At 74.0% G+C, this 112,565-nt stretch carries 98 protein-coding genes and 1 pseudogene; 48 read left to right on the top strand and 51 right to left on the bottom strand.

The window, feature by feature from the left end:
* Positions 1-193: 193 nt before the first annotated feature.
* The gene (locus ACZ7MY_RS18680) at positions 194-1,243 is read right to left on the bottom strand and encodes a LacI family DNA-binding transcriptional regulator (protein WP_499603044.1); all 1,050 of its coding nucleotides are present in this window, start codon (positions 1,241-1,243) and stop codon (positions 194-196) included.
* Positions 1,244-1,383: 140 nt separating this feature from the next.
* Between ACZ7MY_RS18680 and ACZ7MY_RS18675 the strand changes: the two genes are divergently transcribed.
* Genes ACZ7MY_RS18675 through ACZ7MY_RS18645 form a run of 7 tightly spaced genes read left to right on the top strand, consistent with a single transcriptional unit; the run spans position 1,384 to position 10,689 of the window.
* On the top strand, positions 1,384-2,688 hold the full coding sequence (locus ACZ7MY_RS18675) for an ABC transporter substrate-binding protein (RefSeq protein ID WP_499603043.1): 1,305 nt from the start codon (positions 1,384-1,386) through the stop codon (positions 2,686-2,688).
* Between the two features lie 14 nt (positions 2,689-2,702).
* On the top strand, positions 2,703-3,632 hold the full coding sequence (locus tag ACZ7MY_RS18670) for a carbohydrate ABC transporter permease (RefSeq protein ID WP_499603042.1): 930 nt from the start codon (positions 2,703-2,705) through the stop codon (positions 3,630-3,632).
* Entirely contained in the window at positions 3,632-4,450 is an 819-nt protein-coding gene (locus ACZ7MY_RS18665; RefSeq protein WP_499603041.1) for a carbohydrate ABC transporter permease, read from the top strand. Before ACZ7MY_RS18670 ends, ACZ7MY_RS18665 begins: the two co-directional genes overlap by 1 nt.
* Entirely contained in the window at positions 4,447-6,795 is a 2,349-nt protein-coding gene (locus ACZ7MY_RS18660) for a beta-xylosidase/alpha-l-arabinosidase (RefSeq protein ID WP_499603040.1), read from the top strand. The genes ACZ7MY_RS18665 and ACZ7MY_RS18660 overlap by 4 nt, the downstream gene beginning before the upstream one ends.
* On the top strand, positions 6,792-8,396 hold the full coding sequence (locus tag ACZ7MY_RS18655; protein WP_499603039.1) for a glycoside hydrolase family 43 protein: 1,605 nt from the start codon (positions 6,792-6,794) through the stop codon (positions 8,394-8,396). The genes ACZ7MY_RS18660 and ACZ7MY_RS18655 overlap by 4 nt, the downstream gene beginning before the upstream one ends.
* Before the next feature lie 10 nt (positions 8,397-8,406).
* A complete protein-coding gene (locus ACZ7MY_RS18650; protein WP_499603038.1) occupies positions 8,407-9,375 on the top strand; it encodes an acetylxylan esterase in 969 nt (322 codons plus the stop codon).
* 57 nt (positions 9,376-9,432) lie between these two features.
* Entirely contained in the window at positions 9,433-10,689 is a 1,257-nt protein-coding gene (locus tag ACZ7MY_RS18645; RefSeq protein ID WP_499603037.1) for an MFS transporter, read from the top strand.
* 93 nt (positions 10,690-10,782) lie between these two features.
* Here ACZ7MY_RS18645 and paaK read toward each other — a convergent pair whose 3' ends face one another.
* Together paaK and paaI are read right to left on the bottom strand one after the other, a co-directional pair.
* Entirely contained in the window at positions 10,783-12,129 is a 1,347-nt protein-coding gene (gene paaK / locus ACZ7MY_RS18640) for a phenylacetate--CoA ligase PaaK (RefSeq protein WP_499603036.1), read from the bottom strand.
* A complete protein-coding gene (paaI, locus tag ACZ7MY_RS18635; protein WP_499603035.1) occupies positions 12,126-12,539 on the bottom strand; it encodes a hydroxyphenylacetyl-CoA thioesterase PaaI in 414 nt (137 codons plus the stop codon). The genes paaK and paaI overlap by 4 nt, the downstream gene beginning before the upstream one ends.
* 110 nt (positions 12,540-12,649) lie before the next feature.
* Between paaI and ACZ7MY_RS18630 the strand changes: the two genes are divergently transcribed.
* From ACZ7MY_RS18630 to paaE, 6 genes are all read left to right on the top strand, one after another.
* Positions 12,650-13,855: a thiolase family protein gene (locus ACZ7MY_RS18630; protein WP_499603034.1), complete on the top strand. Its 1,206-nt coding sequence runs from the start codon at positions 12,650-12,652 to the stop codon at positions 13,853-13,855.
* Between the two features lie 110 nt (positions 13,856-13,965).
* A complete protein-coding gene (gene paaA / locus ACZ7MY_RS18625; RefSeq protein WP_499603033.1) occupies positions 13,966-14,949 on the top strand; it encodes a 1,2-phenylacetyl-CoA epoxidase subunit PaaA in 984 nt (327 codons plus the stop codon).
* Entirely contained in the window at positions 14,946-15,254 is a 309-nt protein-coding gene (gene paaB / locus ACZ7MY_RS18620) for a 1,2-phenylacetyl-CoA epoxidase subunit PaaB (RefSeq protein ID WP_018562414.1), read from the top strand. The genes paaA and paaB overlap by 4 nt, the downstream gene beginning before the upstream one ends.
* 9 nt (positions 15,255-15,263) lie before the next feature.
* A complete protein-coding gene (gene paaC, locus ACZ7MY_RS18615; RefSeq protein WP_499603032.1) occupies positions 15,264-16,121 on the top strand; it encodes a 1,2-phenylacetyl-CoA epoxidase subunit PaaC in 858 nt (285 codons plus the stop codon).
* The gene (gene paaD, locus ACZ7MY_RS18610; protein ID WP_499603031.1) at positions 16,118-16,639 is read left to right on the top strand and encodes a 1,2-phenylacetyl-CoA epoxidase subunit PaaD; all 522 of its coding nucleotides are present in this window, start codon (positions 16,118-16,120) and stop codon (positions 16,637-16,639) included. Before paaC ends, paaD begins: the two co-directional genes overlap by 4 nt.
* Positions 16,639-17,748, top strand: a complete 1,110-nt coding sequence (paaE, locus tag ACZ7MY_RS18605; protein ID WP_499603030.1) for a 1,2-phenylacetyl-CoA epoxidase subunit PaaE — start codon at positions 16,639-16,641, stop codon at positions 17,746-17,748. The genes paaD and paaE overlap by 1 nt, the downstream gene beginning before the upstream one ends.
* A 140-nt stretch (positions 17,749-17,888) precedes the next feature.
* Here the strand turns inward: paaE and ACZ7MY_RS18600 are convergent, their stop codons facing one another.
* The 5 genes from ACZ7MY_RS18600 to ACZ7MY_RS18580 all read right to left on the bottom strand — a co-directional run bounded on the left by ACZ7MY_RS18600 (position 17,889) and on the right by ACZ7MY_RS18580 (position 22,131).
* A complete protein-coding gene (locus ACZ7MY_RS18600) occupies positions 17,889-18,023 on the bottom strand; it encodes a CsbD family protein (protein ID WP_499603291.1) in 135 nt (44 codons plus the stop codon).
* Positions 17,977-18,858: a YhjD/YihY/BrkB family envelope integrity protein gene (locus tag ACZ7MY_RS18595; RefSeq protein ID WP_499603029.1), complete on the bottom strand. Its 882-nt coding sequence runs from the start codon at positions 18,856-18,858 to the stop codon at positions 17,977-17,979. The genes ACZ7MY_RS18600 and ACZ7MY_RS18595 overlap by 47 nt, the downstream gene beginning before the upstream one ends.
* 167 nt (positions 18,859-19,025) lie before the next feature.
* Positions 19,026-20,141 (bottom strand): iron-containing redox enzyme family protein, encoded by a 1,116-nt coding sequence (locus ACZ7MY_RS18590; RefSeq protein ID WP_499603028.1) that lies wholly within the window; start codon positions 20,139-20,141, stop codon positions 19,026-19,028.
* On the bottom strand, positions 20,098-21,354 hold the full coding sequence (locus ACZ7MY_RS18585) for a carboxylate-amine ligase (RefSeq protein WP_499603027.1): 1,257 nt from the start codon (positions 21,352-21,354) through the stop codon (positions 20,098-20,100). The genes ACZ7MY_RS18590 and ACZ7MY_RS18585 overlap by 44 nt, the downstream gene beginning before the upstream one ends.
* A gap of 315 nt (positions 21,355-21,669) precedes the next feature.
* Positions 21,670-22,131: an SRPBCC family protein gene (locus ACZ7MY_RS18580; RefSeq protein ID WP_499603026.1), complete on the bottom strand. Its 462-nt coding sequence runs from the start codon at positions 22,129-22,131 to the stop codon at positions 21,670-21,672.
* 162 nt (positions 22,132-22,293) lie between these two features.
* On the opposite strand from ACZ7MY_RS18580, the gene ACZ7MY_RS18575 reads away from it, so the two are divergent.
* The 7 genes from ACZ7MY_RS18575 (at position 22,294) to fxsA (ending at position 31,998) form a co-directional block, all read left to right on the top strand.
* Positions 22,294-22,965, top strand: coding sequence for an HAD family hydrolase (locus tag ACZ7MY_RS18575; protein ID WP_499603025.1), 672 nt, complete (start codon positions 22,294-22,296; stop codon positions 22,963-22,965).
* Positions 22,966-23,345: 380 nt separating this feature from the next.
* Positions 23,346-25,757: a PP2C family protein-serine/threonine phosphatase gene (locus tag ACZ7MY_RS18570; RefSeq protein WP_499603024.1), complete on the top strand. Its 2,412-nt coding sequence runs from the start codon at positions 23,346-23,348 to the stop codon at positions 25,755-25,757.
* Between the two features lie 80 nt (positions 25,758-25,837).
* Positions 25,838-26,278 (top strand): Lrp/AsnC family transcriptional regulator, encoded by a 441-nt coding sequence (locus tag ACZ7MY_RS18565; RefSeq protein ID WP_018562423.1) that lies wholly within the window; start codon positions 25,838-25,840, stop codon positions 26,276-26,278.
* Positions 26,279-26,465: 187 nt separating this feature from the next.
* Positions 26,466-28,016, top strand: coding sequence for an amidohydrolase (locus tag ACZ7MY_RS18560; protein ID WP_499603290.1), 1,551 nt, complete (start codon positions 26,466-26,468; stop codon positions 28,014-28,016).
* Positions 28,017-28,860: 844 nt separating this feature from the next.
* Entirely contained in the window at positions 28,861-30,519 is a 1,659-nt protein-coding gene (gene lnt, locus ACZ7MY_RS18555; RefSeq protein WP_499603023.1) for an apolipoprotein N-acyltransferase, read from the top strand.
* Entirely contained in the window at positions 30,516-31,310 is a 795-nt protein-coding gene (locus ACZ7MY_RS18550) for a polyprenol monophosphomannose synthase (RefSeq protein WP_499603022.1), read from the top strand. The genes lnt and ACZ7MY_RS18550 overlap by 4 nt, the downstream gene beginning before the upstream one ends.
* 43 nt (positions 31,311-31,353) lie before the next feature.
* Positions 31,354-31,998, top strand: a complete 645-nt coding sequence (gene fxsA, locus ACZ7MY_RS18545; protein WP_499603021.1) for an FxsA family membrane protein — start codon at positions 31,354-31,356, stop codon at positions 31,996-31,998.
* Between the two features lie 62 nt (positions 31,999-32,060).
* Here the strand turns inward: fxsA and ACZ7MY_RS18540 are convergent, their stop codons facing one another.
* From ACZ7MY_RS18540 to ACZ7MY_RS18530, 3 genes are all read right to left on the bottom strand, one after another.
* Positions 32,061-32,435 carry an RNA polymerase-binding protein RbpA gene (locus tag ACZ7MY_RS18540; RefSeq protein WP_431949087.1) on the bottom strand — a complete coding sequence of 125 codons (375 nt, stop codon included), beginning with the start codon at positions 32,433-32,435 and terminating at the stop codon, positions 32,061-32,063.
* 256 nt (positions 32,436-32,691) lie between these two features.
* Positions 32,692-34,131, bottom strand: a complete 1,440-nt coding sequence (locus ACZ7MY_RS18535) for an MFS transporter (RefSeq protein ID WP_499603020.1) — start codon at positions 34,129-34,131, stop codon at positions 32,692-32,694.
* Between the two features lie 167 nt (positions 34,132-34,298).
* Complete coding sequence (locus ACZ7MY_RS18530; RefSeq protein ID WP_499603019.1) at positions 34,299-35,531, bottom strand: hypothetical protein; 1,233 nt, start codon at positions 35,529-35,531, stop codon at positions 34,299-34,301.
* A gap of 1,453 nt (positions 35,532-36,984) precedes the next feature.
* On the opposite strand from ACZ7MY_RS18530, the gene ACZ7MY_RS18525 reads away from it, so the two are divergent.
* Entirely contained in the window at positions 36,985-37,626 is a 642-nt protein-coding gene (locus tag ACZ7MY_RS18525) for a class F sortase (RefSeq protein ID WP_499603289.1), read from the top strand.
* A gap of 31 nt (positions 37,627-37,657) precedes the next feature.
* On the opposite strand, the gene ACZ7MY_RS18520 is transcribed toward ACZ7MY_RS18525, so the two are convergent.
* Positions 37,658-38,449, bottom strand: coding sequence for a glycerophosphodiester phosphodiesterase family protein (locus ACZ7MY_RS18520; RefSeq protein ID WP_499603018.1), 792 nt, complete (start codon positions 38,447-38,449; stop codon positions 37,658-37,660).
* On the bottom strand, positions 38,446-39,126 hold the full coding sequence (yczE, locus tag ACZ7MY_RS18515; RefSeq protein ID WP_499603017.1) for a membrane protein YczE: 681 nt from the start codon (positions 39,124-39,126) through the stop codon (positions 38,446-38,448). The genes ACZ7MY_RS18520 and yczE overlap by 4 nt, the downstream gene beginning before the upstream one ends.
* A 98-nt stretch (positions 39,127-39,224) precedes the next feature.
* Here yczE and yczR point away from each other — a divergent pair, with 98 nt between their 5' ends.
* Positions 39,225-40,715 (top strand): MocR-like transcription factor YczR, encoded by a 1,491-nt coding sequence (gene yczR / locus ACZ7MY_RS18510; protein ID WP_499603016.1) that lies wholly within the window; start codon positions 39,225-39,227, stop codon positions 40,713-40,715.
* Between the two features lie 98 nt (positions 40,716-40,813).
* On the opposite strand, the gene ACZ7MY_RS18505 is transcribed toward yczR, so the two are convergent.
* Together ACZ7MY_RS18505 and ACZ7MY_RS18500 are read right to left on the bottom strand one after the other, a co-directional pair.
* Positions 40,814-41,200 (bottom strand): hypothetical protein, encoded by a 387-nt coding sequence (locus ACZ7MY_RS18505; protein WP_499603015.1) that lies wholly within the window; start codon positions 41,198-41,200, stop codon positions 40,814-40,816.
* A gap of 561 nt (positions 41,201-41,761) precedes the next feature.
* Positions 41,762-43,078 carry a M28 family metallopeptidase gene (locus tag ACZ7MY_RS18500; protein WP_499603014.1) on the bottom strand — a complete coding sequence of 439 codons (1,317 nt, stop codon included), beginning with the start codon at positions 43,076-43,078 and terminating at the stop codon, positions 41,762-41,764.
* Between the two features lie 167 nt (positions 43,079-43,245).
* Here ACZ7MY_RS18500 and ACZ7MY_RS18495 point away from each other — a divergent pair, with 167 nt between their 5' ends.
* Positions 43,246-43,623, top strand: a complete 378-nt coding sequence (locus ACZ7MY_RS18495; RefSeq protein ID WP_499603013.1) for an RNA-binding S4 domain-containing protein — start codon at positions 43,246-43,248, stop codon at positions 43,621-43,623.
* 18 nt (positions 43,624-43,641) lie between these two features.
* Here the strand turns inward: ACZ7MY_RS18495 and ACZ7MY_RS18490 are convergent, their stop codons facing one another.
* On the bottom strand, positions 43,642-46,035 hold the full coding sequence (locus ACZ7MY_RS18490; RefSeq protein ID WP_499603012.1) for an ATP-binding protein: 2,394 nt from the start codon (positions 46,033-46,035) through the stop codon (positions 43,642-43,644).
* A 326-nt stretch (positions 46,036-46,361) separates the two neighbouring features.
* Here ACZ7MY_RS18490 and ACZ7MY_RS18485 point away from each other — a divergent pair, with 326 nt between their 5' ends.
* Complete coding sequence (locus tag ACZ7MY_RS18485) at positions 46,362-46,793, top strand: hypothetical protein (RefSeq protein ID WP_499603011.1); 432 nt, start codon at positions 46,362-46,364, stop codon at positions 46,791-46,793.
* A gap of 239 nt (positions 46,794-47,032) precedes the next feature.
* Here ACZ7MY_RS18485 and ACZ7MY_RS18480 read toward each other — a convergent pair whose 3' ends face one another.
* Positions 47,033-49,345, bottom strand: a complete 2,313-nt coding sequence (locus ACZ7MY_RS18480; RefSeq protein ID WP_499603010.1) for an ABC transporter permease — start codon at positions 49,343-49,345, stop codon at positions 47,033-47,035.
* Positions 49,342-50,049 carry an ABC transporter ATP-binding protein gene (locus ACZ7MY_RS18475; RefSeq protein WP_499603009.1) on the bottom strand — a complete coding sequence of 236 codons (708 nt, stop codon included), beginning with the start codon at positions 50,047-50,049 and terminating at the stop codon, positions 49,342-49,344. Before ACZ7MY_RS18475 ends, ACZ7MY_RS18480 begins: the two co-directional genes overlap by 4 nt.
* Before the next feature lie 140 nt (positions 50,050-50,189).
* Here ACZ7MY_RS18475 and ACZ7MY_RS18470 point away from each other — a divergent pair, with 140 nt between their 5' ends.
* Positions 50,190-51,092 carry a sensor histidine kinase gene (locus ACZ7MY_RS18470; RefSeq protein WP_499603008.1) on the top strand — a complete coding sequence of 301 codons (903 nt, stop codon included), beginning with the start codon at positions 50,190-50,192 and terminating at the stop codon, positions 51,090-51,092.
* Positions 51,093-51,130: 38 nt separating this feature from the next.
* Positions 51,131-51,808, top strand: coding sequence for a response regulator (locus ACZ7MY_RS18465; RefSeq protein ID WP_499603007.1), 678 nt, complete (start codon positions 51,131-51,133; stop codon positions 51,806-51,808).
* Positions 51,809-52,316: 508 nt separating this feature from the next.
* Here ACZ7MY_RS18465 and ACZ7MY_RS18460 read toward each other — a convergent pair.
* Positions 52,317-52,760, bottom strand: a complete 444-nt coding sequence (locus tag ACZ7MY_RS18460; RefSeq protein ID WP_499603006.1) for a YchJ family protein — start codon at positions 52,758-52,760, stop codon at positions 52,317-52,319.
* Between the two features lie 113 nt (positions 52,761-52,873).
* Here ACZ7MY_RS18460 and ACZ7MY_RS18455 point away from each other — a divergent pair, with 113 nt between their 5' ends.
* Complete coding sequence (locus ACZ7MY_RS18455) at positions 52,874-53,752, top strand: DcsG N-terminal domain-containing protein (RefSeq protein ID WP_499603005.1); 879 nt, start codon at positions 52,874-52,876, stop codon at positions 53,750-53,752.
* A 45-nt stretch (positions 53,753-53,797) separates the two neighbouring features.
* Here ACZ7MY_RS18455 and ACZ7MY_RS18450 read toward each other — a convergent pair whose 3' ends face one another.
* The 7 genes from ACZ7MY_RS18450 to ACZ7MY_RS18420 all read right to left on the bottom strand — a co-directional run bounded on the left by ACZ7MY_RS18450 (position 53,798) and on the right by ACZ7MY_RS18420 (position 62,729).
* Positions 53,798-54,565 (bottom strand): uracil-DNA glycosylase, encoded by a 768-nt coding sequence (locus ACZ7MY_RS18450; protein WP_499603004.1) that lies wholly within the window; start codon positions 54,563-54,565, stop codon positions 53,798-53,800.
* Between the two features lie 123 nt (positions 54,566-54,688).
* Positions 54,689-56,935, bottom strand: a complete 2,247-nt coding sequence (locus tag ACZ7MY_RS18445; RefSeq protein WP_499603003.1) for an MMPL family transporter — start codon at positions 56,933-56,935, stop codon at positions 54,689-54,691.
* 48 nt (positions 56,936-56,983) lie between these two features.
* The gene (locus tag ACZ7MY_RS18440; RefSeq protein WP_499603002.1) at positions 56,984-57,640 is read right to left on the bottom strand and encodes a TetR/AcrR family transcriptional regulator; all 657 of its coding nucleotides are present in this window, start codon (positions 57,638-57,640) and stop codon (positions 56,984-56,986) included.
* Positions 57,641-57,800: 160 nt separating this feature from the next.
* A complete protein-coding gene (locus ACZ7MY_RS18435) occupies positions 57,801-58,955 on the bottom strand; it encodes a spore photoproduct lyase family protein (protein ID WP_499603001.1) in 1,155 nt (384 codons plus the stop codon).
* A 36-nt stretch (positions 58,956-58,991) separates the two neighbouring features.
* Complete coding sequence (locus ACZ7MY_RS18430; protein ID WP_499603000.1) at positions 58,992-60,356, bottom strand: cytochrome P450; 1,365 nt, start codon at positions 60,354-60,356, stop codon at positions 58,992-58,994.
* A 634-nt stretch (positions 60,357-60,990) separates the two neighbouring features.
* Positions 60,991-61,812, bottom strand: coding sequence for a DUF3152 domain-containing protein (locus tag ACZ7MY_RS18425; protein ID WP_499602999.1), 822 nt, complete (start codon positions 61,810-61,812; stop codon positions 60,991-60,993).
* Between the two features lie 206 nt (positions 61,813-62,018).
* Positions 62,019-62,729, bottom strand: coding sequence for a TetR/AcrR family transcriptional regulator (locus ACZ7MY_RS18420; RefSeq protein WP_499602998.1), 711 nt, complete (start codon positions 62,727-62,729; stop codon positions 62,019-62,021).
* A 116-nt stretch (positions 62,730-62,845) separates the two neighbouring features.
* Here ACZ7MY_RS18420 and ACZ7MY_RS18415 point away from each other — a divergent pair, with 116 nt between their 5' ends.
* Positions 62,846-64,090, top strand: coding sequence for a saccharopine dehydrogenase family protein (locus tag ACZ7MY_RS18415; RefSeq protein WP_499602997.1), 1,245 nt, complete (start codon positions 62,846-62,848; stop codon positions 64,088-64,090).
* A gap of 52 nt (positions 64,091-64,142) precedes the next feature.
* On the opposite strand, the gene tgmB is transcribed toward ACZ7MY_RS18415, so the two are convergent.
* The 5 genes from tgmB to ACZ7MY_RS18390 form a co-directional block, all read right to left on the bottom strand.
* Entirely contained in the window at positions 64,143-65,066 is a 924-nt protein-coding gene (gene tgmB, locus ACZ7MY_RS18410) for an ATP-grasp ribosomal peptide maturase (protein WP_499602996.1), read from the bottom strand.
* Positions 65,067-65,080: 14 nt separating this feature from the next.
* Positions 65,081-65,272 carry a putative ATP-grasp-modified RiPP gene (gene tgmA / locus ACZ7MY_RS18405; protein WP_018562451.1) on the bottom strand — a complete coding sequence of 64 codons (192 nt, stop codon included), beginning with the start codon at positions 65,270-65,272 and terminating at the stop codon, positions 65,081-65,083.
* A 242-nt stretch (positions 65,273-65,514) separates the two neighbouring features.
* Positions 65,515-67,002 (bottom strand): cryptochrome/photolyase family protein, encoded by a 1,488-nt coding sequence (locus ACZ7MY_RS18400; RefSeq protein WP_499602995.1) that lies wholly within the window; start codon positions 67,000-67,002, stop codon positions 65,515-65,517.
* Positions 67,003-67,166: 164 nt separating this feature from the next.
* Positions 67,167-67,721, bottom strand: a complete 555-nt coding sequence (locus ACZ7MY_RS18395) for a GNAT family N-acetyltransferase (protein ID WP_499602993.1) — start codon at positions 67,719-67,721, stop codon at positions 67,167-67,169.
* Complete coding sequence (locus ACZ7MY_RS18390) at positions 67,718-68,623, bottom strand: amidohydrolase family protein (RefSeq protein ID WP_499602991.1); 906 nt, start codon at positions 68,621-68,623, stop codon at positions 67,718-67,720. The genes ACZ7MY_RS18395 and ACZ7MY_RS18390 overlap by 4 nt, the downstream gene beginning before the upstream one ends.
* Positions 68,624-68,763: 140 nt before the next feature.
* Here ACZ7MY_RS18390 and ACZ7MY_RS18385 point away from each other — a divergent pair, with 140 nt between their 5' ends.
* From ACZ7MY_RS18385 to ACZ7MY_RS18370, 4 genes are all read left to right on the top strand, one after another.
* Positions 68,764-69,981 (top strand): CaiB/BaiF CoA transferase family protein, encoded by a 1,218-nt coding sequence (locus tag ACZ7MY_RS18385; protein ID WP_499602989.1) that lies wholly within the window; start codon positions 68,764-68,766, stop codon positions 69,979-69,981.
* A gap of 30 nt (positions 69,982-70,011) precedes the next feature.
* Entirely contained in the window at positions 70,012-71,154 is a 1,143-nt protein-coding gene (locus ACZ7MY_RS18380; RefSeq protein ID WP_499602987.1) for an acyl-CoA dehydrogenase family protein, read from the top strand.
* An 83-nt stretch (positions 71,155-71,237) separates the two neighbouring features.
* Complete coding sequence (locus ACZ7MY_RS18375) at positions 71,238-72,452, top strand: acetyl-CoA C-acetyltransferase (protein WP_499602986.1); 1,215 nt, start codon at positions 71,238-71,240, stop codon at positions 72,450-72,452.
* 45 nt (positions 72,453-72,497) lie between these two features.
* The gene (locus tag ACZ7MY_RS18370) at positions 72,498-74,681 is read left to right on the top strand and encodes a 3-hydroxyacyl-CoA dehydrogenase NAD-binding domain-containing protein (protein ID WP_499602984.1); all 2,184 of its coding nucleotides are present in this window, start codon (positions 72,498-72,500) and stop codon (positions 74,679-74,681) included.
* A 50-nt stretch (positions 74,682-74,731) separates the two neighbouring features.
* On the opposite strand, the gene ACZ7MY_RS18365 is transcribed toward ACZ7MY_RS18370, so the two are convergent.
* The 5 genes from ACZ7MY_RS18365 to ACZ7MY_RS18345 form a co-directional block, all read right to left on the bottom strand.
* A complete protein-coding gene (locus tag ACZ7MY_RS18365) occupies positions 74,732-75,508 on the bottom strand; it encodes a MerR family transcriptional regulator (RefSeq protein WP_499602982.1) in 777 nt (258 codons plus the stop codon).
* Positions 75,509-75,718: 210 nt separating this feature from the next.
* Complete coding sequence (locus ACZ7MY_RS18360) at positions 75,719-76,105, bottom strand: STAS domain-containing protein (RefSeq protein WP_499602981.1); 387 nt, start codon at positions 76,103-76,105, stop codon at positions 75,719-75,721.
* Positions 76,102-77,199 carry a cobalamin B12-binding domain-containing protein gene (locus tag ACZ7MY_RS18355; RefSeq protein ID WP_499602979.1) on the bottom strand — a complete coding sequence of 366 codons (1,098 nt, stop codon included), beginning with the start codon at positions 77,197-77,199 and terminating at the stop codon, positions 76,102-76,104. Before ACZ7MY_RS18355 ends, ACZ7MY_RS18360 begins: the two co-directional genes overlap by 4 nt.
* Positions 77,196-78,788, bottom strand: coding sequence for a PP2C family protein-serine/threonine phosphatase (locus ACZ7MY_RS18350; protein WP_499602977.1), 1,593 nt, complete (start codon positions 78,786-78,788; stop codon positions 77,196-77,198). The genes ACZ7MY_RS18355 and ACZ7MY_RS18350 overlap by 4 nt, the downstream gene beginning before the upstream one ends.
* A gap of 230 nt (positions 78,789-79,018) precedes the next feature.
* Positions 79,019-80,176, bottom strand: a complete 1,158-nt coding sequence (locus tag ACZ7MY_RS18345) for a PP2C family protein-serine/threonine phosphatase (protein WP_499602976.1) — start codon at positions 80,174-80,176, stop codon at positions 79,019-79,021.
* Between the two features lie 136 nt (positions 80,177-80,312).
* Between ACZ7MY_RS18345 and ACZ7MY_RS18340 the strand changes: the two genes are divergently transcribed.
* From ACZ7MY_RS18340 to ACZ7MY_RS18325, 4 genes are all read left to right on the top strand, one after another.
* Complete coding sequence (locus tag ACZ7MY_RS18340) at positions 80,313-80,801, top strand: MarR family winged helix-turn-helix transcriptional regulator (protein ID WP_499602975.1); 489 nt, start codon at positions 80,313-80,315, stop codon at positions 80,799-80,801.
* 209 nt (positions 80,802-81,010) lie between these two features.
* The gene (locus tag ACZ7MY_RS18335) at positions 81,011-82,228 is read left to right on the top strand and encodes a PP2C family protein-serine/threonine phosphatase (protein ID WP_499602973.1); all 1,218 of its coding nucleotides are present in this window, start codon (positions 81,011-81,013) and stop codon (positions 82,226-82,228) included.
* Entirely contained in the window at positions 82,225-83,838 is a 1,614-nt protein-coding gene (locus tag ACZ7MY_RS18330; RefSeq protein ID WP_499602972.1) for a sensor histidine kinase, read from the top strand. The genes ACZ7MY_RS18335 and ACZ7MY_RS18330 overlap by 4 nt, the downstream gene beginning before the upstream one ends.
* 2 nt (positions 83,839-83,840) lie before the next feature.
* Positions 83,841-84,278, top strand: coding sequence for a response regulator (locus ACZ7MY_RS18325; RefSeq protein ID WP_499603288.1), 438 nt, complete (start codon positions 83,841-83,843; stop codon positions 84,276-84,278).
* Between the two features lie 16 nt (positions 84,279-84,294).
* Here the strand turns inward: ACZ7MY_RS18325 and ACZ7MY_RS18320 are convergent, their stop codons facing one another.
* The gene (locus tag ACZ7MY_RS18320; protein ID WP_499602971.1) at positions 84,295-85,122 is read right to left on the bottom strand and encodes a DUF1206 domain-containing protein; all 828 of its coding nucleotides are present in this window, start codon (positions 85,120-85,122) and stop codon (positions 84,295-84,297) included.
* Between the two features lie 171 nt (positions 85,123-85,293).
* On the opposite strand from ACZ7MY_RS18320, the gene ACZ7MY_RS18315 reads away from it, so the two are divergent.
* Together ACZ7MY_RS18315 and ACZ7MY_RS18310 are read left to right on the top strand one after the other, a co-directional pair.
* Entirely contained in the window at positions 85,294-85,557 is a 264-nt protein-coding gene (locus ACZ7MY_RS18315; RefSeq protein WP_499602970.1) for a GlsB/YeaQ/YmgE family stress response membrane protein, read from the top strand.
* A gap of 129 nt (positions 85,558-85,686) precedes the next feature.
* Positions 85,687-86,223 carry a DUF6328 family protein gene (locus tag ACZ7MY_RS18310; protein ID WP_499602968.1) on the top strand — a complete coding sequence of 179 codons (537 nt, stop codon included), beginning with the start codon at positions 85,687-85,689 and terminating at the stop codon, positions 86,221-86,223.
* Between the two features lie 126 nt (positions 86,224-86,349).
* Here ACZ7MY_RS18310 and ACZ7MY_RS18305 read toward each other — a convergent pair whose 3' ends face one another.
* The 3 genes from ACZ7MY_RS18305 to ACZ7MY_RS18295 all read right to left on the bottom strand — a co-directional run bounded on the left by ACZ7MY_RS18305 (position 86,350) and on the right by ACZ7MY_RS18295 (position 88,229).
* Positions 86,350-87,036, bottom strand: coding sequence for a hypothetical protein (locus ACZ7MY_RS18305; RefSeq protein ID WP_499602966.1), 687 nt, complete (start codon positions 87,034-87,036; stop codon positions 86,350-86,352).
* The gene (locus tag ACZ7MY_RS18300; RefSeq protein ID WP_499602965.1) at positions 87,033-87,677 is read right to left on the bottom strand and encodes a hypothetical protein; all 645 of its coding nucleotides are present in this window, start codon (positions 87,675-87,677) and stop codon (positions 87,033-87,035) included. Before ACZ7MY_RS18300 ends, ACZ7MY_RS18305 begins: the two co-directional genes overlap by 4 nt.
* A gap of 144 nt (positions 87,678-87,821) precedes the next feature.
* Positions 87,822-88,229, bottom strand: coding sequence for an ATP-binding protein (locus tag ACZ7MY_RS18295; protein ID WP_499602963.1), 408 nt, complete (start codon positions 88,227-88,229; stop codon positions 87,822-87,824).
* Positions 88,230-88,410: 181 nt separating this feature from the next.
* On the opposite strand from ACZ7MY_RS18295, the gene ACZ7MY_RS18290 reads away from it, so the two are divergent.
* Both ACZ7MY_RS18290 and ACZ7MY_RS18285 read left to right on the top strand, forming a co-directional pair.
* Positions 88,411-89,280 carry an RNA polymerase sigma factor SigF gene (locus ACZ7MY_RS18290; RefSeq protein WP_499602962.1) on the top strand — a complete coding sequence of 290 codons (870 nt, stop codon included), beginning with the start codon at positions 88,411-88,413 and terminating at the stop codon, positions 89,278-89,280.
* A gap of 79 nt (positions 89,281-89,359) precedes the next feature.
* A pseudogene (locus ACZ7MY_RS18285) lies at positions 89,360-90,527 on the top strand (low temperature requirement protein A).
* Positions 90,528-90,580: 53 nt separating this feature from the next.
* Here the strand turns inward: ACZ7MY_RS18285 and ACZ7MY_RS18280 are convergent.
* Positions 90,581-92,758, bottom strand: coding sequence for a pectate lyase-like domain-containing protein (locus tag ACZ7MY_RS18280; RefSeq protein WP_499602960.1), 2,178 nt, complete (start codon positions 92,756-92,758; stop codon positions 90,581-90,583).
* A gap of 495 nt (positions 92,759-93,253) precedes the next feature.
* Here ACZ7MY_RS18280 and ACZ7MY_RS18275 point away from each other — a divergent pair, with 495 nt between their 5' ends.
* A complete protein-coding gene (locus tag ACZ7MY_RS18275; protein ID WP_499602959.1) occupies positions 93,254-93,706 on the top strand; it encodes a hypothetical protein in 453 nt (150 codons plus the stop codon).
* Here the strand turns inward: ACZ7MY_RS18275 and ACZ7MY_RS18270 are convergent.
* Positions 93,654-95,153, bottom strand: a complete 1,500-nt coding sequence (locus ACZ7MY_RS18270; protein WP_499602957.1) for a hypothetical protein — start codon at positions 95,151-95,153, stop codon at positions 93,654-93,656. The two genes, ACZ7MY_RS18275 and ACZ7MY_RS18270, sit on opposite strands and share 53 nt — an antisense overlap.
* Before the next feature lie 82 nt (positions 95,154-95,235).
* Between ACZ7MY_RS18270 and ACZ7MY_RS18265 the strand changes: the two genes are divergently transcribed.
* On the top strand, positions 95,236-95,571 hold the full coding sequence (locus tag ACZ7MY_RS18265; protein ID WP_499602956.1) for a YkvA family protein: 336 nt from the start codon (positions 95,236-95,238) through the stop codon (positions 95,569-95,571).
* A gap of 25 nt (positions 95,572-95,596) precedes the next feature.
* Here ACZ7MY_RS18265 and ACZ7MY_RS18260 read toward each other — a convergent pair whose 3' ends face one another.
* The 3 genes from ACZ7MY_RS18260 to ACZ7MY_RS18250 form a co-directional block, all read right to left on the bottom strand.
* Positions 95,597-97,054 carry an ATP-binding protein gene (locus ACZ7MY_RS18260; protein ID WP_499602954.1) on the bottom strand — a complete coding sequence of 486 codons (1,458 nt, stop codon included), beginning with the start codon at positions 97,052-97,054 and terminating at the stop codon, positions 95,597-95,599.
* Complete coding sequence (locus tag ACZ7MY_RS18255) at positions 97,051-98,709, bottom strand: NAD(P)/FAD-dependent oxidoreductase (protein ID WP_499602952.1); 1,659 nt, start codon at positions 98,707-98,709, stop codon at positions 97,051-97,053. The genes ACZ7MY_RS18260 and ACZ7MY_RS18255 overlap by 4 nt, the downstream gene beginning before the upstream one ends.
* A 146-nt stretch (positions 98,710-98,855) precedes the next feature.
* Positions 98,856-99,212 (bottom strand): DUF427 domain-containing protein, encoded by a 357-nt coding sequence (locus ACZ7MY_RS18250; protein ID WP_499602950.1) that lies wholly within the window; start codon positions 99,210-99,212, stop codon positions 98,856-98,858.
* Between the two features lie 161 nt (positions 99,213-99,373).
* Here ACZ7MY_RS18250 and ACZ7MY_RS18245 point away from each other — a divergent pair, with 161 nt between their 5' ends.
* Positions 99,374-99,925: a hypothetical protein gene (locus tag ACZ7MY_RS18245; protein WP_499602949.1), complete on the top strand. Its 552-nt coding sequence runs from the start codon at positions 99,374-99,376 to the stop codon at positions 99,923-99,925.
* Between the two features lie 82 nt (positions 99,926-100,007).
* Here ACZ7MY_RS18245 and ACZ7MY_RS18240 read toward each other — a convergent pair whose 3' ends face one another.
* The 3 genes from ACZ7MY_RS18240 to ACZ7MY_RS18230 form a co-directional block, all read right to left on the bottom strand.
* Positions 100,008-100,877, bottom strand: coding sequence for an endo alpha-1,4 polygalactosaminidase (locus tag ACZ7MY_RS18240; protein ID WP_499602948.1), 870 nt, complete (start codon positions 100,875-100,877; stop codon positions 100,008-100,010).
* 87 nt (positions 100,878-100,964) lie between these two features.
* On the bottom strand, positions 100,965-101,234 hold the full coding sequence (locus ACZ7MY_RS18235; protein ID WP_499602947.1) for a hypothetical protein: 270 nt from the start codon (positions 101,232-101,234) through the stop codon (positions 100,965-100,967).
* A gap of 95 nt (positions 101,235-101,329) precedes the next feature.
* Positions 101,330-101,902, bottom strand: a complete 573-nt coding sequence (locus ACZ7MY_RS18230) for a TetR family transcriptional regulator (RefSeq protein ID WP_499602945.1) — start codon at positions 101,900-101,902, stop codon at positions 101,330-101,332.
* Positions 101,903-102,094: 192 nt separating this feature from the next.
* Between ACZ7MY_RS18230 and ACZ7MY_RS18225 the strand changes: the two genes are divergently transcribed.
* Positions 102,095-102,925 carry an oxidoreductase gene (locus ACZ7MY_RS18225; RefSeq protein WP_499602943.1) on the top strand — a complete coding sequence of 277 codons (831 nt, stop codon included), beginning with the start codon at positions 102,095-102,097 and terminating at the stop codon, positions 102,923-102,925.
* A gap of 69 nt (positions 102,926-102,994) precedes the next feature.
* Here the strand turns inward: ACZ7MY_RS18225 and ACZ7MY_RS18220 are convergent, their stop codons facing one another.
* Entirely contained in the window at positions 102,995-103,147 is a 153-nt protein-coding gene (locus ACZ7MY_RS18220) for an MFS transporter small subunit (RefSeq protein ID WP_499602941.1), read from the bottom strand.
* The gene (locus tag ACZ7MY_RS18215; RefSeq protein ID WP_499602940.1) at positions 103,144-104,535 is read right to left on the bottom strand and encodes an L-lactate MFS transporter; all 1,392 of its coding nucleotides are present in this window, start codon (positions 104,533-104,535) and stop codon (positions 103,144-103,146) included. The genes ACZ7MY_RS18220 and ACZ7MY_RS18215 overlap by 4 nt, the downstream gene beginning before the upstream one ends.
* Positions 104,536-104,853: 318 nt before the next feature.
* On the opposite strand from ACZ7MY_RS18215, the gene ACZ7MY_RS18210 reads away from it, so the two are divergent.
* From ACZ7MY_RS18210 to ACZ7MY_RS18200, 3 genes are all read left to right on the top strand, one after another.
* Entirely contained in the window at positions 104,854-106,383 is a 1,530-nt protein-coding gene (locus tag ACZ7MY_RS18210) for a GMC family oxidoreductase (RefSeq protein ID WP_499602938.1), read from the top strand.
* Between the two features lie 83 nt (positions 106,384-106,466).
* Entirely contained in the window at positions 106,467-108,257 is a 1,791-nt protein-coding gene (locus ACZ7MY_RS18205; protein ID WP_499602937.1) for a SpoIIE family protein phosphatase, read from the top strand.
* A gap of 6 nt (positions 108,258-108,263) precedes the next feature.
* Positions 108,264-109,109 carry a GNAT family N-acetyltransferase gene (locus ACZ7MY_RS18200; RefSeq protein ID WP_499602935.1) on the top strand — a complete coding sequence of 282 codons (846 nt, stop codon included), beginning with the start codon at positions 108,264-108,266 and terminating at the stop codon, positions 109,107-109,109.
* 88 nt (positions 109,110-109,197) lie between these two features.
* Here the strand turns inward: ACZ7MY_RS18200 and ACZ7MY_RS18195 are convergent, their stop codons facing one another.
* The gene (locus ACZ7MY_RS18195) at positions 109,198-110,061 is read right to left on the bottom strand and encodes a chitosanase (protein ID WP_499602934.1); all 864 of its coding nucleotides are present in this window, start codon (positions 110,059-110,061) and stop codon (positions 109,198-109,200) included.
* A gap of 235 nt (positions 110,062-110,296) precedes the next feature.
* Here ACZ7MY_RS18195 and ACZ7MY_RS18190 point away from each other — a divergent pair, with 235 nt between their 5' ends.
* Positions 110,297-112,450, top strand: a complete 2,154-nt coding sequence (locus ACZ7MY_RS18190) for a SpoIIE family protein phosphatase (protein WP_499602932.1) — start codon at positions 110,297-110,299, stop codon at positions 112,448-112,450.
* The last annotated feature ends 115 nt before the right edge of the window (positions 112,451-112,565 follow it).

Genomic DNA, 112,565 nt, shown 5'->3' with positions numbered 1-112,565 from the left:
GAACGCCCACCAGCGGGGCCGGCCGGGCGCTTGGCCTCGGCCATAGCGAGCATTTCCCGCCGTGCGCCCGCGGTAATCACCGCCACTCCGAAGAGCGTTGACATTGGGTGTGGCCTTCGTCACACAGTCGTCCGCAGGGGTGCTCCGTGCCCCCGCGGACGACGCCGTGCGCCCGCTCCGCGCCCTTCCGGCGTCAGTCCTCCGGGGTCGCGCCGGCCTCGTGCGGGGGCGCCGTACTCTTCCTGACGACCAGTCTGACGCCCAGCTCCATACGGGTGTTGCTCTTGTCACCGGTCTCCTCGGGCTGCGAGAGCCGGAGCAGCATCCGGGCGGCCTCCTCGGCCATCTCGACCAGCGGCTGGTTGACGGTGGTCAGCGACGGGCTCGCCCACTGGGCGAGCGGGATGTCGTCGTAGCCCACCACGGACAGGTCGCGGGGCACCTGCAGTCCCTTGACCCGGGCCGCCTCCAGGACGCCGAGTGCCTGCAGGTCGCTGCCCGCGAAGATGGCGGTCGGCGGTTCGGGTCGTTCCAGCAGGGCGAGGGCGCCGTCGTGCCCGCCCTGGACGTGGAAGTCCCCGTAGCGGATCAGGTCGTTGTCGACGGTGAGCCCCGCCATGCCCATGGCCGAACGGAAGCCGTCGAGGCGGGCGAGGGAGCACAGCATGTCGTCCGGGCCGGTGATGATCCCGATCCGGCGGTGACCGAGGTCGATGAGGTGCCGGGTGGCCGCGACGCCGCCGGCCCAGTTCGCCGAGCCCACCGAGGGGACGTCGGGTTCGGGGTCGCCCGCCGGGTCGATGATCACGAAGTTGATGGCCCGTGACCGCAACTTTCGCTTGATGTCGTCGGGCAGCGAGGAGAAGACCAGGACGACGCCGAGCGGGCGGCGGCGCAGCACGCCCTCGATCCACTCGGGGCCGGGGGCGTGCCGGGTGCCGCTCTCGGTGAGCACCACGCTCATGTTGCGGCTCTTGGCGACGTTCTCCACGCCCCGGATGAGCTCCATCGCCCAGACGCTCTCGAGCTCGTGGAAGACGATCTCGATCAGCCGCGACTCGGGCTGGGTGGGGGAGGGGCGCTGGTAGCCGTTCGCCTCCAGCAGGCGTTCGACCCTGCTCCGGGTCGGCGCGGCCACATCGGGACGTCCGTTGAGCACCTTCGAAACTGTCGAAAGTGACACGCCCGCTTTCGAAGCCACGTCGGCCAGGGTGATCCTGCCCTCGGTCTCATCATCACGCATGCGGCACAGGATAGAGCACCGCCGTTCGGTAACGGTTTGGTCGCGTCAATTCCACGCTGTTGACCCCAGCGGAGGGGAAGCCTACGGTCCGTCGTCAGGCGAATTTCGGCAAAGCGGCCGAAACTTTCGAGAGGTCGATCATGAAGAAGCGTGCGTGGTTCCCCCGTGCCGTCGCCGGCGGCGCGACACTGGCACTGGGCCTGACCCTGACCGCCTGCGGCGGTGATGGCGCCTCCGCGGGAGGCGATTCCGGGACGATTCACGTCCTCGTGTACGGCGACTCCGCGAACAAGGTGGAGAAGGCGATCGTCGCCGAGTTCAACAAGACCTCGAAGGTCAAGGCCGTCCTCGACACGGTCCCCGGTGCGGACTACCAGCAGAAGCTGCAGACCGTCATCAACACCAAGCAGGCACCCGACGTCTTCTTCAACTGGGGTGGCGGCAGCATCCAGCCGTTCGTGAAGGCCGGCCTGCTGCTCCCGCTCGACGACTTCATCAAGAAGGACCCGGGCCTGAAGGACAACTTCCTGTCCTCGGTCTTCAACACGGCGGTCGTCGACGGCAAGTCCTACGGCGTGCCGATGCGCGGCACCCAGCCGGTGCTGATGTTCAACAACAAGAAGGTCCTCGCGGACGCCGGCGTGCAGCCCCCGCAGACCTGGGACGAGCTCATCGACGCCGTCAAGAAGCTCAAGGCCAAGGGCGTCACCCCGATCGCGCTCGGCGGCGGCGACCAGTGGCCGACGCTGATGTGGTTCGAGTACCTCTACGACCGCGTCGCCGGCCCGGAGCTGTTCACCAAGGCGCTCGGCGGCGACAAGAGCGCCTGGGAGAGCGAGGACAGCAAGAAGGCGCTGGGCATGCTCAAGGAGCTCATCGACGCCGGCGCCTTCGGCACCAACTTCGACTCGGTGAAGTTCACCGACGGCGGCTCGCCCCAGCTCCTCGCCAGCGGCAAGGCCGGCTTCGAGCTCATGGGCTCCTGGGAGTACTCCACGCAGCAGGACGCCAGCCCGGACTTCGCCAAGAACGACCTCGGCTACACCAACTTCCCGACCATCACCGGGGGCAAGGGTGACGCCGCGAACGTCGTCGGCAACACCAACAACTTCTACTCGGTGCTGAAGAAGACCGAGCACCCGGAAGCCGTCGCGGACTTCCTCAAGCTGATGTACTCCGACGACTTCGTGAAGCAGCAGCTGGCCATCGGCAACCTGCCGACCACCACGAACACCACCAAGTTCCTCGACTCGGCCGAGAACCCGGACTACCTGAAGTACCAGTTCGACCTGGTCCAGAAGGCGCCCTCGTTCCAGCTGTCGTGGGACCAGGCCTACCCGCCGTCGGGCATCACGCCGATCCACCAGGCCGTGCAGCAGTTCTTCAACGGCCAGGTCGACGCGGACGGCTTCATCAAGGCCATGCAGGCCCTGCCCACCTCCTGAGAGCGACGTCCCGCATGGTCTCCCTCACTGCCTCCGTGACGGGCAAGCGGCAGACGCAGCGCCCGGCCGGCCGTAGCATCGGCCGGCCGGGCCTCGCCTGGGCCCTCCCCGCCACGATCTTCTTCGCCCTGTTCGCCGTCGTGCCCCTGGTGCTGGTGGCGGTCCTGTCCTTCACCACCTGGAGCGGACTGGGCTCGCCCGAGTTCGCGGGCTTCGACACGTGGGTCCGGGTCTTCCAGGACCCCGTAATGATCAAGAGCCTCTGGCTGAGCGTGCTGCTCACCGTGCTGGGCGTCGTCGTCCAGACCCCGCTGAGCATCCTGCTCGGCGTCTGGGCAGCCGGTCCCCAGCGCAACCGCGCGGTGCTGTCGGCGGTCTTCTTCGTGCCGCTGCTGCTGTCCGCGACCGCCGTGTCGGTGCTGTGGCGCGCACTGCTCGACCCGAACTTCGGTGTGCCCTCGCAGGCGCGCTGGCTGTTCGGCGACGGCAACCTGTTCGGCACGCAGACCGCCGCGATCGGCGTGCTGGTGTTCGTCAGCACCTGGCAGTTCACCCCGTTCCACGCCCTGATCTACCAGGGCGCGACCCGGGCGATCCCGCAGGTGCTGTACCAGGCGGCGCAGATCGACGGCGCGGGCACCGTACGGCAGTTCTTCCACATCACGCTGCCGCAGCTGCGCAACTCGATCATCACCTCGATGATCCTGATGATCGTCGGCGGTCTCACCACCTTCGACACGGTGCTGATCCTCACCCAGGGCGGCCCCGGCACCGACACCACCATCAGCGCCTACTACATGTACGACAAGGCCTTCAAGGGCTTCGACTTCGGCGCGGGCGCCGCGGTCGCGCTGATGCTCGTCGTCGTCGCCACCGTGATCTCGCTGGTCGTGGTCAAGGTCTCCGGCTACGACAAGATGGCCGGCACCAAGGAGGGGCTCTGATGAGGCGACGCCCCAACTACCTGGCGGGCCTGGGCGCCCTGCTGTGGCTCGCGCTGGTGGGCCTGCCGCTGTACGTCATGCTCGGCGCCACCGTGCAGACGCGCGAGGCGTACAGCGCGGGCGGCCCGCTGGCCTTCCCCCGCTCCTTCACGCTGGACAACTACGTCCAGGACTTCAGCAACGGCTTCGGGCAGTACTTCCTCCACACGGTCGTCGTCACGGTCAGCGTGGTGGCCATCGTGCTGCTGCTCGTGCCGCCGCTGGCGTTCACCATCGTCCGCAACCGGGGCCGCGGCACCTCCGGGGTGTTCCGGCTCTTCCTGCTGGGCCTGGCCATCCCCGCGCAGGCCGTGATCGTCCCGATGTTCTACGTCATCAGCAAGGCCGGGCTGTACGACAACCTCATCGGCGTCATCCTGCCGACGGCGGCGTTCTGCCTGCCGGTCTGCACGCTGATCCTGACCGGCACGATGCGCGACATCACCTCCGACCTGTTCGAGGCGATGGCCATGGACGGCGCCTCCGTCCGGCGGACCTTCTTCCAGCTCGTCCTGCCGCTGTCCGGCAGCGGACTGTCGACGATCGTCGTCTTCTCCGCGCTGCAGGCGTGGAACGGCTTCCTGTTCCCCCTGGTGCTCACCCAGTCCGAGGAGACCAAGGTGATCACGCTGGGCCTCTACAACTTCCGGACCCAGTACGGCATCAACATCCCCGGCCTGCTGGCCGCCGTGGTGCTGTCCACGATTCCCGTCCTGCTCGTCTACCTGTTCGCCCGCCGTGCCCTCGTGCAGGGGCTCATGGGCGTCGGAGGAAAGTGAACGACAACGTGACCGCCGACTCCCGCGTCGAGGCGCTCATCCGCGAGATGACCCTCGACGAGAAGATCGCCCAGCTCTACGGCGTCTGGGTCGGCGCCTCCGGCGAAGGTGCCGAAGTCGCCCCCCACCAGCACGACATGGAAGAGCCGCCCAGCCTCGACGAGCTCCTGCCGGACGGCCTCGGGCAGCTCACCCGGCCCTTCGGCACCGTCCCCGTCGACCCCGCCCTGGGGGCGCTGTCCCTCATGCGCACCCAGGAACGGATCGCCGCAGCCAACCGGTTCGGCATCCCCGCCATGGCCCACGAGGAGTGCCTCGCGGGCTTCGCGGCCTGGGGCGCCACCACCTACCCCGTCCCGCTGTCCTGGGGCGCCTCCTTCGACCCCGAGCTGGTCCGGGTGATGGCCGCGGCCATCGGCCGCGACATGCGCTCGGTCGGCGTCCACCAGGGCCTCGCCCCCGTCCTCGACGTCGTGCGCGACGCGCGCTGGGGACGGGTCGAGGAGACCATCGGCGAGGACCCCTACCTCGTCGGGACCATCGCCACCGCCTACATCCAGGGCCTGGAGTCCGCGGGCATCGTGGCCACCCTCAAGCACTTCGCCGGCTACTCGGCCTCCCGCGCCGGGCGCAACCTGGCGCCGGTCAGCATGGGCCCGCGCGAACGCGCCGACGTCGTCCTGCCGCCCTTCGAGATGGCGGTCCGGGAGAGCGGCGTCCGGTCCGTGATGCACGCGTACACCGACACCGACGGCGTGCCCTCGGCCGCCGACGAGGAACTGCTGACCGGGCTGCTCCGCGACACCTGGGGCTTCGACGGGACCGTCGTCGCCGACTACTTCGGGATCGCCTTCCTCAAGACCCTGCACGGCGTCGCCGCCGACTGGGCGGACGCCGCCGGCACCGCCCTGCACGCCGGCGTCGACGTGGAACTGCCCACCGTCAAGACCTTCGGGCAGCCGCTGCGGGACGCCGTCGCCGCGGGCCTGGTCGACGAGAAGCTGGTGGACCGCGCGCTGCGCCGCGTCCTGACCCAGAAGGCGCAGCTCGGCCTGCTGGACCCCGGGTGGAGCCCGGTGCCGTCCGTGCTCGCCGGGGCCGACCTCACCGACCCGCAGGCCCTGCGCGGCACGGTCGACCTGAACTCCGCCGCCCACCGGGACCTCTCGCGGCGCCTCGCCGAGCGGTCCGCCGTCCTGCTCTCCAACGACGGCACCCTGCCCCTGGGTCGGCCCGCGCGCATCGCGCTCGTCGGTCCCCAGGCGGAGACCCCGACCGCCGTGCTGGGCTGCTACTCCTTCCCCGTCCACGTCGGCGCGCAGCACCCGGACGTCCCGCTCGGCATCGACCTGCCCACGCTCCGCCAGGCCCTGGTCGCGGAGTTCCCCGGCGCCGAGATCGTCACCGTCGCCGGTTGCGGCATCGACGACGACGACGTCTCCGGCATCGCCGCGGCCGTACGGGTGGCGCTCGACGCCGACGTGGTCGTCGCCGCGCTCGGCGACCGCGCCGGGCTCTTCGGCCGCGGCACCAGCGGCGAGGGCTGCGACGCGGAGTCGCTCACCCTGCCCGGAGTGCAGCAGCGGCTGCTCGACGCGCTCCTCGACACGGGGACGCCCGTCGTGCTCACCCTGCTGTCGGGCCGCCCCTACGCCCTCGGGCGGGCCGTGGACGAGGCCGCGGCCGTCGTCCAGACCTTCTTCCCGGGGCAGGAGGGCACCACGGCGCTCGCCGGAGTGCTGAGCGGGCGGATCGCCCCGTCCGGGCGGCTGCCGGTGAGCGTCCCCCGGCACCCGGGCGTCCAGCCCTCGACCTACCTCGCGGCGCCGCTCGCGCGGGCCAGCGAGGTCTCCAACATCGACCCGGCCGCCGCCTTCGGTTTCGGCCACGGGCTGACGTACACGAGCTTCGAATGGTCCGCGCCCCAGGTGCCCGGTGCCGCCGACGGCCGGCCCGTGACCGGCACCGACGGCGAGGTGGAGCTGTCCTTCACCGTCCGCAACACCGGCGACCGCGCCGGCAGCGAGGTCGTCCAGGTCTACCTGCACGACCCGATCGCCTCCGTCGTCCAGCCCGTGCAGCGGCTCGTCGGCTACCTGAGGGTGCCGCTGGAGCCGGGCGAGGCGCGGCGGATCGACGTCACCGTCCCGGCCGACGTCGCCGCCTTCACCGGCCGGGACGGCCGCCGCGTCGTCGAACCGGGGGAGCTGGAGGTGCGGCTGGCCGCCTCCAGCACCGACGTCCGGTACACCGTACGGGCCGAACTGACCGGTCCGGCACGGCAGGTGGACCACACCCGGCGGCTGCACGCGCTGGTCGCCGGCGCGCCGGAGGAGTCCAGGTGAGCGTGCCCGAAGGGACGGGGGAGGCGGCGGCGACCGTCGCCAACCCCGTCCTGCCGGGCTGCCACCCCGACCCCAGCGTCTGCCGGGTCGGGGACGACCACTACCTGATCACCTCGACCTTCGAGTACTTCCCCGGCATCCCCGTGTTCCACAGCCGCGACCTGGTCAACTGGCGGCCGATCGGGCACGTCCTGGACCGGCCCTCGCAGGTGGACCTGAGCACCGTCGCGTCCTCCGAGGGGATCTTCGCCGCGACGATCCGGCACCACAGGGGCCGCTTCCACGTCGTGACCACCCTCGTCGGCGGCAGCGGCCGGAACGGCACGTTCGTCGTCACCGCCACCGATCCCGCGGGGCCGTGGAGCGACCCGGTGTGGCTGGACGACGCGCCCGGCATCGACCCCTCCCTCTTCTTCGACGACGACGGCCGCGCCTGGTGCACCGGCACCCGGCTCGCGGAACCGGGGGAGTGGGAGGGGCAGACCGACGTCTGGCTGCGGGAGTTCGACACCGAGGAGCTTGCCCTCACCGGCCCCGAGCACCTGCTGTGGCGCGGGGCGCTGCACGGCGCGGTGTGGGCCGAGGGACCCCACCTGTACAAGGTGGACGGCCGCTACTACCTGCTGGCGGCGGAGGGCGGCACCGAGCACGGGCACGCCGTCAGCGTGGCCCGCGCCGAGCAGGTCACCGGCCCGTACACCGGCAACCCGGCCAACCCGGTGTTCACCCACCGCCACCTCGGCCGCGACTTCCCCGTCGTCGGCGTCGGCCACGCCGACCTGGTGCGGACGGCGGCGGGGGAGTGGTGGGCGGTGCTGCTCGGCAGCCGCCCCTACGGCGGTTACCACCCCAACCTCGGACGGGAGACCTTCCTCGTCCCGGTGTCCTGGGAGGACGGCTGGCCGCTCTTCGCGCCCGGCAGCGGCACCACGCTCGGCCCCTTCCGCCCACCCGTCGTCACCGGCCCCCCGGAGGCGCCCCACCCGGAGCCGGTGCGCGACGACTTCGACGGCCCCCGGCTGGACCCGAAGTGGAACCAGGTGCGCACCGCGGAACCCTTCTGGTCGCTCACCGCACGTCCCGGCCGGCTCCGGCTGCCGCTGGGCCCCACGACGCTCGCCGAGGGCGGCACCCCCTGCTTCCTCGGGCGGCGTCAGCAGCACCAGGACGTCAGCGTGTCCGCGCTCCTCGACGTCTCGCCCCGGACGCCGCTGGAGTGGGCCGGACTCGCCGTCCGCCAGTCGGAGGCGGACCACCTGGTGTTCGCGGTGGCCGGTGACGGCCGCGGCGGCCGCCGGGTGCTCGCCGCGGTCCGCACCGGCGGCGAGGAACGCGTCGTCGCGCAGGCGCCGTTGCCCCCCGGGCCCGTGGTGCTGCGCATCCACATCGAGGGCCAGCGCTACGGGCTGCGCCACGCCCCCGCGGGCGCGGACCCGGAGGCGGAGACCGAACTGACCGCCGTGGACGGCGGATTCCTCAGCTCGCCCCGCGCCGGCGGCTTCCTCGGCGTCTGGCTCGGCCCGTACGCCACCGCCCACGGCGCCCCCTCCACCACCGTCGCCGACGTCGACTGGGTCGACTACCGGCCGCTCGCCCCCTGACCACGGAGCCGTGTTGTTCACCGATCTCCCCGAGGCCGAACTGCGGGACTACCGCAGCGCCCAGACCGCGCCCGCCGACTTCGACGACTTCTGGCGGACGACGCTCGCCGAGTCGCGCGCCGCCGGCACCGCCGCCGTCACCGTCACCACCGCACCCGGTCCGCGGCTGCGCACCGTGGCCGTCTTCGACGTCACCTTCCCCGGCTTCGGCGGCGAGCCCGTACGGGCCTGGCTGCGGCTGCCGCACGGCGCCGAGGAACCGCTGCCCGCGGTCGTCCAGTACGTCGGCTACGGCGGCGGCCGGGGCCACGCCCTGGAGGCGTTGCTGTGGGCGTCCGCGGGCTTCGCCCACTTCCACATGGACACCCGGGGCCAGGGCTCGGGCTGGAGCCGCGGCGACACCCCCGACTCCGGCACCACGGGCCCGCAGGCCCCGGGGATGATGACCCGGGGCATCGACGACCCCCGCACGTACTACTACCGCCGCCTGTTCACTGACGCCGTCCGCGCCGTGGACGCGGTCCGAACGCTGCCCTCGGTGGACCCCGGACGGATCGCCGTCCTCGGCGCGAGCCAGGGCGGCGGCACCGCGCTCGCGGTGGCGGCCCTCGCCCCCGAGGTGCACGCCCTGGTCGCCCACGTCCCGTTCCTGTGCGACTTCCCCCGCGCCACGGTCGTCACGGACGCCGACCCGTACCGGGAGATCGGCCGCTACCTCGCCGTCCACCGCGGCAACGCCGAGCGGGCCATGCGCACCCTGTCCTACTTCGACGGCGTCAACTTCGCCGCCCGCGCCCGGGTGCCGGCGCGCTTCTCCGCGGCCCTGATGGACGAGATCACGCCGCCCTCGACGGTCTTCGCGGCGTACAACGCCTACGCGGGGCCCAAGGAGATGGCGGTCTGGCCGTGGAACGGCCACGAGGGCGGCGCCATCGACGACGACGCGGAGGCACTGGCCTTCCTGCGCGCGCAGCTCTGACGCCCCTCCCCGGCAAACCCGTTGCCGGGGAGCGGACACCCGGCTACGTTCGCCCCCATGTCCCTGGACATGTACCGCCACGTCCTCGTCCGGCCCGTCCTGACCTGGGGGGCCGTGGCCGTGGGGGCGCGGATGCCGGTGGCCATGGCACCGCTCGCGCTGGTGTTCCTGGTGCGGGAGCGGCCGGGTGGCTACACGTTCGGGGCGCTGCTCGCCGCCGCCTATGTGATCGGGGAGATCGTCGGGGCGCCACTGCTCGGCATGCGGCTCGATGCCGGGCGGGCACGGCCGCAGTTGGCGGCGGGGCTCGCGGTGGGGGCCGTGGGCTTCGCCGGGCTGGGAGTCCTGCCCGATGCCCACCCCGCCGTGCTGGCCGGGTTCGCGATCCTGGCCGGGGCGGCTCCCGCGGCGGCCCCGGGCGGCATGCGGCAACTGCTCACCTCGATCGTGCCGGAGCGGGCCGTGACGCAGGCCCTGAGCGCCGAGTCGGTGCTGACCTTCGCGATCTGGGCGGTGAGCCCGGCCGCGGTGACCGGGCTCGCGCTCGGTGTGGCCCCGTACACCCCGCTGGTGCTCGCCGCGGTCCTCATGGCGGCCTCGGCGGCCGGCTTGTGGGCGCTTCCCGCGGGATGGCAGGCCGACCGACGGGACCGCGGCGGTGAGTCGATGCTGCGGATCACGGCCCGGGCCTGGCCGGTCTACGTCACCGGTGCCGCGTCCCTGTCGCTGCTCGCCCTCGCCGAACTGGTCCTGCCGGCGCTCCTGGAGCACCGGGGGATCGCGATCGGCCTCGCCGGGCCGCTGCTCGCCGGGTTCGCGGCCGGGTCGGGGGTCGGGTCCTTCCTCTACGGCCTGCGCGCCCGCTGGCCGGGTCGGTTGCCCGTGCAGTCGCTCGTCCTGCTGCTCGCGGTGTCGGCGTGCGTGGCCCTCGTCGCCGTACTCCCGTCGGCGCCCTGGATGGGCGCGATCCTGCTGGTCGCCGGTGTCCTGCAGGCCGGGGCGATGCTGACCCGGAACCTGCAGTTGCGGCAGGTGCTGCCCGCCAGCGCGCTCGCCGCCGGCTACTCCGTGATGTACGCCGCCGTGGGCGCGGGCTACGCCGCGGCGGGCAGCCTCTCGGGTGCGCTGCTGAAGGTGACCGGTCCGGGCGTCGCGATGCTGGCCGGTGTGGGCCTCACCCTCCTGCTCACCGTCGTCGCGGCGGCCGGGGAGCGGGCGACGCGCCGGCGTGGCGCGGCGGCCGGCCCGGGCCCCGGCACCGCGGCGGAAGGCACGCCGGTGAGCGATCGGAGCGACGCCCGGCCCGGCCCGTAGGCGCCGGGTCGTCGACCGTGCGCCCGGGCCTCCCGGAGCGGTCCGATCCCCAACGTCACCTGCGAGCGGCGGCCCCCTGGCGGGCCGGCGGCGCTAATCGGCGCGCAGGTCCCGTACGCGGCGGATCTTGCCGACCGAGCGCTCGACGGTGTCCGGGTCGACGACCGTCACCTCGACGCTGACGCCCACGCCGTCCTTGACGCCGGCCGCCACGGAACGCGCCGCCTCCTCGCGGAGACCGGCGGGGGCGTCGGGGCGCGCCTCGACGACGACCTCCATGTGGTCCATGCGCCCGCGCTTGGTCAGCCGGATCTGGAAGTGCGGGGCCACGCCGGGCGTGCGCAGCACGATCTCCTCGATCTGGCTCGGGAAGACGTTCACCCCGCGCAGGATGATCATGTCGTCGGAGCGGCCGGTGATCTTCTGGATGCGGCGGAAGGCCGGGCGGGCGGTTCCGGGGAGCAGCCGCGTCAGGTCGCGGGTGCGGTAACGGACGATCGGCAGCGCCTCCTTGGTGAGGGAGGTGAAGACCAGTTCGCCCTCCTCGCCCTCGGGCAGCGGCTCGCCCGTGATCGGGTCGACGACCTCGGGGTAGAAGTGGTCCTCCCACACGTGCAGGCCGTCCTTGGTCTCCACGCACTCCTGGGCGACGCCCGGGCCGATCACCTCGGACAGCCCGTAGATGTCGACGGCGTGGATGTCCATGCGCTCCTCGATCTCCCGGCGCATCTCCTCCGTCCACGGTTCCGCGCCGAAGATGCCGACCCGCAGCGAGGTGCCGCGCGGGTCGACGCCCTGGCGCTCGAACTCGTCCAGCAGGGTGAGCATGTACGACGGGGTGACCATGATGATCTCGGGCTTGAAGTCCTGGATGATCTGGACCTGGCGGGCCGTCATGCCGCCCGAGGCGGGGATCACCGTGCATCCGGCGCGCTCGGCGCCGTAGTGCGCGCCCAGGCCACCGGTGAACAGGCCGTAGCCGTAGGAGACGTGCACCTTGTGGCCGGGTCGGCCGCCGGCGGCACGTATGGAGCGGGCCACCACGTCGGACCACATGGACAGGTCGTTCTCGGTGTACCCCACGACAGTGGGCAGTCCGGTCGTGCCGCTGGAGGCGTGGACGCGGCGCACCTGGTCCATGGGGACGGCGAACATGCCGAAGGGGTAGTTGTCGCGCAGGTCGGCCTTGGTGGTGAAGGGGAAGCGCGCCAGGTCGTCCAGGCTCCCGCAGTCCTCGGGGCGCAGTCCGGCCTCGTCGAACTTCTTCCGGTACGCCTCGACGTTGTCGTACGCGTGGCGCAGCGTCGCCCGGAGCCGGGTGAGCTGGAGCTCCCGCAGTTCCGCCGGGTCCAGCTTCTCGGCGGCGTCCAGCAGGCCGTGGGGGAGCGGCTCTCCCAGGCGCGCCCCCGCCGTCGACCGGTCCGTCGGCTCGCTGCTCATCCGTTCTCCTCCGTGCGTCCGATGCTGCGGCTGCGCCCGCGGAACTCGGCGACCACCTGGTCGCCCCGCAGGATGCTCACGTCGTAGATGCCGCTGCGGCCGAAGCGGGTGCGCTCCTGCGCGGTCGCGACCAGCTCGTCCCCCTCGTGGACGGGGGCGACGAAGGTGATGTCGGCCCCGGCGGCGACCGTCACCGGGCCGTGGCTGTTGCAGGCGCAGGCGAAGGCGGTGTCGGCGAACAGGAAGAGGTAGCCCCCGTGGGCGATGCCGTGGCCGTTGACCATGGCCGCGGTGACGGTCATGCGCAGCACGGCCGTCCCCTCGCCGGTCTCCAGCAGCTCGATGCCGAGGCTCTGCGACGCCTTGTCCGCTGCGAACATGATCTCCGCCGGGCCCTGCGTCGTGTCCATGGCACCCCTCACGATCGTCACCGCCCTTGTGGACCGACCGAACATTCGGTTAGCGTGCGGCACGCCCAAGGTAATCCAGCATCCGAACTGCCTGTCAAGAGGTGGAACGCATGTCCCAGCACCTCCCCGCGCGGCCCGCAGACGAGGTCTTCCTGATCGACGGGGCCCGCACCCCGCAAGGGCGTTACGGCGGCGCCCTGGCCTCCGTCCGCCCCGACGACCTCGCCGCCCTGGTGGTCGGCGAGGCGGTGAGGCGTGCCGGGATACCGGCCGCGGCCGTGGACGAGGTGATCCTCGGCGCCGCCAACCAGGCGGGCGAGGACAACCGCGACGTCGCCCGGATGGCCGTGCTGCTGGCCGGCCTGCCGCACACGGTGCCCGCCTACACCGTCAACCGGCTCTGCGCCTCCGGGCTCACCGCCGTCGCCTCGGCGACGCAGGCGATCCGCTCCGGCGAGGCGGAACTGGTCGTCGCCGGCGGTGTGGAGTCGATGACCCGTGCCCCGTGGGTCATGGCCAAGCCCGGCACCCCGTGGGCCAAGCCGGGCGAGGTGCACGACACCTCCCTGGGCTGGCGCTTCACCAACCCGCGCTTCGGCGCCATGGAGACGCTGTCCATGGGGGAGACCGCGGAGGAGGTCGCCGCCCTGGACGGGATCACCCGCGCCGACTCCGACGCCTTCGCGCTGCGCAGCCACCGGCGGGCCGTCGCGGCCCAGGAGGCCGGCCGCTTCGACCGCGAGATCGTGCCGGTCGCCGTCAAGGACGGCGAGGTCACCCGCGACGAGGGTCCGCGTCCCTCCACCACCCTGGAGAAGCTCGGCACCCTGCGCACGATCTTCCGCAAGGACGGCATCGTGACCGCGGGCTCCTCCTCGCCGCTCTCCGACGGCGCCGCCGCCCTCGTGGTCGCGGGCCGCGCGGCGGTCGAGCGGTACGGGCTCGCGCCGCGCGCCAGGATCGTCACCGCCGCCACCGCCGGCGTCGAGCCCCACCTGATGGGCCTCGGACCCGTCCCGGCGACGGAGAAGGCCCTCGAGCGTGCCGGATGGCAGGCCGGCGAGCTGGACGCCGTCGAGCTCAACGAGGCCTTCGCCGCCCAGGCCCTGGCGGTCGTCCGCCGGCTCAAGCTGGACGAGGAGCGGGTCAACGCCGACGGCGGCGCGATCGCGCTCGGCCACCCGCTGGGCTGCTCCGGCGCCCGCATCCTGCTCACCCTCCTCGGCCGCCTGGAGCGCGAGGGCGGCCGCCGCGGCCTCGCGACCCTCTGCGTGGGGGTCGGCCAGGGCGTGGCGATGCTGGTGGAGCGGGTGTGAGCGGGGCCTCCCGCGGGCCGGGCGCGGCCGTCGTCCACAGGGCTTGCCGGGTACGGCAAAGTTCGTCAGACTGTAACCGAACGAATGGTCGGTAGGGGAAGCTGGTATCGATGACCACACCGAACGCCACCGTGCCGGCGGAGGGCGCGCAGGCGCCGCTCCAGGAGCACTTCGAAGCCACGATCGCGCGGGACCAGCGCATCGAGCCGCGGGACTGGATGCCCGAGGGCTACCGGAAGACGCTGGTCCGGCAGATCGCGCAGCACGCGCACTCGGAGATCATCGGCATGCAGCCCGAGGGCGAGTGGATCACCCGCGCCCCGTCGCTGCGCCGCAAGGCCATCCTGTTCGCGAAGGTCCAGGACGAGGCGGGCCACGGGCTCTACCTCTACTCGGCCGCCGAGACCCTGGGCGTCGACCGCGCGGACCTCACGCAGCGCCTGATCGAGGGCCGCCAGAAGTACTCCTCGATCTTCAACTACCCGACCCTGAGCTTCGCCGACGTCGGCGTCATCGGCTGGTTCGTCGACGGCGCCGCCATCTGCAACCAGGTGCCGCTGTGCCGCTCCTCCTACGGGCCCTACGCCCGCGCCATGGTGCGCATCTGCAAGGAGGAGTCCTTCCACCAGCGGCAGGGCTACGAACTGCTGATGACGATGATGCGCGGCACCGAGGCCCAGCGGGCGATGGTGCAGGACGCGGTGGACCGCTGGTGGTGGCCGTCGCTGATGATGTTCGGCCCGCCCGACGGCGACTCGCCCAACTCGGCCGCGTCGATGGCCTGGAAGATCAAGCGCCACAGCAACGACGAGCTGCGGCAGCGGTTCGTCGACATGACCGTCCCGCAGGCCGACAGGCTCGGCGTGACCCTGCCCGACCCCGAGCTGCGCTGGAACGAGGAGCGCGGCCGGCACGACTTCGGCACCCCCGACTGGTCGGAGCTGCAACGGGTCATCAGCGGCGACGGACCGTGCAACGACGCGCGGATGGAACGCCGCCGCACCGCACACGAGGACGGCGCCTGGGTGCGCGAGGCCGCGACCGCCCACGCCGCCAAGCAGGCGGCCCGGGCAGAGGAAGGAGCCGTGGCATGAGCACCACCGGCGACAGCACGACCCGGGCCGAGTGGCCCCTGTACGAGGTGTTCGTCCGCGGCAAGCGCGGCCTGAACCACGTCCACGTCGGCTCCCTGCACGCCGCCGACGACCGCATGGCGCTGACCCACGCCCGTGACCTGTACACGCGGCGCAACGAGGGCGTGAGCATCTGGGTGGTGCGCTCGGAGCACATCACCGCGTCGACGCGGGACGAGAAGGACCCCTTCTTCACCCCCAGCGCCGACAAGGTCTACCGGCACCCCACCTTCTACGACATCCCCGAAGACGTCCCCCACATCTAGGAGCAGGGCATGAGCGACGAGCACGTCTACCTGTCCCTGGCCGAGGGGCACGAGGACAGCGACGCCCGCTGGGCCTTCGGCACCGGCTTCGAGGACCCGCTGCACGGCGTCGACACCACCGTGCCGGAGGGCGTGGACGCCGCGGAACTGGCCGCCCGCTGCCTGGCGCTCGGCGACGACGCCCTGGTCGGCGCCCAGCGCCTGGCCGAGTGGTGCACCCGCGCGCCGGAGCTGGAGGAGGAGGTCGCCCTCGCCAACATCGGGCTCGACCTGCTCGGCCAGGCCCGCCTGCTCTACTCCCGGGCCGGCCAGGTGGACGGCACCGGCCGCGACGAGGACGCCTACGCCTACTTCCGGGACGCCGCCGACTTCCGCAACGTCCGGCTCGCCGAACTGCCCTGCGGGGACTTCGCGTTCTCCATGGCCCGGCTGCTGGTCACCTCCGGCTGGCGGCTCGCCGTCTTCGAGCGGCTCGCGCGCACCGCGCAGGACCCGGTGCTCGCTGCCATCGCCGCCAAGGGCGTCAACGAGCTGACCTACCACCGGCAGTACGCCGCCGAGTGGACGGTACGGCTCGGCGACGGCACCGAGGAGTCGCACCGCCGCATGCGGGCCGGCCTGGAGGAGGTCGCCCCCTACCTGGAGGAGCTGTTCACCGCCGCCGCGACGTGCGGCGCCGACCCCGCCGAGGTGCGCGAGGAGGTGACCGTCGCGCTGCGCCAGGTCACCGCGACGGCGGGGCTGCCCCCCGTCGGGGCCGAACCTCTGCCCGGCCACGGTCGCGAGGGCGACCGCACGGAGCACCTCGCCCCGCTGCTCGCCGAGTTGCAGGGTGTCGCCCGCGCGCACCCCGGAGCGGTCTGGTGAGCACCGTGACCGCCCCCACCGACGCACACCGGGCGGCCCGCGTGGCCGCCGAGGTGCCCGATCCCGAGCTGCCCATGCTGACCCTGGCCGACCTGGGTGTCCTGCGCGACGTCGAGGTCGCCCGGGACGGCACGGTGGTCGCCGCCCTCACCCCCACCTACTCGGGCTGCCCCGCCATGGCGGAGATGCGCGCCGACGTGGCCGCCCGGCTGCGCGCCGCAGGCTTCCCCCGGGTCGAGATCCGCACCGTCCTGGACCCGCCGTGGACGACCGACTGGATCACCCCCGAGGGCCGCCGCAAGCTCGCCGAGCACGGCATCGCACCCCCCGGGCCGGCGCCCCGGCGTACCGCGGGGCCGGTGCCGCTGGTGCTCACCCCCATCCGGCGCTCCGTCTCCTGCCCCCGCTGCGGCTCGGCGGACACCGAGGAGACCTCGCGCTTCGCCGCCACCTCCTGCAAGGCCCTGTGGCGCTGCCGTGCCTGCCTGGAGCCGTTCGAGTACGTCAAGGAGATCTGATGGCCCCGACCACCCCCGCCCCGCCGGCGCAGGCCCCGCGGGTCCGCCGCCGTCCGGCCTTCCACGCCCTGCGGGTCGCCGCGGTCGAGCCGCTCTGCGAGGACGCGGCCGCCGTCAGCTTCGACATACCGCGGGAACTGGCCGAGGAGTTCGCCTTCGCGCCCGGGCAGTCCCTCACCCTGCGCCGCGAGGTCGACGGCCGGGACGAGCGGCGCTCGTACTCCATCTGCTCCCCCGCCGGCGCCACCCCCCGCATCGGGGTCCGCGTGGTGCCGGGCGGGCTCTTCTCGGCCTGGCTCGTGCACGAGGTGCGCGCGGGCGACACCGTCGAGGTGATGGGTCCCACCGGCGCCTTCACCCCCGACCTCACCGCGCCCGGGCACCACGTGCTGATCGCGGCGGGCTCCGGCATCACCCCGATGCTCTCCATCGCCGAGTCCGTCCTCGCCGCGGACCTCGGCTCCCGGGTCACGCTCTTCTACGGCAACCGGCGCACCGACACCGTCATGTTCGCCGACGAACTCGCCGAGCTGAAGGACCTGCACCCCGCCCGGTTCCAGCTCGCCCACGTGCTCTCCAGGGAGCCGCGCGAGGCCGACGTGCTCTCCGGCCGCCTCGACGCCGGACGGCTCGCCACCCTCGCCGAGGGCCTCGTCGACGTGCCCAACGCCGACCACTGGTGGCTGTGCGGCCCGCACGGCATGGTCGTCGACGCCCAGCAGGTCCTCGCCGGCCTCGGCGTGCCCGGCGACCGGGTGCACCAGGAGCTGTTTTACGCGGACGACGAGCCGGTCACCCCCGTCCGCCACGAGGACGCCGTCGCCGAGGGCCCGGTCAGCCAGGTCACCGTCGTCCTCGACGGCCGGACGACCACGGCCGCCCTGCCGCGTGACCGGAGCGTCCTCGACGGCGCCCAGCGCACCCGCCCCGACCTGCCCTTCGCCTGCAAGGGCGGCGTCTGCGGCACCTGCCGGGCGCTCGTCACCGACGGCAAGGTGGAGATGCGCCGCAACTTCGCCCTCGAGGAGTCCGAGGTCGACGCGGGCTACGTGCTGACCTGCCAGAGCTACCCGGTCTCCGACGAGCTGACGGTCGACTACGACAGCTGACACCCCCTCGGCCGCCCCGCCCCGGGAAAGCGTCGGCAGGGGGGCTGCCGGGGACCGCGAGCATGCCCGTGGGGCCGGGGGCGCGCTGTGCGCCCCCGGCCCCACGGGACTCCCACGACCGGTGTGCGGCGGGGCCGGCGTCAGTGGTCGAGGGTGTCCTTGCCCTTCTCCACTACTTGCTTGGCGTCGCCCTTGACCTGGTCCGCCTTGCCCTTCATCCGCAAGCTGTCATCGCCGGTCAGCTTGCCCGTGGCCTCCTCGGCTTTGCCCTTCATCTTCTGGCCGGTGTTCTTGACCTTCTTCTCGGCACCCATGGGGTTCTCCTTCCGGGGGTCGATCGGCGCTTTCCTGCGCCTGCCCGGAAGGTTCCTGATGAAACCATTTGCTCGGATTCTGGAGGTGGCGGCCGAGCAGGGCGCCCCCGAACACCACGAAGCCCACCCCGATCAGCCAGCACTGCACGATCAGTACCGTGCCCACGGCCCCGTACGAGACGGCGTTGGTCACGATCAGCGGGGAGAACACGAACGACGAGAAGACCCGCAGACCGATGAGGCCGACCATCGTCGCGACCGCCCCGGGCGCCAGCGCCGCCCACGGCACCTGCCCGGCCAGCAGGAAGTACTGCCCCCACCAGAAGAAGACGAAGCCCAGGAGGACGGCCGTGCCGCCGCGGAGCACCGTGTCCGGCCACCCCCCGCCCAGCACCGCCCCGCTCTGCGCCTCCGCGAACAGGTACGCGGTGAGCGCGGCCAGCCACACCGCGCGCCGCCACACGTGGTGCCACGGGGTGGGCGGCACCTGCCAGATCCGGGTGTACCCCACCTCGACGCACGCCGCGAAGGAGAGCCCGAACAGCGCCAGAGCCAGCAGGCTCAGGCCGCTCGTACTGCTGATCACCTTGCGCGGGGCCGCGAACAGCTCCTTCACGGCCCGCGCGGGTTCGGCCGACAGCCCCATGCCGTCGACGACCCACTGTGCGAAGCCGTAGCCGTGGAAGGGCACGGCCGCCGCGACCACGATCAGCAGCGGGACCAGCGTCACCAGACCGAGCGCGGCGAAGCCCATGGAGCGCTGCAGCAGCTCCAGTTCGCCGCCCTGGAGCCACATGCGGCCCGCCCGCGACTCCCGCCACGACCGGTACGGATGGCGGAGCCATCGCGCCGCCCCACCTGCCATCGCGGCGGCCTCAGCGCACGGTGGCGCCGGCCGCCACGCGGCGTGCCGTCCCCACCCGGGTCCCCAGGGGTGCTGAGCGCATCGCGCGACCTCCTTGCTCAGGCCTCCTGAGGTGCACTTTCCCCGTACGGTCCGGACGAACCGGACGCCCCCGGCAACCCGGCCGGCCCCGGCGCCGCGCGCAGCGAGGTGCGCCCGGCCCGCCACGCCCCCAGCAGGTGCTCCTCCACGCGCCCGTCCAGCAGCGCCGTCGCGCGGATCCCCAGGACGACGTCGGCGGTGAGGCCGGGTTCGCGGGCCAGCAGATCACCGATGACGTCATGGCGCATCACCTGCTCGTGGACCGCGTCGGCCTCGATGTGCTCGTCGTAGAAGTGCCGGCAGGCCGGGCCGCCGCCGAGCCGGTCGATGGCCTCCACCGTCCGGCGGGCGGCCGGCGCCGTGGTGATCTCGCCGGCCGCGAAGTGCCCCACGAGCGCCCCCCGCAGTTCCCGGTGCAGGCCCAGCCAGGACATCAGGTTCACGGTGGCGAGGGTGACGGCCGGCACGACGTCCACGTAGTGCCCGTAGGAGGGGTCCAGCCCGGCGTCCTGCAGCAGGTCGGCGAAGAGCCGGGCGTGGACGCGCTCCCCGCGCCCGCTGCCGAACTCGTCGTACTCGACGGCGACGAGCGCGGCCTTCGCCCGGCCGGTGAGCCTCGGGATCACCCACGCGTGCGGATCGGCCTCCTTCAGCTGGTACACCGACCGGTGCACGAAGTACTCCCGCAACTGCTCCCAGGTGGCCTCGTCGCGCAGGAAGTGGGACACGCCGCGGGCGTCACGGGGCTCGGTGAGCAGTGCCTCCAGTTCCCGGTCGAGGGCCGTACGTGCCGCGGCGCCCGCCGGTGCCTCCGGCAGCCCGGCACGGATCGCCGCCCCGAAGGAGGCCTCCATGGCGCCGCGCAGCCCCAGCAGTCCCGGATCCCACTCCCAGCCGGGGTGCACTCCCGCAAGACCCCGGTAGTGCAGCTCGTAGCAGACGTGCAGGGCCAGCTGCAGGTCCTCGCCGAACGGGTCGGCGTCCTCGACCGCCCCCGCGGCCGGTTCCGGCGCGGTGCCCGGCGGGCCCCCGGTGAGCACGTCCAGCACCGCCCGGGAGAGGGGGCCCCTCGGCGCGGGCGGCGGCGGCTCAGCGGTCCGGGGATCGGTCGGGAGGTCGGAGACCACGTCCATCGGGTCCTCCGTCGGTCGGTGCGGTGACGTCCTCGGGGTACGGGCGTCCGCTGGTGCCCCTGCCCGGTGACGCCGGGGGCATGCGGCCCTCCGCCGCCGTCTGCTCGACCAGCATGTCCACCGCGGCGCGCGGCCCGCCCGCCTCCCCGGCCCGTCGCTGCCGGTCCGCGCCGCTGCCCGCACGGGCCAGCGCGGCCACGGCGTCGCGGACGAAGGCCAGGTCACCGGTCTCCTCCAGCGCGGGCGTGACGCGTTCCAGCAGCTCGTCGCGGAGCGCGGTCGCGGGCACGCGGGTCTCCAGGACGGGATGGATCCCCGGCCCCGACAGCCCGTATCGGGCCGCCGACCAGAGCGCGGCCGCGGCGAGCTGCGGTGTCGTGGGCGGGGCCGGAACGCCCCGGGAGAGGTCGCCGAGCGCCGTGCGCACGAGCGCCCGCGTGAGGGCCGCCTGCAACGCCGTCTCCCAGGTCGCCCCCAGCGCGTCGGCGGCCCGCACCTCCACCGTGGGTAGCCAGGGCGAGGGCCTGGCCAGCCAGAACGTCATGGCGTGGTCCACCAGCACCCCGCACTCCACCAGCCGGTCGACCTCGGCGTCGTGCTCGGCCGCCGAGGCGAACCACGGCGGGATCCCGGAACCCGGGAAGCGCGCCTGGTCCAGTACGCGCCAACTGGAGTAACCGGAGTCGCGCCCCCGGTCGTACGGCGAATTGGCCGACAGCGCCAGCAGCGTGGGCAGCCACGGCCGCAGGTGGTTGACGACCGCGACCGCGGTGTCACGGTCCGGTACGCCCACGTGCACATGGCAGCCGCACGCCCGGTAGCCGGTCGCCTGGCTCTCGTAGAGGCCGGCGATCGCTGCGAAGCGGGCGCCCGCGCTGATCCCCGAACGGCCGTCGAGGACGGGCGTGCCCGACGAGACCAGCCGGGCGCCCTCGGCCGCGGCCGCGTCGGCCAGCAGCCGCCGCGTGGCCGCCAGCTGGCCGGTCAGCTCGGGCAGGCGCGTGGCGACACCGGTGGCCGACTCGATCTGCGCGGCCGACAACTCGTGCTGCAGCGCCACGTCCGGTGCGGCCGGCGGGAGCCTCGACGCGCGGGCGATGACGGCGGCGGCGCCGTCCACCAGCCGCCCTGTCCCCGGGTCGACCAGCAGGAACTCCTCCTCGACCCCGAAGGTCAGGCCCCCCGCCGGCGCCCGGTCGTCCACGTTGCCCATGCACCCCACCTACCCCGCCCGCGCCGTACCGGACCCGCCCGGCCGTGGTCGAGGCCGCCACCGGCAGCCCACGGCGTGCGGCACACCGGGCGCCGGCGGAGGTACTGGCCGGAACGGCGGAACGACGGGCCCGGCACCCGGGGGAGGCCACCCTCCAGCCCGAGAGGAGGCGGCCCTCCTGCTGGAGCGCGCCGCGTGGCGCATCCTGGTACCGCGGCGACGTGGCCGCGATCGCCGTGCTCACCGGGGCCGCTGAGCTCAGCCCACGGACACCGACCCGGGCCCCGGGATCGTCCGCCGAGGTCGTCCGGCGGGTCAGCCACCCGGGGCGACACGGCCGCGCCAGGCGCCCGTCTCGCTGCCCCGCTCCTCGATGAAGTGCTTGAAGCGCCGCAGGTCGCCCCGCGCCCGCCGGTCCACGACGCCGAGCGCGTCGGCGGCCTTCTCCGCGAGCCCCGAGGTCTCCACCTCCATGGCGAGGTTCACCCGGGTGTGCGACGGGTCCAGCTCCAGGAAGGTCACGACTCCGCGCTGACGGACGTCCCCGGTGACGGTGCGCCACGCCACCCGCTCGTCCGGCAGCTGGTCGACGATCTCCGTGTCGAACTCCCGGCGGGCACCGGCGACGTTCGTCACCCAGTGGTTGTGCCGGTCGTCGACCTGGGTCACCTGTTCCACGCCCTCCATGAAGTTCGGGAACTCCTCGAACTGCGTCCACTGGTTGTACGCGGTGTGCAGCGGGACGTCGACGTCCACGGATTCGCTGATCGTGCCCATGGGTCCTCTCCCTTCGTGGATGCGTCGCTGGGTCGGCTTCCCGGTGCGGATGCGCCTAACCGTCCGCGGTACGGGGGTTGACCGCGGTGGAACCGGACAGGCGGGGGGAAGGAGAGCCGGCAGCACACGGGAGCGGGCCGGACGGAAGGAGGACACGCACCCATGGACGACGACCGGGAACGAGTGGCGCTGTTCGACATGGACGGCACCCTCGTCGACACCAACTACCTCCACGTCGTCGCCTGGTCGGAGGCCTTCCGGCAGGCGGGGCACACCGTGCCGATGGCGGAGATCCACCGGTGCGTCGGCATGGGCTCGGACCACCTGGTGGAACGGCTGCTCGGCGAGGCACGGGACACGAGCCGGGACGACGCCATCAGCGCCGCCCACAAGGCGCTCTACGCCACGCACTCGGCGACGCTCACCCCGCTGGAGGGGGCCGCGGACCTGCTGCGCGCGGTCGCCGCCCGGGGCCGCCGGATCGTGCTGGCCACCTCGGCCGACGCCGTGGAACTGGCCGCCATGCGCGCCGCCCTGGACGCGGACGACGTCATCGACGACGCGACCAGCGCCGACGACGTGTCCGCGAGCAAGCCCGCCCCCGACCTCGTGCGCCGGGCCCTGGACCGGGCCGGTGTCGACGCGGACCGCGCGGTGTTCGTCGGCGACACCGTCTGGGACGTGCTCGCCGCGGGCCGGGCCGGCGTGCCGTGTGTCGCGCTCCTCTCGGGCGGGGTGCCGCGCGCCGACCTCGAGGAAGCGGGCGCCGTCGCCGTCCACCACGACCCTGCTGACCTGCTGCGGAGCCTCGACGGCAGCCCCCTGGCCGCCTGAGGCGCCCTGCGGCGTTGGCCGGCCGCGTCGTGTGCGCGCCGCGGGCGGCGCGGGGGTGCGCCCCGTCGAGGTCGATCACCTCGTCGACGGGGTCTTCGGCTCGACAGACGAGGACGCGTGCGATGGCCCAGCAGGGTTGGCCCTCGCCGGCGGTGCCCGCCCGCCGCGCCATCGCCAAGTCCCCGCGGACCTGCGGCCTGCGCGGGCAGCGCGGCGGCTCGGGCCCACGGCCCGACGGCTCCGGGCACCTGCCACGGCCCGGGCCCGGCGAGGGCCCGTCCGTGGCGCCCGCCGCGGGGGCGACCGGGCCACCGGCGTGGACTTCCGAGGCCGTCCCGGCGAGGGGGTTCTCCCCGGGGTGACTGTGCGATGCTCACAGAGTGAGCCACGACGGAGTCGCCTCCGCGTCCGGTGGCCGGCCCGACGAGCGGTCCGCGGCCGACCAGCTGGCTCGTACCGTCGCCCGGCTGCGCGCCGAACTCGACGAGGAGCGGCTCGCCGCACCCGCGCGGGCCGCCGCCGAGCGGGCCAGGGGTGTGCTCATGGGACGCCTGGGGCTGGGTCCCGGCGGCGCCCAGGAGGAACTGGAACGCCGCGCGGACCGGGCCGGCCGCACCGTGCTGGAGGAGGTCTGGGAGCTGCTGGCCGAGCTGCACACCTCCCGCGCCCCGGTCACCCCGCCGCCGCAGCCCGAAGCGCCGCCCGGGCCCGACGCCCCCGCGCCCGGGCTCAAGGGCGACCCCCCGTCCGTCTTCACCTCGTCCCGGTACGCCTCCCGCCACCACCGACCGCCGCCGCCACCGCGTCCGTGGGGGATCGACGGCGTCCGCAGCGCCGCCGGCACCTCGGAGGAGCTGACCTGGCTGCTCGTCGGGCAACTCGTGGACACCGCGGACGTCGACGCCGTGCTGCTCTACACCAGCGCACCGGCGGGCGGCCTCGACCTGGTCGCCCACTCCGGCATCGACGCCGGCACCGCCTCCGCCTGGGGACACGTGCCGCCGCTGCCGGAACTGGCACCCGTGGAGGCGGTGCGCCTCGGCCGCCCGGTGTGGCTGTGCGGCCTCGACAAGGACGGTGCCGACCGCGCCCTCCTCGGCGACCGCCCCGGCATGTGGGCCTCCCGGGCCTGGCTGCCGCTGCGCCGCGGCGAGGACGTCGTCGGTGTGGCCGGCTTCCTCCGCGAACGCCCCGACGACTTCGACCCCGCCGACCGCGCCCTGCTGACGGCCGCCGCGCGCGCCTGCGCCACCTGCCTGTCACCCGCCCCCGCCACCACCTGGCCCGCGACCGTGCAGGCCGTGCTCGACACCCTGTACGAGGCGGCCGTCCTCCTCGTCCCGGTACGCGACGAGGAGGGCCAGGTCACCGACTTCCGCATCGAGGCGGCCGCCCCCGCCTCGGTGGACGTGGCCGGGCGCACGGGCCGCGAACTCGTCGGGCGGCGCATCCTGGAGTGCTACCCGACCGTGGCCGGCACCCCGCTGTGGGACGGGTACCTCGGGACCCTGGCGACCGGCGAACCGTACGAGACCGACCCCTACGAGTACCACGAGGTGGCCGCCGGCGTGCCGCGGACCGCGACCTACTCCGTGGCCGTGGCACGGCTGGGCGACGGCCTGGTCGTCTCCTGGCTGCGGCACGACACGGCGGACCGCGAGATCGAACGGCTGCGCCGGCTCCAGCACCTGGGCAACCTCGGCTGGGCCGACTGGGACCTGGTGGCCGGCTCCCTGAGCTGGTCGCCGCAGGTGTTCACGGTCTTCGACCGGGACCCGGCGCTCGGGCCCATGCCGCTGGACGAGCTGCCGCAGCACCTCTTCCCGGAGGACGTGCCCGTCCTCGGCGCCGCGGTGAACGCCCTGCTCGAACGCGGGGACCCGGTCGACGCCCCCTTCCGCATCCGTACCGGCCACGGCACCCGCCACCTGCGGATGGTCGCCGAGGCCGTCACCGACGCCGAGGGCACGCCCGTGCTGGTGCACGGCTTCTTCCAGGACCTGACCGCCCTGCGCCACGGCGAGATCGCGCTCGACGAGGCCCACCGCGCGTTCAGCACGCAGCAGCGGACCCTGAACGCCGAGCACATCCTGGCCCGGCGGCTGCAGCGCGCCCTGCTGCCCGTTCCCGAGGAACCCTTCCAGCTGGGCGGCGTCAGCTGCGACGTCTCCTACCTGCCGGCCGAGAGCACGATCCAGATCGGCGGCGACTGGTTCACCGCCGTCGCCCTTCCCGACGGCTCCGTGCTGCTCGCGGTCGGCGACGTCGCCGGCCACGGCGTCGAGGCCGCCGCCACGATGGCCGGGCTCCGCTACGGCGCGGAGGCCATGGCCCTGAGCGGCACGCCGCCGCACCGCCTGCTGGAGCGTCTCAACCAGGTGCTCATGAACACGGGCTCCGCGACCGCCACCATGGTCCTCGCCCAGTACCGGCCCGCCGAGGGCGTCCTGACCTGGGCGCAGGCCGGGCACCTGCCCGTGCTCCACCTGCGCGACGGCCGCGCCGGGTACCTGGAGCGCCCCGAGGGCCGCATCCTCGGGGCCGGCCGGGACAGCGTCTACGGCCTGTGCGAGACCAGGCTGCCGCCCGGGGACCGGTTGTTCCTCTTCACCGACGGCCTGATCGAGCGGCGCGGCCAGGACCTCGACACCGGTCTCGCCGATCTCGCCCGCTGCGCCGAGCGCGTCGCCACGGAGGACTGCGACACGGTCGCCGCCGTCCTCACGCAGGCACTCGGCCCCGCGAACCCGCGGGACGACACCTGCCTGCTGTGCGTCCGCATCCGCTCCTGACCGGCGCCGGTCCCGTACGTGCGGGGGGACGGGGCGGCCGGATACCGCCGACGACCGCGGACCCTGTAGGTTCTTGCGCTGTGGAGGAGCTGGACCGGCAGATCGTGGAACTTCTCGTGGCCGACGGGCGCATGAGCTACACCGACCTGGGCAAGGCCACCGGCCTGTCCACCTCCGCGGTGCACCAGCGCGTCCGGCGCCTGGAGCAGCGCGGGGTGATCCGCGGGTACGCGGCGATCGTGGACCCGGAGTCGGTGGGGCTGTCGCTGACGGCGTTCATCTCGGTGAAGCCCTTCGACCCGAGCGCCCCCGACGACATCGCCGACCGGCTCGCCGAGGTCCCCGAGATCGAGGCCTGCCACAGCGTCGCGGGCGAGGAGAACTACATCCTCAAGGTCCGGGTCGCGACGCCGATCGAGCTGGAGCACCTGCTCGCGCGGATCCGCACCCTGGCCGGGGTCTCCACCCGCACCACGGTCGTCCTCTCCACGCCGTACGAGGCGCGCCCACCGCGCGTCTGAGGGGCCCCACGGCCCCGGGACCCGACCCACCGCACCATCCCGTCCCCCGCCCCCACCGGGGCCCGGGCGGGCCCACCATCACATCGCGAGGCGAAACCCAGTGCCGCACACCACGAACGAGCCGACCACCACCGTGCTGCTGCGCGGCGGCAACGTCTACAGCCCCGCCGACCCCTTCGCGACGGCCATGGTCGTCGACGGCGGCACGGTCGCCTGGGTCGGCTCCGAGGGCGCCGCCGAGTCCTACGCGTCCGGCGTCGACGAGGTGATCGACCTCGACGGGGCGCTGGTCACCCCGGCCTTCACCGACGCCCACGTGCACACCACCGCCACCGGCCTGGCGCTGACCGGCCTGGACCTGGCCCCCGCCTCCGACCTGGCGGACGCCCTCGCCCGGGTCACCGCGTACGCGCACGCCCACCCCGGGCACCGGGTGCTGCTCGGCCACGGCTGGGACGAGAGCCGCTGGCCGGGACGGCGCCCGCCGACCCGCGCGGAACTGGACGCCGCGACCGGCGGCCGCCCCCTGTACCTGACGCGCGCCGACGTCCACTCGGCGGTCGTCACCACGGCCCTGCTCGCCCTGGCCCCCGGTGCCGAGGGCATGGCCGGGCACGACCCCGACGGGCCGCTGACCCGCGACGCCCACCACGCGGTCCGGCGCGCCGCCTACGCCGCCGTGACGCCCGAGCAGCGCGCCGCCGCCCAGCGCGCCGCGCTCGCCCACGCCGCCTCGCTCGGCATCGGCGCCGTCCACGAGTGCGCGGGCCCGGACATCTCCTCCGAGGGCGACCTGACCGCGCTGCTCCGGCTGGCGGCCGACGAGCCCGGGCCGCGGGTGTACGGCTACTGGGCCGAGGCCGTGACCGGTGCCGGGGACCTGGAGCGCATCCGGGACCTGGGCGCCGTCGGCGCGGGCGGCGACCTGTTCGTGGACGGCTCCATCGGCTCCCGTACGGCCTGCCTGCACGCCCCGTACACCGACGCGCCCGCCGTCGGCGGCACCGCCTACCTGGACGCGGCGGCGATCGCCGATCACGTGGCGCTGTGCACCGACGCGGGGGTGCAGGCGGGCTTCCACGCGATCGGCGACGCGGCCGTGGCCGCCGTCGCGGAAGGCGTGCGCGAGGCCGCCCGCCGGGTGGGCCTGGGCCGGGTGCGCGCGCTGCGGCACCGTGTGGAGCACGCCGAGATGATGACCGAGGACACCGTCGCCGCCTTCGCGGAACTGGGCCTGGTCGCCTCCGTGCAACCCGCGTTCGACGCCGCCTGGGGCGGCGGGGACGGCATGTACGCCCAGCGGCTCGGCGCCGAGCGGGCTCGCACCCTCAACCCCTTCGCCGCCATGACCCGGGCCGGTGTGCCGCTAGCCCTCGGCTCCGACAGCCCCGTCACGCCGCTCGACCCCTGGGGCACGGTGCGCGCCGCCGCGTTCCACCGGACGCTGGAGCACCGCATCTCCGTCCGCGGCGCGTTCAACGCCCACACCCGCGGCGGCTGGCGCGCGGTGGGCCGTGACGAGGCGGGCGTCCTCGTGCCCGGCGCACCCGCGGACTACGTCGTGTGGCGGGCCGGCGACCTCGTGGTCCAGGCCCCCGACGAGCGGGTCGCCAACTGGTCGACCGACCCCCGCTCCGGCACCCCCGGCCTGCCCGACCTCACCCCCGGGCTCCCGCTGCCGACGGCGCTGCGCACGGTGGTCGGCGGCCGTACGGTCTTCGCACGGCCGAACGAGTGACGGGTCAACGGCCGATGCCTCCGAACGGTTCTCCGTCGGGATGGCGTGGAACTTTCCCCAGCCTCGCGTTGACCTGCTGATTTGGTCAATCTGCGCAGGTCAAACGGCTGTTGACAGGCGGCGGTCGGGGGCGAGTAGGTTCGGCCGGGTCCACCACCGGACGTCCGACCGGATCTCCGTGCGCCGACGGCCGCAGCTGGGCCACCGGGCGTCGCGCCGAACGGCGTGCGTCACTGGAGCCAGGTCCAGCGCTCGCGGCACGGAACGCGGTCCGCCTCGCCGAGAGGCTCCGCCCGGTCGGCAGGTGTGACCCGGGAGGGGCCCGGACGCCCAGTAGACAACGGCCTTGTCGCCGATCCGCAGCCAGCGGGTCCCAGGTCGGCCCGAAGGGCGTTCCGGGCCCCGAGCAGTTCGCCCCCCTCGCCCCCCTCCCGGGCAGCCCGGGCGTCCCTGCCGTGCCGTACGCCCCGCGCGCGACCGGAACGCCGGTACCCCGGCTGCCGCGTCGCCCGGGACGCCCGCATCGGGGCCGCGTCGGCCGTGGCCTGGGTGCGGACGGACGGCGTCCGGTGTCGGCCACGCCGCTCCCGCACCGCCACCCGCACGCCGGGTTCGTGCTCGGGCGGGTCGGGACCGCGTTCACCCCACGCCCAGGGTTGCCGCATGCACGCCGTAGGCCGTCGGCTCGGGTCGGACGGACGAGGGCGGGACCACCGCCCAGGTGACGCCCACCGCCCCGGGCGTGCCCGGGGCGGGAGGCTTTGCCCGCCCGGGGTCCGCGGACAGGGCCGTTGGAGGTACGGTCACTCTCACACAGTGACCACCTGCAGGAAGGCCGCGAACCTTGCGACCGCGCTCCGACGCCGCACCGGCCCCCGCCGCGCCGCCGGCGACGTCCGTAGAACCGCCGCCGCCACCCGCCCCGGCACCCGGCCGTACGGCCCGCATGGCGCGCGCCCTGCGGGCGAACGCGCGGCGGTCGGGGCTCGCCGCGCTGTGCGGCCTGGCGCTGGCGGCGGCGTTCCCGCCGTACGGGGTGTGGCCGCTGTCGGTCGCGGCCGTGGCCGGCCTGGCACTGCTGACCCGGGGCCGTACCGCCCGTCAGGGCGCCTGGCTGGGCTTCGCCTTCGGGCTGCCGTTCTTCGTGTGGCTGCTGCTGTGGCTGCGGGTGATCGGCTGGGACGCGGTCGTGGGCCTGTCCGTCATCGAGGCCGCCTTCGTCGCCGTGCTGGGCGCGGGCCTGGCGGTCACGTCGCGGCTGCGCGCCTGGCCGCTGTGGGGCGCCTGCCTGTGGGTGGCGGAGGAACTCGCCAGGGACCGGCTGCCGTTCGGCGGTTTCCCGTGGGGCAGGCTCGCCTTCGCGAACACCGCTACGCCCTTCACGCCGCTCGCCGCGCTCGGCGGGGCGCCGCTGGTGACCTTCGCCGTGGCGCTGTGCGGGTCGCTGCTGGCCGCGGCCGCGGTCGCCGTGTGGCGGCTGCGCAAGGGCCCGGTCGTCTTCGGCCCGCGCCGCTTCGTGCCCGCGACGACGGCCGCCGTGCTGGCCGTGGCCACCTTCGCCGCGGGGTACGCGGTGCCGGTGCCCACGGCGGCCGACGACTTCGTGCGGGTGGCCATCGTGCAGGGCAACGTCCAGCAGCCGGGCATGCACTTCCTCGGCCGGCCGCTGAAGATCCTCAACAACCACGTCGAGGCGACCCTGAAGCTCGCCGAGGACGTCAAGGCCGGCCGCGTGCCCAAGCCCGATCTGGTGATCTGGCCGGAGAACTCCTCCGACATGGACCCGTTCTCGGAACCCCAGGCCTACGCCCTGATCACGGAGGCGGTCCGGGCGGTCGGCGTCCCCGTCCTCGTCGGCGCCCTGGTCGACGGCCCGGACGCGGACCACGTCCAGAACGAGGGCATCGTCTGGGACCCGGAGAGCGGCCCCGGCGACCACTACACCAAGCAGCACCCGGTGCCGTTCGGCGAGTACGTGCCCTTCCGCAAGCAGCTCACCAAGGTCATCAAGCGGCTCGACCAGGTCCCGCGGGACTTCTACCCGGGGCAGGGGAGCGGCGTCCTGCAGATCGGCCCGGCCAGGCTCGGCGACGTCATCTGCTTCGAGGTGGCGTACGACGGGATCGTCCACGACACCGTCACCGCGGGCGCCCGCGCCCTGATCATCCAGACCAACAACGCCACCTACGGCCGCACCGGCCAGCCCGAGCAGCAGCTGGCGATGTCCCGGCTGCGCGCCGTCGAGCACGGTCGCGCCGTGGTGACGGCGGCGACGAGCGGCATCACCGCCGTCGTCGCCCCCGACGGACGCATCGAGCAGCAGACCGAGGAGTTCACGCAGACCGTGCTCAGCGCGCGGCTGCCGCTCCGCGACGATCTGACCGTCGCCGACCGCGTCGGCTCCGCTCCCGAATGGACCCTCGCTATGGTGGGCCTCCTGTCCTGGGCCGCGGCGATCGTGCTGGGCAGGCGGGGACGCAACGAGACGGAGGAGCAGCAGTGAGCGATGGCGGTGGGGTCACCCGTGGCGCAGCCCAGGGGAGGGCCTTCGGGCCGCTCGGCTCGGTCCTCGTGATCATCCCCACGTACAACGAGGCCGACAACGTCAAGCCGATCGTCGCCCGCGTCCGTGCGGCCGTGCCCGAGGCGCACGTCCTCGTCGCCGACGACAACAGCCCCGACGGCACCGGTAAGCTCGCCGACGAGCTGGCGGCCGCCGACGACCACGTCCACGTGCTGCACCGCAAGGGCAAGGAGGGGCTGGGCGCCGCCTACCTGGCGGGCTTCCGCTGGGGCATCGAGCGGGACTACGGCGTGCTCGTGGAGATGGACGCCGACGGCTCGCACCAGCCCGAGGAGCTGCCGCGTCTGCTGACCGCGCTCAAGGGCGCCGACGTGGTGCTGGGCTCCCGCTGGATCCCCGGCGGCCGGGTGGTGAACTGGCCCAAGTCCCGCGAGTTCCTGTCGCGAGGCGGCAGCACCTACTCGCGGCTGCTGCTCGACGTGCCGCTGCGCGACGTCACCGGGGGCTACCGGGCGTTCCGCAAGGACACGCTGCTGGGCCTGGGCATGGACGAGGTGGCCTCCCAGGGCTACTGCTTCCAGGTCGACCTCGCCTGGCGGGCGGTGAAGTCCGGCTTCCACGTCGTCGAGGTCCCCATCACCTTCGTGGAGCGCGAGCGCGGCGACAGCAAGATGAGCCGGGAGATCGTCGCCGAGGCGCTGTGGCGGGTCACCGCCTGGGGCGTCGGCTCCCGCGTGAAGCGGCTGACGTCCGGGCGGCGCCGCGGCTGACCGGCCCTCGGGACTTCGGCGGGGAGCAGGCACAATGGTGCGTATGACGATCAGCTCCCCGCCGCCGGCCGGTCCGCGGCAACCGGGCGGCGACGCGCGTCCGCAGCGGCGTTCGCGACCCGGCAGGTGGATACCGCTCGCAGTGGCCGTCTACGCGCTGCTGGAGATCTGGCTGCTCATCCTGGTCGCCGGCGCCGCCGGCGGCCTCACCGTCCTCCTGCTGCTCGTCGTGGGCTTCGTCTGCGGAGCGCTGGCCGTACGCCACGCCGGGCGCAGCGCCTGGCGCTCGCTGAACGAGGCGATGCGGTCCGCGCAGCAGGGACGGGACCCCGAGGAGGAGCGGAAGGCCTCCGGCGCCGGGAACGGCGGCAGCGGCGCGGCGCCGGTCATGATCGGCGGGCTGCTGCTGATGGTGCCGGGGCTGGTCTCCGACGTGGCGGGGCTGCTCTTCCTCTTCCCGCCGACGCGCTCCCTGCTGACGAGGGCGGGCAGGCGCGCCCTCGACCGGCGGGCCTCCGCGGCCCGCGGGCGGGGTACCGGCCAGGGCTCGCTGGGCGACCTCTTCGCCCAGGCGCGCGCCGCCGAGGAGCAGATGCGCATCCACCGCCCGGACGGCAAGGTCATCCAGGGTGAGGTCGTCGAGCCCGGACCGGATCAGGACGACGAAAACCCCGGGCCGCGGCACTGAGGCCACGCTCGCCCGGGGCGCACGTCTCCCGGGCCCGCCCCTCACGGGCCCGTCTCCTTCTGTCAGGCGCTCTTGCGGTTGTCGCGCGGATGCACCGCGATGTTCATGGCGCCGGAGCGCAGGACGGCGAGCCGTTCGGCCAGCACTTCCTCCAGCTCCTCGACCGTGCGCCGCTCCATGAGCATGTCCCAGTGCGTACGCGCGGGCTTGCTCGTCTTCTCCTCCGGGCCCTCTCCGTCGACCAGGAGTGCGATCTGGCCGCAGGCGCGGCACTCCCACTCCGGCGGGATCTCGGCCTCCACCGAGAACGGCATCTCGAATCGATGTCCGTTCCGGCATGCGTACTCAACGGTCTGGCGCGGTGCCAGATCGATGCCGCGGTCGGTCTCGTAGCTCGTCGCCCCGAGTCGCGTGCCGCGGAGAGCTCGCTCACTCATGAATCGTGCCTCCCGGGCTGTGTCGCCCACAGGACAGGTGTCGCTGTCGTCGTCATCCGGTCAACGTCCGGTCGGCGGTGAAGATTCCCGGTCTCGGGAGGTGCGTCGCCCGTCGTGCCGCCCCTTTTTGTACCCATCAACGCCCGTTTTGTCACATCTAACGTGAGATGTCACCCTGCGTTCTGGTATCTTTAGCGCGCAGTAACGGTCCGTCCGACGGCCAACGGCGTACACTACCGCGCCGCGCCCATCCGCACTAAATCGTCTCGGGGACCGGATTGCCGGCGGCCGCCACCGCCCGCCGCATCGGCACCCTCGCCAGCAGCACGAAGCCGATGACGAAGAACGCCACCAGGGACACGATCGCGTCCCGGTAGCTCCCGGTCAGCTGGTACGTCAGGCCGAACAGCAGCGGTCCCAGCCAACTCGTTCCCCGGTCGCTGACCTCGTACACCGAGTAGTACTCGGCCTCCTTTCCGCGTGGGATGAGGTGTGAGAAGAGCGAGCGGGACAGCGCCTGGCTGCCGCCCAGGACCATCCCGATGGCCGCCGCCAGACAGTAGAACGCCACCGGCTCGCCGGCCGGCAGGAAGAAGCCGGCGCCGATCGTCAGCGTCCACGCCACCAGAGAACCCAGCACGGTCCGGCGCGCCCCGTAGCGTGCCGCCAGCCGGCCCAGCAGCAGGGCACCGAAGACCGCCAGCACCTGCACCAGGAGGATCGCGCCGATCAGGGCCGTCTCGTCGAGCTCCAGCTCCTCGGAGCCGTAGAGCGAGGCCTGCGAGATCACGGTCTGGATGCCGTCGTTGTAGACGAGGTACGCCAGCAGGAAGCCCAGGGTGAGCGGGTGGCGGCGCATGTCCCGCAGCGTGTCCGCGAGTTGACGCCAGCCCTGGCGCAGCGAGCCCCCGCCCTTGACGGCCTGCCCGGCGGACCGCGCGCCCGCCGCGGTGTCGCGCAGCCGCATCAGCGGGACGAGGGTGAAGGCCGCCCACCACAGGCCCGCCGAGGCCAGGCAAATGCGCACCGCCATGCCCTTGGAGACGCCGACCGCGTCGTGCCCGAGGAACAGCGCCAGGTTGGCGACGAGCATCAACGCCCCGGCGGCGTAACCGAACGCCCAGCCCCGCGAGGACACCGCGTCGCGCTCGTGCGGATCGGCGATCTCGGGCAGGAAGGCGTTGTAGAGGACCATGGCCGACGCGAAGGCGACGTTGGCGACGATCAGCAGTCCGCCGCCGAGGAGGTAGCGGTCCCCGGTCACGAAGAACATCGCCGTCGTCGCGGCCGCGCCGATGTACGCGAACGTCCCGAGCAGTGCCTTCTTGCGGCCCGTCCGGTCGGCGACCGCCCCGGCGAGCGGCATCACCAGCACCGACAGCAGCACGGAGGCGGAGACCACGTACGCGAAGTACGCACCGGCGCGGACCGGTATCCCGAGCGGGTGGACGTACCCGTCGGGACCCGCGGCCGTCTCCGCGATGTCCGTGAGGTACGGCCCCAGGAAGACCGTGATCACACTCGTGGAGAAGACCGAGTTGGCCCAGTCGTAGAAGTACCAGCCGCGCTGTGCGCGCCGCCGCTCGTGCGCCGGGGCGGTGGTGCCGTCGTGTACCGCCGTGTCCTGCGCCTCGCCCGTGGTCACCCGTGGTTCCTGCCGATCCGTGTCGTGCGCCGTGCCGATGTGATCGGTCATGATGCCATCCACGGCCGGGGCGGGGGAGGGGGATCATCCACCGGATCCACGCGTTCATCCGGCGGACTCCTCCCGTCCGTCCGGCCCGTGCACGGGACTGCCCCCGGGCGCCACGCGGGCGGCCCGGGGGCAGGACGGTCAGCCTGTATCGCGGAGGTCCGCGGCGATCAGGCGCGACCGCCGTTCATGCGCCGGCGGCGCAGCATGTAGACACCGGCACCGGCACCGGCGACCAGGAACGAGGCGCCGAGCAGGGTCTCCGGGGTGTTCATCCCGATCGAACCGCCGAAGCCGGTGTCGGGGCCGCCGCCGTTGCCGCCGCCACCACCGCCGCCGCCACCGCCGTTGCCGCCACCGCCGCCGCCACCGCCGTTGCCGCCGTTGCCGCCGCCGTTGCCGCCGCCGTAACCGCCGCCGCCGTGGCCGCCCTTGCAGCCCTTGTTGCCGCGACCGTAGCCGCCGTTGTCGTCGCCGCCACGGCCGCCGCCGTTGCCGCCCCACGAGTCGTCCATGTTGCGGCCGTCGTCGGACCCGCCGCCGAAGCTCTGCGCGGTCAGGTCGTTGCCGTTGTTGCCCTCGCCCCCGTTCTCGTCGCCCCCGTTCTCGTCGTTGCCGTTGTCGCCGCCGCCGTTGCGGTCGCCGTTGCCGCCGCCGCCGTTGCCCCCGCCGCCGTTGCCCCCGCCGCCGTTGCCGCCGCCACCGCCGCCGCCGTAACCGCCACCGCCGCCGCCGTTGCCGCCGCCGTAACCGCCGCCGCCGTTGTCACCGCCGCCGTAACCGCCGCCGCCACCACGGCCGTTGTCGTCGTCGCTGCCCCACCACGACTCGCACCGGTCGTCGCCGCCGTAGCCGTGACCACGTCCGTAGCCGCCGCCACCGCCACCGTGGCCGCCACCGTGGCCGCCGCCGTAACCGCCGTGCTCGCCGCCGCCGTGCTCGCCGCCCCGGCCGCCGCCGTCACGGCCCTCGCCCTGACCCTCGCCGTCACGGCCGTTCTCGCCGTCCCGCTCGCCGCTGGCGCTCAGGATCTTGAGGGTGTCGGTGTCCGACTCGGTGGTGCCGGTGCTGCCGGTGGCCGGGGTGCACGTCACGGTGACGGTGTAGGTACCGGGGTCGATCCCCTGCGGGACGTCGAAGACCGCGCGCTTGCCCGTCGCGGTCGGCTGCCAGACGTCACCGGTCAGGCTGCCGGTGGTGAGGAAGAGCCCACCGGGGGAGGAGACGGCCGTCACGGTGCCGGTCAGGCAGGTGGCCCCGTCGGCGGTGATGGCGACCGGCTGCCCGGCGACGGCCTCTTCCGGGATGATGTTGACGTTCGTGAGGGCGAACGCATGCGACGCCGGGAGAATCACTGCGGCGGCCGTCATGGTCGCCGCTGCGAGAATGCGTGAACCACGCATGGGGGGAACCTCCTTGCGGACGGGGCAGGCGGGATTGGGGATCACCGCGACACGAACTGCGACCGCGTCCTTGAGATCCATGGCACGAGGGCGGGGATCTTCACGCACCTCGGAATCGGCACAGGGCCTCCCCCGGACGGGGCATCACCACTCCGGCCGGAACAGCGTTGTCGCAGGTGGAAGCCATACCCACGGCGACATCAGAAAAATGTGAAGAGCTCGTCAAACGGGTGACCGGACGTCCGCCGGAAACAGCGTCAGCGGACGTCCAGTCAGCCGATGAGCCATCAGGCCACGTCTCGTCAGAACACCTCCCCAGGGGCGCGAAATGCGCCCGGGGAACGAGCGCCCCTACGGGGCGGGGTTCGGCGGGCTCCGTCCGCTCGGGAAAACCACTGCGGAAAAGGTGATTTCACCGGCGTTCACCGGAGCGGCACGGCAGGGGAATTCGCCCGGACGTACCGAATGGCGGGTTCCGCCCGGGCCTCCCCGCGGCCCGGAGCCTCCCGGACACGGGCGGAGTGGCCCTCGTGGGCCGCACGTGCCGTGAACCCGCCGGACCCGGGACCGCGTTGGCGGCGCCGGCGGACCCCGTACCGGCGGTGCCCGTGCCGCCCGGCAGCCCTTCGGCGCGCGCGTGGTACACGACGGCCGCGGCGACGGCCAATGCGTGCGGATCGTCGGGCCGCGGCGGGCACGGGTGATGAGCACCCGTCAGGACACGCTCGGCATCATCGGCGCCGCTCCGGGCGCCGCCGCCCCGGTTGGCCCCGCTGCCGCAGCGCCGCCACTCGATCGAGTGGGGCGTACATTGCCCGGTTAGCACTGATCCATCCGCGTTTGACGCATACTTCGGTTTAACATCATTTATGACGGACTGTCACTCATGACCCACCGGTCGGAGCTGAGGACTGCGATGCTGCGAAACTCCGGGGACCAGACCACCCCCGTGCCCTGGTACGGACAGCCCGACGCCTGGTACGGGCAGCCCGACCCGTGGTTCGGCCAGCCCTTCGTGCCGGAGCACACCGCCGGCGTGGCGCGGGCACCCGGCCGGCCGGACCGCACCCCGCAGCCCCCGGCCCGCGCCCGGCCCGCCGACCCGGCGCCGGCGCGGACGGGGCAGCCGCCCGCGAAGAAGCAGAGGCAGAAGAGGAAGGGCACGCCGGCCGCGAAGGCGCCGGCCCCGCCGAAGGGCACGGCCAAGCCGCCGGCTCCGGCCGGCGCGAAACCGCCGGCACCCGCTCCGCCGAAGCCGCCGGCGCCCACTCCCGTCACACCCCCCGCCCCCGCTGCCGTGACGCCCCCGGCCCCGGCCGGCGCGAAGCCCCCGGCGTCGGCGCCCGCGAAACCGCCGGCGGCGCCCCGGCGTCGTCCGGTGCCGCGCCCGGGCTTTCCCGGCCGTCCCGGCGGCGGAACGGCCGGGCGCCCCGGGGCCGCGCGCCCCGGGCGGTTGACGCTGACCCGGCGCGGGCGTGGCGCGGTCGGCGTGCTCGTGTGCTCGGTCCTCGTCACCGGGGTGGTGCTGACCTTCCAGGGCTTCACCGGGATGGACGGGCCGCCCCAGCCCTCCGCCGCCTCCGCGGCGCTCTCCGACGCGGCCGCGATCAAGGCGCCGCCCCCGCTGCCGCCCGCCCAGCCGACGCGCATCCGCATCCCCGGCGTGAGCATCGACGCGCCGATCATGAACGTGGGCCTGGACAGCCGCGGCGTGATCGCGGCACCGCCGCTGGAGAAGGCGGGCGAGGCCGCGTGGTTCAAGGACTCGGTCAGCCCGGGGGCCCGGGGCTCCTCCGTCATCGTCGGCCACGTCGACAACGAGAGCGGACCCGCCGTCTTCTACAGCCTCGGGGCGCTGAAGAAGGGCTCCACCATCGACGTGGTGCGCGACGACGGCACCACGGCGATCTTCACCATCTACGGCATCGAGGTGTTCACCAAGGCGGAGTTCCCCTCCAAGCGCGTCTACGGGGACACCAAGGACCCCGAACTGCGCGTGATCACCTGCGGCGGCACCTACAGCAAGGACTCCGGCTACTCGGGCAACGTCGTGGTCTTCGCCCGGATGTCCAAGACGAAGCAGGCCAAGGTGTGACGGTTCCCGGCCGCCCGGCCGGGACCGGCCGTCAGGTGGTCCAGACCCCGCGTTCGCTGAACACCGAGCGCAGGGCCTCGAGACGGTCGGTCATGATCCCGTCCACGCCGAGGTCCAGCAGCGCGCGCATCCGGGCCTCGTCGTTGATCGTCCACACGTGCACCTGCAGGCCCAGCCCGTGCGCCGCCGCGATGAATGCGGGGTCGACGACCCGGATGCCGTACGCCCGCTCGGGCACCTGCACGCACACCGCGCCGCGCCGCCGTGCCGCGGCGAGGAGCAGGCGCTCGGCCGCGCGGCCGCCGCGGGAGAGCAGCCGCAGGTCCGCCACGCCGCGGGTGCCCAGGGAACTGGCCAGCCGCCGGCCGCCCAGCGCGCGGGCCCGGACCAGCCGGGCCTCGGAGAACGAGCCCACGCAGACCCGGTCCCACGCGTCGGCCCGGCGCACCATCTCCACCAGGGGCTCGACCGCGGCGTCCGTCTTGGTGTCCACGTTCCAGCGGGCGTCCGGGAACTCCTCCAGCAGTTCCTCGAACAGCGGCACCGGCTCGCGCCCGGCCACCCGGGCCCGGGCCACCTCGCCCCACGTCAGCTCCGCGATCCGCCCGCGGGCGTCGGTGACCCGGTCCAGGGACGCGTCGTGGAAGGCGACCAGTACGCCGTCCGAGGTCAGGTGGACGTCGGTCTCCAGGTAGCGGTAGCCGAGGTCGACGGCGCGCCGGAAGGCCCAGGCGGTGTTCTCCAGGCCGTCCGCGGTGCCGCCGCGGTGGGCGAAGGCGATCGGGGCCGGGCTGTCCAGGTACGGATGGCGTATGTCGCTCACTCCGGCAGTATGGCGCGCCCCTCCGCGGCGTCCGCCACCGGCCGCCCCCCTCGGGCGACGACCACGGAGTCGTCCTCCGGACGGGACGCCGGCAGCTCGAACAGCCGCAGGAAGAACTGGGCCAGCGGCCCGATCGACACCGCGTAGACGACCGTGCCGACACCGACGCTGCCGCCCAGCACGAAACCGACCGCCAGCACGGTGACCTCGATCGCCGTGCGCACCAGGCGGATGGAGCGGCCCGTGCGGCGGTGCAGGCCCGTCATCAGTCCGTCGCGGGGGCCCGGGCCGTACCGGGCGGTGATGTAGAGGCCGGTTGCCACGCCGTTCAGCACCACGCCCGCCACCAGCAGCGGGATCCGCACACCGAGGCCGTGCGGCTGGGGGAGCAGGGCCAGCGTCGCGTCCATCGACAGGCCGACGACGAAGACGTTGGAGACGGTGCCCAGGCCCGGTCGCTGGCGCAGCGGCCACCACAGCAGCAGGACGAGCGCGCCCACCGCCACCGAGACCAGGCCGATGCTGACGCCGGTGTGCCGCGAGATGCCCTGGTGCAGGACGTCCCAGGGGTCGAGGCCCAGCGCGGCCCGCACCTGCACGGCCGCGCTCGCCCCGTAGAGGGCCAGTCCCGCGTAGAGGTGCAACAGGCGGCGTGCGGTTCTGGATTGGCCCTCCACGGGACCCCCCTCTGGCCATGACGAGTCGATGCGCGACACTATGTGGCATGGTCCTGGGAGAAATCCATGGCCAATATGCGGAAGGTGGACCGGAAACCATGTCGCAGTGGACCGCAACGGTAGGGGTCACCCATCTCGCGCGTCTCCTGGAGCCCCGTCCGGGCCGGAGCGCCGCCGGCCGCCGCGTCCCCGCCTACCGCGGGCTCGCCGACGGCATCCGGGTCGCCGTCCTGGAGGGGCGTGTGCCGGTGGCCGCGCGGCTCCCCGCGGAACGCGAACTGGCCCTCGCCCTCGCCGTCAGCCGTACCACCGTCGCCGCCGCCTACGAGGCGCTGCGCGCGGAGGGCTTCGCGCGGTCGCGACGGGGCGCCGGCACCTGGACTGCCGTGCCGGACGGGCACGCCCTGCCGACCCGCGGTCTGGAGCCGCTGCCGCCGGACGCCGCCGGCACCGTCATCGACCTCGGCTGCGCGGCGCTGCCCGCGCCCGAGCCGTGGCTGACCCGCGCCGTCGAGGGCGCGCTGGCGGACCTGCCGTCGTACTCGGCCACCCACGGCGACTTCCCCGCCGGGCTGCCCGTGCTGCGCGAGGCCATCGCCGCGCGCTACACCGCGCGCGGCATCCCCACCCTTCCCGAGCAGATCATGGTGACCACCGGCGCCATGGGCGCCATCGCGGCTGCCGTACGCCGTCTCGGGGCCCCCGGCGAGCGCGTCGCCGTGGAGTCGCCGAGCTACGCCAACGTCCTGGAACTGCTGCGGGAGAGCGGCGCCCGGCTCGTCCCCGTCGCCATGCGCGAGGGCCTCGGCGGCTGGGACCTCGACGCCTGGAAGCGCGTCCTGCGTGACGCGGCGCCGCGCATGGCCTACGTCATGCCCGACTTCCACAACCCCACCGGCACCCTCGTCCCGGACGACCAGCGCCGCGCCCTCGTCGAGGCCGCCCGCGCCGCGGGGACCGTCCTGGTCGCCGACGAGACCATGGCCGAGTTGCCGCTCGACGGCGCGGCGTCCGCGCCGCGCCCGATGGCCGCCTTCGACCGCGGCGGCAGCGTCATCACCGTCGGCTCGGCGAGCAAGGCCATCTGGGCCGGGCTGCGCATCGGCTGGGTCCGTGCGGCGCCCGACGTCGTGCGCCGCCTCGTCAGCGCCCGCGCCTACCTCGACCTCGGCTCGCCCGTCGTCGACCAGCTCGCCGTGGCGTGGCTGCTGCGCACCGGGGCGTGGGACGACGCGGTCGCCGCCCGGCGCGAACGGGCGCGCGCCCACCGGGACGACCTGGTGGCGGCGCTGCGCGAGCGGCTGCCCGACTGGGAGTTCGCCGTCCCGTCCGGCGGCATGACCATGTGGGTGCGGACCGGGGACGTGTCCGGCTCACGCCTCGCCGTCGCGGGCGAGCGCCTCGGCGTACGCGTCCCCTCGGGCCCGCGGTTCGGCGTCGACGGCGCCTTCGAGGGGTACGTCCGGCTGCCCTTCACCGTCGGCGGGCCCGTGGCGCGCGACGCCGTGGAGCGGCTGGCGGCGGCCGCGCAGACCGTCCGCGACGGCGGCGGCTCCGAGGGCGAGGGGTCGGGGCTCTTCGTGGCCTGAACCGGGCGGGGCGGGGGCCCGGCGCCGGTGCGACGCCATGCGGCCCGGGACCGCCCGCCGCCTGGCGGGCCGTCCCGGGCCAGGGGACGCCCTCCGGCTCAGCGGCCGTCGGACAGCTCCGTGAGGCGGAGCCGCAGCTCGACCTCCTGGTCACCGGAGACCGAACCCTGCTCCTCGAGGCGGAAGGAGTCGCCGAGCACCTTCTTGACCTCGCGGACGTGACGGGGCCCGCCGGAGAGGTCCGCGATCAGGGCGCCGTCGAGGTGGACGGGGCCCAGCTCGTGCCCGTGGCTGCGGGTGTCGACGGAGGCGGCCCACACGGTCGGGTGCGAGGACCCGGGGCGGGGTTCCACGGCCTCGGTGAGCGACTCGCCCGGACGCGTCGGGAAGGCCGCCTCCAATGCGCCCAGCACGGCTCCGGCGTCCTGCCGCTCGCAGCCGGTGAGGAGGACGTCGACGTGGGAATTGGAGTGGTGGCTGCTCATCTGCGGTTCTCCTCTCGGGAGGCCCGGCACGGTGCGTTCGCCACTGCCACTGCAGGCCGCGCCCCCTCTTCAGCGTAGGACGGCGACCGTCCACCCGCAGCGGGCGCCCCGCGCCGCCGGGCCGCCGGTCGGCTGTGCGCCTACCCGCGGCCGCGGTGACCTCACACGAGGTGCGTGAGCCCGGCGCCGGTGAGCGGTGCCGGGACCGACGGGGGCGCTGCGAGGTCGTGCGCGGCGCCGGCGTTCTGCCGCCGGGCGTCCGCGACGGCGAGTACCCGTCGCCCCGCCGGTCACGAACATGGTGTCGTCGCGGCCTTGGCCATCCCACCGGCCGGGAACGGCGCGGCGAGGGCGTCCGAGTCGCCCAGGAGCCCGATGCCGCAGTGGGCGCTCCGCCCGGAGCACGGTGAGCACGCCGAAGACGTCCGTGTCGAAGATGGCGCGGGCCTGCTCCCGGTGGCCTCTGCGACCGCCGCGGACACGGCCGCCCGGTCGCGCGGGCGACGTCACGGCCCCGGTGACGGCTCGCGTGGGGGCGGGGCCGTCACCGGGGCCGGGCGGTCAGAAGGTCAGCTTCCAGCTGTTGATGTAGCCCGTGTCCTGGGACGCCACGTCCTGCACGCGCAGCTTCCACGTGCCGGCCGCGACCTCACTGGAGGCGTTGACCGTGTACGTCGTGATGACGTTGTCCGCGGAGTCGTTGCCGCTGGAGTTCTTCAGCCGGTAGCTGCTCCCGTCCGGGGCGACCAGGTCCACGACGAGGTCGCCGCGCCAGGTGTGCCGGATGTCCACGCCGACGGCGAGGGCCGAGGGGGCGTTGCCGCTGATCCCGCTGGCGGTGATCGAGGACGTCACGGCCGCGCCGTTGTCGGGGATGCTGACGTCCGCGGTGTTCTCGAAGACCGTGCCGGGCGGGGGAGCGGTGGCGGTGCCCAGGGTCCAGATCGCGTTGGCGATCGCGTCGCTGTTGTTGTCGAGCGCGGTGTCGTTGATGTTCGCCGCCGTGTCGCAGGAGGAGTGGTAGCAGCGGTCGAAGGCCTGGCCTGCCGTGCCGCCCCACTTCTGCGCCTGGGCCGAGGTCTTGGTGTAGTCCGCGCCCGAGAACAGCCCGCCGACCGGGATGCCCGCGCTCTTGAAGGGCGCGTGGTCGGAGCGGCCGTCGCCCTCGGTCTCGATCTCGGTCGCGATGCCCTTGGCGGCGTACCAGTCCTTGAAGACCTTCTCCAGGGCGGCGTTGTCGTCGTAGACGAAGTAGCCCGGGTTCGGCGAGCCGATCATGTCGAAGTTCAGGTAGCCGTCGATCTTGGCCCGGTCGGCGGAGGCCAGGCCGTTGACGTACGCCTTGGAGCCGACCATGCCGAGTTCCTCGGCGCCCCACCAGCCGAACCGCAGGTGCTTCGTGGGCTGGAGGTTCTCGCGTGCGACGGCCAGGGCGGTCTCCAGGACCGCGGCGGAGCCGGAGCCGTTGTCGTTGATGCCGGGGCCCGCGGTGACCGAGTCGAGGTGGGCGCCCGCCATGATCACGTGGTTGGTGTCGCCGCCGGGCCAGTCGGCGACGAGGTTCCAGCCGGTGGCGCCGCTCGAGGTGAACTGCTGGAGCGTGGTGGTGTAACCGGCTGCGTCCAGCTTGGCCTTGACGTAGTCGATCGAGGCCCGGTAGCCGGCTCTGCCGTGGGCCCGGTTGCCGCCGTTGGCGGTGGCGATCGACTGCAACTGGGCGAGGTGCGCCTTGACGTTCGCCACCGGGATGTCGGGGGCGGCGAGGGCGGCGGGCCGCGCGGCGGCGGGTGTCGCGGTCGCGGGTGTCGCGGAGGCGGTGAGCAGGGCCGCCGCGAGCGCGGTGGCGGCCCCGGCCGCGACGATCTTGAATGCGGGCACAGGTCACTCCGGTGTGTGGGGGATGGAGTTGCGCGGGACTGTGCGGGCGGTACGTCGGCACGTTTGACGTGTGCATGCCTGCGCGCATCCTGTGGGCCGCGGGGCCTCCCGTCAAGAGCGCATACCGGACGCCGCGTTCCGGGAAGCGGGCGCGCTAGGGTCGTGGCATGGCTGACGACGAGGGCCCCGTTCGGGTCGACGCCTGGATCTGGTCCGTACGGCTCACCAAGACGCGCTCCCTGGCCGCCACCGCGTGCCGCGCCGGGCACGTGCGGGTCAACGGCGAGCGCGTCAAGCCCGCGCACGCGGTCCACCCCGGCGACGAGGTGCGGCTGCGCGGCGCGGGGCGCGAGCGGATCGTCGTCGTCACGCGTCTGGTGCGCAAGCGGGTCGGCGCCCCCGCCGCGGCGGAGTGCTTCGTCGACAACAGTCCGGCGCCGCCCACCCCGGAGGAGGTGCCGGCGCCCGTCGTCCGCGACCGCGGTACGGGCCGGCCGACCAAGCGCGACCGGCGGGACATGGAGCGGCTGCGCGGCCCCCGCTGAGGCGGCGCGGCCGGCCGCTCAGCCGGTGGCGCCGGCCGGGAGGCCGAGCGCGGCCAGGCGCCCCCGTGCCTCGTCGAGCTGCCGCCAGCCGTCCGTCCCGGTCAGCAGTGCCTCACCGGAACGCTGCTCCCGGGCGGCGCCCGCGAGGTCGCCCGCCAGGGCCAGCGCCTCGGCCAGGCGGAGCCGGCACAACCCCGCGGCCACGGGATGGCTCAGCCCACTGAGCACGGCGAGGGCCGCCTCGAACTCCCGGACCGCCGCGGTGTGGTCGCCCAGCAGGAGGAACAGGCCACCGAGGTCGCCGTGGGCGTCGGCGGTCCCCGGGGCGTCGCCCAGCTCCTCGAACAGCCGCAGCGCGTCGCGGTGACGGGCCAGCGCCGTCGCCGTGTCCCCCTCCTCGCACGCCACCCGGCCCACGCCGGCCAGGCCGTACGCCTCGCCCAGCCGGTTGCCCGCGCGGCGGTGCACGGCGACGGCCTCCTCGGCCGCGGTCCCGGCCTCCGCGACGCGGCCCAGCCGCAGGTACGCGGCGGCCGCCAGCCCGCGCAACTGGGCATGGGCGGACGACGAGCGCGTGCCGTCCGCGAGCACCGTCAGCGCCCGTTCCGCCTCCCGCGCGGCCTCCTCGAACTCCCACCGCACCAGGTGCACCGTGGCCAGCTTCCCGAGCGCGTCGGCCTCGTCGGGGGCCAGGCCGAGTGCGCGGTAGAGCTCCCGTGCCCGGCGCAGGTGGTCCAGGGCCGCGCCGGTCCGGCCGGTCTGCCGCAGCACGTCCCCGAGGTGGCGGTGCGCGGCGGCCTCCCACCGGGTGTCGCCGGTCCGCCGCGCCAGCTCGGCGGCCTCCCGCAGCAGGGGCTCCGCCTGCTCCAGGTCGCCGTCCGCGCCGTGGATGGAGCCGATCACCAGGGCGGCGCGCGCGGTCGTACGCGGGTCGCCGGCCGCGCGTCCGGCCGCCTCGGCGGCCTGCCAGACCCGCAGCCGCTGCACGTGGTAGTGCTGCAGGTGCCAGCCGTGCTCGGCGGCCTCCGCCAGCCGGAACACCCGCTCGCGGGCGCCCGCGGCCGCGCCCTGCCGGGCGACCGCGGCGAGGTTGGCCGCCTCGTACGCGATCCAGCCGGCCGGACGGTCGCGGGCGGCCCCCGCGTACCAGTCCAGGAGGCGCTCGGTGACGCGGTACGCGGACTCCGGTGGTTCCTCCGCCGCGAGCCGTTCGCGGGCGAAGAGCCGGATCAGGTCGTGCAGGCGGCAGCGTTCCCCGCCCGCCGCTTCCACGAGCTGTGCGTCCATCAGGCGCTCCACCCCCTCCCGCGCCTCGGGCCCGCCGGTCCCGGCCAGTGCCTCCGCCGCCTCGACGGGGAACTCCCCGCCGGGGAAGGCGCCGAGGCGCCGCAGCAGGCGGCGGTCCTCCGGGGTCAGGTCCTCGTACGCGCCGGCGAGCGTGGCGCGGACGGCCCAGGAACGGAAGCGGAGTTCGTCCAGCCGGGTGCGTTCGTCCTCCAGCCGCCGGGCGAGTTCGGTCAGCGCCAGCCGGGAGCGGGCGGCACGCGCGCCCGCGACGCGGATCGCCAGCGGCAGTCCACCGCAGGCACGGACCACCGCAGCGGCCGCCTGCGCGTCGGCCCGGGCGCCCTCCGGGCCGCTGACCCGGGCCAGCAGCGCGAGCGCGTCGGCGGTGCCGAGCGGCGCGAGTTCGTACGTGACCGCCTCGGGGAGATCGGCCTGCAGCGGGCGGCTGGTCACGATCGCCAGGCAGCGCGGGCCCGCGGGCAGCAGTGGCCGCACCTGGGCGGCGTCGTGGGCGTCGTCCAGGACGACCAGCAGCCGCCGGTCCGCCACCATGCTGCGGTACCGCGCCGCCAGGGCCTCGGCGTCGCCGTACGGGGCCGGTTCGGTGTCGCCGAGCGCGGCGAGGAACCGGGCGAGCGCCTCGTCCGGGGGCATCGGGTCGCCGCGCCCCGCGCCGAGGTTCACGTACAGCTGGCCGTCCGGGCACCGCTCGCGCAGCACGTGCGCCAGCCGGTTGGCCAGGGTCGACTTGCCGACCCCGGGCGGGCCCGCGACGGCCACCACGCGCGCGCCGCCCGCGAACGCGGCTCGCAGCGACGCCTCGTCGGTTGCGCGACCGGTGAAGTCCGCCACCTCCGGCGGAAGTTGCGCGGGGGTGAGCGGCGGGGGAGGGTCCGCCGGCGCTGTCGTGGGCGCCGGCGCGGGGAGTTGGAGCCGCTGTTGCCACAGGGCCAGCCCCGCGGCGGCGACCGCCCCCGCGCCGACGGCCGGCCAGGCCCAGCCGGCCAGCGGGCGCAGGGCCGGGGGCAGTACGCCTCCCGTGGCGACGTTCACCGCGACGGCCAGGGCCACCGACACCACGCCCGACGCCAGCGCCAGCAGCCCCAGCACCCAGCCCCGCCCCACCGCGCCACCCCCCGTGCCACCGCCGTCCGGTCCCCGCGCAGGATCCCGCGAACCCCGCCCCGGGGGAAGTGCTCCGCCCTGCCGGCCAGACATGGGCCCGTAGTCGCCGTGCGCCCGGTGGATCGTCCCGGCCTCGTGACTGTGTGGGCGACGGCCCCGCGGAGATCGGCCGCGTCCTGCACGCGCCGCCGGCCGACGCAGGGCTCTGTGCCGGGCGAGGTGCCCGTGTGGGCCCTCCTGGCGGAAGGGACCCGGCTTGCCCGGTGCGCAACCGGCTGATGCCCCGCGGTCGGGCGGTGAAGTATCGCGTCTGGAACGATCGGATGGTGCATGCTGATGATCAGGTCGGTGAGGGTGTCCCCGCGGAACTCGCGGCGTTCCTCCGTGGTGACGTCGACGGCCGCCCGGTGCGGATCACCGCTTCGGTGTGCGGGGATTGCGGCGGCCGGGTGTTCTCCGTGCTGGTCAACGACTCCGCGGCGGAGCGGGAATGCACCGGATGCGGCAGTCGTGCGTTCATCGCGGACAGCGAGGAGTACTGGAACGAGGAGTCCTGGGAGGACGACGAACCCGGCGCGGCCGGCTGTCCCTGCGGCGGTGAGGAGTTCGAGGCGGCGGTCGCGTTCACACTCGGCGGTGACCTGTCGGTCCGCTGGGTCACCCTGGGCCTGCGGTGCGTGGCGGACGGATTCTCCGCGGTCTACGCCGACTGGAAGATCGACTACTCACCCACGGACCACCTCCTGACCATGGTCTAGGGCGTGTCGTCACATGAGCGCCGGCCGCCCGGAGGGCGGGCTCAGCGGCGTCTGGTGCGGTGCATCGCAAGGCGGAGAGTCGTCCTCGTAGTGGGCTACTCGGACGATTCGACAACGCAGCGAGGTGCCGTGCCAGGCGTCGCTGGGCAGGCGGGCATTTGACGACACGCCCTAGGCCCCACCCCGTGAGCCCCTGCCGCCGGACGGCAGGGGCTCACGGGGTGCGGCGGCCCGCGTCGTCACTCGTTGTGGAGCACCTGGGCGATCGTCAGGCGGGCCGCGCGCCGGGCGGGGAGGTACGCGCCGAGGACCGCGATGGCGACGCCGGTGAGGGCGAGGGCGGTCAGGGCCGTGGGGTGCCAGACGTCCGTCATGTAGGGGGGGAGGGTGAGGTCGACGGCGTCGGCCATGCGGGGGACGACCTGCCGGTAGCCCCAGATGCCGAGGGGGACACCGAGCGCCGACCCGAGGGTGCCCAGGGCCGCCATCGAGGTCGTCATCATCACCGTGACCTGGCGCGGGGTCATGCCGATGGACTTGAGCATGCCCAGGTCGCGGCGCCGGTCACGGGTGTTGAGGACGACCGTGTTGAAGACGCCGAGGGACGCGACGACGGCCAGCATCGCGGTGAGCACCGAGGCCGAGCCGACGACGGTCTGCGTGATCGTGTTCGGGCCCGTGACCGCCGGACTGACGCCCGGGTCGGCGGCCGCGGCCGCGCGGGCGTACGCGGCCGGGTCGGTGCCGTCACGGAGCCTGACGTGGTAGGCGAGGGGCTTTTCTTCGGGGGCGAGCGCCGTGAACGTCGGCCAGTCGGAGACGAGCAGTTCGCCGTTGCTCTCCATGAACGCGCCGACGACGGTCACCTCCTCGCTCCGGTCGCCCTTCCGTAGCCCCACCGCGTCGCCGACGCGCAGGCCCGACTGCCGGAGCCAGGCCGTCCCCGCGACGACCTCGCCGGCCCGCCGCGTCCAGCGGCCCTCGGTGAGCACGCTGTCCAGCTCGGGCCCGTCACCGCGGCGCCCCTCGAGCATCGCCTTCCGGGTGGACCCGGCGACCGTCACCTCCACGTCCCCCCGCGCCGTGATCCCGGCGACGCCGGGCAACGAGCCGAGCAGGGAGTGGAGTCGGGGGTCGGAGTGTTCCGGCCCGACGACCTCGCCGTGCCGCACGGCGCTCGCGTACACGGTGACCTGGTACGCGTCCCGTCCCGCGTCGCCGAACCGGGTCATCGTCGTCGCCAGGCCGGTCGCGAACGTCACCGTGGTGACGCCCAGCACGACCGCGGCCACCGTGAGGGCGCTGCGGCCGGGCCGGGCGAACGGCAGGCCCACACCGAGGCTCACCGAGCGCGGCAGGCCGCTGCCGGCCAGGCGCCGCTGTACGCCCAGGGCGCGGCCCGTCCGCGGGGCGGTGCCCGCGCTGATCGCCCGCGCCGCGGAGAGCCCGCGGGCACGCAACGAGGGGGCGAGCGCGGCGAGCACGCAGACGGCCGGCATGCCGAGCAGGGCGAGCACGTTCACCCACGGCGCGATGCCGACGCTGTCGTGGAACACGCCCGCGTCGGGCCCGGTGAACGTGAACCGGAGGAACGGCGCCGCCAGCAGGTTGCCGGCGACGACGCCGACGGCGCAGCCCACGACCGCCGGCGCGGTCACCATCACCAGGTACACGGTGAGCACTTGTCCCGGGGTGAACCCCAGGGCCTTGAGGATGCCGATGTGCCGGAAGCCGGAGATCACGGCACCGCTGACGACGTTCGCGACGATCAGCACCGACACCACGATGCCGAGGATGCCGAAGGCCATCAGATAGGGCGCGTACGCCCGCGCGGCCCCGCCGATGCGGTGCTTGAGCGTGAGGTACGACTCGGAACCGACGAGCGCGCCCTGCGGGAGCCCCGCGGTCACCGTCCCCATCCGCTCGCGAAGTCGGGTGTCGGACGACGCGTCGGAGAAGCGGAACAGCATCTGCGTGGTGGTGGGACGCAGCGCGCCGATCTGGGAGGGCGCCACCCAGGCGTCCGCGGTGCGGCTCAGGTCGAAGGCGAAGCCCACGATGGTGAGCGTGGGGCCGGACGGGATCCGGATGCGCCGGCCCAGGTCGTCGGACGTCCAGTCCGACTGCCGGTTGAGGACCACCTCGCCGGGCCCGGTCGCCCAGCGGCCCGCCCAGACGTCGAGCCGGTCCACCGCCCCGCCCGGGTCCGCCCGTCCGACGACCGTGACCTCGCCGAAGACCCCGAACGCCGCGTCGTCCCGCGGCAGGTCGACCGTGGCCCGCGGGAACGGTCCCGCGGCGGACTCGACGCCGGGCGCCCGCGCGGCCTCGGCCAGCCGGGTGTCCGAGGCCACGGACCGGTCGAACGCGGCGACGACATGGGGGCCGCGCTGCGCGCCGAAGGCCCTGTCGAAGGGCGCGGAGGCCGCGTCGACCAGCCCGAGCGCGACGACGATCGCCCCGGTCGAGGTCAGCGTGACCAGCGCGATGACCAGGGTCTGGAGCCTGCGCCGGCGCACGGCCGCCCGCGCGGCCCGCCACACCGCCCTCATGCCGACGGCTCCAGGGTGTGCTGCCCGGTCACCCGGCCGTCGGCGAGGGTGACCACGCGCCCGGCGCAGCGGCGCGCCAGGTGTTCGTCGTGCGTCACCATGACGAGGGTCTGGCCGATCTGGTTGAGGTCGAGGAGCAGATCCATCACCTGCTCGCCGGCCCGGCTGTCCAGGGCGCCGGTCGGTTCGTCGGCGAGCAGCAGCGCGGGCCGGTTCATCAAAGCCCGCGCCACGGCGACACGTTGCCGTTCGCCGCCGCTCAGCACGGCCGGATGGGCGTTGGCGCGGTCCGCGATGCCGAGCTCCTCGAACAGCTCCATGGCGCGGCGCCGGGCCGGCCGGGCGGGGGTGCCGGTCAGCTGGGCGGCGAGCGCGACGTTGTCCAGCGCGGACAGGTCGTCGACGAGGTTGAAGAACTGGAAGACCATGCCGATGCGGCGACGCCGGTACAGGGCGAGGCCCTTCTCGTTCATCCGTCCCAGGTCCTCGCCGTGCACCAGGACCGTCCCGGCCGTGGGACGGTCCAGGCCGGCGATCATGTTGAGCAGGGTGGACTTGCCGCACCCGGAGGGGCCCATCACCGCGACCGCCTCGCCGGCGCGGATCTCCAGCGAGACGCCGTTCAGGGCCGTCGTCCCGCCGTATTCCTTGCGTACGCCGTCGAGTCGTACGACGGTCTTCCCGCTGCTGTCCTCAGTGACCATGCACAGGACGCTAGGCGTGCGGCGCGGTTCCGGGCATCACTCCCCGGATGGCAAAGCGCCGGGGGTCTCATCCTGGGGATGCAGGAGCCCTGCATCCAGGGGCTGATGTGCCCGCGCCGGCCGTCTGGGAAGGTGAACCGATGGCGGATGGGGAGACGGACGTGCTGGTCGTGGCGCTGGGGGTGGTGTGCGCGGTCGCCGTGTGCCTGGCGGTGGCCCTGGCACGTACGCGGCGCCGCTGGCGGTCGGCCGTCGGGGAGCGCGGCTGGCTGCTGGAGCGGGAGCGGGAGAGCGCCGCGCGCACCGCGGTGGCCGCGGAACGGGAGCGCATAGCACGGGAGTTGCACGACATCGTCAGTCACAACGTGAGCCTGATGGTGGTCCAGGCAGGCGCCGCCCGTGAGGTGCTGGGAACGATGCCGGAGGAGGCCGCGGCCGCGCTCCGGTCGGTCGAGGACGCGGGCCGCGGCGCCATGACCGACCTGCGGCACATGCTCGGGCTGCTGGCGCCGTCCCCGGACGGCGTGGACGACGCCGGCGGGGAAGGCGGTCCGGACGGGCCCGGTGACGGCGCCGCCGAGGCGCTGGCCCCGCAGCCCGGCCTCGACCGGCTGGGCGCGCTCGTCGACCGGATCTCCTTCGCCGGCCTGCCCGTCGAGGTGCGCGTCTCCGGCGAACCGCGCCCGCTGCCGCAGGGCATCGACGTGACGGCGTACCGCATCGTCCAGGAGGCGCTGACCAACGCGCTCCGGCACGGCGACGGCGGAAAGGCGGAGGTGACGGTGCGGTACGCGGAGCGCGCGTTGCGCGTCGAGGTGCTCAACACCGGCCCCAGTGTGCTCGACGGGGGCGGTTCCGCGGGCGGTCCCCCGGCCGGGACGGGAGCCGGGACGGGAGCCGTGCGGCGCCGCAGGGAGGGCACCGGGCGCGGACTGCTGGGCCTGCGCGAACGGGTCGCGGTGTACGGGGGAGACCTGGACGCCCGGCGCCGCCTAGGCGGCGGCTACCGGGTCAGGGCGCGCATCCCGCTGGACCGGCCGTGACGGCGGCAGCGGAGGGGCCGGGGGGACCGGCTCCCCGCGTGCTCATCGCCGACGACCAGACCCTCATCAGGACCGGCTTCCGGCTCATCCTCACCGCGCGCGGCATCACGGTGGTCGGCGAGGCGGCGGACGGCGCGGAGGCGGTCGCCGAGGCACGCCGGTTGCGGCCCGACGTGGTGCTGATGGACATCCGCATGCCCGTCATGGACGGCCTGGAGGCCACCCGCCGCATCCTGGAGCAGGCCCCGGAATGCCGGGTGCTCATGCTGACCACCTTCGACCTGGACCGTTACGTCTACACGGCGCTGTCGGCGGGGGCGAGCGGCTTCCTACTCAAGGACGTCACGCCCGAGCACCTGGCGGCGGCCGTACGGCTCGTCGACACCGGGGACGCCCTGCTGGCACCGTCGATCACCCGCAGACTGGTGGAACGCTTCGCCTCCGGGGCGGCGGCTCCGGACGGGCCTGCGGCCCACGCCGGCCTCGCCGCCCTGACCCCCCGTGAGCGGGAGGTCCTGACGCTGCTGGGCCGGGGTCTGTCCAACCTCGAACTGGCCGCGGAACTGACGCTGAGCGAGGCGACGGTGAAGTCGCACGTCGCCCGCATCTTCGCCAAGCTGGCGCTGCGCGACCGGGCCCAAGCGGTCGTCCTGGCCTACGAGACGGGCCTGGTCCGCCCCGGCGGCCTCCCCGGCGGGGGCTTTCCCGAGCAGTGACCCCGCCGCGCCGGGTGCGCCGGCCGTGGCGCCTGGGCCGCGAAGGTACGGCCGGATCCCCCGGGTGCCGACGGGTGTTCGTTGTTGCGGGGGCACGGCGAGGGCGGTGGGCCGGACGCCATCGTGCCGCCGGTGAGGCATCGGGAGCTGCGTGCGGCCGATGGCGGCGTCGTTCGGGCGGGACCGCGCGCCCGGTGCGCTGATCGTGGTGTCGCCCGGCGCGATTGCGTGGGTTGGCCGTGGCGCCTGGGCCGCGAAGGTGCGGCCCGATCGCCCGGGTCTCGACGGGTGTTCGCCGCTGTGCCGGACCGCGGGCATGGCGAGGGCGGTGGGCCGGACGCCATCGTGCCGCCCGCGACGGCCGAACTGCTCTGCAGCATACGGATGGCGATCAGCGGGAGGCGTCCAGCGCGGACCACGTCCCCATCAGGCTCGTGGCGGACGCCGGCTGCGGCGATCCGAACGCGAGCCCCACCGACGGCTCGGTCGCACCGTCGTGCGGTGACGCTCAGGGCAGGGGCGCCACGTAGACCCAGGCGCCGTCGTGGCGGACGAAGCGGCTCCGTTCCTCCATCACGCCGTGCTCGCCGCGCAGGCTGTAGTGCGCGCGGAAGGCGACGGTGCCCTCGCTGTGGAAGGCGCTGCCGTCCGTCGTCGCGAGGACCTCCAGCCGTTCCCAGCGCAGGTGGTGGTCGAGGTCCAGCTCCGCGGGCCGGGTCTCCGGGTGCCAGGTGCGCAGCACGTACGCCGCGTCGTGCACCGCGTAGGCGCTGTAGCGGGAGCGCATCAGGGCCTCGGCGGTGGGGGCGGCGGCGTGGCCGGAGTGGTAGCGGCCGCAGCAGTCCCCGTACACGGCGGGCAGCCCGCAGGGGCAGGGGGTGCCGGGGGAGTGCGGCACGGGACGGGAGTGGGGGCGCGGGGCGGAGCGTCGGCCGGGGCGGGACTTGGGCATGCCGCCATTGTGCACGGCCGCCGGGGCGTGCCCGCGGGCCCGGTGACCACCGGCGATTCCGCCCGGGTAGCCTGCGGGACGGCAAGATCCCCGCCCGACCCCGAGGAGCCCCCGTGCCGCAGCCGAGGATCGCCCTGGTGACGACCGCGCACCTTCCGGAGGGCACCGTCGACCGCGACCTGTCGCTGCTGCGGGACGCCGTCGCCGCCGCGGGCGCTGGGGCGGCGGTCGTGAACTGGGACGACCCGGACGTCGACTGGGCCGGGTTCGACCTGGCGCTCATACGGTCGACCTGGGACTACACCTGGCGCACCGAGGAGTTCCTGGCCTGGGCCGACCGCTGCGGTGCCGCCACCACCCTGCTCAACCCGCCCGCGGTCGTGCGCTGGAACTCCGACAAGCGCTACCTGGGCGAGCTGGCCTCCCTCGGCGTGCCCGCGGTCGCCACCCGCTACCTGCCGCCGGGCGGCGGCACCGACGGGTTGCCGGCCGGCCACGAGTTCGTGGTCAAGCCCGCCGCGGGGGCGGGGGCCCGCTACGCCGCGCGCTACCGTCCGGAGCAGCACGAGGAGGCGCGGGCGCACGTGGCGCGGATGCACGACGAGGGCATCACCGCGATGGTCCAGCCCTACATGCCGCGGATCGACACCACCGGCGAGCGGGCCCTGGTCTTCCTCGGCGGCCGCTTCCTGCACGCCATCGCCAAGAACGCCGTGCTGTCCCCGGACACGCGCTACGACCAGCGCAAGGTCGCCCACCCCGGGGTGCGCCCCTGGACCCCGACGGAGGCCGAACTGGCCGCCGCGGAGCGGGCGCTGGCCGCCGTGCCGGGACGGCCGGAGCTGCTCTACGCCCGGGTGGACCTGGTCGACGCCGAGGACGGCACCCCGCGCGTGATGGAGCTGGAGCTGATCGAGCCCAACCTGTTCCTCACCGACCACCCGGACTCGCTGCCGGTGGTCGCCGGCGCGATCGTGCGCGCGGCGGGCTGAGCGGGACCGCCGGGTCACGTCGGTCCCGGCCCGTCTCAGCCGGTCTCAGCCGTCCCGGCGTGTCACGGGCAGCCCGGCCCGCTCGCCGGCCGCCGCCAGGACCTCGCGCAGCATGGCGGGGGTGAGCCGCCCGGTGAAGGTGTTCTGCTGGCTGACGTGGTAGCAGCCGTACAGGTGCAGTGGCGGCTCCCCTTCCGGGCCCGCCAGTTCCACGTGCACGCCGTGCCCGAACCGGGGCAGCGGGCGCGGCAGCCGGTATCCGGCGCCGCCGAGCACGGGCAGCAGCGCCTGCCAGCCGAACGCGCCGAGCACGACGACCGCGCGCAGCGTGGGCCGCAGCAGCTCCAGTTCGCGCACGAGCCACGGGCGGCAGGTCAGCCGTTCCTGCGTGGTGGGCTTGTTGGCGGGCGGCGCGCAGTGGACGGGCGAGGTCACCCGTACCCCGTACAGCTCCAGGCCGTCGCCGCGTTCGGCGGAGGTGGGCTGGGAGGCCAGGCCCACGGCGTGCAGCGCCTCGAAGAGCACGTCGCCCGAGCGGTCGCCGGTGAACATCCGGCCGGTGCGGTTGCCGCCGTGCGCCGCGGGGGCCAGGCCGACCAGGGCCAGCGCGGCGTCCGGCGGGCCGAAGCCCGGCACGGGACGGGCCCAGTACTCCCACCCGGCGTAGGCGCGGCGCCGTACCCGGGCGGTCTCCTCGCGCCAGGCGACCAGCCGCGGGCAGGCGCGGCAACCGGTCAGCCGCTCGTCGAGCGCGGCCAGGTCCGCCGCCGCGGGCGCGGCGAGCGCGGGGAAGTCCGCCGATTCCTGCTGCACCTGCGCGCCGTCCCTTCACTGCCCGTACGTCGGTCGTACGGCCCCGCGCCCCACGCTACCCAGCCCCCGGCCCACGCCGCAGGGGGGTGGCGTGGGCCGGGGAGGCGCGGGACGTACGCGGGGTCAGGCGCGGGCCGGCTCCCGCTCCGCCGCCGGACCGGACGGCTCCGCCCCGTCCGCCGCGCCCGCGGGGCGCAGCCCCTCGCCCTCGACGTCGACGTCCGGCAGGATCCGGTCCAGCCAGGACGGCAGCCACCAGGCCCGCCGGCCGAGCAGCGCCAGCACCGCGGGGACGACGGCCATGCGCACGATGAAGGCGTCGAAGAAGACGGCGATGGCCAGACCGAAGCCGATCGACTTGATCATCGCCTCGCCGGAGCCGATGAACCCGGCGAAGACGGCGATCATGATGACCGCGGCCGCGGTGACCACCCGGGCACCGTGCCGGAACCCGGTGACGATCGCCTGCCCGGGGCGCTCGCCGTGGACGTGCGCCTCACGGATGCGGGTGACCAGGAAGACCTCGTAGTCCATGGCGAGACCGAAGACCACGCCCACCAGGAAGATCGGCATCATCGACATGATCGGCCCGGTCTGCTCCACACCCAGCAGGGAGGCCAGCCACCCCCACTGGAACACCGCGACGACCGCGCCGAGGGCCGCCGTCACCGAGAGCAGGAAGCCCAGGGCGGCCTTCAGCGGGACGAGCACGGAACGGAACACGACGATCAGCAGCACGAAGGCGAGGCCGACGACGAGTGCCAGGTAGGGCAGCAGCGCGTCGGTGAGCTTCTGCGAGGTGTCGATGTTCATCGCCGTGGTGCCGGTGACGGAGACCTTGGCACCGGTGCGGTCGGTGATCCGGTCGCCCGTGCCGCGGATCGCCGCGACCAGGTCCTCGGTCTCGGTGCTGCTCGGCTTGGACGCGGGCACCACGGTGATGGTCGCGGTGTCCCCGGCCTTGTTGAACCTCGGCGGGGTCACGGCCGCCACGTCGTCCAGGCCCTTGATGTCCGTGGTCGTCTCGCGGACGGCGCCCCGGGGGTCGTCGGCGCCCCTGACGTCGACGACCACGACGAGCGGCCCGTTGAAGCCGGGGCCGAAGCCCTCGGACAGCAGGTCGTACGCCCGGCGCTGGGTCGTCGAGGCGGGCTGGGAGCCGTCGTCGCCGAGACCGAGCTCGATCGACGCGGCGGGTACGGCCGCCGCGCCGAGCGCCGCGACGCAGACCAGCAGCACGGCGACGGGACGCCGGATGACGAAACGGGCCCAGCGGGTGCCCATGTTGGGCCGCTCGGCCGGGGGCCTGCGGTGGGCGTGGTGGGCGTTCCTGCCGCGGCGGCGGAACAGCCCGCCGGCGTCGGCCGGGCGGATCCGCCGGCCGGCGAAGCCGATGAGCGCGGGCACCAGGGTGAGGGCGATGAGGACGGCGATGACGACGGTGCCGGCGGCGGCGACGCCCATCTTCGTCAGCATCGGGATGTCGACGACCGACAGGCCCACCAGCGCGATCACGACGGTCAGTCCGGCGAAGACCACGGCGGAGCCGGCGGTGCCGACGGCGCGTCCGGCCGCCTCCTCGCCCCGGCGCCCCTCGGCGAGTTCGGCGCGGAAGCGGGACACGATGAACAGGGCGTAGTCGATGCCCACGGCCAGGCCGATCATCATGGCCAGGATCGATGTGGTGGAGCCCAGGTCGAGGGCGCTCGCCAGCGCGGTGATGGAGCTGACGCCGATCCCGACGCCGATCAGTGCCGTGACCAGGGGCAGGCCGGCGGAGACCAGGGAACCGAAGGTGATCACCAGGACGACCGCCGCGACGGCGATGCCGATCACCTCGGTCGCCCCGGTCTCGGGGGCCGTCTGCAGCGCGTCGCCGCCGATCTCCACGGTCAGCCCGGTGTCACGGGCGTGCTCCGCGGCGGTCTCCAGCGCCTCGCGGGAGGAGTCCCGCAGCTCCATGCCGGGGACCTCGTACGCCACGCGGACGTAGGCGACGGTCCGGTCCTCGCTCACGGCCTTCGCGGTGTACGGGTCGTCGACGGAGGCGACCTCGGAGCCGCGCCGCAGCTCGTCGACGACCTTCCGGACGGTCTTCTTGTTGGCGCGTTCCGTCATCTTCCCGCCGGCGGGGGCCTTGAGGACCACGCGGGCGGTCGCACCGTCGGAGCCGGTGCCGGGGAAGCGCTCGTCGAGGAGGTCGAAGGCCTTCTGGGACTCGGTGCCGGGCACGGAGAAGGAGGAGCTGCCCGCGGCGGGCGCGTTGGCGGCGCCGACGCCGGCGAGGGCGAGCAGCGCCACCCAGATCAGGACGACGAAGTGCCGTCGCCGGAAGGCGAACCGGCCGGTCCGGTAGAGGAACGTGGCCACGGGGGCGTACTCCCTGTCGGGTTCGGGGGCGGAGGTGGAGGGGCGCCGTCAGGGAGCGGGCGCGGCGGCGGGGGCGGATGCGGGGGCGGGCGGTCCGTCTGCGGGTCCGGGACGGACGCCGAGCGCGGGCAGCACGACCGCGTCGAGGAAGGCCAGCAGGTAGGCCTGCGTGGGCGGCTCGCCCTCGAGCACCTGCCGGGTGACGAAGGCGCCCAGCAGCATCTGCAGGAGGTGGGGGAGCGCCGGGTTGTCCGCGCTGATCTCCCCGCGGTCGACGGCACGCCGCAGCAGGGCGTCCAGGCCCGAGCGCTCCGGCTGGACCATGACCTCGCGCAGGGCCCGCATCAGGTCGGGGTTGCCCTGCAGGGCCATGGTCAGGCCGCGCATGAGTGCGCACTGGCGCTCCATCCGCCGGTCGTCCACGAGGGTCAGCAGGGCACGGAGGTCGCCGCTGAGGCTCCCGGTGTCGACGTCACCGGCGCCGGCCGGCTGCTCGTGGCGCAGGGCCATGGCGACCAGCTGTGCCTTGCCGCCCCACTGCCGGTACAGGGTGGCCTTGCTGCAGTGGCCGCGGGTGGCGAGGGCGTCCATGGTCAGGGCCTCGTAGCCGACCTCGCGGAGCAGGTCGAGGGTGCTCGCGTAGACCGCGGCCTCGCGCTCCGGGGTGAGGCGGCTGCCGCGGCGGGCGGCGACCGGTACGGTCATGAACCCTCTCCGTCCTGAACGAAACCGTTTCGTACTCCTCAGAGGCTAAGCTCCGGCTCGTCGAAACGAAACGGTTTCGTACGTGGCCTGCATCACGCCGCGAACGGGAACTCCCGGAGGGAACGCGCGCGGCACGTGAGGAGATGAGGCCGGAGCAGCCTCAGAAGGCGTAGCGGATGCGGAGCCACGGCGCGTGCTCCGCGGCGAGGTCCAGCAGCCGGCGCACGGACGCCGCCTTCTCCGCGGCGCGGTAGCGCACGTTGAGGTCACCGTTCTGCGACCGCTTGGGCTCCTGCAATTCCGGGCGCCACAGCAGCTCCTCGGCCCGGGGGTGCCAGCCCAGGTTCACCTCGTGCAGCCCGGCGTTGTGGGTGAGCATGATCACCTCGGCCGCCGCCTGGGCCTTCACCGCCGCCGGAAGGACGTCGTCCAGCCGCCGGAACAGCTCCGCCCACGCGTCCTGCCAGCCGGGCCGCACGACGACCGGGGACAGGTTGAAGTGCACCTCGTACCCGGCCTCGAGGAAGTCGCCCGCGGCGGCGATCCGTTCGGCGACCGGGCTGGTCCGGACGTCCAGCAGCCGGGAGTCCTCGGGCGGCATCAGGGAGAAGCGGATCCTGGTGCGCCCGCGTGGGTCGAGCAGCAGCAGGTCGGGGTTGACGAACTTGGTCGCGAAGGACGCCTTCGCCGTGGGCCAGTGCCGGAAGGCCGCCACGAGGTCGGCGGTGTTGTCGCCGATCAGGGCGTCCACCGAGCAGTCGCCGTTCTCGCCGACGTCGTACACCCACGCGCGCGGGTCGCACTGGTTGGGAGCGGGCTTGCGGCCCTGCTCCGCGACGTGCCGTGCGACGCGGGCGATGATCCGGTCGACGTTGGTGAAGGTGGTGACCGGGTTGGCGTAGCCCTTGCGGCGGGGGACGTAGCAGTAGGCGCAGGCCATGGCGCAGCCGTTCGAGGCGCCGGGCGCGATCCAGTCGGCGGAGCGGCCGTTGGGGCGCACGGCCAGGGTCTTCTTCACCCCGAGGACGAGCGTCCCCGCCTTGATCCGCACCCAGCGCGCGGCGTTGCCCTCGTTGCCGTGCAGGCCCGGGATCCGCCAGTGCGACGGCACCTCGACCACCTCGGCGTCCGGGAAGCGGGCAAGGATCTCCCGCCCCCGCGGCGAGGCGGCCGCCTCCGGCTCGGCGTACACCGTGCGGACGTCCAGCAGGCGCGCCGCGGCGGGGGAGTCGCGGAAGGACGTGGGGGCCGGCGCCGTGTGCCGCGTGGGCAGGACGTCGTCGAGCGGGAACAGCCCTTCCGGTTCCGGTGCCACCGTCCCGACCCTACCCGGACGGGCGGGCCCGTCGGCTCACACGGCACGCAGCGTCGCGGTCACCTCCCGGCCCGGCTGCAGGGTCAGTCCCGGGCGCGGCGGGATCTCGCCGGGGTCGACGTCCACGTGGAAGCGCCGGGCGAGCGTGGCCAGCACCAGCACCGCCTCCACCATCGCGAAGCGGGCGCCCAGGCAGGCCCGCGCGCCGCCGCCGAACGGGAACCAGGCGTGGTCCGGCAGCGCGGCCGCCTCCTCCCCCTCCCACCGTTCGGGCCGGAACTCCCCGGGCGCGGGGAACCAGCGCGCGTCGCGGTGCGCGCTCCACTGGCTGGACCACAGCACGGTGCCCTCGGGCACCGGCCGCCCGTCGAGCACGGAGTCCGCCGTGGCGATCCCGGTCATCAGCCACACGGGAGGGTAGAGCCGCAGGGTCTCCTTGACGACCTGCTCCGTCCAGCTCAGTTCCTTCAGGTCGTCGAACCCCGGGTCGCGGTCGCCCAGCACCCGGGCGAGCTCGTCGGTGAGCCGCTCGCGCGCGGCGGGGTTCCGCGCGAGCAGGTACCAGGCCCAGGTGAGGGTGGTGCCCGTGGTCTCGTGGCCGCCGATGTAGAGCGTGACCGCCTCGTCGCGGACCTCCCGGTCGGTGAGCGGGCGGCCCTCCTCGTCGACGGCCGCCAGCAGCCGGCTCAGCAGGTCGTCGCGTTCCTCGCCGCCGCGCCGCCGGGCCCCGGTGACCCGGGCCACCTCCGCGTCGATCACCTTCACCGCGGCCTTGAGCCGCCGGCGGCCCGGCGTCGGGACCCACGGCGGCAGGAACAGCGTGACGCCCCGGAACTCGTCACCGATGGCGCGCTGGGCGACGTCCATCGCCCGGCCGATCACGTCCTCCCGCCCCTCGGTGTCGGCGCCGAACAGGGTGCGCACCGCGATCCGCTGGGTGAGCGCCAGCATCTCGCGTCGCACGTCCAGGCGCCGGCCCGCCTGCCACCGCTCGCCGGTGGCCGCCGCGCACTCGGCCATCGTGCCGGCGTACGAACGCACCTGCCGGGGGCGCACGGCGGGCTGCACCAGCGCCCGCTTGCGGCGCCACGCGGGACCCTCGCTGGTGACGACGCCGTCCCCGAGCACCAGCTTGAAGGCCCAGCCGAGTTCGGGATGGCGGAAGACGGTCTCGACGCCGGTGAGCAACTCGCCGATGTGCTCGGGCCGGGAGAGGAACAGCGCGCGCTGCGGGCCGAGCCGCCAGCGCACCAGGTCGCCGTGGCCGCGCAGCCTGACGAAGAAGGCGAGCGGGTCGCGGGCGAAGGCCGGCAGGCTGCCGAGCAGCGGCAGCCCGCGCGGGCCGGGGACGGGCCGGACGCCGGCGGCGTCCTCGGGCTGTGCGGTGGTCTCCGCGGTCATGTCGTCCTGTCCTCGGGCTCGACGGCGGGGCACGGGCAGAGCGGTCCGCCCCCAGCAAAGCGGCGCGGCGCGCCGTGCGCCAGGGGGCCTCGGGACGAGCCCGGAGCCGCGCCCCCGCCCCCGCCGTCGCCCCGACGGGCGGGAGGGCTTTGCGGGGGGCACGGGCGCCGCATGACGTGGGGTCCGAACCCCTGGCGGACCCCTCGCGCCGCGGGGGCCGTCCGGCCGACGGCCCGGGAGGGGATGCGGCGGCTTCCGTCGCCCCGATGCGCCGACGCTGCGCAGGACTCTTGGCCCCGGCCCCGGCCCCGGCCCTGGTCGGACGGAGCAGCCGACGGTCACGGGCCGGCCGTCCCGGGTCACGCGCAACGCTCTGCGCGTGATCGACCTCTGGGCCCGGTGGTCACCTCGGCAGCACGCGTCGGTCGGTGGACTCGTCGCGCTGGTCGTGGGGTTCGGCTGGTACGCGACCCGGCCGGTCGAGCCGCCCTGCCCCTACGTCCTGGCCTGGCCGAGCGACGACATGGACGCCGGCTTCCGCCTTACGGTCGAGGGGGAGGCACCGGTGGCGCGGTACGCGCCGGGGCGGCTGGTTCGGCTGAGCGCTGCGCCGGGCGCACGTCCGCCGTTCCGGTCACGGGACGGCGGGGCCGGTGACGGCGCGGCCGTGGCGGTCGAAGGGCCAGGCGTTGGGCGTGCAGCCGTGGAGGCCCTTGATCTGCTGCATCATCGCCGGTGCGGGGCGCCCGGGGCCGGGGCAGCCGCGGTGACCGCGGCCGAGGCGGTGGCCCACCTCGTGGTTGATGATCAGGGCGCGGTACTCGGCCGGGCGGCCCTTGTAGTAGGGGCTGAGCAGCACCCAGCGCTTGAGGTTGACCACGACGTCCTTGCCGCCGCTGCAGTTCACCTCGCCGCCGGTGTCCAGGCCGTACTTCGCGCACAGGTCGTCCGTGGTGTCCGGGGTGGCCAGGCGCACGAGGAAGTCGTACGGCGGCGCGTCGACGCGCCGGAAGGCGGCGCCGGCCCTCGTCCAGCCGCGCTTGTCGGCCAGTATGCGGTCCACCTCGGCGGCCACCGAGGTCGCGGTGAACCCGGTGCCGTCCTCGACCTCCACGCCGTACCGCAGCAGGGGGCCGTGCCCGATGGTCCGCGAGGTGCCGGGGGCCTCGGTGAACCGGCCGTCGCCGTGTTCCGGCACCCGGGCCGGCTTGTGCGTCGGGGTGGCGGTCGGTGCCGGGGCGGTCGTCGTCGTGGGTGCCGTGTACGGCACGGCGGAGGCGGCCGGTCCGTGCTGGGCGGCCGCGGGGGCCGTCCGCCCGCCGGCGTCCCGCCCTGCCAGTACGGCGCACAGTCCCACGGCGCAGACGGCCAGGACCGCGAGGACGGTGAGGCGCGACGCCGTCACGCGCCGCCGGGGCCTCGTCGCGCCACGCTGCTCGGTGCGGGAGCGTGTCATGCGTCGCACTCCCCACGGGCGCCCGGCCCGGACGTCCGCCGCGGCGCTCGCCCGGTCGTCGCGTCCGTGCGTGTCTCCTCGTCCTCGACGACCGGCATCCGCACGTTCCACCAACCCCACTCGCTCTGTCGTTCCGGGACCCGCGCAGGTCAGGGGCGGGTCCGGCCTTCCAGTATGCGGGGGCGGCGGGAGGGTCGGGCGAGCCCTCAGCCCCGGCGCGACGCCGCCAGCCGGGCGGCGGCGCTGTCGAGCAGCATGTCGAGGGCGGTGGGGTAGGCGCTGCGGTTCATCCGGGCGACCAGCAGGTCCGCGGTGGCCGCGATGTGCGGGTGGGTCCGTGCCGGGAGGCGCGCGTACGTCTCCTGCCACACGTCCCGGTCGGCGGCCCGGGCGGCCTCGGGGAGGGCCAGGGTCGCCGCGTCCAGCGCCGCGAAGGCCAGGGCCTGGTCGATGTGGGCCTGGTAGATCGCCACCGCGGCGGGGTCGGGGAACCCGGCGGTGCGCAGGACGCCGAGGACCGCCTCGTCGGCCGCCGTCTCGTGGGCCCGGCCGGAGACCCGGCTGGCGGTGAGCACCGCCGCCTGGGGGTGGGCGAGGTACGCGGTGTGGATGCGCATGCCCAGGTCGCGCAGGTCGGTGCGCCAGCCGCCGCTGGGCCGCCACCCCTCCATCGCCCGGCCCATCAGGTCGTCCGCGATGGCCAGGGTGAGGTCGTCCATGCCGCGGAAGTACCGGTAGAGCGTGCTCGGGTCGGCGCCGAGCGCAGTGCCGAGCCGCCGCACGGTGAGCCCGGCGGGGCCGTGCTCGTGCAGCATGCGCAGCGCGGTGTCGACGATCAGCCGGTGCGAGAGCACCGCCCCGTTCCTGGTGGGGCGGCGGCGCCGGCGTCCCGCCTCCTCGACGACCTTCTTGGGCACGAGGCCCTCCCCTTCCGGCGTGCGTCCTTATGCCAACGCCATTGACCATACGGCGACGGGCGGCGTTTCATCCCTGGGCAGAGGCGCCTCCGCCTCGGAACGGAGAGTTGTCAGCCATGCGTGTACTGCTTGTGGGAGCCGGCGGGGTGGGTACCGCCATCGCCCGGATCGCCGCCCGTCGCCCGTTCTTCGAGGCCATGGTCGTCGCCGACCGGGACCTCGTCCGCGCCGAGGCGGCCGTGGCGTCCGTGGCGTCCGTGGCGTCCGTGGCGTCCGTGGACGGCGGCGGCCGGTTCTCCGCCGCCCGCGTCGACGCCTCCGACGAGGCGGCGGTCGGCGCGCTGCTCGTCCAGGAGCGCTGCGACGTCCTGCTCAACGCCACCGACCCGCGCTTCGTGATGCCCCTGTTCGGCGCGGCCCTCGCCGCCGGCGCCGACTACCTGGACATGGCGATGTCGCTCTCCCGCCCGCATCCGGAGCGCCCCTACGAGGAGTGCGGGGTCAAGCTCGGCGACGCCCAGTTCGAGCGGGCCGCGGAGTGGGAGCGGGCCGGCCGGCTGGCCCTGGTCGGCATGGGCGTGGAGCCGGGCCTCTCGGACGTCTTCGCCCGCTACGCCGCCGACGAACTGTTCGACGCGATCGAGGAGATCGGGGTGCGCGACGGGGCGAACCTGACCGTCGAGGGCCACGACTTCGCACCGTCGTTCAGCATCTGGACCACGATCGAGGAGTGCCTGAACCCGCCGGTGGTGTACGAGGCCGGACGCGGCTGGTTCACGACCCCGCCCTTCAGCGAGCCGGAGGTCTTCGACTTCCCCGAGGGCATCGGCCCCGTCGGTTGCGTGAACGTCGAGCACGAGGAGGTGCTGCTGATGCCGCGCTGGGTCGACGCGGGGCGCGTCACCTTCAAGTACGGCCTGGGGGAGGAGTTCATCGGCACGCTCAGGACCCTCCACCAGCTCGGCCTGGACCGCACCGAGCCCGTCCGGGTGCCGAGCGGCGGGGGATCCGTCCTGGTCAGCCCGCGGGACGTGGTGGCCGCCTGCCTGCCCGACCCGGCGACGCTGGGCGAGCGCATGCACGGCAAGACCTGCGCCGGCACGTGGGTGAAGGGGACGAAGGACGGCCGGGCGCGCGAGGTGTACCTGTACCACGTCGTCGACAACCAGTGGTCGATGCGCGAGTACGGCTCGCAGGCCGTCGTCTGGCAGACGGCCGTCAACCCCGTGGTGGCGCTGGAGTTGATGGCCGCGGGCACCTGGGCGGGCAGCGGTGTCCTCGGCCCCGAGGCCTTCGCCCCGCGGCCGTTCCTCGACCTGCTGACCTCCTACGGCGCCCCATGGGGTCTGCGCGAGTCCTGACGGGCGGTCAGCCGGGCAGGTGAGCCGGACAGATGATCAGCCGGCCGGGTGATCAGCCGGTGAGCCAGCCGGCGATGGCCGCGGTGATGGGCTGCCCCGTCGCCAGTTCGACGAAGCCGAACTGACCGCCCTGGTTGCACTCCAGGAACCACCAGGTCCCGTCGGTGTCCTCGGCGAAGTCGAAGGCGCCGTAGGCGAGTCCGGCCGCGGTCATGTACTCCCGCACCGAGCGCGCGATGCGCACCGGCGGCTGCACGGGTTCCCAGTCCACGTCCTCGGGGCTGCCGAAACGGCCGTCCACCTGGTCGGGACCGGACTTCTTGCGGGCCGCGAACAACTCCGTCCCGACACAGGTCAGGCGGATGTCAGCGGCCTTGGGTATGTACTGCTGCAGCAGCGTCGGCCCGGCCGCCACCGCGGAGAAGTCGGCATCCGGGGCGACCAGCGTGGTCGGCAGCGCCATCGGCGGGTCGCCCGGGTGCGTGCCGGAGACCGACTTGACCACCAGCCGCGGGTGCTGCTCGGCGAACTCCCGTGCCGCCTGCGGGAAGGTGGTGATGAGCGTGGCGGGGACCGCGAACCCCGAGTGGTGCGCGGTGAACAACTGCCACGGCTTGTAGCGGGCCTGCGTCGCGGCGGCCGGGTGGTTCATCCACCGGGCCCGGACGCAGCGCAGCGCCCCGTACAGTGCCGCGCCGGCCTCGGCGGTCAGCCACTCGGACTGCTCCACCGCGCCCGCGCCGGGTGTGCCGGGTCTTCGTATCCACAGGGAGCGCACGCTGTCCATGCTCACCATGCGCTCCTGGACCGAGAGGTACCCGCGTACGTCACCGCGTACGTACTCGGCCGACATGGACACCTCGCCGGGCAGGTCCGCAGGGTCCAGGCGGACCACCGGCGTCCCGCGGTCGTGCAGCGCGGCCACCACCAGGTCGGCTGTCACGTCCTCGGGAGAGGTGAGGATCAGGACGGTCATCGGGTTCGGGGTGCTCAGTCGTCGAAGTGCGTCTTGGAGCCGGCGGTGGAGACGGTGGCGGCCGTGGCGAGCAGCAGCGCGCGGTCGGTGATGACGGGGCGGCCGTCGGGGAGCACGTTCAGCTGCAGGGCGGAATCGTAGGTGTACGGCGCTACAAATGTTTCGGGTGTGGCCGGTCGGGCATGAATCAGCGCGAACGGTCGCATGGCTTCTCCTCACTTCTCCTGCGCGTCGGGCAGCAACCAGCTCCAGCGCCCAACTGCGGCCCTACGTATGAGACTCACGTGGTGCCCTGAACCGTTCCCTGTTATTGGTGTGACGCAGGTAACTATACGTGCCTGAAGTGCATCGAGTCGCTACGCAGAGTGACATGGTGACTCTCTTTCGTAGGTGTCGCCAGGGGGCACCTGTGTTCGGGTACCCGCTGCGCGGCCGAGGTTGCACTCCGTCACGGTGTCCGGCGCCCGCGCTCCTCCTCCAGCGCCAGCACCTCGGGCAGGTTCCCCAGCCGCTCCAGACCCCGAACCGCCCTCGCCGTACGGTGGTTGGCGGCGAGCAGGTCGCGGTGCCGGTGCACGAAGGACCAGTAGCCGGTCGTGTACGGGCAGGCGCGCTCGCCCGTCCGTTCGGCGGGCCGGTAGGCGCAGCCGTCGCACAGGTCGCTCATGCGGTGGATGTAGGCGCCCGCCGAGGTGTACGGCTTGGTCGTCATCAGCCCGCCGTCCGCGTACTGGGACATCCCGACCACGTTCGGCGCCATCACCCAGTCGTGGCCGTCGACGAAGCAGCGGTGGAACCAGTCCGTCAACTCCGCCGGGTCCCAGCCCTGTTGGAGCGCGTGGCTGCCCAGCACCATCAGCCGGGGGATGTGGTGGGTCCAGCCCGTGTCCCGGACCTGGGCCAGCACCGTCGACAGGCAGCGCGCCCGCACCGCGTCGGCGTCCAGTTCCAGGAACCACCGCGGCAGCCGCGTGTGGTGGTCCAGCGCGTTGCGCTGCCGGTAGTCCGCGCCGAAGTGCCAGTAGACCTGCTGCACGTACTCCCGCCATCCGGCGACCTGCCGGACGAAGCCCTCCACGCTGTTCAGCGGCGCCTCACCGCTGCGCAGCGCGCGCTCCGCCCGCTCGACGCACTCGGCGGGGTGCAACAGCCCCAGGTTCAGGGGGGCGGAGAGCAGGCTGTGGCTCATCACCGGGTCCCCGGCGAGCATCGCGTCCTCGTACCGGCCGAAATCCGGCAACCGGTGCGCCACGAAGGCGCGCAGCGCCGCCAGCGCCTCGCGCCGGGTCGCGGGGAACAGCCGCGGGCCGTCGCGTCCGACGAAGCGGACCAGGCCCTCGCGCTCCCAGCGGTCCAGGTCGCGCCGGACCTCCTCGTCGATCTCGTCCTCGTGCGGCCGCCAGGGCGGCCGCACCCCGAGGTCGTCCCGGTCGCGCGGCGGCGGCTCCCGGTTGTCGTGGTCCAGGTTCCACCGTCCGCCCGCCGGTTCGCCGCCGTCCATCAGCAGGTCGTGGGACCGGCGCACCCAGCGGTAGAAGTCCTCCAGCAGCAGGCGTCCGCCGCGGCGCCCTTCGAGCCAGCCGGCGAAGTCCTCGCGCGACACCAGGAATCCCCGGTCCGGCAGGACCTCGACCTGGTCCAGCCCCTCCACCAGCCGAAGCGCGGCCCGCGAGGCCGGCCGGGACACCGTCACCCGCGCGTCGCCGACCGCCTCGCGCAGCCCCTCGCGGTAGGTCGCGGCCCGGACGTAGCGCACCCGGTCGCCGAGTTCCGCCGCCCGGTGCCGCATCGCCGACAGCACGAGGTGCGCCTTGGCGCGGTGCGAGCGGCGCCGGGCGAACGCCGAGCGTGCCTCGATCATCACCACGGGGACGCCGCGGCCGAGGAAGTGCGGCCCCAACTGATCGCCGAAGAGCCAGTGCGGACATGGCGCCATAAGGGGTACCTCCGGGGCGTGTGCGGCGGGACGTAACGGGATGTTCCGGGCGGGGACATCCTTCATCACGCCGGCGGCCGACGCCCGCAACGGCGCCCGTGGCGGCCCGCCGGTGTCGCCGTACCGTGCCCTCCCCGCGCCCTCCCTCCCTGCGCCCGGGCGGATCAGTCCCGTGCGGTGCCCGAAGGCGGGGTGACGTCGCGCCGCCAGCGGGTCTCGCCGTCCACGACGACGGACGTGGGCGCCAGGCCCGCGGCGGCCGCGACCGCCCCGGAAGCCCCGTGCCCCGGGTGGACGTGGGCGATCACGCGGCCGACCGGGAGCGTCGTGAGCCATCCGACCAGGGCGACGGCCGCCTCGGTGGCGATGCCGCGGCCCTGCCACGGCGTGCCGACCACCCAGGCGACCTCCGCGACCGTGCCGTCAGGGGTGTCCCACGCCACCGTGGCCTGCACGGTGCCGGTGAGGCGGCCGTCCTCGCGGAGCCGGAGCACCCAGTTCCACCAGGAGACCGCGGGGTCCCCTGAGCCGCCGACCAGGCGCGTGTAGCGGGCGCGCAGGCCCGGCGCGTCGTACGGGGTGCCGCCGGTGAACTCGTGGAGCCCGGGGTCGGAGAGCACATCGGCCATCTCCTCCGCGTGCTCCACCCGCAGCGGTTCGAGCAGCAGCCGCGGCGTGGTGATCGCCTCCGGCCCCGCGGGCCGCCCGGGCGGGGTCACCGCGGCATCCCGAAGAGGCGTACGGCGTTGCCGTGCAGGACGCCCCGCGCCCACGCGTCGCCCAGCTCCAGCCGCGTCAGCGCCCGCAGCGCGTGCAGGTACGCGTACGGGATGTTGGGGAAGTCGCTGCCGAACAGCACGCGTTCACCGAGGTCGGCCAGCCGCTTGCGCTCCGGGGGCGGGAAGGGCGCGGCGGCCTCGCTGAAGTCCGTGAACGCCATCGTGGTGTCCAGGTGCACGCCCTCGTACCGCTCGGCGAGGTCCAGGAACGCCCCGTACTCGGGCATGCCCATGTGCGCGACGACCAGCCGCAGCCGGGGGTGCCGGGCCAGCAGCCGGGCGATCGGGCCGGGACCCGTGTGCCGGCCGGGGACGGGACCCGAGCCGCAGTGGGTGACGACGGGGACGCCGGCGTCCGCGAGCAGCCCCCAGACGGGGTCGAGCAGCGGGTCGTTGGGGTCGAAGGCCCCCACCTGCACGTGGCACTTGAAGACCCGGGCGCCGGCCTCCAGGGCCTGCCGGACGTAGCCGGGCGCCTCCGGCTCCGGGAAGAAGGTCGCCGTGTGCAGGCAGTCGGGCGTCCGGGCGGCGAAGTCCGCGGCCCAGGCGTTCAGCCAGGCGGCCATCGCCGGCTTGTGCGGGTAGAGCATCGAGGTGAAGGCGCGCACCCCGTACGCCCGCAGCGTGGCCACCCGCTCCTCCTCGCCGGTGCGGTACGCGATCGGCCACGGCCGGCCCGTGAGCGGGCCGGCGGAGTCGAAGTACGCCCAGACCTTGGCGAGCACGCGGTCCGGCATGAAGTGCGTGTGCACGTCCACGATCCCCGGCAGGCCCAGGCCCCGCCAGAGCTCCCTCACCCGTACGGCGTCGTCCGGCGGGCCTGCGTCCGTCACCTCTGCCACTGTGCCTCCTCCATGGTGGTGATCCTCACACGAACCGCGGCCCGCCGGGGCTGCGGCCCTTGTCAACGGCATCGCACATCCATAGCATCGCCAGTGTTACAGCAATACTGTCATGCTCGCCGCGAAGCCGGAGGCCCCCGATGACCGAGGCGCGAACGCGACCGCGGGAGGCGTCCGAGGCGTCCACCGCGGGCGGGCCGCTCACCGGTGTGCGCGTGGTGGAACTGGCCGGCATCGGCCCGGCCCCGTTCGCCGCCATGCTCCTCGGCGACCTCGGTGCCGACGTCGTCCGCGTCGACCGGCCCGGCGGCTCCCGGCTCGGCATCGACCCGGCGCACGACGTCACCAACCGCAACAAGCGCTCCGTGGTCGCCGACCTCAAGAGCGAGGAGGGCGTACGGCTGGTCCTGGACCTGGCCGCCCGCGCTGACGTCCTGCTGGAGGGCAACCGCCCCGGCGTCGCCGAACGCCTGGGCGTCGGCCCGGCCGACTGCCACGCCCGCAACCCCCGCCTCGTCTACGGCCGCATGACCGGCTGGGGCCAGGACGGGCCGCTCGCCCCGCGCGCCGGGCACGACATCGGCTACATCGCCGTCGCCGGGGCCCTCGGGATGATCGGCCCCGGCGACGGACCGCCCGCGATCCCGGCCAACCTGCTCGGCGACTACGCCGGGGGCTCCCTCTACCTGGTCACCGGGGTGCTCGCCGCCCTGCACCACGCCCGGACCACCGGCACAGGCCAGGTCGTCGACGCGGCCATCGTCGACGGTGTCGCCCACCTCGGCGCGATGATCCGCGGCATGGCCGCCGCCGGCGGCTGGCAGGACCGGCGGGGCGTCAACCTGCTGGACGGCGGCTGCCCCTACTACGCCGTCTACGAGACCGCCGACGGCGGATGGATGGCCGTCGGCGCCCTGGAACCCGCCTTCTACGCCGAGTTCGCCCGGCTGCTCGGCCTCCCCGAGGACGCGCCGGACCGGGGCGACCTCGGACGCTGGGACGAACTGCGCGCGGTGATCGCGGCCCGCTTCACGACCCGTACCCGCCAGGAGTGGACGGAGGTCTTCGAGGGCAGCGACGCCTGCACGGCGCCGGTGCTGTCGCTGGCCGAGGCCGCGGCCCATCCCCACCTGGCGGCCCGCGGCACCTTCGCCGGCCCCGGCGGCGTCACCCAGCCCGCCCCTGCCCCGCGCTTCTCCGTCACCCCCGGCGCGCTGCGGCGACCGCCCGCCCTGCCCGGCGCGCACACCGCGGAGGTCGCCCGCGACTGGGACCTCCAGGTGCCGCGGACGGTCGCGCCCGCCGCCGCGACGCCCGTCACCTCGCTCATCGAGCGGGCCGCGGACCGGCTCCCGTAGCCGGGCCACCGGCGGAAGGCAGGCACCAGCATGCAGCGCGAGCTCTTCACGGCCGAGCACGAGGCGTTCCGCGAGACCGTCAGGGCCTTCCTGGCCAAGGAGGTGCTGCCGCACCACGAGCGCTGGGAGAAGGCCGGCATCGTCGACCGGGAGGCCTGGCTCGCCGCCGGCCGCCAGGGCCTGCTCGGCCCCGCGGTGCCCGAGGAGTACGGCGGCGGGGGCAACGACGACTTCCGTCACGCGGTCGTGCTGGCCGAGGAGTTCGCCCGCGCCGGGGCGCACGGGCTCGCCCTGGGCCTGCACAACGACATCGTCGGCCCCTACCTGACGGGACTGGCCACCGAGGAGCAGAAGCGGCGCTGGCTGCCGGGGTTCTGCAGCGGCGAGACCATCACGGCCATCGCCATGACCGAACCCGGCGCCGGCTCCGACCTGCAGGGCATCCGCACCACCGCCACCGACGCGGGCGACGCCTGGATCCTCGACGGCTCCAAGACCTTCATCTCCAACGGGATCCTCGCCGACCTCGTGGTGGTCGTCGCCCGCACCACCCCCGAGGGCGGTGCGCGCGGGCTGAGCCTGCTCGTGGTGGAACGCGGCATGCCCGGCTTCGAACGCGGCCGCAACCTCGACAAGATCGGCCAGAAGGCGCAGGACACCGCCGAACTCTTCTTCCACCAGGTGCGGGTGCCCAAGGAGAACCTGCTGGGCACCGGGAACCAGGCCTTCCTCCACCTCATGGCCAACCTCGCCCAGGAGCGGCTCACCATCGCCGTCGCCGCGGCGGCCGCCGCCGAGCACCTGCTGGAGCTCACCACCACCTACGTCAAGCAGCGCGCGGCCTTCGGCCGGCCGCTCGCCCGGCTGCAGCACGTACGGTTCGAGATCGCCGAGATGGCCACCGAATGCGCCGTCACCCGCACCTTCGTCGACCGCTGCGTGGGCGAGCACACGGCGGGCCGCCTCGACGCGGTGCACGCGTCGATGGCCAAATGGTGGGCGACGGAACTGCAGAAGCGGGTCACCGACCGCTGCCTGCAACTGCACGGCGGCTACGGCTACATGCGCGAGTTCCCGATCGCCAGGGCCTTCACCGACGGGCGCGTCCAGACCATCTACGGCGGTACCACGGAGATCATGAAGGAGATCATCGGCCGTTCGCTGCTCGGCTGACCACCGCGGCCCCGTCCCGCCCCACCCCACACACCCACCCGGACCCTGCCCACACCGGCACCCTCACCGAAAGGCACCCGACGTTGAGCACCGACGCCTACGTCTACGAGGCCATCCGCACCCCGCGCGGGCGCGGCAAGGCCAACGGCTCCCTCCACGGCACCAAGCCCATCGACCTGGTCACCGGGCTCATCGACGAACTGCGCCGCCGCCTGCCCGGCCTTGACCCGGCCGCGATCGACGACATCGTGCTCGGCGTCGTCACCCCGATCGGCGACCAGGGCTCCGACATCGCCAAGACCGCCGCCATCGCCGCCGGCCTGCCCGAGACCGTGGCCGGCGTCCAGGAGAACCGCTTCTGCGCCTCCGGTCTGGAGGCCGTCAACATGGCCGCCGCCAAGGTCCGTTCCGGCTGGGAGGACCTCGTCCTCGCGGGCGGTGTCGAGTCGATGTCCCGCGTCGCGATGGGCTCCGACGGCGGCGCCTGGGCCATGGACCCGATGACCAGCTACACCACGGGCTTCGTGCCGCAGGGCGTCGGGGCCGACCTCATCGCCACCATCGAGGGCCTCAGCCGCCACGACGTGGACTCCTACGCCGCCGAGTCGCAGGCCCGCGCCGTCGAGGCGTGGAAGGAGGGCCGCTTCGACCGCTCCGTCGTCCCCGTCCTCGACCGCAACGGCCTGGTCGTCCTCGACCGCGACGAGCACATCCGCCCCGGCACCACCGCCGAGAGCCTGGCCGGGCTCAAGCCGTCCTTCGCCACGATCGGCGAGGCGGGCGGCTTCGACGCCGTCGCGCTGCAGAAGTACCACTGGATCGAGCGGATCGACCACGTCCACCACGCGGGCAACTCGTCCGGCATCGTGGACGGCGCCGCCCTGGTGGCCATCGGCAACCGCGAGACGGGGGAGCGCTTCGGCCTGACCCCCCGCGCCCGCATCGTCTCCGCCGCGGTGTCCGGCTCGGACCCCACCATCATGCTCACCGGTCCCGCTCCCGCCTGCCGCAAGGCACTCGCCAAGGCCGGGCTGACCGTCGACGACATCGACCTCGTCGAGATCAACGAGGCCTTCGCCGCCGTCGTCCTGCGCTTCATGCGCGAGATGGGCCTGAGCCACGACAAGGTCAACGTCAACGGCGGCGCCATCGCGCTCGGCCACCCCCTCGGTGCCACCGGCGCCATGATCCTGGGCACCCTGGTCGACGAACTGGAGCGCCGCGACCAGCGGTACGGACTCGCCACGCTGTGCGTCGGCGGCGGCATGGGCATCGCCACCGTCGTCGAACGCCTCTGACACCCCCGTCCCGTCCCGCTTCACCCGCTACGGAGCCGACCGAACATGAGCGCACTTCCGACGAACACCACCATCCGCTGGGAACAGGACGAGACCGGGGTCGTCACGCTCGTCCTCGACGACCCGAACCAGTCCGCGAACACCATGAACCAGGCCTTCAGGGAGTCCCTGCGGGCCGTCGCCGACCGCCTGGAGGCGGAACGCGACGCCGTACGCGGCGTCATCGTCACCTCCGCGAAGAAGACCTTCTTCGCGGGCGGCGACCTCAAGGACATGATCAAGGCGGGTCCCGAGGACGCCCCGCAGATCTTCGAGGCCGGCATGGGCATGAAGCGCGACCTGCGCCGCATCGAGACCCTCGGCAGGCCCGTCGTCGCCGCGATCAACGGCGCCGCCCTCGGCGGCGGTTACGAGATCGCGCTCGCCTGCCACCACCGGGTCGCGCTCGACGCCCCCGGCTCGAAGATCGGGCTCCCCGAGGCGACGCTCGGCCTGCTCCCCGGCGGCGGCGGGGTCGTCCGCACGGTGCGGCTGCTCGGCATCACCGACGCGCTGCTGAAGGTGCTGCTGCAGGGCAACCAGTACGACCCGCGGCGCGCGCTGGAGAACGGCCTGGTCCACGAGGTCGCGACCGACCGCGACGACATGCTCGCCAAGGCGCACGCCTTCATCGACGCCCACCCCGAGTCCGCGCAGCCCTGGGACGTCAAGGGCCACCGCATCCCCGGCGGCACCCCCAGCACCCCCGCGTTCGCCGCCAACCTGCCCGCCTTCCCGGCGAACCTGCGCAAGCAGCTCGCCGGCGCGCCCTACCCGGCGCAGCGCAACATCCTGGCCACCGCCGTGGAGAGCGCGCAGGTCGACGTCGACACCGCCTTCGCCATCGAGGCCCGCTACTTCACCGAGCTGGTGACCGGCCCGATCGCGAAGAACATGATCCAGGCCTTCTTCTTCGACATGCAGGCCGTCAACTCCGGCGCCAGCCGCCCCAAGGACGTCCCGGCCCGCACCGTCACCAAGGTGGCCGTGCTCGGCGCCGGCATGATGGGCGCCGGGATCGCCTACGCCTGTGCCAGGGCCGGCATCGAGGTCGTCCTGAAGGACGTCGGCGCCGAGGCGGCGGAGCGCGGCAAGGCGTACTCCGCGGGCCTCCTCGACAAGGCCCTGGCCCGGGGCCGCACCACGCAGGAGAAGCGGGACGAACTGCTCGCCCGGATCCACCCCACCGCCGACCCGCAGGACCTGGCGGGCTGCGACGCCGTCATCGAGGCGGTCTTCGAGGACCCCGCCCTGAAGCACAAGGTCTTCCAGGAGATCGAGGGCGTCGTCGCCCCCGACGCCCTGCTGTGCTCCAACACCTCCACCCTGCCCATCACGCTCCTCGCGGAGGGCGTGCAGCGCCGCGAGGACTTCATCGGCCTGCACTTCTTCTCACCGGTCGACAAGATGCCGCTGGTCGAGATCATCAAGGGCGCCCGCACCGGCGACGAGGCGATCGCCCGCGCCTTCGACCTGGTCCGGCAGATCCGCAAGACCCCGATCGTCGTCAACGACTCGCGCGGCTTCTTCACCTCGCGCGTCATCGGGCACTTCATCAACGAGGGCGTCGCGATGGTCGGCGAGGGCGTCGACCCCGCCACCGTGGAGCAGGCGGCCGCCCAGGCCGGCTACCCGGCCAAGGTGCTCTCCCTGATGGACGAGCTGACGCTCACCCTGCCCCGGAAGATCCGCGAGGAGTCGCGGCGGGCGGTGGAGGAGGCCGGGGGCAGCTGGCGGCCGCACCCCGCTGACGCCGTCGTCGACCGCATGGTCGAGGAGTTCGGACGCACCGGACGCAGCGGCGGCGCCGGCTTCTACGACTACGCGGACGGCAGGCGGGCCGGCCTGTGGCCCGGACTGCGCGAGCACTTCACCGAGCCGGAGGCGGCGGCCGTACCCTTCGAGGACCTCAAGGAGCGCATGCTCTTCGTCGAGGCCCTGGACTCCGTGCGCTGCCTGGAGGAGGGCGTCCTCACCTCCGTCGCCGACGCCAACATCGGCTCCATCCTGGGCATCGGCTTCCCCGCCTGGACCGGTGGCGTCCTGCAGTACGTCAACGGCTACCCCGGGGGCCCGGCCGGCTTCCTCGCCCGCGCCGAGCAGTTGAGGGCCGCCTACGGGGATCGCTTCGCGGCACCGGAGCTGCTGGTGCGCAAGGCCGAGCGCGGCGAGACCTTCACCGACGGCTGACCCGACCGACCGGCGCCGCGGCCTCCGCACCGGGGGCCGCGGCGCCGCCGTCACTCCTCGCCGCGGCCCCGGTCGCCGAGCCCGGCGGCCGTGGCCCGCAGCTCCTCGGCGAGCGACCGCTGGAAGGCGGTGACCAGGGCCTGGACGACCATCGGCTGCAGGTCGTCGGTGAGCCCGCGCATCCGGGCCCGCTCCTCCGGCGCCGGGCGCCCGGCCACGTACGGCTGCCAGACCTCCTGCTGGAACAGCCGGTGCAGCTCGTGGGCGACCGCGCGGGCGTGCTTCAGCACGATCTCCCGGGTGGCGAGCAGCGTCTCCAGCGGGATCGGCACGTCCAGCAGGCGCACGCCCAGGTGCAGCAGCGCCGGATTCACCAGCAGCACCCCGGGGTCCGCGGTGGGGTGCAGCACGCCCATGGCCGCGAGCCGGTCCAGGTCGCCTCCGCTCAGCGGCCGGCCCGCCCGCTGCTCCAACCCGTCACGGGCCAGTTCCTCCGCGGCGTCCGGCATCCACGTCGCCACCAGCGCCCGGTGCAGCGCGAGGTCCTCGGGGGTGATGTCGGCGGGCAGTTGGTCCAGGTAGCGGCCGATCGCGGCGAGCGTCAGGCCCTGCCGCTGCAGCTCCTCGATCAGCGCCAGCCGGGCGAGGTGGTCGGGACCGTACAGACCGACACGGCGGGTGCCCAGTTCGGGCGGCGGCAGCAGGCCCTTGGCGCTGTAGAAGCGGATCGTGCGGACCGTCGTACCGGACCGTGCCGCCAGCTCGTCCACCGTCAGGCGCGGCTCCTCGGCCGCCGGCGCGGTCTGCCGGGCGGGGGACTGCGTCATGCGCCGGATCTCGCTCTCTGCCTCGCCGCGCTGGTCATGACACCAGTATGACCGGTCGGGGTCCCCAGCCGGGGCCGCGCGGGCCCGGCGGCGGCGCCCGACGACCGTGCGCCGGTCCCGTGCGGCTGTGCCTCCCGGGCAGGTGTGCCGCCGTCGGCGATGCACGGACGGTGTGCGGCGTGATCCCGTGAGGGTCGTCGGACGTGGGGCTCAGGACTCCGCGGGGCGGCGGGAGTGGGGGTCGGCGTCGAGGGCGGCCGCGAAGTGCGCCGCGAGGCCCGTGACCTTGACGACCCGCAGCAACTGCGGCGGCAGGGAGGTCAGCCGCAGGGCCGTGCCCGCGGCCGACGTCCTGCGCAGGGCGACGATCAGCGCGGACAGGCCCGAGGAGTCGCACACGGCGACCCCGGACAGATCGAGGACCAGCTCCGCGGGCGGGTCGCCGGGGGAGAGTTCGCCCGACACGGCGTCCAACAGGTCCGGCGCGGTCTCGTGGTCGAGGTCCCCGGTGACGCGGAGGACCACGGTGCCCGGGCCGGTGCCGGGGCCGGGGCGCTCGGTCGTCAGGTGCAGGGGTGGCAGGTGCGAGTGCGTCATGCGGTGTTCGCCGGCCGCTCCGGGCCGGTCACCTCCTCCGTCCCTCGGATCGCGGCGACGCCCGACGCGATGAGCGCGAGCGCCCGGGGGAAGTCGCGCAGGCTCGTGGCCATCAGCTCCAGGCTCACGGTCAGCGCGGTCGCCGGAACCCCGCGGGCCGCGAGGATCCGCGCGGTCCAGACGAGGAAGTCCCCGAACAGCTCCGCGTCGTCGACGTACAGCGCGGCCGCCAGATGGTCGGCGATGTGGCCCAGGTCCTCTGCGGTGCGGTCGAGTTGGTGCCCGGTGTACGAGCGGCTCGCCGGGAGGACGCCGGGCAGCGCCTCCATGGTCCCGGCGACGAGCCGGGACCTGGCCCGTACCACCAGGGTGTACTCGTCGTCGGCGAGGTGGGCGAGGGTCTCGTGCGGCTGCCGCACCTGCGGCGGCCAGGCCGACGCCAGCCGGTCGGCCGCCTCCGGGGCCGACGCCGCCCAGGCGTCCGCGCCGAGCCGGAACGCGTACCGGCCGCCGCGGCCGAAGCCCCGGCCGCCCGCCAGCACCGCCACGCCCGCCGCCTGGCAGGCGGTGATCGTGGCGTGCGCCTTGGGCAGTCGTACGCTGAGCGACGAACTCAGCGCCACGGCGTCGGGGCCGGTCTCGTGCAGGTGCGCCACCAGGTGCCGGGCCGGGACGTGGGCGCCCAGGAAGTCGACGTGCCAGCCGCGCAGCCGCAGCGTCTCGGCGACGAGCCGCGCCGGCATGGTGTGCCACTCGCCGTCCACGCAGGCGACCACCACGCGGCCCAGCGGCGGCGAGGCACGCCGGTCCGGCGGGGCGCCGGTGAGCGCGGCGACGGCGCGCTCGCTGATCGCGGTCGCGGCGTGCTCCTGGCCGACGGTGATCCGGCCGGCCGCCCACTCCCTGCCGATCCGCCGCTGCGCCGGGGCGATGACCTCCTGCAGTATGCGCTCCGGCCGGAGTCCGTCGCCGACGGCCGCCCGGACGACGGCCACGGCCGCGTACTCGTCGCCGTCCGCGATGGCGGCGAACAGGTCGCCGGCCCGGTCCTCGGCCGGGCCGGCGGTGGCCCGGCGGGTGTTCACGGTGCTCATCCCGTGAACCTGCCCGGTCCGTGGCCGTTCACCGCGCTCAGGTGGGTGCCGCGCGGGGCGGCCATGCCGACCAGCGCGATGTCGTCGTGCGGGCGGTCGGCGAGCCACTCGGTGGTACGCATCTCCACGTGTTCGACGAGGGCCTCCACCGGCATGCCGACGCAGCCGGCCACGGTCGTCTTCAGCCGCTCCGAGCCGAAGAACTCACGGCCCGTCACCCCGCCGCGGGCCTCGGTGACGCCGTCCGAGTAGAGCAGGCAGCTCTCGCCGGGCTGCAGCACGGTGGTGAAGGTGGTGGCCCGTACGTCCGGCACCGCGCCGATGAGGGTGCCGGAGGTGTCGGCCTCCTCCACCTCGCCGGAGGCGCGAAGGATGAGCGGGGCCGGATGCCCGCCCGCGGTCAGCCGCAGCCGCACCTGGCCGTGGCCGAGCGGGGTGACGCCCGCCAGCACCATGGTGGCGAAGCGCGCGTGGGCGGTGTTGAGGAGCGCGTGGTTGAGCAGCGTCAGCAGCCGCACGTGGTCGGTCTCGACCAGCCGCAGGGCGCTGAGGGTGTTGCGGATCCTGCCGGTGAGGACGGCCGCCTCCAGACCCTTGCCGCACACGTCGCCGAGCACCACGGTGCTCTCGCCGTCGGAGTCCTCGGCGGGGTAGGCGTCGTAGAAGTCCCCGCCGACGCGGAGCGTCTCGCGGGACGGCCGGTAGGAGCCCGCGACCTCGGTGCCCTTGATGGGCTTGAGGAGCGGCGGCAGCAGGTCCTCCTGGAGCACGGCGGCACTGCGGGCCTGTTCGGTGTAGAGGACGGACGCGGAGATCGCGGCTCCGGCCCGGGCGGCGAAGACCCGGGCGAAGGTCTCCTCCTCGACGGTGAACGGCCCGCCGGAGCGGCGCATCAGGACAAGGGCGCCCGCGGGGACCCCGTTGCCCGGGAGCGGGGTCACCAGCAGTGACACCGGCGTGCCGAAGTCCTCGGGGAGCAGCCAGTCCGGGGCCCGCGCGGGATCGATCCAGCGGGACGGCACCGGGGGGAAGCCGGCCAGGGCCTCGGCCAGTCCCGGCACTTCGGCGGGGTCGGCGGACAGGCACCACTCCGCCACGCCCGGGCGGTCCGCGACCGCCCGGGTCAGCCGGAGCCCCCGCCGGTCGGGCGGGGTGATGACCACCGCGGCGTCGGCGAGCCGGGTGGCGGCGAGTTCGGCCGTCGCGGCCAGGGACTTGCGCAGATTGAGGGAGGAGAGCAGCCGGGCGGACGCCTCGGCGAGGAACTCCGTGTGCTCGTGGGCGAGTCGCAGTTCCCGGTCGGTGCTGCGGGCGTCCGTGACGTCGGTGAGGTACCAGGCGTGGTGCCCGCCCGGGAGGTCGGCGCGGCGCGCGGTCACCTGCCGGTGCCCCACGCCGCCGTGGGCGGTGGGGGCACCGGAGGCGTCCGCGGCCGTCAGCCACGCCGGGGCGGTGCCGGCGAGCGGACGGCCGGCCACGACCTGCGGGGCCCAGGAGGTGACGACGGCGTTCACGGCACGTATCACCCCGGCACGGTCGCACACCACGACGGCGGTCTCGGTCAGGGAATCGATCAGCGCGCGCAGCACCCGCAGTCCGACCCGAGCGGAGGTGCCTGACCCCTGCTCTCGAACCACTGAGGAGCGCGGAGGCGGGAGAGACGTCACAATGCGGTAGGAGCAAGGCCGGGGCCGCGTGGGACCGTCGGGCTCGCTCCGGTCACCCTCTCGTACCTGGACGAAGGTTGGCTGGGCAAACAGTTGCCCTTCGGCAAGAGTCTTCCCCATCGCCCGTCACCAGGCAAGCTCCACCCTGCGGTTCACCGCCAGTCCAGGCACACCACCAGGGCGTCGTCCTCCGCCTCCGGCAGGACGCGGTGGCCCGGCAGTTCGCCCAGGATCGCGCGCGGGACGTCCGCGGCCGGGAGCAGCCGGGTGGCCAGCGCCGCACGGGACAGCGCCCGTTCGCCGTACGCCTCGCCGCCGGGTGAGGCGGTCGCGTACACGCCGTCGCTGACCACCAGGAGCCGGTCCCCGGAGCGGACCTCGAAGGGCTGCGGGACGTAGGGGGTGTCCTCGAACATGCCCAGCGGCGACTGCGCCTCGAAGCCGATCCGCTCCACCGCCGAGCCGCGCAGCCGGTACACGCGCGGCGACCCGGCCTCCACCACCTCGGCCGCGCCGGTCACCAGGTCGAAGCGCATCAGCAGCACCGAGACGTACTGCTCTCCCCGGTGGCGGGCGTAGACGGCCTGGTCGGCCAGCATGGCCTGGTCGGCGAGGGGGACGCCGGCGCGCCGGGCGTTGCGCAGGGCGTTCACGGTGAGGCTGGTCAGCAGGGCGGCCTCGATGCCCTGCCCCATGCCGTTGGTGACGGACAGCGTGAGGTCCGTCGCGGAGGCCGACCAGTCGAAGTTGTCGCCGTGGATGTCGTAGGCGGGCTCCAACTGGGCGCCGAGGGCGTACTCGGGCCGGGCGCAGGCACGTCCGGGCAGCAGTTCCCACTGCACCTCGGCGGCGAGGGTGAGCCGGTCCCGACGCCGGGCGCGCAGGTAGCGGTCGGTGTCCCGGTCGGCGACGAGGAGGTGGTGGCCGAGGATCTCGGCGACCTCGCCGAGGTCGCGCACCTCCTCGGGCGCGGGCTCACCGGGGAGTGTGACGCTGAGCACGCCGATCCGGTCGCCGCGCACGCTCACCGGCAGGTGGAGGCGTACGCCGCCGTCGCCCGCCGGCTCGGCGAACGGCTCCTGGGATCCGAAGGCCCGGCCCTCGGGCGTCGCCGCGAGGGGTACGGCGGCCTCCGCGGGCTCGGGGGCGGAGACCGGCTGGAGCGCCGCCAGGCCGTAGTCGGCGAGCAGGACCTCCACGGAGCGGGCCGCGCAGTGGGTGCGCAGGACGTCCGCGAGGGCCGCGGGCAGGGCGTGCGGGGGCGCCGCGCGCAGGGCGCGTTCGGCGGCGAGCGGGGTGTGTCGGTTCACCGGGGTGTGACGGTCCTTCTGGGTCGGTGGGCGGGTCGGTTAGCGTGGTGGCGCGCGGTTTGGCGCGCCCTGTCCTGTCTTCGTCTACCCGCTCGCCGGCGGTATCCCGCGGGCGGCACGCCGTGAGGAGGGTCTCTTGCCCGCCACCGCCGGATCGCAGCGGGACGCCGCCCTGGCCGCGGCGTCGTCCGTGGTCGAGGCACTCGAGGTGCTGTGGGGCCGTGGCAGGGACGCGGGGGACCCTCCCGTGCCGCCCTCGCAGCTGCGCCTGCTGTTCGCGCTGGAGGGGAACGAGGGGATCAACCTGCGGACGTTGTGCGACGTCCTGGGGGCCGGGCCGCCCGCGGTGAGCCGGCTCTGCGACCGCCTGCAGGCGGTGGGGTACCTCACCCGGGACACCAGCCCCACCTCGCGCCGTGAGGTGTGCCTGTGGCTCACCCCGCGCGGCGTCGCCTTCCTCGCCCAGCTGCGGGAACGCCGCGAGCGGGAACTGGCGACGGTCGTGGCGGCGATGCCCGAACGGGCCCGGCGCGCGCTGCTGGAGGGGCTGACCGCGTTCCGCTCCGCCGCCGAGTCGACGGGGCTCGGTGCCGTGGCTGCCGGGGACCGGAGTCACACCGCGTAGCCGTACGGCCCGTGCCCGTGGGCCGGATTCCGGCGCCCCGGCGCGTTGGCGCGCGGGCCGCCGTCCGTGCAATTGTTGCGTTCGACTACTGTTGCCAAACGGCAATGATCGAAGATGATCGGCACTGTCCCAAAGGCCACCCGGCCCGGGTGCCGGTCGCGTACGATCCGATCGCCCCACCCGGGGCCACCGCAGGGTGGGGAGACGATGTGGAAGGCAACACGCTGACGCCCCCCGAGGGCGTCGTCCCCAGACAGGGCGACGGCCGGCGCACCCGGCTCTCCGTCCTCCTCGTCGAGGACGACGCGGGGGACGCCCTGCTCGTGGAGGAACTGGTCGCCGACAGCGGGGTGCCCGTCGACCTGCGCTGGGTGCGCACACTGGCCGAGGCCGGTATCGAACTGGCCGCGCGTCCCGCCGACTGCGTCCTGCTCGACCTGCACCTGCCCGACGGCCAGGGCCTCGACGCCCTCGGCCGCGCCCTGTCGCTCACCGACCGCGCCGCCGTCGTGGTGCTCACCGGTCTCGCCGAGGAGCGGACCGGCCTGGCCGCGCTGTCCGCCGGGGCGCAGGACTACCTGGTCAAGGGACGTGTCGAGGGCGAACTCCTCGGCCGCGCGCTGCGTTACGCGGTCGAACGCAAGCAGGCCGAACGCGCGGCCGTCGCCCTGCGGGCCAGCCAGATGCGGGCCCAGGAGAACGCCCGCCTGGAGCGCGGGCTGCTCCCGCTGCCCATGCTGCGCACCAAGGACGTCACCGTCACGCCCCGTTACCGTCCCGGCCGGGCGGACGCCCTCCTCGGCGGCGACTTCTACGACGTCGTGGAGACCGACGAGGGCGTCGTCCACACCCTCATCGGGGACGTGTCCGGGCACGGGCCCGACGAGGCGGCGCTCGGCGTCGGACTGCGCATCGCCTGGCGCACCCTGGTGCTGACCGGGGTCGAGGGCTCCCGGCAGCTCGCCCTGCTGGAGCAGGTGCTGGTCGCCGAACGCGCCGCCCCGGAGATCTTCGCCACCGCCACCATCCTCACCCTCGCCCCGGACCGCCGCAGCGCCCGTGTGTGGCGGGCCGGGCACCACGGACTGCTCAGCCTGACCCCGGACGGCACCGTCGAGTACATCGAACCGCCGCGCGGGCCCGCCCTGGGCGTGGTGCCCGGCCAGGGGGACTGGCCCGAGGGCCGGCTGGAACTGCGCCCCGGCCAGTCGCTGATGCTCTTCACGGACGGGCTGTTCGAGGGCCGCACCGACCAGGGACGGCTGGGCGAGGACGGCCTGCTCGCCCTGGCCAGAGCGCACGCCACGCTGCCCGCCTCGGAGTTCGTCGACACCATCATCGCCCGCGCCGAGGCCCTGGCCGCCGACCACGGCGGCCTGGACGACGACCTGGCCGTGGTCCACCTCACCTGGAACGCCTCGTCGTGACGGCCGCCCGCGCGCGGCTCACCGTCCAGGGCTGGATCGTGCTGGTCCTCGCCGCCCTGGGAGTGTTCATGACCGTGGCCGCGGGCGTCGGCTTCACCCAGCTGCGCCGCACGGCGGAGGTCTCGGACCACCTCATCGACCGGGTCTCGCCCGCGCGGGTCGAGGCCTACCGCCTGCAGACGGCCCTGGTGGACCAGGAGACCGGGGTCCGCGGCTACGCCATCACCGGCGACCCGGACTTCCTGGAGCCCTACACCCGCGGCCGCGCCGTCGAGGAGGACGCCGCCCGGCGCACGCGCGGCCTGGTGGACGGCCTGCCCGAACTCGTCCGCGACCTCGACGCGCTGCGGCAGGCCGCCGCCGACTGGCGCCGGCGGTACGCGCAGCAGGTCGTCGACCGCACCAAGGCCCTCGGCGGCGGCACCCCCGACGCGGCCACCACCCGCCGGGGCAAGGAGGCCTTCGACCGGGTGCGCGTCCTGTCCGCGACGCAGGTCCGCCGGCTGGACGCCGAACGCGCCGCCGGGACGCGGCAGCTGGCGGACGCCCGCACCCTGCGGGACCGGGTCTTCGGGCTCATGGTCCTGGCGTTCTTCCTCACCGCCGTCGCGCTCGCGGTCGTGGTGCGGCTGGTGGTCGTCCGGCCGCTGAACCGGCTCCGCGAGGCCGTGCAGGAGGTGTCGGGCGGCGAGTACGACCGCCGCATCCCGGCCCACGGCCCCGCCGACCTGCACGCCGTCGGGACCGCCGTGGAGGGGATGCGGCTGCGCATCGTCACGGAGCTCGAGGAGTCGCGGCGCAAGGCGGAACAGCTGCGCCACGAGGGCGAACTGCGCGAGCTGCAGGCAGGCGAACTACGCCGCTCCAACGCGGAGCTGGAGCAGTTCGCCTACGTCGCCTCCCACGACCTGCAGGAACCGCTGCGCAAGGTGGCGTCCTTCTGTCAGCTGCTGGAGAAGCGCTACGGCGACAGCTTCGACGAACGCGGCACGCAGTACATCGCCTTCGCCGTCGACGGCGCCAAGCGCATGCAGGTGCTCATCAACGACCTGCTGACGTTCTCCCGGGTCGGGCGGCTGGGCGACGCCAGTGTGCCGGTCGCCCTGGACGAGCCGCTGGACCGCGCGCTGGGCAACCTGTCCGTCGCGATCGAGGAGTCGGACGCCGTCGTCGAGCGGCCGCCCGCGCTGCCCGCCACCGTGGGCGACCCGACCCTGCTGACCATGCTCTGGCAGAACCTGGTGGGCAACGCCGTCAAGTTCCGCGCGGAGGACCGGCCGCCGCGGGTGACCATCACCCTGGACGACCCGGGGACGCCGGACGGCGCGGAGCCCTCGGACGGGGACGGCATGCTCCGCTTCTCCGTCACCGACAACGGCATCGGCGTGGCGCCGGAGTTCGCCGACAAGATATTCGTCATCTTCCAGCGTCTGCACAGCCGCGACAGCTACGGCGGTACGGGCATCGGGCTCGCGCTGTGCAAGAAGATCGTGGAGTACCACGGCGGCCGGATCTGGCTCGATCCCGGGCGGCCGGAAGGCACCCGCATCCGCTTCACCCTGCCGGCGACCGCCGAGCGGGAACCCGCACCGGAGGAAGGGCCCGCGTGAACGTGCAGGAACCGGAACCGATCATCGTGCTGCTCGTGGAGGACGACCCCGGCGACGAACTGATGACGCGCGAGGCGTTCCAGGAGAACAAGGTCCGCAACGTCCTGCACGTCGTACGGGACGGCGAGGAGGCCCTCGACTTCCTCAACCGGCGCGGCGCCCACGCCGGTGCGCCGCGCCCGGGGCTGATCCTCCTCGACCTCAACCTGCCCCGCTTCGACGGCCGCCAGGTGCTCGCCGAGATCAAGGCCGACGCCGACCTGTGCACCATCCCGGTCGTCGTCCTCACCACCTCCGAGGCCGAGGAGGACATCCTGCGCAGCTACAAGCTGCACGCCAACGCGTACGTGACCAAGCCGGTGGACTTCGACCGGTTCATCGACGTGGTCCGCCAGATCGACGACTTCTTCGTGACGGTGGTGAAGCTCCCGGGCCGTTGACCCGGCCCGGCGCGGTTCAGACCTGCCGCCAGCGGGCCATCGCCCAGGAGAACACCCCGAACAGCGCCAGGCCCACCGCGACCACCGCCAGCAGCCACGGCCCGGCCGGGGTGTCCCGGAACGTGCGCAGCGTGTCGTCCAGGCCCTTCGCCCGGTCCGGGTCGAAGCGCACCGCCGCGACGACGACGAAGCAGCCCGCGGCGGCGAACACCACGCCCCGGCTGGTCCCGCCGGCGACCCCGAGGAAGTCGACCACCTTGCGGACCCGCGGTGACATCGCTCCGGTCCGCAGGTGCTTGCGGAAGCGCCGCATGATCGCCCGCACCGCGATCCACGCCCCGGCCCCCGCGAGGGCCAGGCCCGCCGCGCCCACCAGCCAGCGGCCCATGGGCCAGCCCAGGGCGTGCGCGGTGACGTCCTTCGAGGTCTCGTCACTCGAACCGCCGGCGGAGGAGCCGTTCACCGCGAAGGTCACCACGGAGTACGTCACGAAGCCGTAGAACACCGCGCGGGCCCCGGACATCAGCCGCTTGCCGGCCTTGTCCCCGTCCGGTCCCGCCGCGCCGAACACCGCCTCCGACAACCGCCACAGCGTCATCCCGGCGAACCCCACCGCCAGGGCCCAGACCAGGAACCCGCCGAAGGGCCGGTCCGCGAGCTGGGCCACCGCGCCGCCCCGGTCGGCCTGTTCACGGGACCCGTCGAAGGCGACCCGCAGCGCCAGCACCCCGAGCAGTGCGTAGATGACCCCGCGCGCGGTCAGGCCCGCCCGCGCCCCGGCGCGGATCGCCTTCCTCCCCTGCGTCCCGGGCCGTACCGCGCCCGCACCCACCGTCGTGTCCACTCCTGCCTCCCTGCCCCGACTGCCTTCGGTGCACCGGGTGCCCCGTCGCGGCCGGAACACACCCGGCGACCGGGCGCCGGGTGGGCTGCGTGGAGTGTCCGACCGGGGGTATCCGCGTGGTGCGAACACACTTCCGGCCAGGCGCCGGACGAAGCTGGGGTTGAGGTGGAGATGGAGATCTCGAGCATCATCAGTGCCATCGTGATCGGTCTGATCATCGGTGTGCTGGGGCGTCTGGTGGCGCCGGGGCGGCAGCCGATCGGAGTGCTGTGGACGATCGTCGTCGGCATCGTCGCGGCCTTCATCGGCAGCGCGATCGCCCAGGGGGTCGGCGTCGCCGACACCGACGGCGTCGACTGGATCGAGTGGCTGATACAGATCGGCCTCGCGGCCGTCGGAGTGAGCCTGCTGTCGCGGAGCAGGTCGCGGCGGTGAGCACCGCGGTCCGGCCGCCCCCGCGGGGGCGGCCGGACCGCGTACGGGACGGCGGCCGGACCGGTCGCCGTCCCTCGGCGTGCCCGGGGCTCGACGCGCGCCGCGGGGGCAGCCGGTGGTAAGTCAGCCATGAGACGCACGATCGACCAGTGGGAGGGTGCCGTGCCCAGTGACGACGCGGACGGACGGACCGGCCCGGCAACCGGGCGTGACGAGACCGAGGAGGAGCGCGCCGACCGGAAGTGGGGAGAGCTCATCCAGGAGGTGCGGGTCGCACAGACGGGCGTGCAGATCCTCTTCGGTTTCCTGCTGACCGTCGTGTTCACCCCGCACTACCAGCGGCTCGGGACGACCGACCACACGATCTACATCGTCACCGTGGTGCTCGGCGCCTGCGCGACCGGGGCGCTGATCGGCCCGGTCTCCTTCCACCGGATCGTCTCCGGGAGCCGCATCAAGCCGCAGGCGGTGCGCTGGGCCTCGCGGCTCACCTTCGTCGGGCTCGTGCTGCTGCTGGCCACGATGACCTCGGCGCTGCTGCTGGTGCTGCGCGCCGCCACCCACGACGACTTCGTCCCGTGGCTCGTCGCCGCCGTCCTGGTCTGGTACCTGGTCTGCTGGTACGGGCTGCCGCTCTGGGCCCGGTACCGTCACGCGGGCGACTGACCGGTGCGCGAGGAACGCGGTGGCCGGGAGACCCGAGGTCTCCCGGCCACCGCGTTCCTGTCGTTCACGTGGTGCGCTCAAGTCCGCGTGGTGCGCGGATCGTGCTTCGTGCGCGCGTCGCGGTCCTCAGACGTGCAGGACGCGGTCGACGAGGTCGCGGTAGCCCTGCAGGGCCACGCGCAGCTTCTCGGTGTCGCCGCCTTCGTGCCCGCCGGCCCGCCAGCTCGTGCGCAGTTCCTCGCGCCGGCCGCGCAGTTCGCCGATCAGCCGCTCGGTGGCCTCACCGAGGACCTCGTCGGCCTCCTCCACGGCGTGGCGCGGCTCGTCGACGAAGCCGCCGACCGCGTGCTGGAGCCGCTGCCGCAGCTTGTCCCCCGTGCCGTCCGGCCGTGCCGGCGTGCCGGGGGCGGGCACCCGCTCGTCCCGCGCCGGACGCGGGGCGGCCGCGGGCCGCTCAGGGGTGCCGGGCGCCTCCGCCGCCGACGACGTGCCGCCGGCGGTCTTCCGGGCGTCGGCCTGCTCCTCGCCGTCCTCGGGCCGCGACCATCCGGCGGGCCGGCGTGCGGCGGGCGGTTCGGCCTTCTCCTGGGCGCCGTGCCGCGCGGGGGACTTCGGCGTGCCGGGGGTCCGTCCGGCGGATGCGTTGCGTTCCTCGCGTCCGGTGCCGTCCGTCGCCGTGGCGGGGGTGCCGGTGGTGTCGGTCGCCGTGGCGGGGGTGCCGGTGGTGTCGGTCCGGTCGGGCGTGCCGGTGGCGGCGGTACGGTCCGGCGCGTCGTCCCGGTCGGTGTCGTGGTGCTCGTGCGTGGGGTTCATCGGCTGCTCCAGGAGGGGAGGTGGAAGCGGTGGGAGCCGCGTCGGCCGGAGCCCGGTCCACCCGCGCCGTCCTCACGCGAGGCGGCGCGGGGCTCCTTGTCCACCGCGATGAGGTCGTCGAACAGCGCCCGGGCGCCGAGCAGCCGCGCGCGCAGTTCCTCGGTGTCCGCCGCGGTGCGGTCACCGTCGTTGCGGGTCTCCGCGACCCCGCGCAGGTCGCGGTAGGCCTGGAGGTGCCGCGGGCGGTGGACCGACAGGGCGTCGATCTGCTCGCCCGAGCCGTGCTCCGGGAACCCGCGGTCGTGCGCCAGCCGGTCCAGCAGCAGCGATGCGTCCTGGACCGCCTGGGCGGGGGAGTCGACGAACCGCTCCTGCAGGGCGGCCCACTCGACGCGGTACTCCTCGGTCTGACGTGCGCTCAGCGGCTCAGGGTTCAGGCCGCCGTGCCGGTCGACGCGCTCCTGCAGGTCCCGGTGCGCCGCCTCCGTGTCGCCGTCGTGCCGGGCGACCGTGCGTTCGTACTCCGGCCCGAAGCGTCGCCTGAACCGTCCCGTGCCGCCGCCGCGCCGCTGCGTGGCGACCGCGGCGAGGGCGATCAGGACAACGACGACGACCGCCCCGATGATGATGCCCGTGGTCATGGTGTCTGCCTCCCGGGGGCCGTCGTCCGGCCCCGACGCTCGAACTGACCGTGGTGCGGGTCTCCTTGCACCAAAGGTGCGTGTTACCGCAATCCGTTCGCCCACACGTACGACGTCGTGGCCGGGGGCCGGGGGAGCGGCGCGTCAGCGCGGCAGGTGCACGTGGATGACCTTGCCGCCCGCGCGCAGCAGCGTCACCCGGACGTCCCGGGCCAGCCGGCGCACCAGGCGCAGCCCGTAGCCGCCGGGCAGGAAGTGGTCGGACGGCGGCGGCGCGGCCGGCAGCTCGTCGTTGTGGTCCTGGACGGACACACGGATCGCGTCCTGCGCCGCCTCCACGTCGAGGCCCGCCAGCCCGCCGCCGTACCGGAAGGCATTGGTGACCAGTTCGGAGACGACCAGCAGGCAGTCCTCGACACGCTCCGGATCGACGTCCTTGAGTCTGGTCCGGGCGAAGTCACGAGCCTCGCCGATGGTGGTGGGCAGCGTCCGCTCCGCGGTGGTGGGCCGCAGGAGCCCTCCGCCCTCCGCGTCTAGGTCAATGATGTACACGCACGATCACCCCGTAGGCATCATCGGTCCCTCTCTGGTCTGCCCGGGCCGGCCGGTCCTACGCTGCCGCCGGCGGGATTCACGTCCTTCCGGGATCGGGGGGAATGCTTCCGGGCGGAGGGGGTACCCGAGGGGCAACGTACGAACACGACGCAGAGGTGCAGAGGTGCGAGGAGGAGCCGTGATCGCCGAGGTGAGCGGGACGAGCACCGGGGTCGAGAGCCCCGAGGTCGACGTACTGCCGCAGATCACCGACCCGAGCAGCGTGGCTCCCACGAGCGCGCGCCGCCTGTCGAAGCTCTTCCTCGAGCGCCTGACGGTGCTCGAGGAGGGCACCCACGAGTACCAGTACGCCCGCAACACCCTCATCGAGATGAACATGTCGCTCGTGAGGTTCGCGGCCAAGCGCTTCCGCGAGCGCAGCGACGAGATGGAGGACATCGTCCAGGTCGGGACGATCGGGCTGATCAAGGCCATCGACCGGTTCGACATCTCGCGCGAGGTGGAGTTCACCACCTTCGCGGTGCCGTACATCGTCGGTGAGATCAAGCGCTTCTTCCGCGACACGACCTGGGCCGTGCACGTGCCGCGCCGCCTCCAGGAGCGCCGGGTGGAACTCGCCCGCGCTCGGGACGAGCTGTCCTCCCGGCTGGGCCGCGCCCCGAAGGTGAGCGAGCTCGCGGCGCTGATGGACATCTCCGAGGCCGAGGTCGTCGAGGCCCAGGTGGCCTCCAACGGCTACACCGCGTCCTCCCTGGACGCCGCCATGAACGGCGACGACGGCGACGACGGCGAGACCGTGCTCGCCGACTTCATCGGCGCGGTCGACCCCGCCATGGAACTGGTCGAGGACCTCGGCTCGCTCGCCCCGCTCGTCGTGGAACTCGACGAGCGCGACCGGCGGCTGCTCCACCTGCGCTACGTGGAGGAACTGACGCAGTCCCAGATCGGCGAGATCATGGGCTGCACGCAGATGCACGTCTCCCGGCTGCTCTCGCGCACCCTGGCCCGGCTGCGGGCCGGAATGCTCCAGGACGGCAGCACCGGCTGACCTCCGCCCCGTCCCCCGTCACGTGCCCGCGCCCGGTTCCTCCGGGCGCGGGCACGTGCGCACCGCCTACGATGCGCGGATGACCGATCACGATCAGGCGGTGCCGGACCGCCGCTTCCGCCCGCTGGTCCGGATGACGCCCCGCGACCCGCACGAGCCGCACCGGGTCGCCACCCCGCTGGAGCTGTTCTTCGACCTCTGCTTCGTGGTGGCGGTGGCGCAGGCCGGCGCGCGGCTGGTGCACGCGGTCGCCGAGGGCCATGCCGGACAGGGTGTCCTCGGCTACTGCCTGGTCTTCTTCGCGATCTGGCTGGCGTGTCGACACCGACGACGTGCCCTACCGCATCGCCACCTTCGTCCAGATCACCGGCGTCCTGGTCCTGGCGGCCGGGGTCCCCCGTGCCTTCGACGCCAACGACTTCTCGATCGCCGTGGCCGGTTACGTCATCATGCGCGTCGCACTGGCCTTCCAGTGGCTGCGCGCGGCACGCAACGCGACCGGACCGGCACGGACCACGGCGCTGAGCTACGCCGCCGGACTCGTCGTCGTCCAGGTGGGGTGGGTCGTCCTGCTGCTCCAGCCCGTCGGCGGGCTGTGGTACTGGGGCTTCCTGATCCTGGCCGTCGCGGAACTGGTGGTTCCCGCCTGGGCCGAGCGGGCGCAGCGCACCACCTGGCACCCGCACCACATCTCCGAGCGCTACGGCCTCTTCACCCTCATCGTGCTCGGTGAGTCGGTGGCCGCCGCGACGGTGGCCGTGCAGTCGGCCGTCGACGAGTTCTCCACGCTCGGCGAGTTGCTGCCGGTCGGCCTCGGAGGACTGCTCATCGTGTTCTCCGCCTACTGGCTGTACTTCGCCATCCCCGTCCACCAGCACCTCACCAGCAGCGCGCGGGCGTTCCTGTGGGGCTACGGGCACTACCTCGTCTTCGGCTCGGCCGCCGCCATCGGGGCGGGGCTGGAGGTGGTGGTCGAGCAGGCCGTGCACAGGGCGCACATCTCGCAGACGGCCGCGGCGACCGCCGTCACGGTGCCGACCGCGCTCTTCCTGCTGACGGTATGGCTGATCCACTCCCGCAGCGCCAAGCGCGGGTTCGCCGAGCACGCGGTGCTGCCCGCCTGCGCCCTGCTGGTGGTGGCGAGCACCTTCTGCGGGAGCGCGGCGGTGCCGCTGGCGGGGGCCGCCATGGCGGCGGCGGTCGCCGTGGGCGAGCTGCTGCACTCCCGCCACCGGCCGGCCGCCTGAGGACGGCGGACGGGGTGCCCCGCCGGAGGACGGGGCACCCCTGCCCGGAGCCGTCAGGGGAACGAGACCACCGTGGACGGTACGGTCGAGGTGCCCGAGGTCGCGGCACCGGTGCCGTTGATGACGTGGTCGTACTGGCCCATGCCGCCCAGGGAGACCACCAGGACGTCGTGCATCTTGATCCCGGACTTCACCGGGACCTCGAAGCCGTGGTCCATGCGGATCGTCGGATCGGTGGTGAAGTTGCAGTAGCTGCCCAGGCCCCAGGCCTCGTGGGTGTTGACCGAGTCGTCCACCTTGTAGGCGGCCCAGCCCTTCGTCGCGCCGTTCTGGATGGCGGCCTGGTTGGGGGCGTCGTAGGCGATCTCGTTCTGGAAGAAGACCGTCCGGCCCCGCTCGCCGCTCCACTGGACGTCGTACTTCTTGAAGTGCTCGACGAACAGGCCGGTGGCCAGGACGTCGTCGCCGTTCACACGCAGGCCGTAGTCGGCCGGGTTGGTGTCCCAGCCCACGCCGGCGCCGTGGTCGGCGCGCCAGATCCAGGTGTGGTCGATGATGGTGTCGTCGCTGTTGACCTCCATGCTGGTGGTCGCCTTGCCCGGGCCGGCCCCGCCGATCCGGATGAAGACGTCCTGCACGGTCGTCGGGTTGGCGGCGTGGTCGGCGGCCGCGCCCTGCGGGCCGACCTGGAGCAGCACCTGGGAGTTGGCCGCGCCGGCGTCGATCAGGAAGCCGGCCAGCTTCACGCCGTCGACGTCGGCGACCTTCATCGCCGTCACGCCGTTGTCGGGGATGACCGTGGCGAGGCCGAGGCCGAGCACGACGGTGTTGGCGCGGGTCACGTCGATGGTCTGGTCGACGTGGTAGACGCCCGGGGTGAACAGCAGGTTCAGGCCCTGGGCGAGAGCGGCGTTGATGGTCGCGGCCGTCGCGCCCGGCTTGACCACGTAGAACTGGCTCAGCGGGATCGAGGAGCCCTGCGGCGCGCCGTTGCCCCAGCTGGTGCCGCGGGCGTTGGTCCGCTTGGCCGGGACGAACACCTTGTAGTCGTTGCCGTCGAGGTAGAGGAAGGGCTTCTCACGGGAGACGGGGGTGGTGTCGAGCGTGGTGTACGGCGGGTTGGGGAAGCTCTGCGCCGGGGCGCCCTGCACACCGGAGAAGACCATGTTCCACACGCCGTTGGTCCAGCCGCCGACCGAGCTCTCGCGGGTGTACCACTGCTGCTGCGAGTACGGGCCCACGGTGCCGTCGATCTTGCTGTCGGCGATGTAGCCGCCGCTGGCCCAGCCGTAGCCGTTGGGTGCCAGGTTGAGGCCGCCCTTGACGTGCATGCGCCGGAAGGGCGCGGCCTGGGCGACGGCCCAGCGGTCGGTGCCGTTGACGGGGTTGAGGGCGAGGTTCTCCGCCGAGCGCCAGAAGTTCTGGGTGGCGTTGCCGTTGAACCAGCCGGCGTCCACGGTCACGTCGCCGTTGAAGGTGGTGTCGTCGGGGGAGAGGCCGAGCCCGGCGATCGAGGTGTAGAAGCCGATGTTGGCGTTGATGTTGTTGTAGGTGCCGGGCTTGAAGAGCAGCGCGTAGCGGCCGGTGCCGAACTGCGCCGACTCCTGCTGCTGGAAGACCTGGTCCAGCTTGGCCTGGATGCCTGGGGTGGAGGGGTCGAAGACCAGGACGTTCGGGCCGAGGTCGCCGCCGCCGGGGACCACCGGCCCGGTGCCGCCGTCGGTGGTGTGCACGGCCAGCTCCCACAACGAGTAGCCGTAGCCGGTGGCGCGGGTGGTGCCGTACACGCGCAGGTAGCGGCCGGTGCCGCTGACGGCACGGGTCTCGGTGCCGCCGGCGCCGGTGGTGGTGGAGGCGACGGTGGTCCAGTCGGTGCCGTTGGCGGAGAGCTGGATCTGGTAGGCCTTGCCGTAGGCGGCCTCCCAGTTCAGCACGACCTCGCAGACGGTCTGTGAGCTGCCGAGGTCCACCTGGATCCACTGGGGGTCGCTGAAGGCGCTGGACCAGCGGGTGCCGGCGTTGCCGTCGACGGCGTTGGCGGCGGTGAAGGAGCCGTTCTCGGAGGAGGAGGCGGTGGCGGTCCTGCCCTGTGCGGCGTTGGCGGTGCCGCAGGCGGCGGCGTGGGCCCCGGTGAGGGGGCCGGCCGGGACGGTGATCAGGGCGAGCAGGACCGCCAGCAGGGCGATCAGCCAAAGGGGTCTGCGGCGGGCGGCGTTGACTTCGGGTCTCATAGGAACTCCTGTGTCAGCCTCACGACTTAATTTAGGGCGTGAGTTAAGACGTGACAGAAGTCGCGGTCAAGAGTCCTCGCAGAAAGTGTTTCTGACGGATCGGCGGCTCGGCCGCCGCTGCGCGCACGGGTGTGGCTGTGACCTGCAAGGAGTCGCAACGGTTCGGGACTTGAACGCGGAAAGGTCCATCCGGGCCACCGCAAGCGTTCCGCACCAATCCTGACGTGAAGTCTTGACGGCACCCAAGCCGCTCGATTGACTGCCGCCGCAGCGGCCGGAACCGGCTCGGGCGCCGGTTCCGGCCGCTGCCACCACCATGCCGTCCCCCGTCCCCCGCCCCCCACGCCCCCCCCCGCCCCCCACGCCCCCCCGCCCCCCACGCCCCCACGCCCCCACGTCCCCCGCCCCCACGCCCCCCGCCCTCCGGGCCCGCGCCGAGCAGAAGGGCCGGTTCCACGGGTCCCACAAATGATCTTCACGGGTTAGACTCCGCGGGTGTCCGAACTCCGCACACTGGTCGTCGGATTCCGGCAGGCGATCGTCGACTGCCCCGATCCGGGACTGGTCTCCCTGGAGCGCTTCCCGCACGGTTCCTGCGGGGACGCCTCGATCCTCCTCGGTCAGTACCTGTACGAGAACGGCCAGGGGGTGTGGACCTACGTCAGCGCCTGGGAGAACCGCGCCACCCACGCGTGGATCGAGAAGAACGGCCTGCGCGTCGACATCACCGCCGACCAGTTCGACGGGGTCGACACCCCCGTGATCATCGCCTCCGGGGGTGGCTGGCACGACCGCTTCACGGTCGACCCGACGGCCGCCCACGGCGCCCTCATCGACGTCCGCGAGGAATACGCCCGGCGTGAACTGCGCGACGCCTACGGCCGGTTGACCGACTTCATCCGGTGGCATCCTCCGGCAGCGGAAGGCTCGCCACCAGCCGGAGCATGACGGCGGGCGCCAGCGCCGGGTTGGCCGCCGCGTGGTGCGCCAGTTCGACGTCGTCGAGCAGCTCCGTGAGCCGGGCGGCCGGGAGGTTCGGATGGCGTGCCCCGGCCTCCCGCACACCGGGATCGGGGTCCCGGGTCAGCCGGTCCACCGTCCCCGCACCGGCCGCCGGGTCCCGGGCGGCCAGGGCGCGGACGGCCGGGTCCTCGTGCCGGGCGAACCGCGTCAGCCCCGCGGTGGGGAACCCCGGCCGGGTGAGCAGGTGTTCACGTTCGTGACCGGTGTACTCCAGGAAGGCGCTCAGCAGCAGCTCGGCCGGCGCCTCCGGATGGTTCTGCGCGAGCAGTACGCGCACGCCGAGGTCCTCGTCCGCGGCCAGCCGTGCCACCAGGTCGGACGGCAGGCGCTGATCGCCGGCGGCGCGCCGCCGCAGCAACGGGTGGGCGGACAGGGCGTCACGGCGCACCTCGGCGGGGTCGCGCGGCACCAGGCTTGGGAACCTCCATCCGAAAGTGACGCCCACCGGCACCTCGTAGTCGATCGCCGCGCGTTCCGCCTCGCTGAGTGCCGGATGCACGGAGAGCGCGAGGCGCACCCGCGGATCGGCGTCCGCGGCGAGCACCCGGCGTTCCTCCGGCCCGAGGTCGGAGCGGTACGCGATCCGCTCCCGCACCTCCGGGTCCGCGTCGGCGGCCAGCAGGGGCACCACGTCGGCGGGAAGGGTGGGGTTGCCCGCGATCATCCACCGGTCCCCCTCGCCCACGGGGGCGTTGAGCACACCCTCCACGACGCCTCGGCTCAGGGCGCAGTTCAGCAGCGCATGGGTCCGCCCATGGCACGGCCGGTCGGGCAGCCCCCGCTCCACCCACGCCGGGTCCTCGGACTGCAGACGGCGCCGCACCGCGTCCCGTACCTCGTCGTCCGGATCCGCCAGAAGGGCTTCGCGGGCCTCGTCCGGCACGCCGCGCCAGAAGACACCCATCCGCCGGACCTTTGGCTCCGGATGGGTGCGCATCGACTCCATCAGCCCGGGGGAGGCCTGGCGGTAGAGGGTGCCCAGGAGTTCCTGCTCGTAGGTCAGGATCATGTGGACGACGGCCCGGTCCGGGAGCGGCCTGGGGGGCACGCCCCACGGCGTCCGGGGGGCCTCGGCCAGGTGCGCCCGCACGAACCACTCCGGGTCGTCCAGCAGCCGTGCCCGCTGGGCCGGCTCGGCGTGCGGACTGCGGGCGAGGAAGCTGCGGGTGTACCTGTCGGGGTGGCGGACGACGGCGTCGACCACGGCGTCCGGCAGTGTCCGGTCCCGGCACAGCACCATCCGTGCCGCGGGCGGGCCGTCGGCGAGCAGCCGCAGCAGGACGTCCTCGGGGGCCGCGGGGTTGAGCGCCAGGCCGGCGAGCCGGCGTGCGGGAAGGCCCGCGGCCTCCCAGATCCCGTCGGGTGTGATCATGTAATCTGTGCTTCCTCTCGGCAGGGGCCGGCCACCGTTTCCGCGCACACCGGCCGGGTACACGGGATCGCAGGAGGCAGACATGGACCTGGGTGACTGGTCGGCCACGGCCCTCGTGATCGCCGCGGTGGCGGTCGTGGTGATGCTCGTGGTGGCCGTCGTGCTCGTGGTGAAGATGGCGCGTATCCGTACCCTCTTGCGCAGCGCCGACGTGCCGCGCTCCGGGAAACTGGCCTTCTGGGCCGCGCTGGTCTACCTGGTCTGCCCGGTGGACCTGCTGCCCGATCCGATCCTCATCGACGACATCGGTGTGCTGCTGCTGGCCCTGCGCTCGCTCAAGAGCGCGGCCGACGGACAACTGCCCGTCGGCCGCGACCGCAGCGGCGCGCTCCCCAAGTCCAAGAGCCCGGTGGCCTGAACGAGCCCGCCGGCCGGGCGAGGGCTCAGCCCGTCCGTTCCGCGTCCCCCGTCTCCATCGCGGGCTGGGCGACCGGGAGGCACACGGTGAAGCGCGTGTCGCCCGGGCTCGACTCGACGCGGATGTCGCCGTGGTGCTTGTTGACCACGATGCGGTACGAGATGTCCAGGCCCAGCCCCGTGCCCTCGCCGACCGGCTTGGTGGTGAAGAACGGCTCGAAGATCCGCGGCCGGATCTCCGGGGAGATGCCGGGACCCGTGTCGCCCACCTCCACCACCAGGCGGTCGGGCCCGTCCCAGGCGCTGCGCAACGTCAGGGTGCCCGAACCGTCCATGGCGTCGAGGGCGTTGACGACGAGGTTGGTCCACACCTGGTTGAGTTCGGCGCCGTACGCCTGGATCTGCGGCAGGCTGCGGTCGTACTCCTTGACGACCCGCACCCCGCCGGGGATCTTCGCCTGGAGCATGGTGAGCGTGGCGTCGAGCAGCGCGTGCACGTCCACGGTCTGCTGCGGGGCCCGGTCGAGCTGCGAGTACTGCTTCGCGGCGCCCACCAGTCCGGAGATCCGGGTGACGGCGTCGTCGATCTCGCCCATGAGCAGTTCGGTGTCGAGGGTGTAGGTGAGCCAGCGGATCGCCGCCTCCAGCCGTTCCTCGCCGACCGCGTCGACCACGGAGTCCAGCCACTCGGTGTCCACGCCGCCCGCGACGAGCGTCGAGGCCAGTTCCCAGGACCCGTTGACCCCGTGGTCCTCCAGCCAGTCCGTCAGCTCGTCCTCGGCGTCGGACGCCTCCAGCGCCGACCGCTCCGGCGCCGACGCCATGCGCTTGATCGCCGCGTCCTGCAGTTCGACCAGCTCGTGCAGCTGACGGGTGTCCAGCCGGCCGTCGGCGATCATCGCCAGCTTGTGCCGCATGCCGGCCACCCGGTCGCGCAGCGCCGAGGTGGCCCGCACCGCGGCGGCGGCCGGGTTGTTCAGCTCGTGGGTCAGCCCGGCGGAGAGCGAGCCCAGCGCCAGCAGCCGTTCGCGCTCCCCGATGATCGTGTTCTGCTTGCGGTAGCCGAAGAACAGCCCCTCCAGCAGGTGCACCGCCATCGGGAACCAGCGGCGCATCGCACCGGCGAACTCGTCGGCCGGGACCACGAAGAACTCGCAGTCGGTGACCGCCCGCAGCGAGTTGGGGTACGTCTGCTCCACCCGGTCGCCGAGGTACGCCTGCGTCGCCCCGGCGTAGACGCCGCGCTGGTCGGTGCGGTTGACCTCCACCACGTCGCCGTGGACCAGCCGGCCCAGTGACACGGTGCCGCTCAGCAGCACGTAGAAGCAGGTCGCCGGATCGCCCTCGGCGTAGACGGGGTCGTTCGCCGCGACCCGCTCCACCCGGCCCTGTTCGCCCAGCCAGTCCAGTTCCTTCTCGCCGAGCGACTCGAACAGGAACAGGGTCCGCAGCTGCTCCGGCCCGAGCCGGTCCGTCGTGGTCACTGTGCCTCCAGGTAACGGTGCACCAGGGATACGGCCATCGCGCCCTCGCCGACCGCGGAGGCCACCCGCTTGACCGACTCCGCCCGCACGTCGCCGGCGGCGAAGACGCCGGGCACGCTGGCCTCCAGGTGGTACGGGTCGCGGGGGAGCGGCCAGCCCGCCGGGCGCCTGCCGCCCGCGATCAGGTCGGGGCCGGTGACGACGAAGCCGCGCCGGTCCCGCTCGATGACGCCCTCCAGCCAGTCCGTGCGGGGCTCGGCGCCGATGAAGACGAACAGGAACGAGGCGTCCACGGTGGTCACGTCGCCGGTCTTGGCGTCCCGCAGCATCAGCTGTTCCAGGTGGTCGCCGCCCTTGCCGCCGACGACCTCGGTGCAGGGGCTGACCTGGATGTTGTCGATGGCCGCGATCTGGTCGATCAGGTACTGCGACATCGAGCGGTGCAGGTCCGCGCCGCGGATCAGCAGGTGCACCCGGCACGCGTTGCGGGAGAAGTAGACCGCCGCCTGCCCCGCCGAGTTGGCCCCGCCGACGATGTAGACCTCCTGGCCCGCGCAGTTCATGGCCTCGGTCATCGCCGAACCGTAGAAGACGCCGGCGCCCGTGAACTCCGCCAGGCCCGGCGCCTCCAGCCGCCGGTAGGCGACGCCGGTCGCCAGCACCACCGTGTGCGCCGCGATGGAGGAGCCGTCGCCGAAGGACAGCACGCGTCCGGTGCCCGCGGCCTCCAGCGCGACCACCTCGCGGGTGCTGAGGATCTCCGCCCCGAACTTGGTCGCCTGGCGGCGGGCGCGGTCGGTCAGCTGGGCGCCGGAGACGCCGTCCGGGAAGCCGAGGTAGTTCTCGATGCGGCTGCTCTGCCCCGCCTGGCCGCCGGTCGCCCTGCGCTCCACGAGCACCGTGCGCAGGCCCTCGGACGCGCCGTACACCGCCGCACCGAGCCCCGCGGGGCCGCCGCCGACCACCACCAGGTCGTAGAAGTCGGAGGCCGGTACGGTGCTCAGCCCCACGTGGGCGGCGAGCTCGGCCTCGGTGGGACGCACCAGCGTCGTCCCGTCGTCCGTCACGACCAGCGGCACGTCGGCGGGGGTCAGCCCGGCCGCGGCCAGCAGCTGCGCGGCCTCGGGCTCCTCCGCGGGCAGCCAGCGGTAGGGCACCAGGTTGCGGGTGAGGAAGTCGCGGACCTTGAACGAGGGCGCCGACCAGCGGTGGCCGACCACGCGCGTCTCGGACGCCGTCGGGTCCGGCGTGGCCATCCACACGTCGAGCAGGGTGTCGATCACCGGGTAGAGGTTCTCCTCCGGCGGGCTCCACGGCTTCAGCAGGTAGTGGTCGAGGTCGATGATGTTGATCGCGTCGATGGCCGCGCTGGTGTCGGCGTACGCCGTGAGCAGCACGCGGCGGGCGAGCGGGAAGAGGTCCATCGCCGCCTCGAGGAACTCCACCCCGTTCATCTTCGGCATGCGGTAGTCGGCGAGCATCACCGCGAGTTGCTCCCCTCGCAGCTTGATCTCCCGCAGCGCGCTCAGGGCCTCGTCCCCCGAGGTGGCGCGGACCACCCGGTAGCGGTCGCCGTACCTGCGGCGAATGTCCCGGGCCACGGCCCGGGAGACTGCGGGATCGTCGTCGACGGTCAGGATCGTCGGATTCGCCATGTGACCATCATTGCTCCCCGGCGGCCGTCGCGCGCAGCAAACCGAACAGTCGTGCTTCAAGTGCCGCACGGGACACGGGCACATGCCCCGGCGCCGGTCCGGGAGGGCGGTGACGGACGGTGCGGCGGCGCGCACCGTCCGTCCGGTCAGGCGTCCTCGACCGAGACGTCCGCCACCGTGTCGTAGAAGGAGAGGTGGCCGGTGATCTCCGGCACCGAGGGGAGCGGCTCCTCGTAGGCCCAGGCGACGTCGTTGTGGTCGCCGTACGACCAGTAGGAGGCGACGCCCTTGTAGGGGCAGACGGTGTTGGTGTCGCTGCCGCGGAAGAGTGCGAGGTCCACGTCCTGCGGCGGTATGTAGTAGCGCACCGGAAGGCCGGTCTCGTGGACCAGTACCGGCCGCCGGGTCTCGGCCACCACCTTGCCGTCGATCGTGACGGTCACGTGCTGCGTGCCGGGTACCGCGTCGACGCGGTGACCGCGGCGGCTGTCCGTGGGGGGCATGGGCTTCCCTTCCTCGGGTCCGTCGGGATCCGGTGCAACGGCGACGGTGCCGCCGCACATTCCCCGGGTGCGGGCGGGTTCCCCCGCATGCACGCATCTGCGTGACTCCGGCGGCGGTCCCCCGTTGGGCCTTCAAGATCACTGTGAAGGAGGACCGCCCGATGAGCACCCGCCGTCACCAGAAGGGCCGCAAGCACCGCACGGTCAATCGCACGCCGAGGCCCGTCGCCCCCGTCCCCACCGGCACGGCGGACGCCACGGCCACCCCACCGGCCCCGTCCGCCCCGGCCACCCCGTCCCGCACCGCGGCAGCCGCTCCCGCTTCCGTTCCCGCCCCGGCCGCGCCCCCGGTCCCGTCGCCCGCCCCCGCCCCGGCCCCGGCCCCGGCCCCGTCCCTGTCCCTGTCCCCGTCCCCGTCTACGTCCACGGTCCCGGCTCCGGCCGCCGCCCCGGATCCGTCACCCGCCGTGCCCGCCGCGCCCGTCGTGCCGTCTCCCGCCGAGCCCCATCCCGAGGAGTCCGGCCTCGCCCGTACGGCGCTCAAGACCCTCCAGCAGCTTCGCGCGGCGGGCAGCGACGGGACGACCATCGACGCCCTGAGCGCCAGCGTCGGCTACCAGCCGGCCACCATCGCACGGCACATCGACAGCCTCGCCGCCCACCACCTGGTCCACCAGCGGGACGGCCGCTGGTACGCGGTGACGACCTCCTGACCCCCTGGCGTGGCGGCCGGCCCGCGGCGTGTCGGGTGCCCCCGGGCGCCGGGCGAGACCGATCGCCGTCCGCCACGCCCGCTCAGCAGGTGCGGAAAATGTGCCCCGGTTCCCCGGCGGGGGCGACGTCGCGGTCGCGGAGCACGACGGCGAGGCGGTCACCCCAGCGGCGGCAGGTCGCCGCGAAGTCCGCGGCGTCGTAGGCCACGACGAGGACGCGGTCGTCGTACGCGGCCGCGTACCGGCCGCACTCGCCGTACGCCCCGCACTCCTCCGCGACCGCGAAGTCGAAGCCGACGCCGGCCCGGTGGGGGAGGAGTTCGGTGGTGTTCTTCTGCGCGAACGCCAGCCCCGCCGCGTGGGCGCGTGCGGCGAGCAGCCGGGCGAACGCGGCGTTGTCGGCGGGCGTGAGCAGGCCGCCGGAGCGCTCGAAGGAGTCGAGGTTGTCCGGCTCGACGGCGTCGAACCCGCGCCGCGCGCAGTCCTCGATCCACCCGCCGACGATCCCGGCCAGGGCCGCTCGCCTGGCGGCGGTGGAGGTGTCCAGCAGGGCCTCGTCCCACTCGTCGTCCATGACGAGGTCACCGTCCGCGTCGCGCAGCAGCAGCTCCGGGTCCCGGTCGCGCCACCGGGGCAGCTCGCCGGGCTGGGCCTGGAAGGCGTTGACGTAGCAGACGGAGTACACGCCCGGGGCGGGCCGGTCCGCGCGGTCGCGGGAGACCACGCGTACGCCGTCGGGCGGCGCGTAGCCGCCGCCGATCTGGTAGTCGAAGGACGCCCCGGCCCGCGGCGGCACCACGCGCGGGGCGGCCGAGGACCCCGCGTCGGAGGACGTCCCGCCCGGGCCGCACCCCGTCGTCAGCGCCAGGGCCGCCACGACGGCGAGGACTGCGAGGACTGCGAGGACGGCGGCCACGGCACGCGGCACCGGCGACGGTTCTGCGAGGGGCACACGCGCTCCTGGGCGGCGGGGGCAGGACGGGGACCACCATCCTCCCGTCCGGTCCCGTGCCGCCCTCGACCGGGTCCGCGCCGCGGGTCACATGAGGCCGCCGGTGCCGCTCCAGTGGGTGCCGGTGAGCCACAGCAGCGCGACGAGGGTGTCGATCGCGCCCAGGACGACGGCGATCAGCGGGAGCACCGGCTTGGCGCCCCGGAAGGTGCGGCCCATGGCGAGCCAGCCGCACACCACCGCGGCCGGGCCGAGGACGATGCCGAGGACGAAGAATCCGGCGACGGCGCAGACCAGGCCGACGACGCCCAGGGTCTCGGGGCTCGCGCCGGTACGCGTACTGCTGCTGTGGGGCATGGTTCCTTCCTCCGTGGTCGGTGCCCGCTCCGCGGTACGGAACGCGCGGTCCGCTACGTGGTCCGGATACCCCCGTCCGGCGCGCTCACCACCCGTCAGCCCGCCGGGCGGCCGCGGGTGGTGAACCCGGGGAGGAAGAGCGTGAGCCAGCGTGCCCGCGCGGCCTGGTCCCGGTCGGTGGGGGCGGTGCCGAGCAGCAGGAAGAAGTCGTCGATGGTCACGTCGGGGTGGAGGTCGCCGTCGGCCTGGGCGGCGGTGACCAGCCGGCCCATCGCCGCGCCGCCGCGCTCCTCGTAGGGGCGGGCCCGGTCGGTGGCGCCGAGGTCCTGGGCGGCGGCCTTCACGGCCCGGTCCTCGGCGGCGGCCTCGACGATGCGGTGGACGAGCGCGGTGATCTCCTCCAGCGCCGCCGCCCCTTCGGCCACGCGGGCCGCGGCGGCCTCCACCTCGGCGGCCATGCGCTCGGTGTGCTCGGCGATCACGGCGCCGACGAGGTCGGTCTTGGTGGGGAAGTGGCGGTACAGGGTGCCCACGGCGACACCGGCGGCCTCGGCGATGGTGTCCATGGGCGCGTCCGGCCCGAGGAGGGTGATCTGCTCGCGTGCCGCGGCCAGGATCCGCGCCCGGTTGCGGACGGCGTCGGCACGCAGTGGTCGGGCCTGGGTCATCGGTTCCTCCTGCCGGTCGCCAATGAATGTGAATGATAATTCAGCATCTATCGTGAGCGATGGTTCACATTTCCCCGCGCAGCGGCCGGCGGGGCTTGCGGAAACATGAACCCGGGTTCATGATGAGTGAACATGAGCCATGGTTCACGTTCGACCGGCTCGTTCCCCCGCACCCACACGAAGGATCACCCCATGTCATCCAAGGTCGCCCTCGTCACCGGCGCCTCCTCCGGCATCGGCGAGGCCGCCGCCCTCCGGCTGCGCGCCCTCGGCTTCACCGTCCACGGCGCCGCCCGCCGCGTCGACCGCATGACCGGACTCGCCGAACAGGGCGTGCGCGTCCTGGCGATGGACGTCACCGACGAGGAGTCGCTGCGGGCCGGGGTCGAACGGGTCGTCGCGGAGTCCGGGTCCGTCGACGTCCTGGTCAACAACGCCGGCTACGGCTCCTACGGCGCGGTCGAGGACGTGCCGCTCGACGAGGCCAGGCGCCAGTTCGAGGTGAACGTCTTCGGCGCGGCCCGGCTGACCCAGTTGGTGCTGCCCCACATGCGCGCGGCGGGCGGCGGCCGCGTCATCAACGTCTCGTCCATGGGCGGCAAGATCTCCACCCCGTTCGGCGCCTGGTACCACGCCACCAAGTTCGCCCTGGAGGGCTTCAGCGACAGCCTGCGCATGGAGCTCGCGCCCTTCGGCATCGACGTCGTCGTCATCGAACCGGGCGGCATCCGCACCGAATGGAGCGGCATCGCCGCCGACCGGCTCCGCGCGGTCTCCGAGCGGGGCGCGTACGCGGAGCGGGCCATGGCGATGGCCGGGACGCTCGCCTCCGAGTCCACCGCACGGCGCAGTTCGCCGCCCTCGGTCATCGCCGACACCATCGCCAGGGCCGCCACGGCCCGCCGTCCGAGGACCCGTTACGCCACGGGGTTCGCGGCCAGGCCGATGATCGCCGCCCGAAGGGTCCTGCCCGACCGCGCCTTCGACGCCCTCATCCGCCGCGCCAGCGGGGTCGCCGCATGACGGGTCGCGGCATGACGGGGCCGCCCCGTCCAAAGGGACGGGGCGGCCCGCGGCGGACGCCGGCAGAGGTCAGCCGGTGAACAACTGCTTGAGCTTCAGGATGAGTTCGTACACGCCGTAGGCGAAGGGCGCGCCGACCCACAGCCAGGCGACGGCCTTCAGCGGCACCCGGTTGTTCCCGGCGGGCGCCTCGGCGGGTGGTGCGGGGTTCGGTGCGGTCATCGGACGGCTCCTTCCGTCTCGGGTCCGGTCGTGGCCTTGTCCCCGGCGGACGGGCCGTCATGGTGCCGCGGATGGACGGGGCGTACCAGCTCGTTGGCGACGAAGCCGATCACCAGCAGCACCATCATGATGACGAAGGACGTGGAGTAGAGGTCGGGTCCCGTCCGTCCGGCCGACTTCTCGTGGTCGGCGATCGCGTTCACGATCAGCGGTCCGAGCACGCCCGCGGTCGACCAGGCGGTCAGCAGCCGCCCGTGGATGGCGCCCACCTCGTACGTCCCGAAGAGGTCCTTGAGGTAGGCGGGCACGGTGGAGAACCCGCCGCCGTAGAAGGACAGGATGACGGCGGCGGCGACGATGAACAGCGGCTTGGAGTCGTCGCCGAGCAGCGCGATCAGCAGGTACAGCAGCGCCCCGGCGCCGAGGTAGAGGCGGTAGATGTTCTTCCGCCCGACCAGGTCGGAGGTGGAGGACCAGGTGATGCGGCCGAGCATGTTGCCGAGCGAGAGCAGGCCGACGAAACCGGCCGCTGCGGTGGCCGTCACCGGGGTGGAGGTCTCGGCGAAGAAGTCGGTGATCATCGGCGCGGCCTTCTCCAGGATGCCGATGCCCGCCGTCACGTTCATGCAGAGCACCACCCACAGGCACCAGAACTGCGGGGTGCGCAGCGCGTTGCGCGCGGACACCTGCGCGTTGGTGACGAGCGGGCGGGCGACCGTGGCCGACGGGTTCCAGCCGGAGGGCCGCCAGTCGTCCGCGGGGACCCGGACCAGCAGCACGCCGAAGGTCATGAAGACCGCGTAGACCAGGCCCATCACCAGGAAGGTCTGGCCGATGCCGGAGGAGTCGGCGCCGAAGGAGGAGAGCAGTTCCGTCGACCAGGGCGACGCGATCAGCGCGCCGCCGCCGAAGCCCATGATGGCGATGCCGGTGGCGAGTCCGGGCCGGTCGGGGAACCACTTGATGAGTGTGGAGACCGGCGAGATGTAACCGATGCCGAGGCCTATGCCGCCGACGAGGCCGTAACCGAGCACGATCAGCCAGTACTGTCGCGTGGCGGCGCCGAGGGCCGAGATGAGGAAGCCCGAGGAGAAGCAGATCGCCGACACGCACATGGCCCAGCGCGGCCCGTTGCGCTCGACGAGCGTGCCGCCGAACGCGGCCGAGAGACCGAGCATGACGATCGCGAGCTGGAACGGCAGCGCGGACTGGGTGCCGCTCAGCCCGAGCGAGGACTCAAGCGGCGGCTTGAACACGCTCCAGGCGTACGCCTGCCCGATGGCGAGGTGGATGGAGAGCGCGGCCGGCGGTACCAGCCAGCGGCTCCAGCCCGGCGGTGCGACGGTGCGGGCACGGGTGAGGACGTCCGGTACGCCCATTGACGCCATGGCGAGTACCTCCGTGAGGGGACATGATCCCGTGGACCGTACAACTTTCATTCATCGCTGGGTAGGGCGTTCGGCGATGAACTCGCCGGAGCGGTGGGCCAGTCCGGCTCCGTGCGGCATTCGTCCGCGCCTGTCCGCTCGCGCGCGGCCCGGCGTGCGCAGGTACGGCGTACGGATTCCGGTTCGTCCATATCCGTCAGTAATGGCCGCGATAACGCACAATCTGTTCGATTGGTGGTGGTTGGGGTTATCGTGTCCGGTGTTAGCCGACCGGGGCTATCACCGGAAACGCCGGTCGCGGCCGGTCAGAGGTGATCCATGCATGCGATGACGGACAGCTACGACTTCGTGGTCGTCGGCGGCGGTACCGCGGGCAGTGTGCTCGCCGCGCGCCTCTCCGAGCCGGACGGCGCACGCGTGCTCCTGCTGGAGGCGGGGGAGGACCGGCCCCCGGCCGCGGCGGCGACGCCGCCCGCCTGGCCGTCGCTGCTGGGGACACCCGCGAACTGGGGCGACACCACCGTCCGGCAGTCGGCGACGGGCACCACCACACCGCTCGCACGCGGCCGCGGCCTCGGCGGCGGGTCCACCATCAACGCGATGACCTTCGTACGCGGCCACCACTCCGGCTACGACGCGTGGACCGCCGGCGGTGCCAAGGGCTGGGGCTACGACGACCTGCTCCCGTACTTCAAGCGCAGCGAGAACGCCCCCGGGCGGGACCCGGTGCTCCGCGGCGTCGGCGGCCCCCTCACCGTAGGGCCCGCCAGCCCGCCCCACCCCGTCGTGGCCGCGCTCCTCACGGCGGCGACCCAGACCGGGTACCGGCGGGCGTCCGACATCGCCGCGGGCGTGGAGGAGGGCTTCGGCTGGAGCGACCTCAACATCGTCGGCGGTCGGCGGCAGAGCGCCGCCGACGCCTACCTCACCCCCGCCCGGCACCGCCCCAACCTCACCGTGGTGACCGGCGCCCTGGTCCACCGGGTGCTGCTGCGCGACGGAAGGTGCGTCGGGGTGGAGTACGGGCGGGCCGGCGGCACGGGCACCGCCCTGGTCGGCTGCCACGGCGAGGTCGTGCTCACCGCGGGCACCATCGGCACGGCGCAACTGCTGATGCTCTCCGGCGTCGGCCCCGCGGCGCACCTGCGGGACACGGGCATCGACGTCGCCCTCCACCTGCCGGGGGTCGGCGCGAACCTGCAGGACCACCCGCTGACCGACATCGTCCACCGCGCGGCCCGTCCCGTCCCGCCCGGGATCAACAACCACGGCGAGGCCCTCGGCCTGGTGCGCAGCCGGCTCGGCATCTGCCACCCCGACGTGCAGGTGCTCCTGGTCGACGCCCCGGGGCGCCACCCGGCCGCGGCCGGCGTGCCGGACGGCCAGGGGTACCGGATCGTGGTCTCCCCGATGCGGCCGCACAGCCGCGGCACCGTCCGGCTCGCGAGCGCGGAACCGGGCGCCCTGCCGCTGGTGGACCCCGACTACTTCGGCGACGACCGCGACCTGAGCACGATGGTCGAAGCGCTCTTCCTGGCACGGGAGATCGGCCAGGCGCGCGCCCTCGACGGCTGGCGCGCCCACGAGGTCCTGCCCGGTCCCGACGTGAAGGACGACGCCGGCCTGCGGGCGTACGCGCGCGGCGCCCTGGCCTCGTACATGCACCCCGTCGGCACCTGCCGGATCGGCACCGACGACCTGGCCGTCGTCGACACGGACCTGAGGGTCCACGGTGTCGACGCCCTGCGGGTCGCCGACGCCTCCGTGATGCCCACCATCCCCTCGGGCAACATCGCCGCCACGGTCTACGCGGTCGCGGAACGCGCGGCGGACCTCCTCAAGCGCTGATCCTCCCGGCCCGGCCCTTGCCCCCACCGGCCGGACCGGGCCCCGGCACACCCCCCACAGCCCAGACGAAGGACCTACGTGACATGGCATCACCCGCACCGATCGACCTGGCCGGCCTGCTCCAGCGGGCGGTGGGCGTCACCGGGGCCGCGCTGGGATCCCCCCTCGCCCCCTCGGCGATCGGCCTCGCCCTGTGGGGCACCGACCTGCGGTGCACCTGGGTCAACGACTCGCTGGAGGGCCACGACGGCATCCCGAGGGAACGGCGGCTGGGACACCGCCCCGACGCGGCGCTGCCGGCCGGGGCCCGTGGGCTGGAGGCGGTGATGCGCCAGGTGCTGGCGACCGGCGCCCCCGTGACCGGGCGCGAGTACGCCGTGCCGGTGGTGGACGGCGTCCGCCGCGACGAGGCGTACTCCGCCTCCTGCATCCGCCTGGAGGACGCCGAGGGCCGGCCGATGGGCGTGTGCCTGGTCGTCCTGCGGATCACGGGAGAGCGCCGCACCGGCGACCGGCTTGCGCTGCTCGGCGAGGCCGGTGCCCGTATCGGCACCACCCTGGACGTCATGCGCACCGCGCAGGAACTGGCCGCGTTCAGCGTCTCCTGCCTCGCCGACTTCGTCACCGTCGACCTCGCCGACACCCTGCGCCTCGGTGAGGAACCGCTGTCCCGGCTCGGCCCGGACGGCGACTACGTCCCGGTGTTCCGCCGGGCGGGACTGTCCTCCGTCCACGAGGGCGCCCCCGAGGCGGTCTCGCAGGTCGGCGACGTGGTCTACGTGCCGTCCTCCTCGCCCCTCACACGTGTGCTGTCCTCCGGCCGCTCCCTGCTCGAGCCCGTGCTGGACACCGCCTCCCCGTGGCTCAGCCGCGACCCGGCACGGGCCCGGAAGATCGACTGGTTCGGGCTGCACTCGCTGATGATCGTGCCGATCAGGGCCCGCGGCGTCGTGCTGGGCGTGGTGCTGTTCCTGCGCTCCGGCGACCCGCGGCCGTTCGACGAGGAGGACCTGCTGTTCGCCGAGGAACTGGTCGCCAGGGCCGCGCTGAGCCTGGACAACGCGCGCCGCTACACCCACGAACGCGCGACCGCCCTCGCCCTCCAGCGGGGCCTGCTCCCGCGCCGCCTGTGCGGCGGCCCCTGCCTGGACGTGGTCTCCCGCTTCCTCCCGGCGGAGCTCGAGGACGGGGTGGGCGGCGACTGGTACGACGTGATCCCGCTGCCGCGGGACCGGGTGGCCCTGGTCGTCGGCGACGTCGTCGGGCACGGCATCGACGCCGCGGCCACGATGGGCCGGCTCCGTACGGCGGTGCGCACGCTCGCCGACCTCGACCTGCCGCCGGAACAACTCCTCGCCCACCTCGACCAGACGATCATCCGCCTCGCCGAGGAGGAGGGCGACGGCCTCCACGTGCCGTCGGTGAGCGCCACCTGCCTGTACGCCGTCTATGACCCCGCCAGCCGGCGCTGCACCATGGCCAGGGCCGGGCACCCGCCCCCCGCCGTCCGCGACCCCGGCGGCGGCGTCACCTTCCTGGACCTGCCCAACGGCACCCCGCTCGGCCTCGGGATGCCCCCGTACCAGGCCGCCGAGGTGGAGTTGCCCGAGGGCAGCCTCATCGCCCTCTACACCGACGGGCTCATCGAGGACCGCCGGCACGGCTTCGACACCGGGATGGAGCGCGTGCGCCGCGCCCTCGACCGGCCCGGGCTCCACCTGGACGACCTGTGCTCGGCGGTGCTCGGCACCCTGCCCAGCGCGACGCCGCCCGACGACGTGACCCTCCTCATCGCCCGCACCCGAGCCGCCTCCCCGGCGTCCTCGCGTCCCCGGTGCGCGGCGCCGTCCCCCGGCAACCGATCCCCGAGGTAGCTCCCCATGACCGCCTTCCACGTCTCCTCCGCGGGCGCCGAGGACATCAGCCGGCTCTCCGACTGGGCCGACGACGAGGGATGGAACCCCGGCAGGTCCGACGGACAGGCCTTCTTCCCCGCCGATCCGGCCGGTTTCCTGTTCGGGAGGCTCGACGGCGAGCCCGTCGCCTCGGTTTCCGCGGTGCGCTACGGGACGGACTTCGGCTTCGTCGGCCTCTACATCGCCCGGCCGCCCTTCCGCGGCCGCGGCTACGGGATCCAGGTCTGGCGCGCCGGGCTCGAGCACCTCGCCGGGCGCAACGTCGGCCTCGACGGGGTCGTCGCGCAGCAGGAGAACTACCGCAGGTCCGGGTTCAGCACGGCGTGGCGGAACATCCGCTACCAGGGGACGCCGTCCGGCGGGGTCATGCCCGGCGGCGTCGCGCTGATCGACGCCCGGAGCGTCCGTTTCGGCGAACTGGCCCGCTACGACCGGCGGTTCTTCCCCGCCGCGCGCGACGCCTTCCTCGCCTCCTGGATCACCCTCCCGGACCGCACCGCGCTCGCGGCCGTCGCCGACGGCCGGCTGCAGGGCCTGGGGGTGCTGCGGGCCGCCCGCGGGCCGTCCCGCGTGGGCCCGCTCTACGCCTCGTCCGGGAAGGTCGCCCTCGCGCTCCTCATGGGGCTGTCCCGGACGGCGCCGGGGGAACCCCTGGTGGTCGACGTGCCCGAGCCCAACGAGGCCGCCGTGCGCCTGGTGGAACACCTCGGCCTGACGCCCTCGTTCGAGGCCGCACGGATGTACACGGGCCCGGTCCCCGACGTCGACCTGGCGGGCATGTACGGCGTCACCAGCCTGGAACTCGGCTAGGTCGTGTCGTCCTGGACGGCCGGTCCGGCACCGCTCCGGGCGGCCCCCCGGGTGGGGGAGGCCGCCCGGAACGGCGGGCGCGGGGACGTCACTGGTTGATGGTGTAACTGTCCCCGTAGACCTTCCACTTGAGCGGAGGGTTGAGGTCGAGGTTGCCGTTGTTGAGGAAGACGCGCTGCTCCGTGTCGACCCGGGTGGTGTCGCTGTGCGCCTCCTCGGTCTTCATCGCCGCCTTGCGCGCGTCGAGGAAGGCGTTGATGTACGCCGTCTCGTCGCCGCCCTGGGCGGGGCTCTTGGCCTTGGACAGGGCGGTCTTGCGGATGCCGCCGAAGCTGACCTTGTCCTCGCCGGGGCCGTGCATCACGATCGCGTCGTAGTACGCGAACTGGCCCAGCGCGCGCAGCCCGTCGGCCTTGGCCTGCCGGACGGCGGGGTCGAAGTAGACGCGGTCGCGCTCGTCGTTCTGCGCCTGCTGGAACGCCGTGTCCGCGGCGGCGCTGCGCCAGGCGCTCTCGAAGCCGGAGCCGAGCCCGCTGTGCGAGTCGGTCCCGTTGACCCGGCGCAGCGCCGGCAGGTAGCGGGCGAGCGGGTTGCCGGGCTTGCGGTCGGTGTACAGCTCGACGAGTTCGAGCATGTCGCCGGTGCCGGAGCAGAAGCCGATGATGCCCGCGGTGTAGCCGCGGCCGTCACCGATGTCCTCGATGTACTTGTACTGGGCCTTCCAGTCCAGCGAGGAGTTCTCGGCGCTGGACACCAGCTGCATCGCGATGTCCTTCTTGTGCGGGTCGTCGAGCCCGACGCCGGCCGCCGCGGCGGCCGGCCGGCCCGGTGCCGCCGAGGCGAGTGTCCCGATGCCGGCGGTCAGGACGCCGGCGGTCAGCGCCGCGGTCGCGTAGAGGACGACGCGCCGGCGCGGGAGGGTGCGTGCATGACGCTGTGGGGGGATCTGCACGGTGACTCCGTCGGTCAGAAGTTAGGAAACCTTCCTAACAGCGCCACATTGAAGCACCGCGCCGGTCGAACGCCAAGGGGTTCGAACAAAAACGCCCCATGCCATCTGACCGAAGAATCAGGGGAGTTGGCTTCGCCCACCGACCGGCCGGGCGCGGCCGCCCGGAACCGCGCGTCCCCCGCATGCGCGGTCCGCGGCGCGGATGCAGTCTGGACGGGAAGAGGCGGAGGAGGTGATGCCCGTGCCGGACGGGTCCCCTCCCGCACCGTCCCGCCCCGGCGCCGGGATGCGGGCGGACGAAGGCCTGCTCGCCCCCGCGCTGTTCGCGATGATGGACGGCGTACGGGCGCACGCGGGCGGCGTCTACCTGCTCGCGCCCGGCGAGCCGGTCCTGGAGATGGCCGTGATGGCGGGCCTGCCCCGGGCGTTCGCCGCACCCTGGGAACGGGTGGGCCTGGGCGCCCCGATCCCCGTGGCGGAGGCACTGCGCGAACGCCGGCTGGTCTGGGTCGGCGGCGAGGAGGAGATGGCGCGCCGCTACCCGCGGATCTCCCTCGTCCTGCCGTACCCGTTCACCCTCGCGGCGCTCCCCGTCGCGACCCCCGGCGCCGCCTTCGGCTCGGTGTTCGTCACCTGGCCCGGCGCCCATCCGCCCGAGCTGTCCGACTGGGAACGCGACCGCCTGGTCACCGGCTGCGACCGGCTCGCCCGCTGCCTGGAGCAGGAGACCGCCGCGGGCCGGCCGGTCCGCCGCGGCCGGGACGTGACGATCGGCCCCCCGGTCGCCGGGGTGTCCTCGGCGGTCGAGGCGGTGCGCATGGTGGGCCGGCTGCCGGACGGGTTGTGCTCGCTCGACCTCGACGGGCGGGTCACCTACGCCAACGGCGCGGCGTCCCGGCAACTGGGCGTACCCGTGCGCAAGCTGCTCGGGCACCCGCTGTGGCGGACGCTGCCCTGGCTCGAGGACCCCGTGCACCAGGAGCGCCACCGCGCGGCGCTGATCAGCAGGCAGCCCACCTCGTTCACGGCGCTGCGACCGCCGGGCGACCGGCTCACCTTCCAGCTCCATCCCAGCAGCAACGGCGTGAGCGTGCGGATCTCGACGGCCCGCGGCCCGGCGGAGCAGCCCCCGGTGCCCGGTGCGCCGAGCGGTGCGGCGCGGCCCGCGGTCGGCCTGGTGGCCATCTCCCACCTCGTGAACCTGTCGGGGGCGCTCACGGAGGCCGTCGGCGTGCAGGACGTGATCGACCTGGTGGCCGAGGAGATCATGCCCGCGGTCGGCAGCCGGGTGGTGGCCGTGGTCGCCCCTGAGGCGGGGAGGATGCGCGTGCTCGGTCACCGCGGCTACCGCGATCCGGCGATCGTCGACCGCTACGACGGCATGGCGATGTCCCTGCCGACGCCCGCCGCCCAGGTGCTGGCCAGTGGCGCGCCGGCGTTCCTGGAGTCCGAGCGGGAGATGCGCGAGCACTTCCCCGACCGTCCTCCGGTCCGGGACGGCATGGCGGCGTGGGCCTACCTCCCGCTGATCGCCTCCGGCCGCCCCGTCGGCACCTGTGTGCTCGGGTACCCGCGGCCGCACCGCTTCGGGGCCGACGAGCGGGCGCTGCTCACCAGCCTCGGCGGCCTGATCGCCCAGGCACTGGAGCGGGCCCGGCTCTACGACGCCAAGCACCGGCTGGCCCACGGCCTGCAGTCCGCGCTGCTGCCCAGGAGCCTGCCGGAGCTGCCCGGCCTCGAGGCGGCCGCACGGTACCTCGCGGGCACCGAGGGGATGGACATCGGCGGCGACTTCTACGACCTGCTGCGCGTCGGGGACCGCCCGGCCGCCGTGATCGGCGACGTGCAGGGCCACAACGTCACCGCGGCCGGCCTGATGGGCCAGGTGCGCACCGCGGTGCGGGCGTACTCCGCCGTCGGGCAGTCCCCGGGCCAGGTGATGGAGTGCACCAACCGGCTGCTGCTCGAGCTGGACGTGGACCTCCTCGCCAGCTGCCTCTACCTGCACCTCGACCCCGACGGGGAGCGGGCGATGGCGGCGGGCGCGGGCCACCCGCTGCCCCTGCTGCGGGAGCCGGACGGCCGGGTGCGGGCGCTCGACCTCGCCCAGGGGCCTCTACTGGGCATCGACGCCGAGGCGGTCTACCGCACGGTCGAGTTCCCCTTCCCGCCGGGCTCGGTGCTCATGCTGTACACCGACGGGCTCGTCGAGTGTCCGGGAACGGACGTCGACACCGAGCTCGCCGGCCTCGCGGACCACCTCCGCGCGGCCGGCGGGCTGCCGCTGGACCGGGTCGCCGACGGCGTGCTCGCCCTCACCGCCGAACGCAGGCGGCGCACCGACGACATCGCGCTACTACTGCTGCGCTCCCTGACCGGGCAGCGGTGACCCGTACGGCGACGGGCGCCGGGGGTCTTTTTGGGGGGGGGAGCGTGGCGGCCCTGGTGTTTTTGGGGTCTGGCCCCTTCGGTGCAACCCCGTTGGGCCTTCGAACAGGGTGCCC

This window comes from Streptomyces sp. NPDC111520, assembly GCF_055635295.1.
The sequence above is the reverse complement of the archived record's forward strand: the minus strand, read 5'-3'. Positions and strand labels throughout refer to the sequence as shown.

What these genes read in the sequence shown, in the direction of transcription:
- ACZ7MY_RS18680 (WP_499603044.1), bottom strand. Translation starts at nt 1,243, where the DNA reads ATGCGTGATGATGAGACCGAGGGCAGGATCACCCTGGCCGACGTGGCT.
- ACZ7MY_RS18675 (WP_499603043.1), top strand. Translation starts at nt 1,384, where the DNA reads ATGAAGAAGCGTGCGTGGTTCCCCCGTGCCGTCGCCGGCGGCGCGACA.
- ACZ7MY_RS18670 (WP_499603042.1), top strand. Translation starts at nt 2,703, where the DNA reads ATGGTCTCCCTCACTGCCTCCGTGACGGGCAAGCGGCAGACGCAGCGC.
- ACZ7MY_RS18665 (WP_499603041.1), top strand. Translation starts at nt 3,632, where the DNA reads ATGAGGCGACGCCCCAACTACCTGGCGGGCCTGGGCGCCCTGCTGTGG.
- ACZ7MY_RS18645 (WP_499603037.1), top strand. Translation starts at nt 9,433, where the DNA reads ATGTCCCTGGACATGTACCGCCACGTCCTCGTCCGGCCCGTCCTGACC.
- paaK (WP_499603036.1), bottom strand. Translation starts at nt 12,129, where the DNA reads ATGAGCAGCGAGCCGACGGACCGGTCGACGGCGGGGGCGCGCCTGGGA.
- paaI (WP_499603035.1), bottom strand. Translation starts at nt 12,539, where the DNA reads ATGGACACGACGCAGGGCCCGGCGGAGATCATGTTCGCAGCGGACAAG.
- ACZ7MY_RS18630 (WP_499603034.1), top strand. Translation starts at nt 12,650, where the DNA reads ATGTCCCAGCACCTCCCCGCGCGGCCCGCAGACGAGGTCTTCCTGATC.
- paaA (WP_499603033.1), top strand. Translation starts at nt 13,966, where the DNA reads ATGACCACACCGAACGCCACCGTGCCGGCGGAGGGCGCGCAGGCGCCG.
- paaB (WP_018562414.1), top strand. Translation starts at nt 14,946, where the DNA reads ATGAGCACCACCGGCGACAGCACGACCCGGGCCGAGTGGCCCCTGTAC.
- paaC (WP_499603032.1), top strand. Translation starts at nt 15,264, where the DNA reads ATGAGCGACGAGCACGTCTACCTGTCCCTGGCCGAGGGGCACGAGGAC.
- paaE (WP_499603030.1), top strand. Translation starts at nt 16,639, where the DNA reads ATGGCCCCGACCACCCCCGCCCCGCCGGCGCAGGCCCCGCGGGTCCGC.
- ACZ7MY_RS18600 (WP_499603291.1), bottom strand. Translation starts at nt 18,023, where the DNA reads ATGAAGGGCAAAGCCGAGGAGGCCACGGGCAAGCTGACCGGCGATGAC.
- ACZ7MY_RS18595 (WP_499603029.1), bottom strand. Translation starts at nt 18,858, where the DNA reads ATGTGGCTCCAGGGCGGCGAACTGGAGCTGCTGCAGCGCTCCATGGGC.
- ACZ7MY_RS18590 (WP_499603028.1), bottom strand. Translation starts at nt 20,141, where the DNA reads ATGGACGTGGTCTCCGACCTCCCGACCGATCCCCGGACCGCTGAGCCG.
- ACZ7MY_RS18585 (WP_499603027.1), bottom strand. Translation starts at nt 21,354, where the DNA reads ATGGGCAACGTGGACGACCGGGCGCCGGCGGGGGGCCTGACCTTCGGG.
- ACZ7MY_RS18580 (WP_499603026.1), bottom strand. Translation starts at nt 22,131, where the DNA reads ATGGGCACGATCAGCGAATCCGTGGACGTCGACGTCCCGCTGCACACC.
- ACZ7MY_RS18575 (WP_499603025.1), top strand. Translation starts at nt 22,294, where the DNA reads ATGGACGACGACCGGGAACGAGTGGCGCTGTTCGACATGGACGGCACC.
- ACZ7MY_RS18560 (WP_499603290.1), top strand. Translation starts at nt 26,466, where the DNA reads ATGGTCGTCGACGGCGGCACGGTCGCCTGGGTCGGCTCCGAGGGCGCC.
- fxsA (WP_499603021.1), top strand. Translation starts at nt 31,354, where the DNA reads ATGACGATCAGCTCCCCGCCGCCGGCCGGTCCGCGGCAACCGGGCGGC.
- ACZ7MY_RS18540 (WP_431949087.1), bottom strand. Translation starts at nt 32,435, where the DNA reads ATGAGTGAGCGAGCTCTCCGCGGCACGCGACTCGGGGCGACGAGCTAC.
- ACZ7MY_RS18535 (WP_499603020.1), bottom strand. Translation starts at nt 34,131, where the DNA reads ATGACCGATCACATCGGCACGGCGCACGACACGGATCGGCAGGAACCA.
- ACZ7MY_RS18530 (WP_499603019.1), bottom strand. Translation starts at nt 35,531, where the DNA reads ATGCGTGGTTCACGCATTCTCGCAGCGGCGACCATGACGGCCGCCGCA.
- yczR (WP_499603016.1), top strand. Translation starts at nt 39,225, where the DNA reads ATGTCGCAGTGGACCGCAACGGTAGGGGTCACCCATCTCGCGCGTCTC.
- ACZ7MY_RS18505 (WP_499603015.1), bottom strand. Translation starts at nt 41,200, where the DNA reads ATGAGCAGCCACCACTCCAATTCCCACGTCGACGTCCTCCTCACCGGC.
- ACZ7MY_RS18495 (WP_499603013.1), top strand. Translation starts at nt 43,246, where the DNA reads ATGGCTGACGACGAGGGCCCCGTTCGGGTCGACGCCTGGATCTGGTCC.
- ACZ7MY_RS18480 (WP_499603010.1), bottom strand. Translation starts at nt 49,345, where the DNA reads ATGAGGGCGGTGTGGCGGGCCGCGCGGGCGGCCGTGCGCCGGCGCAGG.
- ACZ7MY_RS18475 (WP_499603009.1), bottom strand. Translation starts at nt 50,049, where the DNA reads ATGGTCACTGAGGACAGCAGCGGGAAGACCGTCGTACGACTCGACGGC.
- ACZ7MY_RS18470 (WP_499603008.1), top strand. Translation starts at nt 50,190, where the DNA reads ATGGCGGATGGGGAGACGGACGTGCTGGTCGTGGCGCTGGGGGTGGTG.
- ACZ7MY_RS18460 (WP_499603006.1), bottom strand. Translation starts at nt 52,760, where the DNA reads ATGCCCAAGTCCCGCCCCGGCCGACGCTCCGCCCCGCGCCCCCACTCC.
- ACZ7MY_RS18440 (WP_499603002.1), bottom strand. Translation starts at nt 57,640, where the DNA reads ATGACCGTACCGGTCGCCGCCCGCCGCGGCAGCCGCCTCACCCCGGAG.
- ACZ7MY_RS18430 (WP_499603000.1), bottom strand. Translation starts at nt 60,356, where the DNA reads ATGACCGCGGAGACCACCGCACAGCCCGAGGACGCCGCCGGCGTCCGG.
- ACZ7MY_RS18425 (WP_499602999.1), bottom strand. Translation starts at nt 61,812, where the DNA reads ATGACACGCTCCCGCACCGAGCAGCGTGGCGCGACGAGGCCCCGGCGG.
- ACZ7MY_RS18415 (WP_499602997.1), top strand. Translation starts at nt 62,846, where the DNA reads ATGCGTGTACTGCTTGTGGGAGCCGGCGGGGTGGGTACCGCCATCGCC.
- tgmB (WP_499602996.1), bottom strand. Translation starts at nt 65,066, where the DNA reads ATGACCGTCCTGATCCTCACCTCTCCCGAGGACGTGACAGCCGACCTG.
- tgmA (WP_018562451.1), bottom strand. Translation starts at nt 65,272, where the DNA reads ATGCGACCGTTCGCGCTGATTCATGCCCGACCGGCCACACCCGAAACA.
- ACZ7MY_RS18400 (WP_499602995.1), bottom strand. Translation starts at nt 67,002, where the DNA reads ATGGCGCCATGTCCGCACTGGCTCTTCGGCGATCAGTTGGGGCCGCAC.
- ACZ7MY_RS18385 (WP_499602989.1), top strand. Translation starts at nt 68,764, where the DNA reads ATGACCGAGGCGCGAACGCGACCGCGGGAGGCGTCCGAGGCGTCCACC.
- ACZ7MY_RS18380 (WP_499602987.1), top strand. Translation starts at nt 70,012, where the DNA reads ATGCAGCGCGAGCTCTTCACGGCCGAGCACGAGGCGTTCCGCGAGACC.
- ACZ7MY_RS18370 (WP_499602984.1), top strand. Translation starts at nt 72,498, where the DNA reads ATGAGCGCACTTCCGACGAACACCACCATCCGCTGGGAACAGGACGAG.
- ACZ7MY_RS18365 (WP_499602982.1), bottom strand. Translation starts at nt 75,508, where the DNA reads ATGACGCAGTCCCCCGCCCGGCAGACCGCGCCGGCGGCCGAGGAGCCG.
- ACZ7MY_RS18360 (WP_499602981.1), bottom strand. Translation starts at nt 76,105, where the DNA reads ATGACGCACTCGCACCTGCCACCCCTGCACCTGACGACCGAGCGCCCC.
- ACZ7MY_RS18355 (WP_499602979.1), bottom strand. Translation starts at nt 77,199, where the DNA reads ATGAGCACCGTGAACACCCGCCGGGCCACCGCCGGCCCGGCCGAGGAC.
- ACZ7MY_RS18315 (WP_499602970.1), top strand. Translation starts at nt 85,294, where the DNA reads ATGGAGATCTCGAGCATCATCAGTGCCATCGTGATCGGTCTGATCATC.
- ACZ7MY_RS18310 (WP_499602968.1), top strand. Translation starts at nt 85,687, where the DNA reads ATGAGACGCACGATCGACCAGTGGGAGGGTGCCGTGCCCAGTGACGAC.
- ACZ7MY_RS18305 (WP_499602966.1), bottom strand. Translation starts at nt 87,036, where the DNA reads ATGAACCCCACGCACGAGCACCACGACACCGACCGGGACGACGCGCCG.
- ACZ7MY_RS18300 (WP_499602965.1), bottom strand. Translation starts at nt 87,677, where the DNA reads ATGACCACGGGCATCATCATCGGGGCGGTCGTCGTCGTTGTCCTGATC.
- ACZ7MY_RS18280 (WP_499602960.1), bottom strand. Translation starts at nt 92,758, where the DNA reads ATGAGACCCGAAGTCAACGCCGCCCGCCGCAGACCCCTTTGGCTGATC.
- ACZ7MY_RS18270 (WP_499602957.1), bottom strand. Translation starts at nt 95,153, where the DNA reads ATGATCACACCCGACGGGATCTGGGAGGCCGCGGGCCTTCCCGCACGC.
- ACZ7MY_RS18265 (WP_499602956.1), top strand. Translation starts at nt 95,236, where the DNA reads ATGGACCTGGGTGACTGGTCGGCCACGGCCCTCGTGATCGCCGCGGTG.
- ACZ7MY_RS18255 (WP_499602952.1), bottom strand. Translation starts at nt 98,709, where the DNA reads ATGGCGAATCCGACGATCCTGACCGTCGACGACGATCCCGCAGTCTCC.
- ACZ7MY_RS18250 (WP_499602950.1), bottom strand. Translation starts at nt 99,212, where the DNA reads ATGCCCCCCACGGACAGCCGCCGCGGTCACCGCGTCGACGCGGTACCC.
- ACZ7MY_RS18245 (WP_499602949.1), top strand. Translation starts at nt 99,374, where the DNA reads ATGAGCACCCGCCGTCACCAGAAGGGCCGCAAGCACCGCACGGTCAAT.
- ACZ7MY_RS18235 (WP_499602947.1), bottom strand. Translation starts at nt 101,234, where the DNA reads ATGCCCCACAGCAGCAGTACGCGTACCGGCGCGAGCCCCGAGACCCTG.
- ACZ7MY_RS18230 (WP_499602945.1), bottom strand. Translation starts at nt 101,902, where the DNA reads ATGACCCAGGCCCGACCACTGCGTGCCGACGCCGTCCGCAACCGGGCG.
- ACZ7MY_RS18225 (WP_499602943.1), top strand. Translation starts at nt 102,095, where the DNA reads ATGTCATCCAAGGTCGCCCTCGTCACCGGCGCCTCCTCCGGCATCGGC.
- ACZ7MY_RS18220 (WP_499602941.1), bottom strand. Translation starts at nt 103,147, where the DNA reads ATGACCGCACCGAACCCCGCACCACCCGCCGAGGCGCCCGCCGGGAAC.
- ACZ7MY_RS18215 (WP_499602940.1), bottom strand. Translation starts at nt 104,535, where the DNA reads ATGGCGTCAATGGGCGTACCGGACGTCCTCACCCGTGCCCGCACCGTC.
- ACZ7MY_RS18210 (WP_499602938.1), top strand. Translation starts at nt 104,854, where the DNA reads ATGCATGCGATGACGGACAGCTACGACTTCGTGGTCGTCGGCGGCGGT.
- ACZ7MY_RS18205 (WP_499602937.1), top strand. Translation starts at nt 106,467, where the DNA reads ATGGCATCACCCGCACCGATCGACCTGGCCGGCCTGCTCCAGCGGGCG.
- ACZ7MY_RS18200 (WP_499602935.1), top strand. Translation starts at nt 108,264, where the DNA reads ATGACCGCCTTCCACGTCTCCTCCGCGGGCGCCGAGGACATCAGCCGG.
- ACZ7MY_RS18190 (WP_499602932.1), top strand. Translation starts at nt 110,297, where the DNA reads ATGCCCGTGCCGGACGGGTCCCCTCCCGCACCGTCCCGCCCCGGCGCC.